The sequence below is a fragment of the Paraplanobispora takensis genome, assembly GCF_016863195.1.
GTDB classification, from domain to species: Bacteria; Actinomycetota; Actinomycetes; order Streptosporangiales; family Streptosporangiaceae; genus Planobispora; species Planobispora takensis.
This window is the reverse complement of sequence record NZ_BOOK01000013.1, coordinates 1-113200: the sequence shown is the minus strand read 5'-3', so window position 1 is coordinate 113200 and position 113200 is coordinate 1. Positions and strand designations below refer to the sequence as shown.

General features: G+C 72.2%; 102 protein-coding genes (1 of these 102 cut by a window edge). 41 read left to right on the top strand and 61 right to left on the bottom strand.

Annotated features, from left to right (window positions below; all coding sequences use genetic code 11):
* From Pta02_RS10035 to metH, 6 genes are all read right to left on the bottom strand, one after another.
* A protein-coding gene (locus tag Pta02_RS10035; RefSeq protein WP_203874451.1) for an ABC transporter permease crosses the window boundary here: on the bottom strand, window positions 1-237 show its 5' end (the start). 777 nt of this gene lie to the left of the window's left edge; the window shows 237 of its 1014 coding nt (coding positions 1-237); it begins with the start codon at window positions 235-237; its stop codon lies beyond the left edge, outside the window.
* A gap of 80 nt (window positions 238-317) precedes the next feature.
* Entirely contained in the window at window positions 318-2093 is a 1776-nt protein-coding gene (locus Pta02_RS10030) for an ABC transporter substrate-binding protein (protein ID WP_203874450.1), read from the bottom strand.
* A 59-nt stretch (window positions 2094-2152) separates the two neighbouring features.
* Window positions 2153-3163: an ABC transporter permease gene (locus tag Pta02_RS10025; RefSeq protein WP_203874449.1), complete on the bottom strand. Its 1011-nt coding sequence runs from the start codon at window positions 3161-3163 to the stop codon at window positions 2153-2155.
* A gap of 263 nt (window positions 3164-3426) precedes the next feature.
* A complete protein-coding gene (locus Pta02_RS10020) occupies window positions 3427-3966 on the bottom strand; it encodes a cellulose synthase (protein ID WP_203874448.1) in 540 nt (179 codons plus the stop codon).
* Between the two features lie 198 nt (window positions 3967-4164).
* Window positions 4165-4815 (bottom strand): HAD family hydrolase, encoded by a 651-nt coding sequence (locus Pta02_RS10015; protein WP_203874447.1) that lies wholly within the window; start codon window positions 4813-4815, stop codon window positions 4165-4167.
* A gap of 21 nt (window positions 4816-4836) precedes the next feature.
* Window positions 4837-8301, bottom strand: coding sequence for a methionine synthase (metH, locus tag Pta02_RS10010; protein WP_203874446.1), 3465 nt, complete (start codon window positions 8299-8301; stop codon window positions 4837-4839).
* Window positions 8302-8439: 138 nt separating this feature from the next.
* Between metH and Pta02_RS10005 the strand changes: the two genes are divergently transcribed.
* The 3 genes from Pta02_RS10005 (at window position 8440) to Pta02_RS09995 (ending at window position 10776) form a co-directional block, all read left to right on the top strand.
* Window positions 8440-8898, top strand: a complete 459-nt coding sequence (locus Pta02_RS10005) for a universal stress protein (RefSeq protein ID WP_203874445.1) — start codon at window positions 8440-8442, stop codon at window positions 8896-8898.
* 80 nt (window positions 8899-8978) lie between these two features.
* Window positions 8979-9833, top strand: a complete 855-nt coding sequence (locus Pta02_RS10000) for a PAC2 family protein (protein WP_203874444.1) — start codon at window positions 8979-8981, stop codon at window positions 9831-9833.
* Between the two features lie 340 nt (window positions 9834-10173).
* Entirely contained in the window at window positions 10174-10776 is a 603-nt protein-coding gene (locus Pta02_RS09995) for a hypothetical protein (RefSeq protein WP_203874443.1), read from the top strand.
* Here Pta02_RS09995 and Pta02_RS09990 read toward each other — a convergent pair.
* From Pta02_RS09990 to Pta02_RS09965, 6 genes are all read right to left on the bottom strand, one after another.
* Window positions 10721-11899, bottom strand: a complete 1179-nt coding sequence (locus tag Pta02_RS09990) for a uroporphyrinogen-III synthase (protein WP_203874442.1) — start codon at window positions 11897-11899, stop codon at window positions 10721-10723. The genes Pta02_RS09995 and Pta02_RS09990 overlap by 56 nt on opposite strands.
* Window positions 11896-12261, bottom strand: a complete 366-nt coding sequence (gene nirD, locus Pta02_RS09985; RefSeq protein WP_203874441.1) for a nitrite reductase small subunit NirD — start codon at window positions 12259-12261, stop codon at window positions 11896-11898. Before nirD ends, Pta02_RS09990 begins: the two co-directional genes overlap by 4 nt.
* Window positions 12262-12325: 64 nt before the next feature.
* Window positions 12326-14788 carry a nitrite reductase large subunit NirB gene (nirB, locus tag Pta02_RS09980; protein WP_203874440.1) on the bottom strand — a complete coding sequence of 821 codons (2463 nt, stop codon included), beginning with the start codon at window positions 14786-14788 and terminating at the stop codon, window positions 12326-12328.
* Window positions 14789-15024: 236 nt separating this feature from the next.
* Window positions 15025-16437, bottom strand: a complete 1413-nt coding sequence (locus Pta02_RS09975) for an FAD-dependent oxidoreductase (RefSeq protein ID WP_203874439.1) — start codon at window positions 16435-16437, stop codon at window positions 15025-15027.
* On the bottom strand, window positions 16434-18569 hold the full coding sequence (locus Pta02_RS09970) for a molybdopterin oxidoreductase family protein (RefSeq protein ID WP_203874438.1): 2136 nt from the start codon (window positions 18567-18569) through the stop codon (window positions 16434-16436). Before Pta02_RS09970 ends, Pta02_RS09975 begins: the two co-directional genes overlap by 4 nt.
* Before the next feature lie 119 nt (window positions 18570-18688).
* Entirely contained in the window at window positions 18689-20011 is a 1323-nt protein-coding gene (locus Pta02_RS09965) for an MFS transporter (RefSeq protein ID WP_203874437.1), read from the bottom strand.
* 183 nt (window positions 20012-20194) lie between these two features.
* On the opposite strand from Pta02_RS09965, the gene Pta02_RS09960 reads away from it, so the two are divergent.
* Window positions 20195-20728, top strand: coding sequence for a peptide deformylase (locus tag Pta02_RS09960; protein ID WP_307837455.1), 534 nt, complete (start codon window positions 20195-20197; stop codon window positions 20726-20728).
* 34 nt (window positions 20729-20762) lie between these two features.
* Here the strand turns inward: Pta02_RS09960 and Pta02_RS09955 are convergent, their stop codons facing one another.
* From Pta02_RS09955 to Pta02_RS09930, 6 genes are all read right to left on the bottom strand, one after another.
* The gene (locus tag Pta02_RS09955) at window positions 20763-21308 is read right to left on the bottom strand and encodes an HIT family protein (protein ID WP_203874435.1); all 546 of its coding nucleotides are present in this window, start codon (window positions 21306-21308) and stop codon (window positions 20763-20765) included.
* Window positions 21309-21435: 127 nt separating this feature from the next.
* On the bottom strand, window positions 21436-22659 hold the full coding sequence (mshC, locus tag Pta02_RS09950) for a cysteine--1-D-myo-inosityl 2-amino-2-deoxy-alpha-D-glucopyranoside ligase (RefSeq protein WP_203874434.1): 1224 nt from the start codon (window positions 22657-22659) through the stop codon (window positions 21436-21438).
* 88 nt (window positions 22660-22747) lie between these two features.
* Entirely contained in the window at window positions 22748-23488 is a 741-nt protein-coding gene (locus tag Pta02_RS09945) for an NRDE family protein (RefSeq protein ID WP_203874433.1), read from the bottom strand.
* Window positions 23489-23656: 168 nt separating this feature from the next.
* On the bottom strand, window positions 23657-24418 hold the full coding sequence (locus tag Pta02_RS09940) for an SCO1664 family protein (protein ID WP_203874432.1): 762 nt from the start codon (window positions 24416-24418) through the stop codon (window positions 23657-23659).
* A complete protein-coding gene (locus Pta02_RS09935; RefSeq protein WP_203874431.1) occupies window positions 24415-24981 on the bottom strand; it encodes a DUF3090 family protein in 567 nt (188 codons plus the stop codon). Before Pta02_RS09935 ends, Pta02_RS09940 begins: the two co-directional genes overlap by 4 nt.
* A gap of 10 nt (window positions 24982-24991) precedes the next feature.
* Window positions 24992-25690, bottom strand: a complete 699-nt coding sequence (locus Pta02_RS09930) for a histidine phosphatase family protein (protein ID WP_203874430.1) — start codon at window positions 25688-25690, stop codon at window positions 24992-24994.
* Between the two features lie 65 nt (window positions 25691-25755).
* Between Pta02_RS09930 and Pta02_RS09925 the strand changes: the two genes are divergently transcribed.
* Window positions 25756-26700, top strand: coding sequence for an aldo/keto reductase (locus tag Pta02_RS09925; RefSeq protein WP_203874429.1), 945 nt, complete (start codon window positions 25756-25758; stop codon window positions 26698-26700).
* A gap of 203 nt (window positions 26701-26903) precedes the next feature.
* Window positions 26904-27830: a hypothetical protein gene (locus Pta02_RS09920; RefSeq protein ID WP_203874428.1), complete on the top strand. Its 927-nt coding sequence runs from the start codon at window positions 26904-26906 to the stop codon at window positions 27828-27830.
* A gap of 105 nt (window positions 27831-27935) precedes the next feature.
* Here the strand turns inward: Pta02_RS09920 and fabI are convergent, their stop codons facing one another.
* Window positions 27936-28700: an enoyl-ACP reductase FabI gene (gene fabI / locus Pta02_RS09915; RefSeq protein ID WP_203874427.1), complete on the bottom strand. Its 765-nt coding sequence runs from the start codon at window positions 28698-28700 to the stop codon at window positions 27936-27938.
* Between the two features lie 114 nt (window positions 28701-28814).
* Window positions 28815-29519, bottom strand: a complete 705-nt coding sequence (locus Pta02_RS09910) for a beta-ketoacyl-ACP reductase (protein ID WP_203874426.1) — start codon at window positions 29517-29519, stop codon at window positions 28815-28817.
* Window positions 29520-29596: 77 nt separating this feature from the next.
* On the opposite strand from Pta02_RS09910, the gene Pta02_RS09905 reads away from it, so the two are divergent.
* A complete protein-coding gene (locus tag Pta02_RS09905; protein ID WP_203874425.1) occupies window positions 29597-31096 on the top strand; it encodes a TldD/PmbA family protein in 1500 nt (499 codons plus the stop codon).
* On the top strand, window positions 31096-32463 hold the full coding sequence (locus tag Pta02_RS09900) for a metallopeptidase TldD-related protein (protein WP_203874424.1): 1368 nt from the start codon (window positions 31096-31098) through the stop codon (window positions 32461-32463). Before Pta02_RS09905 ends, Pta02_RS09900 begins: the two co-directional genes overlap by 1 nt.
* 89 nt (window positions 32464-32552) lie before the next feature.
* On the opposite strand, the gene Pta02_RS09895 is transcribed toward Pta02_RS09900, so the two are convergent.
* Complete coding sequence (locus Pta02_RS09895; RefSeq protein ID WP_203874423.1) at window positions 32553-33617, bottom strand: linear amide C-N hydrolase; 1065 nt, start codon at window positions 33615-33617, stop codon at window positions 32553-32555.
* Between the two features lie 91 nt (window positions 33618-33708).
* Entirely contained in the window at window positions 33709-33921 is a 213-nt protein-coding gene (locus tag Pta02_RS09890; RefSeq protein WP_203874422.1) for a dodecin, read from the bottom strand.
* Window positions 33922-33986: 65 nt separating this feature from the next.
* On the opposite strand from Pta02_RS09890, the gene Pta02_RS09885 reads away from it, so the two are divergent.
* Window positions 33987-34307, top strand: coding sequence for a DUF3099 domain-containing protein (locus tag Pta02_RS09885; RefSeq protein WP_239130054.1), 321 nt, complete (start codon window positions 33987-33989; stop codon window positions 34305-34307).
* A gap of 236 nt (window positions 34308-34543) precedes the next feature.
* Here the strand turns inward: Pta02_RS09885 and Pta02_RS09880 are convergent, their stop codons facing one another.
* The 5 genes from Pta02_RS09880 to Pta02_RS09860 all read right to left on the bottom strand — a co-directional run bounded on the left by Pta02_RS09880 (window position 34544) and on the right by Pta02_RS09860 (window position 39108).
* Entirely contained in the window at window positions 34544-34801 is a 258-nt protein-coding gene (locus Pta02_RS09880) for a DUF6457 domain-containing protein (RefSeq protein WP_203874421.1), read from the bottom strand.
* The gene (gene mobA / locus Pta02_RS09875) at window positions 34798-35409 is read right to left on the bottom strand and encodes a molybdenum cofactor guanylyltransferase (protein ID WP_203874420.1); all 612 of its coding nucleotides are present in this window, start codon (window positions 35407-35409) and stop codon (window positions 34798-34800) included. Before mobA ends, Pta02_RS09880 begins: the two co-directional genes overlap by 4 nt.
* Before the next feature lie 413 nt (window positions 35410-35822).
* The gene (locus tag Pta02_RS09870; protein WP_203874419.1) at window positions 35823-37538 is read right to left on the bottom strand and encodes an alpha/beta fold hydrolase; all 1716 of its coding nucleotides are present in this window, start codon (window positions 37536-37538) and stop codon (window positions 35823-35825) included.
* Between the two features lie 72 nt (window positions 37539-37610).
* Entirely contained in the window at window positions 37611-38168 is a 558-nt protein-coding gene (locus Pta02_RS09865) for a TetR/AcrR family transcriptional regulator (protein ID WP_203874418.1), read from the bottom strand.
* Window positions 38169-38223: 55 nt separating this feature from the next.
* Window positions 38224-39108 carry a sigma-70 family RNA polymerase sigma factor gene (locus tag Pta02_RS09860; protein ID WP_203874417.1) on the bottom strand — a complete coding sequence of 295 codons (885 nt, stop codon included), beginning with the start codon at window positions 39106-39108 and terminating at the stop codon, window positions 38224-38226.
* 83 nt (window positions 39109-39191) lie between these two features.
* Here Pta02_RS09860 and Pta02_RS09855 point away from each other — a divergent pair, with 83 nt between their 5' ends.
* On the top strand, window positions 39192-39641 hold the full coding sequence (locus Pta02_RS09855; RefSeq protein ID WP_203874416.1) for a carboxymuconolactone decarboxylase family protein: 450 nt from the start codon (window positions 39192-39194) through the stop codon (window positions 39639-39641).
* Window positions 39642-39668: 27 nt separating this feature from the next.
* On the opposite strand, the gene Pta02_RS09850 is transcribed toward Pta02_RS09855, so the two are convergent.
* On the bottom strand, window positions 39669-40001 hold the full coding sequence (locus Pta02_RS09850) for a putative quinol monooxygenase (RefSeq protein WP_203874415.1): 333 nt from the start codon (window positions 39999-40001) through the stop codon (window positions 39669-39671).
* Between Pta02_RS09850 and Pta02_RS09845 the strand changes: the two genes are divergently transcribed.
* From Pta02_RS09845 to Pta02_RS09835, 3 genes are all read left to right on the top strand, one after another.
* The gene (locus tag Pta02_RS09845; protein WP_203874414.1) at window positions 39991-40152 is read left to right on the top strand and encodes a hypothetical protein; all 162 of its coding nucleotides are present in this window, start codon (window positions 39991-39993) and stop codon (window positions 40150-40152) included. The two genes, Pta02_RS09850 and Pta02_RS09845, sit on opposite strands and share 11 nt — an antisense overlap.
* Window positions 40149-40403 (top strand): hypothetical protein, encoded by a 255-nt coding sequence (locus Pta02_RS09840; protein ID WP_203874413.1) that lies wholly within the window; start codon window positions 40149-40151, stop codon window positions 40401-40403. Before Pta02_RS09845 ends, Pta02_RS09840 begins: the two co-directional genes overlap by 4 nt.
* Before the next feature lie 80 nt (window positions 40404-40483).
* Complete coding sequence (locus Pta02_RS09835; RefSeq protein WP_203874412.1) at window positions 40484-41194, top strand: VOC family protein; 711 nt, start codon at window positions 40484-40486, stop codon at window positions 41192-41194.
* Between the two features lie 25 nt (window positions 41195-41219).
* Here Pta02_RS09835 and Pta02_RS09830 read toward each other — a convergent pair whose 3' ends face one another.
* The 3 genes from Pta02_RS09830 to Pta02_RS09820 form a co-directional block, all read right to left on the bottom strand.
* Window positions 41220-42509 (bottom strand): GH1 family beta-glucosidase, encoded by a 1290-nt coding sequence (locus Pta02_RS09830; RefSeq protein WP_203874411.1) that lies wholly within the window; start codon window positions 42507-42509, stop codon window positions 41220-41222.
* Window positions 42510-42544: 35 nt separating this feature from the next.
* The gene (locus tag Pta02_RS09825; RefSeq protein WP_203874410.1) at window positions 42545-43978 is read right to left on the bottom strand and encodes a glycosyl hydrolase; all 1434 of its coding nucleotides are present in this window, start codon (window positions 43976-43978) and stop codon (window positions 42545-42547) included.
* Between the two features lie 64 nt (window positions 43979-44042).
* Entirely contained in the window at window positions 44043-46553 is a 2511-nt protein-coding gene (locus Pta02_RS09820) for a cellulase family glycosylhydrolase (RefSeq protein WP_203874409.1), read from the bottom strand.
* A gap of 370 nt (window positions 46554-46923) precedes the next feature.
* Here Pta02_RS09820 and Pta02_RS09815 point away from each other — a divergent pair, with 370 nt between their 5' ends.
* From Pta02_RS09815 to Pta02_RS09790, 6 genes are all read left to right on the top strand, one after another.
* The gene (locus Pta02_RS09815) at window positions 46924-49410 is read left to right on the top strand and encodes a glycoside hydrolase family 2 protein (protein ID WP_239130053.1); all 2487 of its coding nucleotides are present in this window, start codon (window positions 46924-46926) and stop codon (window positions 49408-49410) included.
* Window positions 49407-50450, top strand: coding sequence for a LacI family DNA-binding transcriptional regulator (locus tag Pta02_RS09810; protein ID WP_203874408.1), 1044 nt, complete (start codon window positions 49407-49409; stop codon window positions 50448-50450). Before Pta02_RS09815 ends, Pta02_RS09810 begins: the two co-directional genes overlap by 4 nt.
* A 375-nt stretch (window positions 50451-50825) precedes the next feature.
* Window positions 50826-52133, top strand: coding sequence for an ABC transporter substrate-binding protein (locus Pta02_RS09805; RefSeq protein WP_203874407.1), 1308 nt, complete (start codon window positions 50826-50828; stop codon window positions 52131-52133).
* A gap of 129 nt (window positions 52134-52262) precedes the next feature.
* Entirely contained in the window at window positions 52263-53222 is a 960-nt protein-coding gene (locus tag Pta02_RS09800) for a carbohydrate ABC transporter permease (RefSeq protein ID WP_203874406.1), read from the top strand.
* A gap of 38 nt (window positions 53223-53260) precedes the next feature.
* Window positions 53261-54163, top strand: a complete 903-nt coding sequence (locus Pta02_RS09795) for a carbohydrate ABC transporter permease (RefSeq protein WP_203874405.1) — start codon at window positions 53261-53263, stop codon at window positions 54161-54163.
* 46 nt (window positions 54164-54209) lie between these two features.
* Complete coding sequence (locus Pta02_RS09790; protein WP_203874404.1) at window positions 54210-55199, top strand: ROK family protein; 990 nt, start codon at window positions 54210-54212, stop codon at window positions 55197-55199.
* 272 nt (window positions 55200-55471) lie between these two features.
* Here Pta02_RS09790 and moaA read toward each other — a convergent pair whose 3' ends face one another.
* Window positions 55472-56461 carry a GTP 3',8-cyclase MoaA gene (gene moaA, locus Pta02_RS09785; RefSeq protein WP_203874403.1) on the bottom strand — a complete coding sequence of 330 codons (990 nt, stop codon included), beginning with the start codon at window positions 56459-56461 and terminating at the stop codon, window positions 55472-55474.
* 158 nt (window positions 56462-56619) lie between these two features.
* Window positions 56620-57411: an alpha/beta fold hydrolase gene (locus tag Pta02_RS09780; RefSeq protein WP_203874402.1), complete on the bottom strand. Its 792-nt coding sequence runs from the start codon at window positions 57409-57411 to the stop codon at window positions 56620-56622.
* Window positions 57412-57468: 57 nt separating this feature from the next.
* Between Pta02_RS09780 and Pta02_RS09775 the strand changes: the two genes are divergently transcribed.
* From Pta02_RS09775 to Pta02_RS09760, 4 genes are all read left to right on the top strand, one after another.
* A complete protein-coding gene (locus tag Pta02_RS09775; protein WP_203874401.1) occupies window positions 57469-57819 on the top strand; it encodes a MerR family transcriptional regulator in 351 nt (116 codons plus the stop codon).
* 109 nt (window positions 57820-57928) lie between these two features.
* Complete coding sequence (locus tag Pta02_RS09770) at window positions 57929-58900, top strand: NAD(P)-dependent alcohol dehydrogenase (RefSeq protein WP_203874400.1); 972 nt, start codon at window positions 57929-57931, stop codon at window positions 58898-58900.
* A gap of 123 nt (window positions 58901-59023) precedes the next feature.
* Complete coding sequence (locus tag Pta02_RS09765; protein WP_203874399.1) at window positions 59024-59296, top strand: hypothetical protein; 273 nt, start codon at window positions 59024-59026, stop codon at window positions 59294-59296.
* A gap of 124 nt (window positions 59297-59420) precedes the next feature.
* The gene (locus Pta02_RS09760) at window positions 59421-59738 is read left to right on the top strand and encodes a hypothetical protein (RefSeq protein WP_203874398.1); all 318 of its coding nucleotides are present in this window, start codon (window positions 59421-59423) and stop codon (window positions 59736-59738) included.
* Window positions 59739-59826: 88 nt separating this feature from the next.
* Here Pta02_RS09760 and Pta02_RS09755 read toward each other — a convergent pair whose 3' ends face one another.
* From Pta02_RS09755 to Pta02_RS09745, 3 genes are read right to left on the bottom strand one after another with little or no spacing between them, the layout of a single operon-like run.
* Window positions 59827-60753 (bottom strand): Imm10 family immunity protein, encoded by a 927-nt coding sequence (locus tag Pta02_RS09755; protein WP_203874397.1) that lies wholly within the window; start codon window positions 60751-60753, stop codon window positions 59827-59829.
* A gap of 2 nt (window positions 60754-60755) precedes the next feature.
* Entirely contained in the window at window positions 60756-63449 is a 2694-nt protein-coding gene (locus Pta02_RS09750) for a DUF7824 domain-containing protein (RefSeq protein WP_203874396.1), read from the bottom strand.
* Between the two features lie 49 nt (window positions 63450-63498).
* Window positions 63499-63996: a hypothetical protein gene (locus Pta02_RS09745; protein ID WP_203874395.1), complete on the bottom strand. Its 498-nt coding sequence runs from the start codon at window positions 63994-63996 to the stop codon at window positions 63499-63501.
* Between the two features lie 143 nt (window positions 63997-64139).
* Between Pta02_RS09745 and Pta02_RS09740 the strand changes: the two genes are divergently transcribed.
* Window positions 64140-64958: a hypothetical protein gene (locus Pta02_RS09740; RefSeq protein WP_203874394.1), complete on the top strand. Its 819-nt coding sequence runs from the start codon at window positions 64140-64142 to the stop codon at window positions 64956-64958.
* Window positions 64959-65046: 88 nt separating this feature from the next.
* Here Pta02_RS09740 and Pta02_RS09735 read toward each other — a convergent pair whose 3' ends face one another.
* Together Pta02_RS09735 and Pta02_RS09730 are read right to left on the bottom strand one after the other, a co-directional pair.
* The gene (locus Pta02_RS09735; RefSeq protein WP_203874393.1) at window positions 65047-65433 is read right to left on the bottom strand and encodes a hypothetical protein; all 387 of its coding nucleotides are present in this window, start codon (window positions 65431-65433) and stop codon (window positions 65047-65049) included.
* A 98-nt stretch (window positions 65434-65531) separates the two neighbouring features.
* Complete coding sequence (locus tag Pta02_RS09730) at window positions 65532-65927, bottom strand: winged helix-turn-helix transcriptional regulator (protein ID WP_203874392.1); 396 nt, start codon at window positions 65925-65927, stop codon at window positions 65532-65534.
* Window positions 65928-65989: 62 nt separating this feature from the next.
* On the opposite strand from Pta02_RS09730, the gene Pta02_RS09725 reads away from it, so the two are divergent.
* Entirely contained in the window at window positions 65990-66385 is a 396-nt protein-coding gene (locus Pta02_RS09725) for a YybH family protein (RefSeq protein WP_203874391.1), read from the top strand.
* Window positions 66386-66603: 218 nt separating this feature from the next.
* Here the strand turns inward: Pta02_RS09725 and Pta02_RS09720 are convergent, their stop codons facing one another.
* The gene (locus Pta02_RS09720; RefSeq protein WP_203874390.1) at window positions 66604-68133 is read right to left on the bottom strand and encodes a carboxylesterase/lipase family protein; all 1530 of its coding nucleotides are present in this window, start codon (window positions 68131-68133) and stop codon (window positions 66604-66606) included.
* Between the two features lie 524 nt (window positions 68134-68657).
* Here Pta02_RS09720 and Pta02_RS09715 point away from each other — a divergent pair.
* Window positions 68658-69116: a hypothetical protein gene (locus tag Pta02_RS09715; RefSeq protein WP_203874389.1), complete on the top strand. Its 459-nt coding sequence runs from the start codon at window positions 68658-68660 to the stop codon at window positions 69114-69116.
* A 72-nt stretch (window positions 69117-69188) separates the two neighbouring features.
* Here Pta02_RS09715 and Pta02_RS09710 read toward each other — a convergent pair whose 3' ends face one another.
* Both Pta02_RS09710 and Pta02_RS09705 read right to left on the bottom strand, forming a co-directional pair.
* Complete coding sequence (locus Pta02_RS09710; protein ID WP_203874388.1) at window positions 69189-70376, bottom strand: RtcB family protein; 1188 nt, start codon at window positions 70374-70376, stop codon at window positions 69189-69191.
* 151 nt (window positions 70377-70527) lie between these two features.
* Window positions 70528-71397 (bottom strand): UbiA family prenyltransferase, encoded by an 870-nt coding sequence (locus tag Pta02_RS09705; protein WP_239130052.1) that lies wholly within the window; start codon window positions 71395-71397, stop codon window positions 70528-70530.
* Between the two features lie 219 nt (window positions 71398-71616).
* On the opposite strand from Pta02_RS09705, the gene Pta02_RS09700 reads away from it, so the two are divergent.
* From Pta02_RS09700 to Pta02_RS09690, 3 genes are read left to right on the top strand one after another with little or no spacing between them, the layout of a single operon-like run.
* A complete protein-coding gene (locus tag Pta02_RS09700) occupies window positions 71617-72711 on the top strand; it encodes a type III polyketide synthase (RefSeq protein ID WP_203874387.1) in 1095 nt (364 codons plus the stop codon).
* A gap of 7 nt (window positions 72712-72718) precedes the next feature.
* Complete coding sequence (locus tag Pta02_RS09695) at window positions 72719-73267, top strand: isoprenylcysteine carboxyl methyltransferase family protein (protein WP_203874386.1); 549 nt, start codon at window positions 72719-72721, stop codon at window positions 73265-73267.
* Window positions 73264-74277 (top strand): NAD(P)/FAD-dependent oxidoreductase, encoded by a 1014-nt coding sequence (locus Pta02_RS09690; RefSeq protein ID WP_203874385.1) that lies wholly within the window; start codon window positions 73264-73266, stop codon window positions 74275-74277. The genes Pta02_RS09695 and Pta02_RS09690 overlap by 4 nt, the downstream gene beginning before the upstream one ends.
* Window positions 74278-74407: 130 nt before the next feature.
* On the opposite strand, the gene Pta02_RS09685 is transcribed toward Pta02_RS09690, so the two are convergent.
* The 3 genes from Pta02_RS09685 to Pta02_RS09675 form a co-directional block, all read right to left on the bottom strand.
* A complete protein-coding gene (locus Pta02_RS09685; RefSeq protein ID WP_203874384.1) occupies window positions 74408-74917 on the bottom strand; it encodes a hypothetical protein in 510 nt (169 codons plus the stop codon).
* Between the two features lie 151 nt (window positions 74918-75068).
* On the bottom strand, window positions 75069-76037 hold the full coding sequence (locus Pta02_RS09680; RefSeq protein ID WP_203874383.1) for a hypothetical protein: 969 nt from the start codon (window positions 76035-76037) through the stop codon (window positions 75069-75071).
* Between the two features lie 141 nt (window positions 76038-76178).
* Complete coding sequence (locus Pta02_RS09675; protein ID WP_203874382.1) at window positions 76179-78014, bottom strand: AMP-dependent synthetase/ligase; 1836 nt, start codon at window positions 78012-78014, stop codon at window positions 76179-76181.
* Window positions 78015-78248: 234 nt separating this feature from the next.
* Between Pta02_RS09675 and Pta02_RS09670 the strand changes: the two genes are divergently transcribed.
* Window positions 78249-78863, top strand: a complete 615-nt coding sequence (locus tag Pta02_RS09670) for a trimeric intracellular cation channel family protein (protein WP_203874381.1) — start codon at window positions 78249-78251, stop codon at window positions 78861-78863.
* Between the two features lie 49 nt (window positions 78864-78912).
* On the opposite strand, the gene yczR is transcribed toward Pta02_RS09670, so the two are convergent.
* The gene (gene yczR, locus Pta02_RS09665) at window positions 78913-80346 is read right to left on the bottom strand and encodes a MocR-like transcription factor YczR (protein ID WP_239130050.1); all 1434 of its coding nucleotides are present in this window, start codon (window positions 80344-80346) and stop codon (window positions 78913-78915) included.
* Window positions 80347-80421: 75 nt separating this feature from the next.
* On the opposite strand from yczR, the gene yczE reads away from it, so the two are divergent.
* The 4 genes from yczE to grpE all read left to right on the top strand — a co-directional run bounded on the left by yczE (window position 80422) and on the right by grpE (window position 84526).
* Window positions 80422-81042 (top strand): membrane protein YczE, encoded by a 621-nt coding sequence (yczE, locus tag Pta02_RS09660; protein ID WP_203874379.1) that lies wholly within the window; start codon window positions 80422-80424, stop codon window positions 81040-81042.
* A gap of 71 nt (window positions 81043-81113) precedes the next feature.
* Window positions 81114-82874, top strand: a complete 1761-nt coding sequence (locus Pta02_RS09655; RefSeq protein ID WP_203874378.1) for a glycoside hydrolase family 15 protein — start codon at window positions 81114-81116, stop codon at window positions 82872-82874.
* A 181-nt stretch (window positions 82875-83055) separates the two neighbouring features.
* Entirely contained in the window at window positions 83056-83310 is a 255-nt protein-coding gene (locus Pta02_RS09650; RefSeq protein ID WP_203874377.1) for a hypothetical protein, read from the top strand.
* Window positions 83311-83398: 88 nt separating this feature from the next.
* Entirely contained in the window at window positions 83399-84526 is a 1128-nt protein-coding gene (grpE, locus tag Pta02_RS09645; RefSeq protein ID WP_203874376.1) for a nucleotide exchange factor GrpE, read from the top strand.
* A 59-nt stretch (window positions 84527-84585) separates the two neighbouring features.
* Here grpE and Pta02_RS09640 read toward each other — a convergent pair whose 3' ends face one another.
* Window positions 84586-85131 carry an RNA polymerase sigma factor gene (locus Pta02_RS09640; RefSeq protein ID WP_203874375.1) on the bottom strand — a complete coding sequence of 182 codons (546 nt, stop codon included), beginning with the start codon at window positions 85129-85131 and terminating at the stop codon, window positions 84586-84588.
* Window positions 85132-85332: 201 nt separating this feature from the next.
* On the opposite strand from Pta02_RS09640, the gene Pta02_RS09635 reads away from it, so the two are divergent.
* Genes Pta02_RS09635 through Pta02_RS09625 form a run of 3 tightly spaced genes read left to right on the top strand, consistent with a single transcriptional unit; the run spans window position 85333 to window position 89526 of the window.
* Window positions 85333-85743 carry a hypothetical protein gene (locus Pta02_RS09635; RefSeq protein ID WP_203874374.1) on the top strand — a complete coding sequence of 137 codons (411 nt, stop codon included), beginning with the start codon at window positions 85333-85335 and terminating at the stop codon, window positions 85741-85743.
* Window positions 85740-87578: a dynamin family protein gene (locus Pta02_RS09630; protein WP_203874373.1), complete on the top strand. Its 1839-nt coding sequence runs from the start codon at window positions 85740-85742 to the stop codon at window positions 87576-87578. The genes Pta02_RS09635 and Pta02_RS09630 overlap by 4 nt, the downstream gene beginning before the upstream one ends.
* 46 nt (window positions 87579-87624) lie before the next feature.
* Window positions 87625-89526, top strand: a complete 1902-nt coding sequence (locus Pta02_RS09625; RefSeq protein WP_203874372.1) for a dynamin family protein — start codon at window positions 87625-87627, stop codon at window positions 89524-89526.
* Between the two features lie 114 nt (window positions 89527-89640).
* Here the strand turns inward: Pta02_RS09625 and Pta02_RS09620 are convergent, their stop codons facing one another.
* The 3 genes from Pta02_RS09620 to Pta02_RS09610 form a co-directional block, all read right to left on the bottom strand.
* Window positions 89641-92256, bottom strand: coding sequence for an Hsp70 family protein (locus Pta02_RS09620; protein ID WP_203874371.1), 2616 nt, complete (start codon window positions 92254-92256; stop codon window positions 89641-89643).
* Window positions 92257-92459: 203 nt separating this feature from the next.
* Window positions 92460-93392, bottom strand: coding sequence for a hypothetical protein (locus Pta02_RS09615; protein WP_203874370.1), 933 nt, complete (start codon window positions 93390-93392; stop codon window positions 92460-92462).
* Between the two features lie 35 nt (window positions 93393-93427).
* On the bottom strand, window positions 93428-94291 hold the full coding sequence (locus Pta02_RS09610) for a S66 peptidase family protein (protein ID WP_239130048.1): 864 nt from the start codon (window positions 94289-94291) through the stop codon (window positions 93428-93430).
* Window positions 94292-94550: 259 nt separating this feature from the next.
* Between Pta02_RS09610 and Pta02_RS09605 the strand changes: the two genes are divergently transcribed.
* A complete protein-coding gene (locus Pta02_RS09605; protein WP_203874369.1) occupies window positions 94551-95432 on the top strand; it encodes a sulfotransferase in 882 nt (293 codons plus the stop codon).
* Between the two features lie 163 nt (window positions 95433-95595).
* Here the strand turns inward: Pta02_RS09605 and Pta02_RS09600 are convergent, their stop codons facing one another.
* From Pta02_RS09600 to Pta02_RS09580, 5 genes are all read right to left on the bottom strand, one after another.
* Window positions 95596-97470, bottom strand: coding sequence for an ABC transporter ATP-binding protein (locus Pta02_RS09600; RefSeq protein WP_203874368.1), 1875 nt, complete (start codon window positions 97468-97470; stop codon window positions 95596-95598).
* Window positions 97471-97579: 109 nt separating this feature from the next.
* Window positions 97580-98383, bottom strand: a complete 804-nt coding sequence (locus Pta02_RS09595) for an enoyl-CoA hydratase/isomerase family protein (RefSeq protein WP_203874367.1) — start codon at window positions 98381-98383, stop codon at window positions 97580-97582.
* A gap of 129 nt (window positions 98384-98512) precedes the next feature.
* Window positions 98513-98728: a helix-turn-helix domain-containing protein gene (locus tag Pta02_RS09590; RefSeq protein WP_068924102.1), complete on the bottom strand. Its 216-nt coding sequence runs from the start codon at window positions 98726-98728 to the stop codon at window positions 98513-98515.
* Between the two features lie 113 nt (window positions 98729-98841).
* Window positions 98842-100440, bottom strand: coding sequence for an ABC-F family ATP-binding cassette domain-containing protein (locus tag Pta02_RS09585; RefSeq protein ID WP_203874366.1), 1599 nt, complete (start codon window positions 100438-100440; stop codon window positions 98842-98844).
* Window positions 100441-100619: 179 nt separating this feature from the next.
* Entirely contained in the window at window positions 100620-101276 is a 657-nt protein-coding gene (locus Pta02_RS09580; protein ID WP_203874365.1) for an acVLRF1 family peptidyl-tRNA hydrolase, read from the bottom strand.
* A 153-nt stretch (window positions 101277-101429) separates the two neighbouring features.
* On the opposite strand from Pta02_RS09580, the gene Pta02_RS09575 reads away from it, so the two are divergent.
* The 3 genes from Pta02_RS09575 (at window position 101430) to Pta02_RS09565 (ending at window position 104958) form a co-directional block, all read left to right on the top strand.
* Window positions 101430-102575 carry an EAL domain-containing protein gene (locus tag Pta02_RS09575; RefSeq protein ID WP_239130047.1) on the top strand — a complete coding sequence of 382 codons (1146 nt, stop codon included), beginning with the start codon at window positions 101430-101432 and terminating at the stop codon, window positions 102573-102575.
* Window positions 102576-102712: 137 nt separating this feature from the next.
* Window positions 102713-104062 (top strand): aminotransferase class V-fold PLP-dependent enzyme, encoded by a 1350-nt coding sequence (locus Pta02_RS09570; protein ID WP_203874364.1) that lies wholly within the window; start codon window positions 102713-102715, stop codon window positions 104060-104062.
* A gap of 53 nt (window positions 104063-104115) precedes the next feature.
* A complete protein-coding gene (locus Pta02_RS09565) occupies window positions 104116-104958 on the top strand; it encodes a siderophore-interacting protein (RefSeq protein ID WP_203874363.1) in 843 nt (280 codons plus the stop codon).
* Window positions 104959-104962: 4 nt separating this feature from the next.
* On the opposite strand, the gene Pta02_RS09560 is transcribed toward Pta02_RS09565, so the two are convergent.
* The 7 genes from Pta02_RS09560 to Pta02_RS09530 all read right to left on the bottom strand — a co-directional run bounded on the left by Pta02_RS09560 (window position 104963) and on the right by Pta02_RS09530 (window position 112853).
* A complete protein-coding gene (locus Pta02_RS09560) occupies window positions 104963-105568 on the bottom strand; it encodes a response regulator transcription factor (protein WP_203874362.1) in 606 nt (201 codons plus the stop codon).
* The gene (locus Pta02_RS09555) at window positions 105565-106716 is read right to left on the bottom strand and encodes a sensor histidine kinase (RefSeq protein ID WP_203874361.1); all 1152 of its coding nucleotides are present in this window, start codon (window positions 106714-106716) and stop codon (window positions 105565-105567) included. The genes Pta02_RS09560 and Pta02_RS09555 overlap by 4 nt, the downstream gene beginning before the upstream one ends.
* 19 nt (window positions 106717-106735) lie before the next feature.
* A complete protein-coding gene (locus Pta02_RS09550) occupies window positions 106736-107476 on the bottom strand; it encodes an ABC transporter permease (RefSeq protein WP_203874360.1) in 741 nt (246 codons plus the stop codon).
* Window positions 107473-108357: an ABC transporter ATP-binding protein gene (locus Pta02_RS09545; RefSeq protein ID WP_203874359.1), complete on the bottom strand. Its 885-nt coding sequence runs from the start codon at window positions 108355-108357 to the stop codon at window positions 107473-107475. The genes Pta02_RS09550 and Pta02_RS09545 overlap by 4 nt, the downstream gene beginning before the upstream one ends.
* A 197-nt stretch (window positions 108358-108554) precedes the next feature.
* Window positions 108555-111581, bottom strand: a complete 3027-nt coding sequence (locus Pta02_RS09540) for a DUF7824 domain-containing protein (RefSeq protein ID WP_203874358.1) — start codon at window positions 111579-111581, stop codon at window positions 108555-108557.
* 100 nt (window positions 111582-111681) lie between these two features.
* Window positions 111682-112527, bottom strand: coding sequence for an ATP phosphoribosyltransferase (gene hisG, locus Pta02_RS09535; protein ID WP_203874357.1), 846 nt, complete (start codon window positions 112525-112527; stop codon window positions 111682-111684).
* Between the two features lie 62 nt (window positions 112528-112589).
* Window positions 112590-112853, bottom strand: a complete 264-nt coding sequence (locus Pta02_RS09530) for a phosphoribosyl-ATP diphosphatase (protein WP_068924109.1) — start codon at window positions 112851-112853, stop codon at window positions 112590-112592.
* Window positions 112854-113200: the final 347 nt, after the last annotated feature.

Here is a 113200-nt window from a genome sequence, read left to right as displayed (position 1 = left end):
GATGCCCTTGGCGAACCGTCCGTACTGCACGACGAGCGGCTCGTCCAGGTGAAGCCTCTTGACAGCACCCTGGATCGCCTCGGGTGTGGCGTCCCGCCCGACGTAACGCGAGGCCATGCCCTCGGGGGTCTGTCCCAGGGCACGCGGGATGAGGAAGAAGATCGCGAACGTCGCCACACTGACGATGACGAGCATCAGCACGGCGGCGATCACGCGGCGGACGATGAAAGCGACCACGATCGTTCGGCCGGGGCGCCCGGGAGGATCTCTCCCGGGCGCCCTAGGCCTTCACCTGCCTTTGGCTTGCTAGAGAAGGACTACTGCTGGACGCCGAGCCACGTGTAGTCGTACATGCCGTAGGCCGGGTGCACGTACACGTTGGTCAGGCTGGACGGACGGAAGAGCAGGGTCTTCTCGTAGACGAACGGCAGGAACGCCGCCGACTCCATGACCTTCTTGTCGACCTCGCCCCAGATCTTGTTGCGCTCGGCGGCGTCGGTGGTCTGGATGCCCTTGTCCAGCAGGTCGTTAACGGCCTGGTCGTTGAGCTCCATCATGTTGTAGTTGCCGGAGTCCTTGATGAAGCGACCGTCGACGATCTGCGACAGGAAGCCGAAGCCCGAGGGCCAGTCGGCGCCCCAACCGGCGATCATGATGCCCAGCTTGTTCTTGTGCACGAAGTCCGGCCTGCCGGCGTACTGCGCGCTCCAGTCACCCGAGGGGTACTTCTTGATCGTGGCCTTGATGCCGACCTTGTCCAGCGAGGCCTGCAGGGCCTCGGCGACCTGGACCTCCTTGGGACGGTCACCGCGGACCGCGATGTTGGTCTCGAAGCCGTTCGGCTGGCCGCAGGCCGACAGGGACTCCTTGGCCTTGGCCGCGTCGCCCTTGTTGTCGGCGCCGTTCGGGAACAGGTCGAACTGCTGGTAGCCGACGGTGGTCGGGGTCATCAGCGTGCTGCCGATGTCACCGCCGAGCGGGCCGCCCCACGGCGCCTGGGTGGCGACCTGGTCGGTGGCGTACTGCACGGCCTTGCGGCAGTCGATGTTGTCGAACGGGGCGACCTTGGTCGACATCATCGCGTAGCGGTTGAAGGGCGTGTACGGGTTGTCCGTCGAGTCCTTCAGCTTGGGGTCGGCGACGATCTTCGCGCGGGCGGCCGGCTGCACACCGGTGCCGCCGAGGTCGGCGTGGACCTGACCGGCCAGCAGGCGCTGGTCGATGTCCTCGGCGTTCTGCTTGAACTGCACCTCGATGCGGTCCGGCAGCTGCTTGCGCGTGGTGTCGGTGGCCGGGTCCCAGTTCTCGTTCTTGACGAGGTTGAGCTGCTTGCCGACCTCGTAGCTCTCCATCTTGTAGGGACCGGTGGAGGCGACGGCCTTCTCGTACTCCAGGCCGGTGTCCTTGGCCTGCGGCACGGGCGCCGACTGCGGGTTGGCGACCAGGAAGTCGAACTCCGAGAACGGGGCCTTGAGCTTGAAGACGATGGTGTAGTCGTCGGGGGTCTCGATGCCCTTGAAGTTCGCGAGGTCCTTGTCCTTGTAGGGACCCTCGTAGCCCTCGGCGTCGAGGTACTCGGCGAAGTACTTCGGACCGTCGGTCAGCTCGGCGCTGAAGTTGCTGCGGGCGATGGCGTACTTGACGTCCGCGGCCTTGACCTCCGTGCCGTCGTCGTACTTGATGCCCTTCTTGAGCTTGTAGGTCCAGGTCTTGCCGTCCTCGCTGGCCTCACCCAGACCCTCGGCCAGGTCCGGGACCAGCTTCAGACCCTCCTCGCCGGGGGCGGCGGTGTAGGTCAGCAGCGGACGGGCGTACAGACGCGAGAAGTTCCAGTTCCACGCGTAGTAGGTGTTGCCCGGGTCCATCGAGTCGGGCTCGTCGGAGTAGGCGAACTTGAGGGTGCCGCCCTTGGCGTCGGAAGGGTTGACGACCTTGGTGTAGCCGTCGTTGTGCTTGGCGGTGGAGGCCGCCCCGGTGTTGCCGGTCCCGGTGTTGTTGTTGCCGCCGCCACCGGCGGACCCGCCACAGGCGGCCAGGCCCATGGTCAACGCGGTGCCCAGCGCGGCGAGCGCCAGAGCCTTGGTCTTCCTCATCGTGGTTGTACACCCCTTGTCATGAGTGACGGTGATATCGAAGAACGGAAGCGTTGCCGCTACCGGGCACGCGGGTCGAGGGCGTCTCTGAGCCCGTCTCCCAGCAGGTTGAAGGCCATCACGGTGATGAAGATCGCGAGGCCGGGAACGATCATGAAGTGCGGCGCCGTCTGGTAGTAGTCGACCGCGCGGGTGAGCATGCCGCCCCAGGAGGCCTGAGGCTCGGCCACACCGACGCCGAGGAACGACAGCGCCGCCTCGAACAGGATGTTCGTGGGGATGAGCAGCGTGGAGTACACCAGGATCGGAGCCACCAGGTTCGGGAAGACTTCCTTGAAGATGATGTAGCTGTTGCCCGCGCCCAGCGAACGCGCCGCGTCGACGAACTCGCGCTCGCGCAGCGAAAGTGTCTGGCCGCGCACGATGCGTGCGATGTAGGGCCAGTTGAAGAAGCCGATGATGAACACGATCACCGCGATGCGCAGCGCGTTGCCCTTGAGGCCGAGCGCCTCGTCCGGGACGGCGCCGACGATGGCGATCGCGAACAGCAGCAGCGGGAAGGCCAGGAAGATGTCCATCAGGCGGCTGATGAAGGTGTCGGCCCAGCCGCCGAAGAAACCGGCCAGCATGCCCAGCAGGGAGCCCAGCACCACCGAGACCATTGTGGCCAGGAAGGCGACCAGCAGCGAGATCTGCGCACCCGACAGGATGCGGGCGAAGATGTCGCGGCCGTTGACCGGCTCCAGGCCGAAGGGGTGCTCCCAGCTGATGCCGCCCCAGGCCCCGATCGGGGCGCTGGTCAGCGGGTCGATGAGGTCATTGTTGGGCAGGTTCGGCGGGTCGCCGAACAACGCGATCAGCCCGCCGAACGGGCGTTCGGCGAAAATGGCGATCAGCGTCAGGAAGACCACGACGAAGGCGCCGGCGATGGCGGCCTTGTCGCGCTTCAGCCGCATCCATGCGATCTGCCCGAGCGAACGGCCTTCGATGGCCTTTCCGCCCGCTCCCTCTAGCACGGCCTCAGGCTGGGCCTCCAAGGCCTGCCCTGAGACATCGAGCGGTGCGGTCATACAGTGGCCCCCTGGATCCCAGACGACGTTGTCCGATGAACGCGCCCCCGGGTTGGGGTCTCGCGCCCTGAGTCTACGGGTCTGTTTTCTCAGTCCCGTTCCGGAGAATCTATGGGCTGATCTGCACTGACCAGTACTTTAGGGCACTATGTGGCTTAACTGTGATTCACGTGAAATTCATTCGTTTTGATCTTGAAGAGAATGTCCAGGAGTCGTTCCGCTTCTGTCTTGATTTTGTGACAGTCCACGAACGGGATCCAGCATCACCCGATCCCGCGTCGCTTCAGGATGGCCTCGATGTCCGAGAAATCATCGTCGTCACTCTTCTTGGCACCGGGCCGGGGAGCCGCGCCGGGCGTGCGCTGCGGCAGGGGCTGGGTGACGGCGGTGCCCTGCCCGGAGGGTCCCGCGGCGCCCTGCCCGGACGGCACGGCGGGCCTGGCCGGCTTCGCGGTGGCGGCGGGCGCGGCGGCGGGCGCGGTGGCCCGGGCCGACGCCAGGCGGCGTCCCCTCAGCACGCCCGAGACCAGGAACAGCACCAGTGACAGGCCGGCCACCGCCACACCCGCCCAGACCATCGGGTTCAGCACCAGCCCGGTGACGAAACCGGTGACCGCGGTGCCGATCTGCCACAGAGTCGGCAGCGCGCCCGTCAGATAGGCCGCCACCGGCAGCAGTGACCACGCCGCCATCCGCAGTCCCGCGGCCGCCCCCCGGCGGCGCAGCAGCATGACGCTCATGACCAGTCCCACCCCGGTGAGCCCGGCGCACAACGCCAGCCACGGAATCTGCTCAAAGGTCATCGGAGACCACCCCTCGTATCGGCGTACCGGATTCCATCCTGGCACGCGGATCCGAGGTTGCCTCTCCTCCTTGGGGAGGGATCATCCCCTAGGGGTATCCCTGACCCCCGGCGAGGGCCTCGTACGGGCAGGCCGGGCGGGTCACGCCTCACGGGCGCACGGCTCCCGCGGGTCAGGCGTACGGCTCCTGCGGGGAGGTCACGCCTCGCGGGCCGCCAGCTCCCGCAGCACCTCGACGCCGACCTCGTGCAGGGAGGTGACGACGAGGCGGCCGGGGGCGTGCGGGATCGGCAGCACGCTCGGCACCGCCACCACCCGGCACCCGGCGGCGGTGGCCGCCGCCACCCCGTTCGGGGAGTCCTCCAGCGCGACGCAGCGGGCCGGGTCCACACCGAGCAGCCGGGCGGCCGTCAGGTAGGGCTCCGGGTCGGGCTTGGGCCGCCTCACATCGTCACCGGTCACCAGCCGGTCGAAGTTGTGCCTGCCGATGCTCTCCAGGCAGGCGTCGGCGATCTCCCGCGAGGAGGAGGTGACCAGGGCGGTGGGCAGGCCCGCCCGCCGTACGGCGGCCAGCAGCTCGGCAGCGCCCGGCATCAGCGCCACGCCCTCGGCGAGCCTGCGGATCATGCCCTCCAGCATCCAGGCCGCCACGTCGCCGGGGTCGGCCGGCGACCCGGAGACCCGCAGCATGTAGGCCACCGTGGCGGGCATGGAGCCGCCCACCAGCTGCTCCTGGTCGAGCGGGGTCCACTCGCCGCCCAGCCGTCCCATCACCTCGGTCTCGACCTGGAACCAGATCTTCTCGCTGTCCACGAGCAGCCCGTCCATGTCGAAGAGGACCGCGTCCATCCCCCGTGCGTCCTTTCCTGGTCAGACGTTGAAGTAGCCGGCCTCGGGGTGGTGGACGATCAGTGCGGAGGTCGACTGCTCGGGGTGGAGCTGGAACTCCTCCGACAGCTTGACCCCGATCCGCTCGGGATCCAGCAGCCCCATCAGCTGGACCTGGTCCTCGAGGTTGGGACAGGCCGGGTAGCCGAAGGAGTAGCGGCAGCCGTTGACGTTGACCTTGAGCATGTCCTCCAGCGACTCGTCGCCGCCGATGCCCAGCTCCGAGCGGACCCGGGCGTGCCAGTACTCGGCCAGCGCCTCGGTGAGCTGCACCGACAGGCCGTGCAGCTCCAGATAGTCGCGGTAGGCGTCCTTGGCGAACAGCTCGGCGGCGGCCTCGGAGACCTTGTTGCCCATCGTGACGACCTGGAAGGCGACCACGTCGACCTCGCCGGAGTCCTTCGGGCGGAAGAAGTCGGACAGGCACAGGTGCCGGTCGCGGCGCTGGCGCGGGAAGGTGAAGCGGGTGCGCTCGCCGCCCGCCTCGTCGAGGATGATCAGCGAGTCGCCGTCGCTGACGCACGGGAAGTAGCCGTAGACCACGGCCGCCTCCAGCAGGCCCTCGGTCTGCATGCGCTCCAGCCACATCCGCAGGCGCGGCCGTCCCTCGGTCTCGACCAGCTCCTCGTAGGAGGGCCCGTCGCCGCCGCGGGCGGCCTTCAGGCCCCACTGGCCCATGAAGGTGGCGCGCTCGTCCAGGAAGGCGGCGTAGTCGGCCAGCGGGACGCCCTTGACGATCCGGTCGCCGTGGAACGGCGCGGCCGGGACCGGGTTGTCGGCGGCCACGTCGGAGCGGGCGGGCAGGTCCTCCACCGCGGTGCGCTGCAGGACCGCGCCGGTCTTGACGCGGCGCTGGCGCAGCGGCGGCAGCGAGGCGCCCTCCTCTCCCCGCTTGACCGCCATGAAGGAGTCCATCAGGCGCAGGCCCTCGAAGGCGTCGCGGGCGTAGCGGACCTCGCCCCGGAACAGCTCGGCGAGGTCCTGCTCGACGTAGGCGCGGGTCAGCGCCGCCCCGCCCAGCAGCACGGGGAACCGGTCGGCGATGCCCCGGGCGTTCATCTCCTCCAGGTTCTCCTTCATGATCACCGTGGACTTGACCAGCAGCCCGGACATGCCGATGACGTCGGCCCGGTGCTCCTCGGCGGCCTCCAGGATCGCCGAGACCGGCTGCTTGATGCCGAGGTTGACGACCTCGTAGCCGTTGTTGGACAGGATGATGTCGACCAGGTTCTTGCCGATGTCGTGCACGTCGCCCTTGACGGTCGCCAGCACGATGCGGCCCTTGGTCTCGCCCTCGACCCGCTCCATGTGCGGCTCCAGGTAGGCCACGGCGGTCTTCATCACCTCGGCCGACTGCAGCACGAACGGCAGCTGCATCTCGCCGGAGCCGAACAGGACGCCGACGGTCTTCATGCCGTCCAGCAGCACGTCGTTGACGATCTCCAGGGCGGGCCGCTGGGCCAGCGCCTCGTCCAGGTCGGCCTCCAGGCCCTTGCGCTCGCCGTCGATGATGCGGCGCTTGAGCCGCTCCCACAGCGGCAGCGCGGCCAGTTCCTCGGCCCTGCCCGCCTTCACCGCGGCGGCGTCGACGCCCTCGAACAGCTCCATGAACCGCTGCAGCGGGTCGTAGCCCTCACGGCGCCGGTCGTAGACCATGTCCAGGGCGACCTGGCGCTGCTCGTCGGGGATGCGCGCCATCGGCAGGATCTTGGAGGCGTGCGCGATCGCCGAGTCCAGCCCCGCGTTGACGCACTCGTTGAGGAAGACGCTGTTGAGCACCATGCGGGCGGCCGGGTTGAGGCCGAAGGAGATGTTGGACAGCCCCAGGGTGGTCTGCACCGTCGGGTAGCGCCGCTTGATCTCGGCGATGGCCTCGATGGTCTCCAGGCCGTCGCGCCGGGTCTCCTCCTGGCCGGTGGCGATCGGGAAGGTCAGGCAGTCGACGACGATGTCCTCCACCCGCACCCCCCAGTTGCCGGTCAGGTCCTCGATGAGGCGGGTGGCGATGCGGACCTTGTGCTCGGCGGTACGGGCCTGGCCCTCCTCGTCGATGGTCAGCGCGACCACGGCGGCGCCGTGCTCCCGGACCAGCTTCATGATCTTGGTGAAGCGGGAGTCGGGGCCGTCGCCGTCCTCGTAGTTGACCGAGTTGACGATCGCGCGGCCGCCGAGCATCTCAAGGCCGGCCTCCAGCACGGCGGGCTCGGTGGAGTCGAGCATGATCGGCAGCGTGGAGGCGGTGGCGAAGCGGAAGGCCAGCTCGCGCATGTCGTCCGCGCCGTCGCGGCCGACGTAGTCGACGCACAGGTCGAGCATGTGGGCGCCGTCGCGGGCCTGGGCCCGGGCGATCTCGACGCACTCCTCCCAGTTCCCGGCGAGCATGGCCTCGCGGAAGGCCTTGGAGCCGTTGGCGTTGGTCCGCTCGCCGACGGCCAGGTAGGAGGTGTCCTGGCGGAAGGGCACGTGCTGGTAGAGCGAGGCGGCCCCGGCCTCCGGGCGCGGGCGGCGGGCGGCCACCTCGCGGCCCCGGACCCGCTCGACCACCTTGCGCAGGTGCTCGGGGGTGGTGCCGCAGCAGCCGCCGACGATCGACAGGCCGAAGGAGCCGGCGAAGGTCTCGTGCGCGTCGGCCAGCTCGTCCGGGCTGAGCGGGTAGTAGGCGCCGTCGGAGGTCAGCACCGGCAGGCCGGCGTTGGGCATGCACGACAGGCGCACCCGCGCGTGCCGCGACAGATAGCGCAGGTGCTCGCTCATCTCGGCCGGGCCGGTGGCGCAGTTGAGGCCGATGACGTCGACGCCGAGCGGCTCGATCGCGGTGAGCGCCGCGCCGATCTCCGAGCCGAGCAGCATCGCGCCGTTGGTCTCGATGGTGACCTGGGCGATGATCGGCACGTCGCGGCCCGCGTCGGCGATGGCCCGGCGCGCGCCGACGACCGCGGCCTTGACCTGGAGCAGGTCCTGGCAGGTCTCGATGATCAGCGCGTCGGCGCCGCCGGAGATCAGGCCGGCGGCGTTGTCGTAGTAGGCGTCGCGCAGCTCGGCGTACGGCTTGTGCCCCAGGGTGGGCAGCTTGGTGCCCGGCCCCATGGAGCCGAGCACGAAGCGCGGGCGGTCCGGGGTGGACCAGTGGTCGGCGGCCTGGCGGGCCACGCGCGCCCCGGCCTCCGAGTAGGCGAAGACGCGCTCGGCGATGTCGTACTCGCCCAGGGCGGCGAGGTTGGCACCGAAGGTGTTGGTCTCCACGCAGTCGACGCCGACCTCGAAGTAGGCGTCGTGCACGGCCCGGACGATGTCGGGGCGGGTGACGTTGAGCACCTCGTTGCAGCCCTCGTGGCCCTCGAAGTCGTCGAGCGTGACCTCGTGGGCCTGCAACATCGTCCCCATCGCTCCGTCGGCGACCATAACGCGCTCGGCCAGGACTTCACGGAAGGACGGTGCAGTTGTCATAGGGGAAGCTTACTGGGATCCGGCCGGACGCTATCGTTCTCGAAGGCAATTGAACTCGGCGTCCAATTGCCTTCCGTGCCCGCGATCCCGGCCGCCCGCGCGGCGCGCCCCGGATCCGACCCCTCTGCGAGGCATCCGATGGCGACCTACCAGAACATCCTCGTCGGCACCGACGGCTCCCCCTCCTCCTTCCGCGCGGTCACCGCGGCCGCCTCCCTGGCGTCCGCGACCGACGCCACCCTCCTGCTGGCCTGCGCCTACCTGCCGATGCGCGAGCGCGAGCGCGCCGCGGCGGCCGACGCCCTGGGCGAGCTGTCCTACAAGGTGAGCGGCTCCACCCCGGCCGACGACGCGCTGCGCGCCGCCCGCGAGCACGCCGTCGCCGCCGGAGCCCGGAAGATCGAACTGCTGGCCGAGGAGGGCGACCCGGTCGACGCGCTGGTGTCCCTGGCCGGCAGGCACGGAGCCGACCTGCTGGTCGTCGGCAACCGGGGGCTCAACAGCCTGGCGGGTCGGCTGCTGGGCTCGGTTCCGTCGGCCGTCTCGCACCGCGCGGGCTGTGACGTGCTGATCGTCCACACCACTTCGGGGAGGTGACACGGAAGCCCTCTCAGCGCATAGGCTTAGCCGAGGGCACGGTGGGAAGCGAAGACGAGATGTGAAAGAGGAGGCGGCGCGTGATCGAACTCGAAGGTCTGCCCGAGCTCGTCGACCCCGTGCTGATCGCCGCGTTCGAGGGGTGGAACGACGCGGGCGAGGCCTCGAGCGGCGTGATCGCCCACCTGGAGACCGAGTGGAAGGCCACCGAGCTCGCCTCCTTCGACCCCGAGGACTACTACGACTTCCAGGTCACCCGCCCGATCGTCGAGATGGGCGACGGGCTGACCCGGTCGATCACCTGGCCCACCACCAGGCTCTCGGTGGCCAGGCCGCCGGGCAGCAACCGTGACGTCGTCCTGCTGCGCGGCATCGAGCCCAACATGCGCTGGCGCTCGTTCTGCGAGGAGATCATCCTGGTCTGCCGCGAGCTGGGCGTGGAGCTGGCGGTGCTGCTCGGCGCGCTGCTCAACGACTCCCCGCACACCCGCCCCGTCCCGATCGTCGGCGCGGCGACCGACGAGGGACTGGCCCGGGCGATCAACCTGGAGCTGACCCGCTACGAGGGGCCCACCGGCATCGTCGGCGTCCTGCAGCAGGCCTTCGGCACCGCGGGCCTGCCCGCGGTCTCGCTGTGGGCCTCGGTCCCGCACTACGTGGCCCAGCCGCCCAACCCCAAGGCGACCCTGGCGCTGCTGAGCCGGATGGAGGACCTGCTCGACATCCCGATGCCGCTGGGCGACCTGGCCGAGGAGGCCAGGGCCTGGGAGCACGGCGTGGACGAGCTGGCCGCCCAGGACACCGAGGTCGCCGACTACGTCAGGGAGCTGGAGGAGCGCAAGGACGCCACCCAGCTGCCCGAGGCGAGCGGCGACGCCATCGCCGCGGAGTTCGAGCGCTATCTGCGCCGCCGCGACCGCGGCTCCGACAGCTAGGACCACCCGCCGCCGCCGCGACCACGGCAACCGGAAACCGTCCACCGCCGTCGCAGCTCCGACAGCTAGGACCACCCGCCGCCTGGACTTCTACGGCCGGTCGGCCGCCCCTCGCGGCCGGCCGGAAAACACACAGCACATAGTTACCGGCATTTACACCATTTCGCACCGGTTCCGGGTAATAATCAGTCTCCAGCTGTTCCGGCCGGGTCGTGTCCGGCCGGGGACGGCCCGCGACAACGGTTACCCCACCAGGAGAAACACCGCTCGATAAACATCGATGAATGGCGCCATCACCACGCCGAATCTTGTCCATGTGACTGCGCACGTTAGGGCAACCATGGCGACTCCCCAGCTCGACCCGCACCAGAAAGCACAGGAGACGCGACGCCGCGTTCTCGAGATGGCCGTATTCATGAAACGCGAGGACGACCAGGGCCTGCGCGGCTCGGGCACACCCGGCCAGGCGGTCGACATGTTCCTCGCCCTGCTCCAGGACAGACTCCCGCTCTGGCTGAAGATCCTCGACGACCTCATGCATCTGGTCGGCAAGGGCCGGGTGAACGACAATCTGCTGCCCATCGCGCGCGCGGGCATCGACTATTACGCCGAGGTGCAGTCGGCGGCGCTGCCGGCCTTCACCTCCCCCTCGGTCACCGTCCGCTTCCGCCAGGCCATGCGGCACAACGAGCTCGGCCCGCTGTCGGAGGTCATCCCGCTGACCGAGTATCTGGCGGCCGAACAGCGCGAGGGGCGGGTCTCCCCGGAGGTGGACCCGCTGGCCAGCGCCCGGCTGCTGCTCGCGGGGTGCTTCAGGCACGCCTACTACGAGCTGTTCGTGGGCACCGACTTCGTCCCCTCACGCGACGACAGCGCCGAGGAGATCATCAGGGAGCTGCGGCTGGAACCTCCCGGTCGCAGGCCAGGCGATAGCCCCTCTTGACGACCGTCTCGACGATCCCCGCGGGCCCCAGGGCGCGGCGGAGCCGGGTGATGGCCATCTCGACGGCGTGCTCGGCCGAGTCACGCGACGGCCCGCCCGGCAGCACGGTCCGCAGCTCGGAGCGGGCCACCACGTGGCCGGGCTTTTCGGCCAGGCGCTTGAGCACGGCCATCGGGGCCGGCGGCAGCGGCTTGAGCTCGCCGTCCACCGCGACGGCGTGGCCGCGGATCTCCAGCGCGTGGCCGCCGGCGACCAGGCGGGTGACGCTGTGCTCGGGCAGATGCCGGGCCAGCGTGCGGGCCAGCCCGCCCAGGCGGGCGCGCTCCGGCTGGACGGTCCGCACCCCGCGCGCCTCCAGCGGCCCGGCGGTGACCGGGCCCACGCAGGCCGCCACGACCGAGCCGGCGAAGGCCGCCAGCAGCGCGTCCTCCAGCCCGTCGGCGCGGGCCGCGTTCAGCATGGCCAGCACCGCCGGGGCGCTGGTGAAGGCCACCGCGTCCACCCCGCCGGAGATCGCCTGGCTGATCAGGCGCCGCAGCGGCGAGGGGTCGCGGTAGGGCAGCCACCGGTAGACCGGCACCTCGATGACCTCGGCCCCGGCCTCGCGCAGCGCCGTGACGAAGCCGGTCAGCGGCTCCCCGTGCAGCTGCACGGCGATCCGCCGGCCGCGCAGGTCCTGGGCCAGCAGGTACTGCTTGACCTCCTCGCACGACTCGGTCGCCGGGGTCCAGTGGTCGTTCATCCCGGCGGCCCTGACCGCGCCGCGCGCCTTGGGCCCCCGGGTCAGCAGCCGGGCGGAGGTCAGGTGCGCCGCCAGGTCCGCCGACAGGCCCCAGCCCTCGGCCGCGGCCATCCAGCCGCGGAATCCGACTCCGGTGGTGACCACCACGTCGTCGATCGGCCCGGCCAGGCTCTCCCTGGTCGCGGCCAGCAGGTCGGCGTCCTCGGCCAGCGGCACCAGCCGGATCGCCGGCGCCTGCACCACCCGGGCGCCCCGCCGTTCCAGCAGCGCGCAGAACTCCTCGCGCCGCCGGGTGGCGGTGACTCCGATCGTGAAGCCCGCCAGCGCGTCCGGCGCCGTCTCGGGCGAGGCTTCGGCCCCCTCCAAAGCGGAGACGCTCACAGCACGTTCACCTCCACCGCGTCGTCGGCGACGCGGATCCCATAGGTCGGCACGGCCACCGCCGGATCGTCCAGGCACTCCCCGCTGACCAGTGAGAACACCTGCTTGTGCATGGGCGAGGAGACGGTGGGCTCATCGCCGCGGCTGCCCACGATCCCCCGCGACAGGACGAAAGCCCCGCTGAAGGGGTCGCGGTTGCCGACCGCGTACAACGAGCCGTCGAAGGTGCGGAAGACCGCGATCTGGCGGCCGTCCACCAGCGCGCAGACCCCGCGCTCGGGCAGCAGGTCAGTGTAGGCGCAGATCCTGGTCCAGCCGGCTCCCTCCCGGCTCACGCGCAGGTCTTCACTCAGGACGGTCATCGGGCAATCCTTCCTTCCGCTGTGGCTGCTGTTGTGGCTGTCGTTGTCGTGGACGTCGCCGGGGTCAGGAGCGCGCCGGCTCCAGGCGGAGCGTCTCCAGCGGGATCAGGACCGGCTTGACCTGGTCGCGCTCGGGTTCGAAGGAGATCGACGGGTCCGGGGTGCCGGGCGCGTTGACGAAGGAGACGAAGCGCCGCAGCCGCTCCGAATCGTCCAGGACGGCGCGCCACTCGTCGGCGTAGCCGGCCACGTGCCGCTCCATCTGCGCTTCCAGTTCGGCGCAGATGCCCAGGGAGTCCTCCAGGATGACTTCCTTGACGTAGTCCAGGCCCTGGTTCTCCAGCCACACCGAGGTGCGCTGGAGCCGGTCGGCGGTGCGGATGTAGAACATCAGGAACCGGTCGATGATCCGGATCAGCTCGTCGGTGGGCAGGTCGGAGGCGAACAGGTCGGCGTGCCGGGGGGTGAAGCCGCCGTTGCCGCCGACGTAGAGGTTCCAGCCCTGCTCGGTGGCGATGATCCCGAAGTCCTTGCCCCGGGCCTCGGCGCACTCCCGGGCGCAGCCGGAGACGGCCGACTTGAGCTTGTGCGGCGAGCGCAGCCCCCGATAGCGCAGCTCCAGGGCGATGGCCAGGCCCACCGAGTCCTGCACGCCGTACCGGCACCAGGTCGAGCCGACGCAGGACTTCACCGTGCGCAGCGCCTTGCCGTAGGCGTGCCCGGACTCGAAGCCGGCGTCCACCAGGCGCTTCCAGATCAGCGGGAGCTGCTCCACCCGCGCCCCGAACAGGTCGATCCGCTGCCCGCCGGTGATCTTCGTGTAGAGCCCGAAGTCGCGGGCGACCTCGCCGATCACGATGAGCTTGTCGGGGGTGATCTCCCCGCCGGGGATGCGCGGGACCACCGAGTAGGTGCCGTTGCGCTGGATGTTGGCCAGGAAGTGGTCGTTGGTGTCCTGCAGCGCGGCCTGCTCGCCGTCGAGGATGTGGCCGTTGCCGAGCGAGGCCAGGATCGAGGCCACGGTGGGCTTGCACACGTCGCAGCCGCGGCCGGTGCCGTGCTCGGCGATGAGCTGCGAGAAGGTCGTGATGCCGCGCACCCGGACGATGTCGAACAGCTCGGCCCGGCTGTAGGCGAAGTGCTCGCACAATGCCTTGGAGACCTCGACGCCGGACTTGATCAGGATCTGCTTGAGCATCGGCACGCAGCTGCCGCAGGCGGTGCCCGCGCGGGTGCACGACTTGATCCCCGCGACGTCGGTGAGGCCCTTGTCCGCGATGGCGGAGCAGATCTGGCCCTTGGTCACGTTGTTGCACGAGCAGACCTGCGCGTCGTCGGGCAGGTCCATGTTCGACGGGCCGCCGGTGAACAGCAGCTCGCCGGGCGAGCCCGGCAGCTCGCGGCCGACGAAGGGCTTGAGCGTGTTGTACGGCGCGGCGTCGCCGACGCAGATCCCGCCGAGCAGGGTGCGGGCGTCGTCGCTGACGAACAGCTTCTGGTAGACGCCGGTGACCGGGTCCATGAACGTCACGTCCAGCGCGCCGTCCATGGCGCCGAACTGGGCCACCTCCACGCCCAGCAACTTGAGCTTGGTCGACATGTCGGCGCGGGCGAAGGCCGCCCCGCCGCCGAGGATGCGGTCGGCGGCGACCTCGGCCATGGTGAAGCACGGCCCGACGAGCCCGTAGACCATGCCCTCGTGCAGGGCGCACTCCCCCACCGCGTAGATCGCCGGGTCGCTGGTGCGCATCCCGTCGTCCACGACGATGCCGCCGCGCTCGCCGACGTCCAGGCCGCTCGACCTGGCCAGCTCGTCGCGCGGGCGCACGCCGGCGGAGAAGACCACCACCTGCGTCTCGATCGTCTCCCCGTCCGGCTTGACCAGTCCGTTCACCCGGCCGTCCGGCCCGGCGACGATCTCCCTGACCCCGGCCCCGGTGTGCACGTTCAGCCCGAGGCTCTCGACGTGGCCGCGCAGCACCGCGCCGCCGCCCTCGTCCACCTGGCGGGGCATGAGCCAGCCGCCCATCTCCACCACGTGCGTGGCCAGGCCCAGGCCGCGCAGCGCGTCGGCCGCCTCCAGGCCGAGCAGCCCGCCGCCGATGACCACCCCGGACACGGCGTCCTGCGAGGCCTCCCGGATCGCGTCCAGGTCGTCGATGGTCCGGTAGACGAAGCAGCCCTCGAGTTCGCGCCCCGGCACCGGCGGCACGAACGCGCTCGACCCGGTGGCCAGCACGAGGACGTCGTACGGCTCGGCGTGCCCGTCGGCGGTCGTGACGACCCTGGCCTCCCGGTCGATCCCGGTGACCCGGGCCCCCAGCCGCAGCGTGACGCCCTCGGGCACCGGGTAGGTCAGGTCCTCGGCGCTCTTGCCCGCCAGATAGGAGGTCAGCGCCACCCGGTCGTACGCGGGCCGGGGCTCCTCCCCCAGCACCGTGATCGTCCCTGCGAACCCCCGCCCGGTCAGCGTCTCCACCAACCGCGACGCCGTCGGCCCATGCCCCACCACGACCAGCCGTGTCACGGTCGCACTCGCCTCCTCATTCACACGGAACACTCCGCTCACTGCGTCGGCTCGCCGCTCCGGCGTCACGGTCGCACTCCCCTCCTCATTGACTCCGCGTACCGCTCGCCCGGTCTCCGGGGTCGTCGCGCTCCGCGTTTCCGCTGTCTCGTTGCCTGTCGTCTTCTCCTCCGGCGCCGGTACGGCGGGCACCCCGGCGTCGGTCTCCGGCGCCGCCGTACGGCGCGCCTCCGGGTTCACGCGGAGACCCCTTCCTGCTCGCACAGCCAGCCGACGATGCCCTCGACCGCGTCGCGGCAGCTGCCGCAGCCGGTCGTGGCGCGGGTGGCGGCGGCCACGGCCGCCACGTCGCGGGCGCCGGACTCCCAGCAGGCGCGGATCTGGCCCTTGGTCACGTTGTTGCACTGGCAGACCTTGGCGGCGTCCGGCATGCGGACCGGGCTGTCGGCGACCGGCGCCCCGGCCAGGCCGGGGAACAGCAGCCCCGCCCGGTCGCCGGGCAGCGGCCCGCCCCGGTCGAACAGCTGGGTGAGCGTGCCCACCGCAGCCGTCTCGCCGAGCAGGATGGCCCCCACCAGGCGGCCGTCGCGGATGACGAGCTTGCGGTAGGTGCCGCGGGCCCGGTGGCTGAAGCGCACGACCTCGGTCGAGGTGTCGGCGGACTCGTCCACGTGCGTCTCGCCCATCGCCGCCAGCTCGACGCTCTTGGCCTTCAGCCGGGTCACCAGCCGCGACCCGCGGTAGCGGGCGCCCTTGTCGGCGCCGGTGACCAGGTCGGCGACCACGGAGGCCTGCTCCCACGCCGGGGCGACCAGGCCGTAGACGGTGCCCGAGTGCTCGGCGCACTCGCCGATCGCGTGGATCGCCGGGTCGCTCGTGCGCATCTCGTCGTCGACGACGATCCCGCGCGCCACCTCCAGCCCCGCCTCCACGGCCAGGCCGGTCACCGGCCGGACCCCGCAGGAGAGCACCACCAGGTCGGCCTCGATGGTCTCGCCGCCGGCCAGCCGTACTCCCCCGTCGAGGATCTCCTCGACCACGACGCCGGTCCGGGTCTCCACGCCCAGTCCCGCCAGGGTCTCCCCCAGCACCACTCCCGCCTCGGGGTCGAGCTGGCGCTCCATGAGGTGACCGGCCAGGTGCAGCAGGGTCACCGGGAGCCCGCGCCCGGCCAGCCCGCGCGCCGCCTCGATGCCGAGCAGTCCGCCGCCGACCACCACCGCGCGCCGGGCCGTGCCGGCCGCGGCGAGGATCGCCTGGCAGTCGTCCAGCGTCCGGAACGCGATGGCGCGCTCCGCGCCGGGCACCGGCGGCACGATCGCCTCGCTCCCGGTCGCCAGCACGAGGACGTCGTACGGCTCCCGCTCACCGTCGGCGGTGACCACGACCTGCGCCTCACGGTCGAGCGCCGTCACCTCGACGCCCGGCCGGGCCGTCACGTCGTGGTCGGCGTACCAGGCGGGGTCCAGCAGCCGCACCTGGTCGGCGACCATGGTCCCGGCCACCACGTTCGACAGCAGCACGCGGTTGTAGGGCTGCCACGTCTCGGCGCCGAACACCGTCACCCGGACGTCCTTGTCCCGGGCGCGGACCTCGCTCACCAGACGGGCTCCCGCCATCCCGTTGCCCACCACCACCAGCCGGGTCATCCGACACGCTCCAGTCTCACGGCGCACACTTTGAACTCCGGCATCCGCGACACCGGATCGAGCTCGGGATTGGTCAGCAGGTTGGCCCCGGCCCAGTGGAAGGGCATGAAGACGGTGTCGGCCCGGATCGCCGGGTTGACCCGGGCCACGCCCTCGGCCACGCCCCTGCGGCTGACCACCCGCAGGCGCTGGCCCGCCGACACCTCCAGGCGCTCGGCCAGGTCCGGGTGGACCTCGACGAACGTCTCGGCGACCACCGCGTTGAGCGCGGCGATCCTGCGGGTCTGGGCGCCGCTCTGATAGTGGGCCAGCACCCGGCCGGTCGTCAGATACAGCGGATACTCCTCATCGACGTCCTCTCCCGGGGGCCGGTGCTCGACGGGCACGAACCTGGCGCGGCCGTCGGGCGTGGGGAAGGCGTCCAGGAAGGGGCGGGGCGTGCCGGGGTGGTCCTCGGCCGGGCACGGCCAGAAGACCCCGGTCTCGGCGGCGATCCGCTCGTAGGTGATGCCCGCGTAGTCGGCGACGCCTCCGGCGCTGGCCCGGCGCAGCTCGTCGAAGACCTCGCGCGGCTCGGTGGGGAAGGCCCGGACGGGGTCCGTTCCCCCGGACCCGTGCCCGCCGGAGAACAGGCCGCGCAGCCGTACGGCCAGGCCCTGGAGGATCTCCAGGTCGCTGCGCACCCCGGGCGGCGGGGACACCGCCCGGCGCCGGAGCAGGACCCGGCCCTCCAGGTTGGTCATCGTGCCGCCCTCCTCGGCCCACTGGGCGGTGGGGAAGACGACGTCGGCCATGGCCGCGGTCTCGGACATCACCAGGTCGGAGACCACGAGCAGGTCCAGGGAGTCCAGCCGGCCGGTCACGTGCCCGGCGCGGGGCGCCGAGATCACCGGGTTGGAGCCGAACAGCAGCAGCGCCCGCGGGCCGCCGGCGGTGCCGAGCGCGTCGAGCAGCTCGTAGGCCGAGCGCCCGGGGCCGGGCAGGTCCCGCGGGTCGACGCCCCAGACCCGCGCGACGTGCTCGCGGGCGGCGGGATCGTCGATCTTCCGGTATCCGGGGAGCTGGTCGGCCTTCTGGCCGTGCTCACGGCCGCCCTGCCCGTTGCCCTGACCGGTCACGCACCCGTAGCCGGAGCCGGGGCGGCCCGGCAGCCCGAGGGCGAGCGCCAGGTTGATGAAGGCGCTCACCGTGTCGGTGCCCTTGGCGTGCTGCTCGGCGCCGCGCCCGGTGAGGATCGCCGCCCGGCCCGCGCCGCCGAGGATCGCCACCGCCTGGCGCATGTGCGCGACCGGGACCCCGGTGATCCGCTCCACCCGCTCGGGCCACCAGGAGGCCACCGAGGTGCGCACGGCGTCGAAGCCCGTGGTGCGCCCGGCCACGTACGACTCGTCGACGTGCCCCTCGGTGATCGCCAGGTGGAGCAGGCCGAGTGCCAGCGCCAGGTCCGTGCCGGGCGTGGGCTGCAGGTGCAGGTCGGCCTGGCGGGCGGTCGCGGTCAGGCGGGGGTCGACGACGATGAGACTGCCGCCCCGCTCGCGCATCGCGGTCAGGTGGCGCAGGAACGGCGGCATGGTCTCGGCCACGTTGCCGCCGGCCAGCAGCACCGCGTCCGCCTCGGCGAGATCGGTGATCGGGAAGGGCAGGCCGCGGTCCATGCCGAAGGCCCGGTTGCTCGCGGCGGCGGCCGAGGACATGCAGAACCGGCCGTTGTAGTCGATCTGGCTGGTGCGCAGTACGGTCCTGGCGAACTTGCCGAGCTGGTAGGCCTTCTCGTTGGTGAGACCGCCCCCGCCGAACACGGCCACGCCGTTGGGGCCGTGTTCTGCCTGCACCTGACGGATCCGGTCGGCCACGTAGTCCAGTGCCTCGTCCCAGCCGACCGGCTCGCCGTGCAGAAGCGGGGTGGTGAGCCGTTGCCCGCCGGTGAGCAGCTCACCGGCGGTCCATCCCTTCTGGCACAGGCCCCCGGCGTTGGCCGGGATGTCCTGCCTCGGAGTGATCGTCACCGTCTCGCCCGCACCGCCCTCCCCGCTGCCCGCCGCGACGTTCATGCCGCACTGCAGCGCGCAGTACGGACAGTGCGTCGCCGTCGGCGCCTTCACAGGCGTCAGGACGGGAAGTGAGGTCGGCATGCGTCCGATAGTGCTTTCGAGCGGTTTCACCGCTGGGTCCCTTCTGTTACCGCTGTGCTACAAGCCGCTAACCGGGTTCACGTTCGCCGCCCACCGGCTGTGAGCCGGAGACGGGCGGCTCAGACGCGGGCGGCGGCCAGGCTCGGCACCGGGCCGAAGGTACGCAGGTAGCAGGCCCAGGTCACCACCGCGCACAGGGCGTAGAAGGCGGCGAAGGCGGCCAGCGCCGCGCCCGCTCCCCCGGTCGCGGCGATGGAGCTGCCGAACCCGCGGTTGATGAAGAAACCGCCGAAGGCGCCGATGGCGGAGATGATCCCGACGGCGGCCGAGGCGTCGCGCTTGCCGACGGCCAGGGCGGCCTCGTAGGCCGGGGTGCCCGGGGCCAGGCCGGCGGTGGCCTTGGCCCGGAAGATCGCCGGGACCATCCGGTAGGTCGAGCCGTTGCCGACGCCGGTCGTGGCGATCAGCAGCATGTAGGCGCAGAAGAACAGGACGAAGGAGTGCTGGGCCAGGCCCTGCCAGACCAGCGCCGCCGCCCCCGCCATCGCGCCGAAGTTGACGAGCGTCACCCTCGCCCCGCCGATCCGGTCGGCGAGCCAGCCGCCGATCGGGCGGATCAGCGAGCCGACGAGCGGGCCGAGGAAGGCGAGGGCGACCAGCGACGCCTGCTCGGGGAACTGGCTCTTGATCAGCAGCGGGAAGGCGGTGGAGTAGCCGATGAAGGAGCCGAAGGTGCCGATGTACAGCACCGCCATGATCCAGGTCTGGGCCCGCCCGGCGATCTTCAGCTGTTCCCGGGGGTTGGCCCTGGCCACGGTCAGGTTGTCCATGAAGAAGTAGGCGCCGAGGGCGGCGGCCAGGATGAACGGGATCCAGAACAGGCCCGCGGCGGCCAGTCCGAAGGCGCCGATGACCAGCGGCATGACCAGCTGGACGGAGCTGACCCCGATGTTGCCGCCCGCGGCGTTGAGGCCGAGCGCGGAGCCCTGCCTGGACTGGGGGTAGAAGTAGGTGATGTTGGCCATGCTGGAGGCGAAGTTCCCCCCGCCCAGGCCCGCGGTGGCCGCGATCACCAGGAACATCCAGTACGGCGTCGCCGGATCGTTCACCGCCACGGCCAGCAGCACGGCCGGGACGAGCAGCATCAGGGCGCTGAACACCGTGAAGTTCCGGCCGCCGAACTTCGCCGGCCCGAAGGTGTAGGGGATGCGCAGGGCCGAGCCGATCAGGTTGGGCAGGGACACGATCCAGAAGAGCTGGTCGGTGGAGAACCTGTAGTCGCCCATCTTGACGGTCACGATGCTCCAGACCGTCCAGAGCGTGAACCCCAGGTGCTCCGCGAAGATCGAGAAGATCAGGTTCCGGCGGGCGACCTTCTTGCCGCCCTCCTCCCAGAAGGCCGCGTCGTCCGGCCTCCACTCGCTGATCCAGCGCTTCGCCATCGTTCCTCCTGCTGCGGTTTTCCGGGAGCTTCGGTCCCGAAATGTAGGAGGACGGCGTTACGCACATTCACACACGGTGATGGTGCGCGGGTTACGTGTGCCTAACCGCTGTAATGTGCAATGCACACGTCGCACGGCTGCAACATGCCGGAAACATGGCCGGATCCCCAGGCAGGGTTGAATGTGATCGGCCCGGGGAATCATCCGGGCGCCGGTTCGTCACTTCGGGGAGTGCGCGTGACTGTCCAGCCGATCCGTCTGTTCGACGATCCATCGCTACGGACCGTAGCCGATTCCGTGACCGTTTTCGACCGCGAACTGCGCCGGCTGGTCAAGTCGCTCCAGGCCACCGTGCGCGCGGGCACCGGCAGGGCGGGCCTGGCGGCCCCGCAGATCGGCGTCCCGCTCCGGGTCTTCGTCTACGACGTCGAGGGCAGGTCGGGTCACCTGGTCAACCCGCGCCTGGAGCTGTCCGAGCGCAGGGTCGTGGCCGACGAGGCGTGCCTGTCGGCCCCCGGCCGGTGGTGGCCTCTGGAGCGGTCCTACATGGTGACCGCCCGCGGTCGCGACATGTTCGGCAAGCCGGTCGTCGTACGCGCGCTGGGAACGCTCGCCCGGGTCCTGCAGCACGAGAGCGACCATCTGGACGGCGTGCTGTTCACCGACCACCTCCCGCAGGAGGAGCGCGAGCGGTTCCTGGAGACCGTCGTCCCCTAGCCGGGCCGTCCCGGCGGGAGGGCGGGGCGGGGGGTCACCCGTTCCCGCCGCCCTCGGCCAAGGCGGCGCGCAGCCGGCCGGCGAGGCCGAGGGCCTGCTGCGCCGACCAGGGGATCACCCCGTTCTCCGTCATCGGGGCGTGGTACCGCTGCCGCTCGTAAGGGACGCCGGGCGGCAGCGGCGCGATGTGCCAGTGCAGGTGGGCGTTGCCCTGCCGGCTGCCCAGCGAGAGCAGGTAGGTGCGCTCGGAGGGGACGACCGCCTCGACCGCCAGGGCGACGCGACGGACCGTGCGCATCAGCCGCAGGTAGGCGTCCTCGTCGAGATCCCGCACCACATGCTCGACGTGGGCTCTGGGGGCGACCAGGACCTTGCCGGGCATCGTGGGATGGCGGTCCAGGAAGGCGACGTGGTGCTCATCCTCGAAGACGACCTGCTCGAAGTCGTAACCGGGAGCACCCGCCAGGAGAGCGCAGATGAAGCAGGGGCCGCCTCTGGTGCGCCGGACGTAACCGGCGACGTCGGATGCCTCCTTCCGTCCCGGGTCCGGCTCATCCGGTTGCGGGGCTCGCGTGCTCATCACCACCGATCGAGGAAGGCCGATCGCGCCCGTGCCGCTCCAGCTGCGGTCCACGGCTTCGGAGAGCGTTCCCAGCGCTTCCGGTCCCGCCGCGGCGGGACCGGAAGCGGACCCGAGGGGCCGGGGCTCAGAGCCGGATGCCCAGCAGGGCGTCGGCGATGTCGCCGATCAGGGCGGGCGCCTGCGGGTCGGTGCCGCCCTCCGACAGCGCCCGCTCGGCCCAGGCGTCGACGACGGCCAGGATCCCGGGGGTGTCCAGGTCGGCGCAGAGCCGGGCGCGGACCTCGGTGAGCACGGCCCGGGCGTCCGGGCCGGTCTCCAGACCCGCCGCCGAGCGCCAGCGCGCCAGCCGTACCTCGGCGGAGGCCAGCTGGTCGGCGGTCCACTCCCAGTCGGAGCGGTAGTGGTGGGCGAGCAGGGCCAGCCGGATGGCCATCGGGTCGGCCTGCTGCCGCAGCTTGGAGACGAAGACCAGGTTGCCCTTGGACTTGGACATCTTCTCGCCGTCGAGGGCGACCATGCCCGCGTGGGCGTAGGACCTGGCGAACGGCCACTCGCCGGTGACGATGTGCCCCTCGTGGGCGCCGCACTCGTGGTGCGGGAAGATCAGGTCGGACCCGCCGCCCGAGACGTCGAACCCGCTGCCGAGGTTGGCCAGCGCGATCGTGGTGCACTCGACGTGCCAGCCGGGCCTGCCCGGCCCCAGCGGCGAGGGCCACGACGGCTCGCCCGGGCGCTCGGCGCGCCACAGCAGCCAGTCCAGCGGGTGCTTCTTGCCCGGCCGGTCGGGGTCGCCGCCGCGCTCGCCGAACAGGGCGAGCATGCGCTCCTCGGAGTATCCGGAGACGGCGCCGAACTTGGGCGCCGCGGCGACGTCGAAGTAGACGTCGCCGTCGATGTCGTAGGCGGCGCCCTTGTCGCGCAGGCGCACGATCAGCTCGGCGACCTGGTCGACGACCTCGGTGACGCCGACGTACTCGCGCGGCGGGAGGATGCGCAGCGCCTCCATGTCGGTCCGGAACAGCTCGATCTCGCGCTCGGCGAGCTCCCGCCAGTCCTGCCCCGTCTGCTCGGCCCGCTCCAGCAGCGGGTCGTCGACGTCGGTGGCGTTCTGCGTGTAGTGGACCTCGTGCCCGGCGTCCCGCCAGGCCCGGTTGACCAGGTCGAAGGCGAGATAGGTGTTGGCGTGGCCCAGGTGGGTGGCGTCGTAGGGCGTGATGCCGCAGACGTACATCCGCGCCACCGGACCGGGCCGGGTGGGCAGGACCTCCCGCGCGGCGGTGTCGAACAGCCGCAGCGGATCACCGACACCAGGAAGCCGAGGGACCTTCGGCGCAGACCACGATCTCATGTAGTGAGCCTATCCAGCAGACAGACCGCCCGAATCGCCCCGGGCGGTGAATACAGGGCATACACCACAACTTCCGGGGCGGGGCAGATCATTCCGGCAGGACGCGCCGGAACGAGGCCGGGTCCCGGGGCTCGGCGGTGAAGTCGTAGCGCACCTCGCCGGGGGCCAGGGCGACCAGCGTGACCGACAGGGAGGCGAAGACCCGGCCGTCGGGAAGCGCGTGGCGGACGATCATCGCCCGCGGGTCCCCGGTCGCCAGCCCCGCCCCCGTGGCCAGGAACGCCCACTCCCCCCACTCCCCCCACCCGCCCCCGGCCGCGCTCCCCCCGGCGGACCGGGGCCGGGCGGCCTTGGCGAACAGGGGGCGGAAGAACGCCACGCGCTCGTTCTCCTCGCCCTGCTCCCAGCCGCTGTTGACGATCATGTGGGTCCCCGGCGGGAGCTCCTCCCGCCCCAGCTCGACGCCGTCCCAGTGCCACAGGCGCGCCCCGGCCGGGTCTGCCACCACGAGGTGGAAGGGGTCGTAGCGGCGGGGGTCCAGATCGGGCAGGCGTCCCTGGGCCGCCGCCAGCAGCGGCAGCTCGCCACGGGAACGACGGGCGTCGGCGGGGGCCAGCACGCCGTGGCCGTTGAGCAGCGCGGCGGCCCGCCCGGCGGCGGGGTCGACCGCCAGCCAGGTCCCGCCCGCCTGCAGGTCGCGTCCGCCGAGCAGCCCGGGCCAGTGCTCGGCCGGGGGAAGCCACGGACGGTCGACGAACTCGTCACGGACTCCGGCCAGGATCAGGGGGAAATCCGCATCGGGATCGATGCTGACGGCAACCGTGCACATGCCCGGCAGGCTACCTTCCGGCCCGGAGCCGCCCCCGGCCGGGCCGGGCGCGGGGCGGAGGTGCCGGTGGACGGATCGGGGGCGGGGGTCGACCAGGGCCGGGGTCGGAGATCGATCAGGGGCGGGGTCAGCTCGGGGACAGGGGCGGGGGTCGATCAGGGGCGGGGGTCAGATCGGCGGCCAGGGGATGGCGGGCCAGTCCTGGGAGGGCAGGGGATGCAGGCCGGTGTCGAGCAGCCTGCGGACCCGTGCCCAGGTGGCCTCGACCTCGGCGAGACTGATCAGCTCCCGCAGGCGGCGGCCGAGCCGGCCGTCCTCCAGCTCGCGTTCGAGGCGGGCCAGGACGTTCATGGCCTCGCGCGGCAGGGGCTTGCCGCGCCACTGCCACAGCACGGTGCGGAGCTTGTCGTCGGCGGAGAAGCACACGCCGTGGTCCACGCCGTAGATGTGGCCGTCGGCCAGCGGCAGCAGGTGCCCGCCCTTGCGGTCGGCGTTGTTGACGATGGCGTCGAAGACGGCCATCCGCCGCAGCGCCGGCTGCCGGCTGCGGATCAGGGCCATCAGGTCCGCCTCGGGGTCGGTGTCGACCCACAGCTGGCACATCCCCGGCCCGAAGGGGCCGTCGCGGTAGACCGTCGGCGGGACGATCCGCCAGCCGGTCGCGGCCGAGACCTCGAAGGCCGCGACCTCGCGGTAGGCGAGGGTGCCGTCGGGGAAGTCCCAGAGCGGCCGCTCGCCCCGCACCGGCTTGTAGACGCACGCCGCCGCGAGCGAGCCCAGCCGGATCGAACAGTAGAGCGTCATGTTGGTCGCCTCGACCAACCGGCCGGCGACCTCGATGTGGCCCTCCCGCAGCAGCCGCAGCGCCGTCTGGTCGTCCAGCCCGGCCGCGGGCGCCGCACTCAGCGTGGGTTCGCTTTCCGCGCTCATCCGCCTCCTCCACCCGATGAAGCGCTTGTACCCCGGTAACCGTTCAGCCGCACACAGATATGACCTTCGGCATCGAGCGGCTGCCCGCACAGCGGGCAGGGCGGGCGCCCGGCGGCGACCAGGGCCAGGGCGCGGCGGCTGAAGGCCCTGGCGGCGGCGGGGCTGATGCGCACCCGCAGCAGGGCCGGCTCGTCCAGGGGCGAGGGCTCGAACTCCTCCTCCTCCGGCACGATCTCCTGGGCCTCGATCACCACCTGGGAGGCGTCGGGGTCCCAGGCCAGCGTCATCGTGCCGACCCGGAAGTCCTCGGTGATCGGAACGTCGAGCGGGGCGTTGTCGGTCAGGCCCGGCGGGGCCGAGGCGGGGACCTCGCCGCCGCGCCGCACCACTTCGTCGAGCAGGTCGTCGAGGCGGTCCGCCAACGCGGCCACCTGGAATTTCTCCAGTCCGACCGTGGTCAGGCGGCCCTCCGCGCGCGCCTGCAGGAAGAAAGCCCGCGAACCGGGCTGGCCCACCGCACCGGCGACGAACCTCTCGGGTGGGTCGTAGTCGAACACCGGCATAGCCCTGACCTTACGTGGTCCCGGATCCACCGCCGACTGCGGCATCGCTCCCGGTGATGTTTTCTCCCCCGTCTCCGTCCTCCGAACCCTCCGGAGGCCGAAGCCCGGAGACTTCTCCGCCCACGTCGTTGAGCCTGAGGACGAAGGGACGCAAGGGGGTGTAGCGAATCACCGTGAGAGAGGCCGGATCAGCGGTTATCCTCTGAAACTGATCCAGATGAAGCCCCATGGCGTCGGCCACGATGGCCTTGATCACGTCTCCGTGACTGCACGCGAGATAGACGCCCCGGGGCCCCAGGCGCTCGTTCCACTCCCTGACGGCGTTCACCGCGCGGTGCTGCACCGAGGATAGGGATTCTCCCCCGGGGAACGTCACCGCGCTCGGATGGGCCTGCACGACCGGCCAGAGCGGGTCCTTGGCCAGCTCGGCCAGCGGGCGGCCGGTCCAGTCGCCGTAGCGGCACTCGCCGAACCGGTCGTCGCCGACCACCTCCAGCGGGCGGCCCTCGGCGACCGCCTGCGCCGTCTGCATGCAACGCTCCAGCGGGCTGGAGACGATCGCGTCCAGCTCCAGGGACGCCAGCCGTACGGCCAGCGCCCCGGCCTGGGCGCGGCCCGCCTCGCTGAGGTGGACTCCCGGCGTCCAGCCGGCGAGCACCGGGCCGGTGAGAGGGGTCAGACCATGTCGTGCCAGCAGCAGCGTCGTCACGGCACCAAGTCTTGCAGCAGTGGCTCCCTCATTTTTAACCACCCTGGCGGTAATCTGGCCGGATCATGGAGCATCGCTATGTCGGCCGGAGCGGCCTGTCGGTGTCCCGGCTCGGGCTCGGGACGATGACGTGGGGGCGTGACACCGGTGCCGAGGAGGCCGCGGCGCAGCTCCGCACCTTCGCCGAGGCCGGCGGCACCCTCATCGACACCGCCGACGTCTACACCGCCGGCGAGGCCGAACGGCTGCTCGGCCGCCTGATCCGCGACACGGTCCCGCGCTCGGAGCTGGTGCTGTCCACCAAGGCCGTGCTCACCCCCGCCGGGCGGCGGCCCCGCGACGCCTCCAGGAAGCACCTGGTCGCCGCCGTGGACGCCTCCCTGAACCGGTTGGGGGTCAACGAGGTGGACCTGTGGCAGCTCCACTCGTTCGACCCCGAGGTCCCGCTGGAGGAGACCCTCGCCGCGCTGGACGCGATCGTGTCGTCGGGGCGGGCGGCCTACGCCGGGGTGTGCGACTACACCGGCTGGCAGCTGGCCGCGGCCGCGGTCGGCCAGCGCGCGGTCCCCGGCCGGGCGCCGATCGTGGCCGCCCAGGTCGAGTACTCCCTGCTGGCCAGGGACCCCGAGCGCGATCTCCTGCCCGCGGCCGAGCACGTCGGCGCCGGCGTGCTCGCCTGGTCGCCGCTGGGCCGCGGCGTCCTGACCGGCAAGTACCGCACCGGCATCCCCGCCGACTCCCGGGCCGCCACCCCGCACTTCGCCGACTTCGTCACGCCGTACCTCGACGAGCGGTGCCGCCGGGTCGTGGAGTCGGTGACCACCGCGGCCGAGGGACTCGGCGTCTCGCCGCTGTCGGTGGCCCTGTCGTGGGTACGCGACCAGCCGGGCGTGTCCGCGGCGATCGTGGGCGCGCGCACCCACGCCCAGCTCTCCGGGATCCTGGAGACCGAGGGCCTGACGCTGCCGGTGGCGATCAGGGAGGCGCTGGACGACGTGTCGGCGGAATAGGCGGGCGGCACGCGGGAACGCGGGGGAAGAAACGCCGGAACCGAACGAGAGACTTTCTCGCGTGTCACTAGTCGATACCGAATCGCAACTTTCCGTGGAAAAATCCGGCCTTCGCACAAAACTGTCATTCAGGTGACAGGAGGGACCGGCCGGGTGACGGCGAGGCCCGCCATTGACGTGTTTGATGTGGTGTAGGGGGAAAGGTGCGATCTGCGATCTCAGCCGGTGCGCTGGCGCTGGCCCTCGGCGGCGGGGTTCCCCTGGCCGTGGCCACACCCGCGGGCATCGCCGCCCAGCCACCCGGCTGCCAGGACGGCGGCGGGCTGCTCGGCGGGGTCACCGGCGGGCTGTGCAAGGTCGTGGACGGCACCACCGACGTCGTGGACGGGCTGACCGGCTCGACGCTGAGCCCCGTCACCGAGACCGTCGACGACACGGCGGAATCGGTGCTGAAGGCCCCGTCGGAGGCGCTGCCGGCCAAGCCGACGAAGAAGCCGCAGCCCGGGTCCACCTCCCCGGCCTCCACCCCGCGTGAGGAGTCCTCCGGGTCCTCCGGGTCCGGCGACTCGGGCGGTTCGAGCGGCTCCACGCAGAAGAAGGGCCTGCTGCCCGAGGTCCTGGGCACCTGCCTGCCACTGGTGTCGTCGCCGAACTGCGGGCGCTCCACCGCGGACGCCCCGTCGGCGCAGGCTCCGGCGGCGACCTCGGACAGACCCCGCTCCGGCACGGAGGGGACCGGCGGGACCCGGCAGGAGAAGACCGCCAAGCCGAAGCGGACGGAGAAGCCGGCACCGGTTTCGCCGGCCTCCGGGCCCGTGCACCGGCCCGAGACCCGGACCTACACCACCCGGGTCGGCGACCCCGTGCCCCCGGAGCCTCCGGTGATCGACATCGAGGCCCCCCGGCTGGACCCGCTGTGGCCGGGTCCGCTCATGCAGGAGTTCCAGAGGCGGATGCCGGGCCGGCAGTCCCTGACGCCCACCCGGCAGAGCGACCCGCTGGGCACCGCGCTGACCACGGGCCTGCTGATCGGGGCGATCCTCGCCGTCCGGGTGCTGTACGCCAGGCGCTCCAACGAGGAGTCGATCCCGTTCGAGCCCCTGCGGGCGGGACGGCACCGTACGGCGTGACACGACTGCCGCGCCCGCGCCGCGTGGCGCGGGCGCGCAGTGGTGTGGCAGCGGTGTGACGGCGGAGTCGTGTGACGGCGGGCCCCCGGGACGGCGTGCCGGGGATCAGGCCCCGATCGCGTGCACGCCGCCGTCGACGTGCACGATCTCCCCGGTCGTGGCCGGGAACCAGTCGGACATCAGCGCCAGGCAGGCCTTGGCGGCCGGCACGGTGTCGGACAGGTCCCAGCCGAGCGGCGCCTTCTCCGGCCAGCTGTCCTCGAACTCCTTGAAGCCCGGGATGCTCTTGGCCGCCATGGTGCGCAGCGGCCCGGCGGCGACCAGGTTCACGCGGACGCCGTGCCCGCCCAGGTCGCGGGCGAGATAGCGGGCGCAGGACTCCAGGCCGGCCTTGGCCACGCCCATCCAGTCGTAGACCGGCCAGGCCTTGGTGGCGTCGAAGTCCAGGCCGACGATCGCGCCGCCCTCCTTCATCAGGGGCAGGCAGGCCACCGCCAGCGACTTGAACGAGTAGGTCGACACGTGCAGCGCGGTCGCCACGTCCTCCCACGGGGTGTTCAGGAAGTTGCCGCCCAGGCAGCTCTGCGGGGCGAAGCCGATGGAGTGCACCACGCCGTCGAGACCGTCCAGGTGCTCGCCGACCCGCTCGGCCAGGGAGTCCAGGTGCTCGGTGTTCTGCACGTCCAGCTCGATCACCGGGGGCGGCTCGGGGAGCCGCTTGGCGATGCGCTCGACGAGGCTGAGCCGGCCGAAGCCGGTCAGCACGATGGTGGCGCCTTCCTCCTGGGCCAGCTTGGCCACCGAGAAGGCGATCGAGGCGTCCGTCAGCACGCCGGTGACCAGGAGTCGCTTGCCTTCGAGGATTCCCATGGATGCCGTCCCTCGTGAGATGCGGTTGGTGTGTTCCGACGGGCAGCGCCTGCCCGTCACCCGTCCCCCGCGCCGGAGGACGGCAGGCCGCTCCCCGCGGGGAGCGGCGGGACGTCAGTGCCCCATGCCCAGGCCGCCGTCGACGGGGATCACGGCGCCGGTGATGTAGGCGGCGTCCGGGCCCGCCACGAAGGCGACCACCTTCGCGATCTCCTCGGGGGTGGCCTGCCGCCCCAGCGGGATGTTCTTGCGGATCTGCTCCTGGTAGGCCTCCTCCAGCGCGGCCGTCATGTCGGTCTCCACGAAACCGGGGGCCACGACGTTCACGGTGATGCCGCGCGAGCCCAGCTCGCGGGCGGCGGAGCGGGCGAAGCCGATCATGCCCGCCTTGGAGGCGGCGTAGTTGGTCTGGCCGGCCGAGCCCAGCATCGCCACCACCGAGGAGATGAGCACGATCCTGCCGCGCTTGAGCCGCAGCATGCCCCGGGTCGCCCGCTTGGCCACCCGGTAGGCGCCGGTCAGGTTGGCGTCGATGACGTCGGTGAAGGTCTCCTCCTTCATCATCGGCAGCAGCGTGTCCTTGGTGATGCCGGCGTTGGCCACGAGCACCTCCACCGGCCCCTGCTCGGCTTCGACCTTCCCGAACGCCGCCTCGACGTCGTCGGTGCTGGTCACGTCGCAGCGCACGCCGAACAGCCCCTCCGGGGGCTCCCCGGAACGGTAGGTCACGGCGACGGCGTCACCGGCCTGGGCGAGTTCGCGGGCGATGGCGAGGCCGATGCCGCGGTTTCCTCCGGTTACGAGAACAGAGCGAGCCATGGGGCCGACGCTATCGGCTACCCGGGGGTAGTCCTCTTGTCCGTAGGAAACAAGATCACAGGGTTAGGATCGTTGACATGCGCCAGATCGATTCCGACTTCCTCGCCCTGCCCATGAGGCGGCTGGCGGACGCGGCACTGCAGCGCGCCCGTGACCTCGGGGCCGAGCACGCCGACTTCCGGTTCGAGCGTGTCCGAGCCGAGACCCTCCGCCTGTCGGACGCCCGGCTCGAGGGTTCCATCGACGCCGACGACCTCGGCTACGCCGTACGGGTCGTCAAGAACGGCACCTGGGGGTTCGCCGCGGGCATCGAGCTCACGCCCGAGGCCGCCGTCAAGGTGGCCGAACAGGCGGTGGAGGTGGCCGTCATCTCCGCGGCCGTCAACCGCGAACCCATCGAGCTGGCCCCCGAGCCGGTCCACTCCGACGTCGTCTGGGTCTCGGCCTACGAGGTCGACCCGTTCGACGTGCCGCTGTCCGACAAGGTCGGGCTGCTCGCCGGCTGGTCGGAGGACCTGCTGAAGGACCCGCGGGTGGACCACGTCCAGGCCTCCCTGATGCAGGTCAAGGAGCAGAAGTTCTACGCCGACACCGCCGGCACCGTCACCACCCAGCAGCGGGTGCGCCTGCACCCGGAGCTGGAGGTGATGAAGGTCGAGGACGGCCGCTACGACTCGATGCGCACGCTCGCCCCGCCGGTCGGGCGCGGATACGAATACCTCACCGGGACCGGCTGGGACTTCCCCGGCGAGCTGGCCCGCCTGCCCGAGCTGCTGGCCGAGAAGCTCAGGGCCCCGTCCGTGCAGGCGGGGACCTACGATCTGGTCATCGACCCGTCCAACCTCTGGCTGACGATCCACGAGTCGATCGGGCACGCCACCGAGCTGGACCGGGCCCTGGGCTACGAGGCCGCCTACGCCGGCACCAGCTTCGCCACCTTCGACCAGCTCGGCACCCTGGTGTACGGCTCGCCGGTGATGAACGTGACCGGCGACCGCACGGTCGAGCACGGCCTGTCCACCGTCGGATACGACGACGAGGGCGTGGCGACCAAGCAGTTCGACATCGTCAAGGACGGGCTGCTGGTCGGCTACCAGCTCGACCGGCGGATGGCGCTGATGAAGGACCTGGGCGGCTCCAACGGCTGCGCCTTCGCCGACTCCCCCGGCCACATGCCGATCCAGCGCATGGCCAACGTCTCGCTCCGGCCGGCGCCGGACGGCCCCTCCACCGACGAGCTCATCGGCAGGGTCGAGCGCGGCATCTACATCATGGGCGACAAGAGCTGGTCCATCGACATGCAGCGCTACAACTTCCAGTTCACCGGCCAGCGGTTCTACCTCATCGAGAACGGCCGCCTGGCCGGGCAGCTGCGCGATGTGGCCTACCAGGCCACCACGACCGACTTCTGGCGCTCGATGGAGGCCGTCGGCGGTCCCCAGACCTACGTGCTGGGCGGCGCGTTCAACTGCGGCAAGGGACAGCCCGGCCAGGTCGCCCCGGTCAGCCACGGCTGCCCGTCGGCGCTCTTCCGCGGCGTCCGCGTCCTCAACACCGTGCAGGAGGGTGGAAAGTGATGAGCCCCCAGGAGATGGTCGACAAGGCCCTGCAGTTGTCGACGGCCGACGAGACCGTCGTCATCGTGGACGAGGGCTCCAGCGCCAACCTGCGCTTCGCGGGCAACACCCTCACCACCAACGGCGTGTCCCGGTCCTCGCAGCTGACCGTGATCTCGATCGTCGGCCGGGGCGTGGGCGTGGTGTCGCGGGCGGCGGTCCGCCCCGAGCAGCTGGCCGAGGTGGTGGCCGCGGCCGACCGCGCCGCCGCGGAGGCCCCGCCGGCCGAGGACGCACGGCCGCTGGTCAAGGGCACCGTCTCCGACGACTGGGACGCCCCCGCCGAACCCACCACCATCGGGGTCTTCGGCTCCTTCGCCCCCGCGCTGGGCGAGGCCTTCGCCGCGGCCGAGGCGGGCGGGCGCAGGCTGTACGGCTTCGCCGAGCACCTGCTCACCACGACCTTCGTGGGCACCTCCACCGGGACCCGCGTGCGGCACACCCAGCCCACCGGACGCCTGGAGCTCAACGCCAAGTCGCCCGACATGAAGCGCTCGGCGTGGACGGGCGTGGCCACCCGGGACTTCTCCGACGTGGACGTCAAGGCGCTGGACGCCACCTTGGCCCAGCGGCTGGAGTGGGCCAGGAACCGCGTCGACCTGCCGGCGGGCCGCTACGAGGCGCTGCTGCCGCCCTCCGCCGTGGCCGACCTGATGATCTACATGTACTGGACGTCCGGCGCCCGCGACGCGCTGGAGGGCCGCACCGTCTTCTCCAAGCCCGGCGGCGGCACCCGCGTCGGGGAGACGCTCGCCCGCATCCCGGTCCGGCTGCACAGCGATCCCGCCGCGGCGGGCATCGAGTCGACGCCGTTCGTGATCGCGCACGCCTCCAGCCGGCAGAGTTCGGTGTTCGACAACGGCATGGCGCTCAAGCCGACCGACTGGATTGCCGACGGGACGCTGGCCCGCCTGATCCAGACCCGTCACTCGGCCGACCTGACGCACCTGCCGGTGACCCCCGCGATCGACAACCTGATCATGGAGGGCCCGTCCGAGGGCAGGTCTCTGGAGGAGATGATCTCCTCCACCGAGCGGGGCCTGCTGCTGACCTGCCTGTGGTACATCCGCGAGGTCGACCCGCAGACCCTGCTGCTCACCGGCCTGACCCGCGACGGCGTCTACCTGGTGGAGAACGGCGAGGTCGTGGGAGAGGTGAACAACTTCCGCTTCAACGAGAGCCCGGTGGACCTGCTCGGCCGGATCACCGAGGTCGGGGCGAGCGAGCGCACCCTGCCGCGTGAGTGGAACGACTACTTCACCCGTACGGTCATGCCCGCGCTGCGGGTGCCGGACTTCAACATGTCGACGGTCAGTCAGGCCAACTGACCCGGGGCCGGGCAGCCGTGGGATCCGGTCACCGGGTCCCACGGCGCCCTCCCCGCCCATGAGGCCGGGCCGCCGGGCGTGCCCCGGCTCTATCGCTGGGTGAGCGGGATGGTGTGCACCCGGTCCCAGCGCTTGGCCGTCACCACCCGGGCGGTGCCGTCGCTCTGGTCGTAGACGACCGACCAGCGGGTGTGCTCCTGGGCCACCCGGCGCAGCAGGTCCATGCCGTCCCGCCAGTCGCGCGCCGTGGGCAGGCCCGTGTCGAGCGTGTTGTAGCGGTGGTCGGCGGCGCGCTCCCGTTCGCCGGTTCCGGTCATGGTGAAGTTGGTCAGCACCCGGTCCTCGATGACGTTGACCCTGCCCCGGGCGTGCTCGACCACGACCGCCCCGCCCCGGGCGTCGGCGATCAGATAGTGGATCTGCGGGCCGACGGTGAAGTCGACGTCGTAACGGCGCATGATCGCCACGGCCTCCTCCACGGTGGCGGCCTTGTCGAGCATCGTCCGCATGATGCGCCCGCTGCCGAGGTCCGGCTTCTCGGCCGTCGCCGCCGGGAGCCCGCCTTCGGGCATGGCGGCCATGCCCACGGCCAGTCCCTTCTCGTTCACCCCGTCGAAGGGGGCGAGCACCGCGTGGGCCATCCGGCGGCGGTCCTGCGGGTCGGCCAGGTCGGGCGGTGTGGAGCCGCCGAGGAAGTAGGCCAGGTCCACCGTGGAGACCGAGGCGTAGCCGTCGGGCGGGTCGGCGTGCACGATCACCGCCGGGTTGGAGTACCAGTCGAAGTTGCGGCCGAACAGCGGCCGGCCTCCCCCCGCGGAGGGGGGGACGGCGAACACCGAGCACGCCCAGTCGTCGGAGTCCGCTGCGAGGTGCTCCTCCCCGAGCAGCCCCTCCCGCTCGTAGGTCCCGTAGTAGGTCATCTCGTACAGCGGCAGGTCGTCCACCCGGCGCATGCTGTCGATCGTCCGCCGGACCTCCTCGGCGCTCTGCCGCAGGAGTTCCGGCGCCCGCGGGGTGGCGCCGGCGGAGGCGGGGCCGGACGGCGTCGCGGCCGGGGGTGCGGCCTGCCGGGTCTCGGGCACGGAGCATCCGCCGGCCGACAGTACGGCCAGCGCGGTGAGTACGGCGCATGCTCTCCGGGGTGAGGTCCGCATGCCGATCAGTCTGCTTTCCGTACGGCCGCCCGTCCAGGGACGGGCAGGACCGGGCGGAGCAGGAGGGGCGGGCGCGGGAGGGGCGGAGGGCTCAGTCGTCCTCGAGGCGGAAGCCGACCTTCAGGCCGACCTGGAAGTGGCCGATCTCGCCGTCGACGATGTGACCGCGGACCTCGGTCACCTCGAACCAGTCGAGGTGACGCAGGGTCTGGGAGGCACGGCGGATGCCGTTGCGGATGGCGGCCTCCAGGCTCTCCCCCGATGTGCCGACTATCTCGGTCACCCGATACGTTCGATCTGTCATGTTCTCTCCTTACCCGGAAGCCAGGACCACATGACCGTTCGCACCCGATCAATCGGAGGTCTACGGTGGAAAACGTGAAGGGATGGCGCAGACGTCCGGAAGTCCACCAGGTGACCGATGCCCGGCCCTCACTGAGTGAGGACATCGGCCGACGCGAGCGGAACTATCTGATCAAGATGGGGATCCGGCTGATATGCCTGGTCCTCGCCTTCACCGTGCCCGCTCCGCTGCCGGTGAAGATCCTGCTTTTCGCCGGCGCCATCTTTTTGCCGTACGTCGCCGTGATCGGTGCCAACGCCCCGCAGAAGCAACCTCCGGCCGACCCGGGCATGACCGGGACCGGCCAGAACGAGATTCCACGGCACCGACGCGAGATCGGGTCGTGACTAAGTCTTGACGCATCTCAGGGGTTGTAGGTGTACGCTTTAACCAAGTGCCCTGGTCCCCCGTCGGGGCACTGGTGCCGGCGTTCCGGGCCCCCGTCGGAACGCCGATGAAGCGGCGCCGGGTGGTTTGCCCCCGTAACCACCCGGCGTCGCCCTTTTTCATGCCCAGGTTCATACTCCGGACCTTTTCCCGCCTCTCCGGCCGTGCGCCCTCGCGCGTCCTGCGGCCGTGCGCCTCACTCGCCGCCCGGTGTCTCCCTGCTCGCGCGCTCCCAGTCGCCCGCCATCCTGACCAGGCGCTCCACCGCGTCAGGCGGCGCCGTACCCGCCCCCTGGGCCAGGCCCAGCAGATAGGCCGTCAGCGGCGCGGCCGGCCGGGCCACCCCGTGGGCGACCTCCTTGGTCAGGTCGAGCAGCACGTCCCGGTCCACCTTCTCCGGGTCGACGCCGAGTTCCCTGCAGACCAGGGCGGTCCACTCCGCCAGCACGTTCACTTCCCGCTCCTCGCGCGCTCCAGATCGTCCATCGTGTCGCAATCGAACCACGGTTTCCCGTCCAGGCGGAGCGGAACCGGGTCCAGGGGCGCGAGCAGGCCGTGCAGCGAGCGCCCGTCGTAGGCGGCCAGAGCCCCGGTGAGCGCCGCCGTACGCCACACTCCGGCCAGCCACTGCATGCGCCCGTCGTCGTCGACGAGCACCGCTCCCGCGGCCTCCGGAACATCGCCGCCCGCCGCGACCCCGGAAGGGCCCGCGGTCTCCGGATCCGTCACGGCGCCCGCGGCGCCGAACAGGGCCGAGAGGTGATCGGCGGACAGGTACGGCAGGTCCGTGGCCAGCAGCGCGACCCACGGGGCCCTCACCCGCTCCAGCCCGGCCCGCAGCGCCGGAACCGGCCCGCCGCCCGGTGGATCCTCCTGCAGGAAGAGCGCCCGGTCCAGCCCGGGCCGCCCGGGACCCACCACGATGAGGCGACCGGCGTCGGGCACGGCCGCCGCCACCCGCTCGATCAGCGGCACGCCCCCCACCGTCAGGACGGCCTTGTCCCGGCCGCCGAGCCGGGAGGCCCGCCCGCCGGCGAGGATCAACGCGTCGTACCCGTCCATGAATCCGAGGCTAGCTCACATCAGATCATCCGCCGCATCCGAGGGCCGCGCGCGAGTCCCCTGGGAGGTCACAGAGCGGCGGCGACGAGGGCGATCAGGGCGGGCACGCCGGCGGCGATCGTCCCGGGCACGCTGTCACCGCGCTCGGGGTAGCGGGCCCGTGGAGCACGTAGTAGGCCTCGACCCAGGCGTGCCGTGCGGGGGTACGGCATGGCCGCGCGGGACGTCGATCTCGAACATCTCGTAGAGCCCGCCGGTCTCGCCCGGCCCGATCTTGACCGTGTGGACCGCGTCCAGGGCGTTGAGCTCCGTCCCCTCGCCCGGGCCGCTGTGGTGTTCGACAAGGTCGGCGTGCGCAGCCGCGGCGAGCTCGTCGCCAGGCTCCTCCCCTGACCGGACCGGCGCCGGGCGCGTCACGCGGGTCCGGCCGGGCCGGGGAACGCGCCGAGACGGCGGGCGACCTCGGCCGGATGGGTGAGCTGCGGATAGTGCCCGGCCCCGGCGATCTCGGTCACCGGGTGGCCGGGGTCCGCGGTCAGGGGGTCGGCCGAGCCGATGATGATCTCGACCGGGACGTCCACCCGCGACAGCAGCGACCGCGTGGCCTCGCGTTCGGCGAGGGCCTCGCGCATCGCCGCGATCACCCGGCGCGCCACGCCCGGGCGGCGCAGGTCGGCCGCGGCACTGGCCACCTCCGGCCCCTCGGGGAGCCCGAGCACGGCGGCCAGGCGCGCGGCGGACATGCGCCGCAGCAGGGGTGCGGCCAGGGCCGAACGGGTGTGCCGCGGGCCGGGGGCCTGCAGGAACGCCGGGGCGATGAGCACGAGCCGCTCGACGCGGCCGGGGTGCGCGAGGGCGAAGCGGAGCGCGGGCCCGCAGGCCAGCGAGTGCGCGACCAGCACCGGGCGGGTCCGGACCGGCTCCATCAGGTCGGCGAGCCAGGCGTCCAGGGACCCGGCGGCGGAGGCCGGGCCGCTCAAGCCCGGGGCCGGGAGGGGCTGGGCGGCGGGGGCCGAGCGGCCCAGGCCGGGCAGGTCGGGGGCCAGGATCGGGCCGGGCAGGCGGGCGGCCAGCGGCGCCCACAGGTCGGCGTTCATCGGCAGCCCGTGCAGCAGGACGTGGGCGGGCCGGCCGGTCTCGCCCATCACCCAGGTGCGGTCGCGGAAGCCGTACGGGCGCAGCCACGGTGAGGCGGCGCCGAAGCGGGTGGCCACCAGGTCGTCGGCCCACGCGCGCAGGGCGCCGGCGACCGGGGGCATCGTCAGGCCGGCCGTCTCGGCGAAGGCGCGGGCGGAGGCCGTCGGATAGCGGTCCGCCGACAGGAACGACAGCGTCTCGGGGTCGGCCCCGGTGATCCTGCGCGGCAGGCGGCGCACGAGACTCGCGGGAACGGTACGGCCCGGCGCCCGCACGCCCATGTGAGCGGCGAGCACGGCGACCAGCTCGGGCAGGAGCGGCGTGCCCTCGTCGAGCACCCAGTAGTCCTCCCCCTCGGGCGAGGCGGGGATCTCCGCCAGGAACCGCGCGAGATAGCCGACCGTGACGATCGGCAGGAAGACGTCGGGACCGCCGGGGAGCACGGGCAGCCGCCCGTTCCACAGGTCCTCGGCGAGCGAGGCCAGGCCGATGTACTGGCCGGGGCCGATCACCGTGCTGGGGTTGGCGACGGTCAGCGGGACCCCCAGTTCGCGGGCCCCGGCCCGCACGGCGAGATCGGCCTCGGCCTTGGACGCCTCGTACGCGCCCAGCCCGGCGTAGTCGGGGCGGGCGCCGCTCACCCGGTACCCGCTGAGGTGCACCAGCCGTCGCAGCCCGGGCAGCGTGGCGGCCCATCGGAGCACGTTGAGCGCCCCGGTCACGTTGACCGCCCGCGCCTCGTCCACGCCGAGGCCGAAGGCGAAGCGCGCGGCGGTGTTGTAGACGTCGCGCGCCGGGGGCAGTCCCGTGAGCGGCCGGGTGATGTCGGCGGTGACGACGGTCAGCCCGCCGGTGCCGACACCCTGCCCGGTCAGCCAGGGGGTGAGGGTGTCCCGGCGTACGGCCGCCGCCACCCGCTGCCCCCGGCCGAGCAGTTCGGCGACGAGGGAGCGGCCGATGAAGCCGGTCGCGCCGAAGACCATCGCGTCCATGGGACTCCTTAATAGATCGGTCTACATATTTTCAGGCCGGAAAAAGGGCCCGCCGCGTGCGGCGGGCCCGTCTCAGCGCAGCAGGGCGGCCAGCTGCGCGGCGACGCGCTCGATCGGCCGCCTGCTGCGGTGCGCCTTGGCCAGCAGGAGCGCCCCCTCGATCAGCGCCAGGATCGTGACGGCGAGGTCGTCGGCGTCCGGGCGCCCGGCGAGACGCGCCCGCAGAGCGTCCTCCCACGAGGCGTAGACCTCCGAGCAGGCCTGCTGCAGCGGGTCGCTGGCGGCGGCCATCTCGAGCGCCACCGTGGCCACCGGGCAACCCTTGCTCCAGCCCGACTCCTCCAGCCGGTCGCCCAGGTGCCGCAGCACCCCTTCGACGAACTCCGCCGCAGACGCGCCGGAGGCGGCCGGCTCCTCGAAGGCGGCGCCGATCGCCTGGCCGGCCCGCCGTATCGACTCGCCGACGAGCTGGTCCTTGCCCTCGGGGAAGTGGAAATAGAGCGAGCCGCGGGGCGCGCCGCTGACCGCGACCACCTGGTTGAGGCCGGCGCCGAAGTATCCCCCGGTCTCGACCAGTTCCTGCGTCGCGTCCAGGATCCGGGCCCGCGTCTGACTCCCCTTCTGTCCCATGGGCAGAAAAATAGACCGATCTATATATTTTTTCAACCCCCCGTACGGCGGCGGTTCACTCCGGATCCGGCAGGTCCATCGACGCGAGCCTGGCCGGGTCGATCACCGTCGCGATGGCGACGATCCGGTCCTCCACGACGGTGAACGCCATGACCGAGAGCGGAGTTCCGTCCTCGCGCCAGGAGACGAACCCGGGAAGGCCGTCGACGAGCACCCCCCGCCCTCGCGCGGCCGCACCGGCGCCGACTCGCCCGATCGCGCCGGCGGCGACCTTGGTGGCGCCCAGGACGACGACCACACCGCCGGGGGTGTCGACGCTCAGCCTCACCTCCGGGTCGAGCACGCGCAGCAACCCCTCGAAGTCGCCGTGGCGAGCCGCCGCCAGGAAAGCCTGGACCACCTCGCGCCGCCCCCGCCCGGCGGCCGCCGGCCGCCCGGTCGCCCGCACCTTCCTGCGGGCGCGGCTGGCGAGCATCTTGGCTGCATCGGCGGACCTGCCGAGGATCTGGCCGATCTCCTCGAACGGCACCGCGAACAGGTCGTGGAGCACGAACGCCAGCCGCTCGCTCGGCCGCAGCGACTCCAGGACGACCAGCAGCGCCAGTCCGACCGAGTCGGCGAGCGCCACGTCGTCCTCCGGCGCGGGGCCGTCGTCGGCCGTCACGACGAGTTCGGTCATCCGGTCGTCGTAGGACGCCTCGGGGCGGGTCTGGCGCGACCGCAGGACGTCGAGGCTGATCCGGCCGACCACCGTGGTCAGCCAGCCTGCGAGGTTGTGGATGGTCGCCGCGTCGTGCCGGGAGAGCCGCAGCCAGGCCTCCTGGACCACGTCCTCGGCGTCGGCGTGCGATCCGAGCATTCGGTGGGCGACCGCGCGCAGCCGGTCGCGCTGGGCCTCGAACGCCTCACCCACCGGGTCCGCCGGGCTGATGTCGGACATGTTGTTACCTTCCTCGGATCCGCTCCGTCATGGGTGATGACGGGCCCGGAGGGGCCCGGGTAACCGATGAAGGAGCAAGACCGATGGAAGCACGCGTGAAGAGCTCGGCGAACGCCGACGTGACGACGGCGATCCAGCGCCTCTACAAGGCGATCCACGCCGGTGGCGTCGACCCCCGGCTGCTCGGGCTGGTCCACCTGCGGGCCAGCCAGATCAACGGCTGCAGCCCGTGCGTCTTCGCCGGGGTCGCCTCGGCAAGGAGGCACGGGGAGACCGACGAGCGGCTGCACAACGTGGTCGCCTGGCGCGAGACGCCGTTCTTCACCGAGGCGGAGCGGGCCGCGCTCGCGCTGACCGAGGCCGCCACCCGTATCCAGGACGGCGCGCCGGGCGTGACCGACGAGATCTGGGAGGCCGCCGCCGCCCACTTCGACGAGAAGCAGTTGTCCGCGATCAACCTGGAGATCGCGCTGACCAACTTCTTCAACCGGATCAACCGTACGATCCGGGAGCAGGCCGGCAAGGCCTGGTGAGCCGGGCGGGGCGGGACCCCTCGGGGCTCAGCCGCGCTCGGGAACGGCCATCTCCCCGAGGAGGGACCAGTCCTCCTGCGGGATCGTCGCGTTGACGATCCGGGGCGTCGCGGCGAGGTGCGGCGGGAGCGTCTCCTGGGCCTTCTTGAAGTGCTCTGACTGCACGTGCGCCGCTCCCGCTTCCCCGTCGCGGAACGCCTCCACCAGGACGTACTCCGTCGGGTCCTCGATGCTGCGCGACCAGTCGAACCACAGGCAGCCCGGCTCCGCGCGGGTGGCCCGGGTGAACTCACCGGTGATCTCGGGCCACCTGTCGGCGGAGTCGGGCAGCACGCGGAACCTCGCGGTGATGAAGATCATCGTTCCTCCTTCGGTGGGCGGCCCCGGAGTGGACCGCCGGTCTCGTCCGGCCCTTCTGGAAGGTTCCAGAAAAATCTTGGAGTTCGCCGTAACAAATCCCCAGGATCGCCACTCTTATCTGATGAACCACCCGAAAGGAACGGAAAAATGAGCGAGTTCGAGGTCACCACCACCGACTACGTCGACTACGACGGCGACGGCGGCACCGACGCCCAGCTGATCGACACCGACGGCGACCACGTGGCCGACGAGGAGCGCTACGACACCGACGGCGACGGTGTGACCGACGTGGTCTACCTCGACCACAACGGCGACGGCTACGCCGACGAGGTCCGCGTCGACCTCAACGGCGACGGCGTCTCCGACTACACCGAGTACGCCGGCCCCTTCCCCACCGCCTGACCCCGCCTCGGGTGCCGCCCGGCGGCGGGGAGGCCGCCGGGCCGGGAGCCGTGTGACCGCAGTCATGCGATCATGACGGCATGGCAGAGGACACGCCGGGGACGGCGAGCACACCGAGCAAGCAGGAGATCTCCGACGCCGTCGGCGACATGGGCTGGCGCTACGTCCTGGGCGCGTTGCGGACGTCCGTGCCGGTGACCTCGCTGCGGCAGGCGGCCGAGGTCGCCGCCCGCGCGGCGCAGGCGGCCGGTGACGACGCCGACGGCAGCCTCTGGCTGGACGTGCGCGCGGACCGGCTGGTGCTCACCCTGCAGTCCCTGGCCGCGGCGACGGTGACGCGGCGGGAGGTGGAGCTCGCCGGTCGCCTCCACGCGGCCGTGCGGGAGCTCGGCCTGCGGACCGACCCGGGGGTCGCGGCCCCGGAGCCGGGCTCGGTCCAGCTTCTCGAGATCGCGATCGACGCGCTCGACATCCCCCGGATCCGCCCTTTCTGGAAGGCGGTCATGGGATACGCCGACGAGGCGGGCGCCGACGGGCCGCAGGACGCGCTCGTCGATCCCGCCCGTCAGGGCCCGGCGATCTGGTTCCAGCAGATGGACGCGCCGCGCCCGCAGCGCAACCGCATCCACCTGGACGTCTCCGTCCCGCACGACGAGGCGCCGCACCGGATCGAGGCCGCGCTGAAGGCCGGCGGCGTGCTGCTCTCCGACACCGCCGCCCCCTCCTTCTGGGTGCTGGCCGACGCCGAGGGCAACGAGGCCTGCGTGACGACCTGGCAGGGCAGGGACTGACCCGGCCGGCACCGGCGCGGGCCGCTCACCGGCTGCCTGCGATCCTGTCCCGGTACCACAGGGCGCTTTGCTTGGGGATGCGGCGCTGGGTGGCGTAGTCGACCCGGACCAGGCCGAACCTGGGGCCGTAGCCGTGGCCCCATTCGAAGTTGTCCATGAACGACCAGGCGAAGTAGCCGCGCACGTCGGCGCCCAGGTCCCGGGCCCGCTCGACCGCGCGGATGTGGGCCGCCAGGAACGCGGTGCGCTCCTCGTCGAGGACGAACCCGTCGTCGCCGGGATCGTCGTCGAAGGCGGCGCCGTTCTCGGTGACCACCATGGGCAGGCCGGGATAGTCGCGCCCGATCCGCAGCAGCAGCTCGGTGCAGCCGTCGGGGGTGATCGGCCAGCCCATGCCGGTGAGCGGCCCGGTGCGCACTTCGCCGGTCGCGGCGAGCGTGGCGTCGAAGTAGTAGTTGACGCCCAGGACGTCGATCGGGGCGGAGACGACGGCCAGGTCGCCGTCGCGGATCGGCAGGACGGCGCCGCGCGCGGCCAGGTCGGCCACGACGTCTTCGGGGTAGCGGCCGTGCACGAGCGGGTCGAGGTACATGCGCACCCCGAGCCCGTCGGCCCGGCGCGCGGCCTCGTGGTCGGCGGGGTCGTCGCCGGCGGGCCTGGCCTGGCCCAGGTTGAGCGTGATGCCGAGGTCGGCGCTCACGCCCGAGGCCCGCATGCCCTGTACGGCCAGCCCGTGGCCGAGCAGGAGATGGTGCACCGCGCGCACGGCCGCGGGGAAGTCCGTGCGGCCGGGCGCGTGGATGCCGTCGGCGTAGCCGTACATGGCCACGCACCAGGGCTCGTTGAGCGTGGTCCAGGTGGGGACGCGGTCGGCGAGCCGGTCGGAGACCAGCACGGCGTACTCGGCGAAGCGGTGGGCGGTGTCCCGGTGCGGCCAGCCGCCCGCGTCCTCCAGCTCCTGCGGCAGGTCCCAGTGGTAGAGCGTCACCCAGGGGTCGATGCCCCGGGCCAGCAGCTCGTCCACCAGCCGGTCGTAGAAGGCGAGACCGCGCGCGTTGACCGGCCCGCGGCCGCGGGGCTGGACCCGCGGCCACGAGATCGAGAAACGGTAGGTGTCGACTCCGAGCTCCGCGAGGAGGGCGACGTCCTCGGGCATGCGACGGTAGTGGTCGCAGGCCGCCTCACCGGTGTCGCCGCCGGCCACGTTCCCGGGCACCCGGCAGAAGGTGTCCCAGATGGACGGGGTGCGGCCGTCGGCGTCGGTGGCGCCCTCGATCTGGTAGGCGGAGGTCGCCACCCCCCAGCGGAAACTCATGCGATGCCTCTCGGGATTCTTGCCGGGACCTCCCGCTAGGGCAGGGTCCACTTCTGGTTGTTCTGGCCGGTGCAGGTCCAGATCTGCAGCGGGGTGCCGTCGGCCGAGCTCTGCCCGGTGGCGTCCAGGCACTTGCCGGTCCGGGGGTTCACCAGATGCCGGGTGGCGGCGTCGTAGCTCCACTGCTGGTTGGCGTTGCCGCTGACGCAGTCCCAGATCTGGACCTTGGTGCCGTCGGCGCTCGCGCCGCCCACGACGTCCATGCACTTGCCGAGCGCCCGGAGGGTGCCGTCGGTGCCGACCGTCCAGGACTGCGCCGTGCCGTTGGCGTCGCAGGTGTAGAGCTGCACCTTCGTGCCGTTGGCGCTGGCGGCCGCGGCGACGTCGACGCACTTTCCGCCCAGCCCCCTGATCTTCCCGGTACGGGTTCCCCCGCCTCCGCCGCCACCGCCGGAGGTGATGGTGAACTCGCCGCGGTTGAGCACGCGCGGGCCGAAGTAGCTGGCCTGCACGCTCGCGTTGGTGTTGTAGGCGGGGTCGGTCAGCCATTCCGCCCAGACCATGAACCAGGTCCAGCGCGGCTGGGCGTCGAGCAGCGCCGGGCTGGGCGCCCGGCCGACCTCGGCCAGCGAGATGGGCTTGCCGCCCGCCACGTTGAGCATCGCCTGGTAGTCGGAGGCGGAGGGCTCCAGTTTGACCCACACGTCGAGCGAGGCCACGTCGACGTAGCCGCTGCCCGGCCAGTAGTCGCCGAGCGCGCCCATGTTCAGGTCCTTGACGTTCCAGACCCAGACCAGGTTGGTCAGGCCCTGGGCGATGAAGTAGTCACGGGTGATCTGGTAGAGCCTGCGGCTGCCGTTCGCGCCGGGCCGGCCGCCCCACCACGACCAGCCGTCGTTCATCTCGTGGACGGGCCGCCACAGCACCGGCACCCCGGCGTTCTGCAGCCGGCGCAGGTACGGCACCGCCTCGGCGAGCCGGTTCTTGAACGCGTTGTTGAGAGCGGTGCCGTTGGTGACGAGCTGGCTCCACTGGGAGTCCGACAGGTGGCTGAGGACGCCGCCGGTGTCCCAGCCGCAGGTGGAGCCGACGGTGGGCGGGCACATGTGCCAGGTCAGGGCGACGACCGAGCCGCCCTGCCACTGCCGGATCGCCTCGTTGACCATCGTCTGCCGGTTGGCGACGTCGGAGGGGGCGAACAGGAAGTCGCCGCCCCACAGGCCGGGCGTCTGGCCGGTGATCTGCTGGGCGACCCGGGTGTACTTCGTCGGGTCGCTGTTGGGTTCGCGGTTGTGCTGGCCCGAGAGGGTGTACCGGCCGGAGATGCCGGTCAGATAGTTGATCAGGTCGGTCCGGGAGGCGGCCGGGAAGGCCTGGGCGGGCGAGGCGAGGCCGGTTACGGAGGCCAGCGCCAGGACCACGGTCAGGGCGAGGCTGCGCCATCTGCGGCGGGATCGGGGGGTGCGCATCGTGATGCTCCTTCGGGGGATTCGCCGGATGCGGGTCGTGCGTCCGAGGGGTGGAGCCCTCCTTTCAGGAGGCGGGGTAGGCGACGATCTGGTCGACGGTGAGCCGGCCGCTGCCGGGCCCGCCGCCGACGTAGATCGACAGCTGTTCGAACCGGGTGAGGTCGAGGGGGCCGCTACCGGCCCAGCTCGGGTGGCGGAACTCGCTGAAGGGGATGCGGACGGTGCCCTCCGGCGCGCTCAGCGTGTGCTCGAAGTAGATCCCGCCGGTGACGAACTGGATCGTGACGTTCGCCGCCGTACCGGTCCGGCTCAGGTCCAGTTCGAGCCCCGCCTGCCCCCACAGGTCCGGCGCCGGCGCGAAGGTGCGGGTGACGCCCGCGTACCCGGCCGATCCGAGGGTGTAGTCGAGCCGCATGGCCTTGCCCGGCACCAGCTCCGGGGTGATCGGGTCTCCGCCGGTGTTGCGGACGTAGGCCCGCGCGAGCTGCGCCGAGTCCTCGAACGCCTCGAAGTCGTCGACGACGGCCGGCTCGTCGGGCAGCGGGCGGGTGCCGAAGGACGCCGTGTCGCCGCCGGTCTCGCCGATCGCGTTCACCGCGGTGACCCGCCAGTGGTAGGTGAGGCCCGGCTCCAGCACGTCCGGGGCGGGGTACTCGGTCCCGGTGATCCCGGTGGCCGAGAGCACGGGGTCGCGCAGGTCGGCGTGCTCGGAGACGACGAGGCGGTAGTAGCCCGCGCCGGCGGCCGGGCTCCAGGAGAACCTCGGCGAGCCCAGCACGTCCTGCGCCCCGGGTGCCGGGGTCAGCGGGCCGAAGGCGCCCGGCGCGGAGGTGACCGGCGCGGGATCGGCCGACCACAGGGTGGCGCGGGTCAGCCCCGTCTCGCCTCTCCACAGGATCCGGACGTGGTCGGCGCCGCCCGCCTCGGCGGTGATCCGGTCGCGGTGGACCTCGTGCCGTACGGTCCGCCAGTCCCGGCCGTTCTCCGAGACCTGCACCCGCGCGTCCGGCCGCCGGCCCTTCCCGCTCACCGTGTCGAACTCCACCCGCCGGATGTCCGGGCGGCTCCAGGAGATCCACGCCTGCGACGGGCCGCTCGGCCGGGCGATCGCCACGCCCTCGCCCGGGGTGATCGTGACGCCGTCGTGGCCGCCGGCCAGGCCGGTCGTCTCCAGCGGGTCGGCCAGGACGGTCTGCGAGGCGGTGACCCGCACCGGGTCGGAGGCCGTGCCCCGGCGCCCGTTCCGGTCGATCGGGACGACCCGGTAGGAGAGGTCGCGGCCGGCCTCGGGGTCGATCCACGGCGTCCGGTTGTCGGTCAGGACGCCGGGATGCGCCGGGCTCCAGCGGCCCCGTACCGAGCGCTCCACCACGTAGCCGCTCGCGCCCGCCGCACCGCGCCAGCGCAGCTCGTTGAGACCGGCGCGCTTGTCCACCTGGGTGATCAGGGGCGGCCCGGGCCGCGACGGGCGGCGCCCGGCCGGGGAGACCTGCTCGGCGAAGGCGATCTGCGCCCGGACCGAGGCGGCCATGCGCGGGTCGTCGCCGGGATAGTGCATGGTGAAGCCGTCGTCGTGCTGGACGAACCCGTTGCGGTCGTGATGGCCGAACAGCGACCACGACAGCATGCCCGCCACGTTCGGGTCGGCGGCCGGCGGGGCGAGGAGGTCGTCGGTCGCCGAGGTCGAGGCGTACTCTCCGGCGACGTAGACCTTGCCCGCGCCCGTCACGGTGGCGGCGTCGGCCTTCACCCGCCCGGCCGTCGGCGGGTAGTAGTGCACGTCCACGATGTCGACGCCGGGGGCGGCGAGCGTGTCGGGGTCGATGTCGAAGCGGCGCCCGGCCGCGATGAGCTGGCGCGGCGCCCACTGCCGGAACCTCTCCGCGTTGGCGTTGATCCATTCGAGCGTCATGCCTTCGAGTTCGTTGCCGAACTCCCAGGCCATGATGGTCGGGTCGGCGTTGTAGGCGCGGCCGGTCAGCGGGTTGATGCGGTGCATGACGTGCCGCACGTACGCCTGGTAGTCGGCGATCACGCGTTCGTCGGTGTAGAAGGCCGCCGACGGCAGGCCGTACGGGTCGGTGAAGTCGCGGTGGCCGCCGTGGTAGTACGACCACTCGTCGGTGAGGGGCAGGATCAGCCGGATGCCGATCGATCCGGCGTAGGCGATCGCGTAGTCGACGGTGGCGAACGCCTTCTCGTTGAAGCCCTCCTCCTTGGAGGGCAGGATCGACAGCTCGTTCCCGGTGGAGGCCAGCATGTGCGAGCGCACTACCGTCATGCCCATGGCCTTGGCGGTGTCGAGCGCGTCGCGGATGCGGAAGAAGGTCGGGTAGCCCACGCCGCCGACGTTCTCGTCCAGGCCGAGCCAGTAGATGTTGGTGCCGGCGAAGCGGAACGGCGTGCCGCCGAGGCTGAGCCGGGTGTCGGAGCGGGTCACGAACTGCGTGTTCTGTGAGCGCGGGCCCGCCTCCGAAGGGGCTTGCGGAGGGCCGGTGGAGGCCGCGTGCGCCGGTGGCGTCAGGGAGACGGCCAGGATCATCGCGACGAGACTCGCCCATTTGGCGGACGGCATGTCGACACCTTCCTTCGGTGGTGCCTCTGGCAGAACCGCTGCGCGCGTGCTGGAGCGCCGAGAAGGCTGAAACGGGGGGTGGAGATCCGACGACAAGGGGACCCCGGGACGGAACGCGGGGTGAACAACCGCTTTACCGGATAAGCAAGCATGAACATAAGACCGGTCTGACAACGATGTCAACGGGAGGGGACGACTCTGTTTTCAAGATCAGTTTAGTTAACCGCTGCGAACTTCGCAAAAATCGACTGAACCGCTATAGACACGTTCAGGGCGAGTCGCTACCTTGAGCGGGCATCTCGGGGGGATTCATCTGATTGCTGCCCTCGACGTGTTCGATCTGTCGGCGCCGTGGACCAAGGAGCAGCGGTTGACGAAGCAAAGTGTGTGGCTGGAGGCGGGATGGACGCTCCGGCAGACGGGCGGCCCCGCCCCCGCCGATCTCCCCGGGCTGCGTGAGCGGGCCGTGCCCGCCCGGGTGCCCGGATGCGTCCACGTGGATCTGCTGGCGGCCGGGCTGATCCCCGATCCGTACCGGGGGCTCAACGAGATCGACGTGGCCTGGGTCGGCCGGGCCGACTGGCGCTACGACACCGTCGTGCGGTCCGTCCCCTCCGGATTCGAGCGCACCGACCTGGTGTTCGACGGCCTCGACACCGTCGCGCGCGTCCGCCTCGACGGGGTGGAGCTGGGCACGACCCGCAACATGCACCGGTCCTACCGGTTCGACGTGACGGAGACCGTGCGCGAGGGGGCGCCGCTGTCGGTCGCCTTCACCTCCGCCTACACCGAGGCCGAGGGGCTGCGCGAGGTGCTGGGGGCGCGGCCGAACTCCTATCCGGAACCGTTCAACTACATCAGGAAGATGGCCTCCAGCTTCGGATGGGACTGGGGCCCCACCCTCGTGACCGCGGGCATCTGGCGGCCGGTCCGGCTGGAGAGCTGGAGCACCGCCCGGCTGGCCGCGGTCCGGCCGCTGGTCACCGTCGCCGGCGGCGACGGCAGGATCGAGGCGCACGCCGAGATCGAGCGCACGCGGACCGGCGCGGACCGCGAGCTGCTCCTGACGGTCGAGGCGGCCGGGCGGACGGTACGCCAGGCCGTCCCCGCGGGGGCGGCCTCGGCCGTGGCCGTCCTGGAGGTCCCGCGGCCGGACCTGTGGTGGCCGCGCGGCTACGGCGACCAGGCGCTGTACGGCTGCCGCGTCGTCCTGTCCGACGCCGGGACCGGTGACGTCCTGGACCGGTGGGAGCGCCGGATCGGGTTCAGGAGCGTGGAGCTGGACCAGTCGGGTGACGAGCACGGCACCGCGTTCACTCTGCGCATCAACGGTCGGCCGGTCTTCGCGCGCGGCGTCAACTGGATCCCCGACGACGCCCTGCCCGTCCGGGTGACCCCCGAGCGCTACCGGCACCGGCTGCGGCAGGCCGCCGAGGCGGGTGTCAACCTGGTCCGCGTGTGGGGCGGCGGCATCTACGAGGACCACGCCTTCTACGACGTGTGCGACGAGCTGGGCCTGCTGGTCTGGCAGGACTTCCTGTTCGCCTGCGCGGCCTACCCCGAGGAGCAGCCGCTGCGCGGCGAGGTGGAGGCCGAGGCCCGGGAGAACGTCACGCGGCTCAGCCCGCACGCCAGCCTGGTGCTGTGGAACGGCAACAACGAGAACCTGTGGGGCTTTCGCGACTGGGGCTGGGAGAGCTCGCTCGCCGGAGACAGCTGGGGCGAGGGGTACTATCTCGGGCTGCTGCCCAGGATCGTCGCCGAGCTGGACCCCACCCGCCCCTACAGCGCGGGCAGCCCCTGGTCGGGCTCCTGGGAGCACCACCCCAACGATCCCGCGCACGGACCCTCGCACTTCTGGGAGGTGTGGAACCGGCGTGACTACACCGACTATCTGAACGACGTGCCGCGCTTCGCCGCCGAGTTCGGCTGGCAGGCCCCGCCCGCCCACGCCACCCTGCGCGAGTCGCTCGGGGAGGAGCAGCTCGACGCCGCCTCACCGGGCATGCTGCACCACCAGAAGGCCCAGGACGGCAACGGCAAGCTCGACCGCGGCCTGGCCCGCCACTTCGCCGCCCCCGCCGCCTTCGACGACTGGCACTTCCTCACCCAGGTCAACCAGGCCCGCGCGGTCGCGACCGGGATCGCCCACTGGCGCTCCCACTGGCCGGTGTGCGCGGGAACGGTCGTGTGGCAGCTCAACGACTGCTGGCCGGTCACCTCCTGGGCGGCGATCGACGGCGCGGCCCGGCCCAAACCGCTCTATCACGAGCTGCGCCGGCTGTACGCCGACCGGCTGCTCACCTTCCAGAGCAGGGACGGCGCCCGCGTGCTCGCCGTCGACAACCAGTCCCCCGACCCCTGGGAGGGGACCGCGGTGGTGCGCAGGATGCTCGCGGACGGGACGTGCCTGGCGCAGGAGCGGCTGCCGTACTCCGTGCCGCCGCGTTCGGTCGCGGTGCTGCCCCTGCCCGCCGGGGTCGCCGGGATCGGGGACGCGCCGGGCGAGCTGCTGGTCGCCGACGCCGACGGCCTGCGCGACCTGGTCCTCGGCTGCGAGGACCGGGACTTCGCCTACCCGCGCGCCGAGCTGGAGGTCCGCGTGGACCCGGCCGAGGGCGGCGTCGGCGTGACGGTCACCGCGCACTCCTTCGTCCGCGACCTGCTGCTGCAGGCCGACCGGCTCGACCCCGGGGCGGTCGCCGACCGCGGGCTGGTCACCCTGCTGCCCGGGGAGACGGTTACGATCATGGTGAAGGGTCTCGACCCCTCGGCGGCCGGCGCCGGTTCGGTACAGTCGGCGTTGTTCAGCGTCAACACGGCGCAGGCCGTGGCGGAAGGGGTCCCACGACCATGAGTTCTCGCGCCCACCCCGGCGGCAAGGTGACCATCGCCGAGGTGGCGCAGCGCGCCGGTGTGTCCAAGGGCTCGGTCTCCCTGGCGATGAACGACAAGCCGGGCGTGTCGGCCGCCACGCGCGAGAAGATCCTCAGGGTCGCCAAGGAGCTCGGCTGGCTGCCCAACCAGGCCGCCCGGTCCCTGTCGTCGGCCTCGACCCAGGTGAACAACATCGGGCTGGTCATCGCGCGACCGGCCCGCATGCTCGGGCTCGAACCGTTCTACATGGAGTTCATCTCCGGGATCGAGAGCGTGCTGGCCGAGCGGTCGCACTCGCTGCTGCTGCGGCTGGTGCGGGACGTGGAGGAGGAGATCGAGGTCCACGACGGCTGGGGCCGCAGCAAGCAGATCAGCGGCTCCATCGTGGTGGACTTCACCGTCGACGACCCCCGGGTCCCGGCGCTGCGCGCCTCCCGGCTGCCGGTGGTCGCCGTCGGCCACCCCGATCTCACCGGCGGCCTGCCGTCGGTGTGGACCGACGACGGCGCCGCGATCACCGAGGCGGTGCACTATCTGGCCGCGCTCGGGCACCGGCGGCTGGCGCGCGTGGGCGGTCCGCCCTCCCTCGGGCACAGCGCGATCAGGACCGAGGCCTTCGTCAAGGCGGTCGCCGGCCTGAACCTGGAGCCGGCCAGGATCGTGCCCACCGACTTCTCCGGGGAGCAGGGGGCCCGCGCCACCCGGGCCCTGCTCGCCTCCGCCCAGCGGCCCACGGCGATCCTGTACGACAACGACATCATGGCCGTCGCGGGCCTTTCGGTGGCCACCGAGATGGGCGTGGCGGTCCCCACCGAGCTGTCCCTCCTGGCCTGGGACGACTCCCAGCTGTGCCGGCTCACGCATCCGCCGCTGTCGGCGATGAGCCATGACGTCTTCGTCTTCGGGGCGGAGGTCGCGCGGCTGCTCATGGGCATCATCGACCACGGCGAGGCGGAGGCCGGTCACGCGGCCCCGACGCCGGTGCTCGTCCCGCGCGGGACCACCGCCCGGCTGCGCTGAGCCGTACCGCCACCCGGCTCCGCCGAGCCGTACCGTCACCCGTCGCGCCGTACCGCCGCCCGCCGGGCCGTATCGCCTGACTGCGCCGGGTCTCCGAGCTCCCATGCCGGAGACCCGGCTCCGGCATGCCCGGACCCGCTCATGACACTCACGTCTCAGTTTCTCTAAACCGTTCTAGTTCAAGTTTCCGCAGGTAGAAGCAGATATGATCTACCGAAAGAGCTGAACTCCTTGTAACGGTTACGTATCGCCAGCACTTCGTCCCTTTTTCCACTAAAAAACCCATGCCACTGTTCACCGCAACTGAAGCACCGGAGCAGTCGGCTCCGGTGGGCGACGGCCCCGTCCGGGGCCGTGCTCGGATGGGAGAATGAGATGCGCAGAGGTGTGCTGACCGGTCTGGCGCTCGCTACGGCCGCGGTCCTGGCCTCCGCCTGTGGCGGCAGCGGGGGGAACGCGGCGCCGGCGACCGCGTCCGGAGACCCCGCGAAGGTCTCCGGGAACATCACCGTGCTGACCAACCGCACCGACCTGGTCAACGACGGCACGATGAAGAAGTACGCCGACGACTTCACCAAGGTCTACCCGAACGTGCGCGTCACCTTCGAGGCGATCACCGACTACGAGGGCGAAGTCAAGATCCGGATGAACAGCGAGAACTACGGTGACGTGCTGCTCATCCCCAACGCGATCCCCAAGGGCGACTACCCCAAGTTCTTCGCCCCCCTCGGTTCCTCGGCCGAGCTGTCGAAGAAGTACAAGTTCACCCAGGCCGGCACGGTCAACGACCAGGTCTACGGGATCGTCTCCTTCACCCCCGCCCAGGGATTCGTCTACAACAAGGAGCTGTGGGAGGGCGCCGGTGTGACGGAGTGGCCCAAGACGCCCGAGGAGTTCCTGACCGCGCTGAAGAGCGTCAAGGACAAGACCGGCGCGACGCCCCTGTACACCAACTACAAGGACGGCTGGCCGCTGAGCACCTGGACCAACGCCCTGGGGTCGGTCACCTGTGACGTGAAGGCCGAGAAGGCGATGATCACCGAGGACCCGTGGGCTCCGGGCAAGGACCTCAACGTCATCGACTCGCTGCTGTTCAACGCCGTGCACGACAAGCTCACCGAGAAGGACCCGACCACCACCAACTGGGAGGAGTCCAAGAACGCCATCGCCACCGGCAAGATCGGCGCGATGTGGCTGGGGTCCTGGGCGGTCCCGCAGATGCAGGCGGCCGCCACCAAGGCCGGCAAGAGCCCCGAGACGATCGGGTTCATGCCCTTCCCCGCCCAGGCGAACGGCAAGTTCTGCACGGTGCTGGCCCCCGACTACCAGTACGCCGTCAACACCCACTCGCAGAACAAGGCCGCCGCGCGGGCCTGGGTCGACTGGTTCGTCGACAAGTCCGGTTTCTCCGCCCTCAACCAGGGCGTCTCCAGCCTCAAGACCGACCCGCTGCCCTCGGCGATCAAGCCGCTCGGCGACGCGGGCGTCGAGCTCATCGAGATGGAGACCGACCAGCGGGTCCAGGTCGACGCCATCGACAAGGAGTCGGAGGTCGGGATCAAGGCGCCCGAGTACCGCCAGCGCCTCATCGACGTCGCCCGCGGCGCCGCCAAGGGTGATCTGAACAGCGTGCTCGCCGAGCTGTCCGGCAAGTGGAAGGCCGGCCAGGAGTCCGCCGGCTGACGGCCGCACGGCGTGGTGCCGGGCGGCGGAGACCGCTGCCCGGCACCACGCTCCGGCGAGCCGAGCACCGCGCTCCGGCCGACAGAGCCGATCACCCCGGCCGATCACCCCGACAGAAGAAAGGCAGAGATGACACCGACCTCGTCATCCCTGAGGCGCGTCCCCGCGGGCGCGGCGACGCCGCAGGACACGCCGCAGGCGCGGCGTTCCAGGAGGAAGGGGTCCTCCCGCGGCCGGCAGGCCCTCACCCCCTGGCTGTTCCTCCTGGTGCCGCTGGCCTTCCTCGTGACGTTCTCCTACGTCCCGATCATCAACATGATCGTCTACAGCTTCACCGACTGGGACGGCGTCAGCCCCGACTACGCCTTCACCGGCGTCGAGAACTACGTCGAGATCTTCACCCGGCCGGAGCTGTTCAAGGTCTTCGTCGCCAGCCTGTACTACCTCGCCGCGGCGGGCCTGCAGATCGCGCTGGCGCTGTACTTCGCCACGGTGCTGAGCTTCAACACCCGCTTCCGCAACCTGTTCAAGGGCATCCTGTTCTTCCCCTACCTGATCAACGGGGTGGCCATCGGGTTCGTCTTCCTCTACTTCTTCCAGGAGGGCGGGACGTTCGACACGGTGCTCGGCCTGCTGGGCGTCGGCGGCGAGCACCTGTGGCTCGGTGACCCCGACCTGGTCAACTTCTCCCTCGCCGGGGTCTCGGTGTGGCGCTTCCTCGGTCTCAACTTCGTGCTGTTCCTCGGCGGGATCCAGTCGATCGCGCCGGAGCTGTACGAGGCCGCGGAGCTCGACGGGGCCGGCCGGTGGCAGCAGTTCCGCTTCATCATCGTGCCCAGCCTGCGGCCGCTGATCGGCCTGACCGCGATCCTGGCGATCTCCGGCTGCCTGTCGGTCTTCGAGATCCCCTACATCATGACCGGCGGCGCCGGGGCCAGCGAGACGTTCGTGATCCAGACCGTCAAGCTCGCCTTCCGGTTCAACAAGACCGGGCTCGCCTCGGCCGCCGCGGTGGTGCTTCTGATCATCATCCTGCTGGTGACCTGGCTGCAGCGCCGGCTCGTCCCGGAAGAGAGGGCTGTCGCGTGACGAGTCTTCCCGCAAGTCCCGCAAGAGGGGGCGGCCCGATGCCGGCCGGTCCCGGAGGAGTCCGGGGGGCCGGCGGAAAGGGCCGGCGGGCCAGGCCCGTCGCCCGCGCCGGGTGGCCGGCCCGCCTGGCGACCGTCCTGAAGTATCTGTCCCTGGTCGCGGCGAGCGTGGTCGTCCTGCTGCCGCTCGGCGTGGTGCTGCTCACCTCGCTGAAGACCTCCGACGAGCTGGCGCGCGGCGGCGGCCCGCTGTCCATGCCCGACGACTGGCTGAACTTCGCCAACTACGTCACCGCCTTCGAGAAGGGGCAGATGGCCGAGGCGGCGTTCAACACCTTCGTCATCCTGATCGTGTCGATCACCGGGACCGTGTTCATCGGATCGGCGGCCGCCTACGCCATCGACCGCTTCTCCTTCCGGTTCAAGAAGCTCGTCGTGGCCATGTTCCTGTTCGCCACGCTCGTGCCGAGCATCACCACCCAGGTGACGACCTTCCAGGTGGTCAACCAGCTGGGGCTGTTCAACACGCGCCTGGCGCCGATCATGTTGTATCTCGGCACCGACATCGTGGCGATCTACATCTTCCTGCAGTTCATCAGGAGCATCCCGGTCTCCGTCGACGAGGCGGCCCGGATGGACGGCGCCTCCGCCCTCACCGTCTACTGGAAGATCATCCTGCCGCTGCTCAAGCCGGCGATCGCCACGGTCGTCATCGTCAAGGGCATCGCGGTGTACAACGACTTCTACATCCCCTTCCTCTACATGCCCGACCAGAACCTCGGCACCGTCTCGACCTCGCTGTTCCGCTTCAAGGGACCCTTCGGCGCCCACTGGGAGAACATCTCCGCGGGCACCATCCTGGTGATCGTCCCGACGCTGGCGATCTTCCTTATGCTGCAGCGCTTCATCTACAACGGCCTGACCCAGGGCGCCGCCAAATGAGGCGCCGCGCACCGCGACCGGCGCGAGCCGTACGGACGGAGGGGTCATGACGCTTCTGGCCCTCGACATCGGCGGCACCAAGTTCGCGGCCGCCCACCTCGACGCCGACGGCACGCTGCTGAGACGCGCCGAGCGTCCCATCGGGCCGTCGCCGTCCGGCACGCTGGCCGCGCTCGTCGCGGACTTCCACGACCCCGGGCTGACCGCGATCGGGATCGGGACCGCGGGCCCCGTCGACGTCCGCGCGGAGACGGTCTCTCCGGTCAACATCCCGCAGTGGCGGGACTTCCCGCTGGCCGGCGCCGTCCGGCGGCTCGTCCCCGGCGTCGAGGTGGTCCTCGCCGGGGACGGGCAGTGCATGGCGCTGGGCGAATGGTGGCGCGGCGGCCACGGCGTGGACTCCCTGCTGGGAATCGTGGTCTCCACCGGCGTGGGCGGCGGCCTGATCCTCGGCGGACGTCCGGTCCTGGGCGGTACGGGCAACGCCGGGCACATCGGTCACGTGATCGTCGACCGCGACGGCGAGCCGTGCCCGTGCGGCGCGCGGGGCTGCCTGGAGACCCTCGCCAGCGGCCCCGCCATGGTGCGATGGGCGCTGGCCAATGGCTGGACCCCCGCCGGGGACCTCGCCGTCACCGCCGACAACGCGGCCGTCCAGGGACCGGTCACCGCCCGGGGCCCGGTCACCGCCAAGGACCTGGCCGACGCCGCGCGGGCCGGGGACGCGATCCCCCTGGCCGCGTTCGAGCGGGCGGCCGACGCCCTGGCCGTCGCCGTCCTCAACACCGCCGCCGTCGTCGACCTGCACGACGTCGTCATCGGCGGAGGCGTCGCGGCGGCCGGCGGGCTCCTCATCGATCCCCTGCGGGAGCACCTGGCCAAGCACGCCGGCATGGATTTCCTGCGTCACATCACCGTCTCGCCGACCGCCCTGAGCCGGGACGCGGGCCTGTACGGCGCCGCCGCGCTGGCCCTGCTCGCCACCGGTGTCACACCGCGTCCCACCGCCCGGGGCCCTGCGCCGGACCCGTCCTGATCACGCGGGCGCCTGCCGTGCGCCGGAAGTCAGGCGTTGACGGCGCCGATGCGCTCCAGCCAGTGCCGGCAGTAGACGCAGGCGCCGCGGCCCTTCCAGCCCTGGCTGCCCTCCTTTTCTCCGACACGGTGATTCCCCGGACCCGCTCGGCCGCGTCCTTCGCGGTCTGGTCGCCGACGTAGGCGTCCCAGGCGCCGCTGTCACCGCCGCGCTGTCCGCAGAGCCGAGTGTCCGCAGAGCCGAGTGTCCGCAGAACTGAGCCGTCGCGGGCGTCAGCCACCGATGGCGGACATCGGGCGGGACGGCTGCAGGAAGGTGGGGTCGTCGATGCCGTGACCGGCCTTCTTCACGCGTACCGCCGCCAGCCAGCGCTCGGCGAGCTCGTCGTCGGAGGCGCCGGAGCGCATCGCCGCCCGCAGGTCGGACTCGTCGGTGGCGAACAGGCAGTTGCGGATCTGACCGTCGGCGGTGAGCCGTACCCGGTCGCAGGCGCCGCAGAACGGCCGGGTGACCGAGCCGATCACCCCGACCCGGGCCGGGCCGCCGTCGACGAGGAAGAGCTCCGCGGGGGCGCTGCCGCGCTCCTGCGGGTCGGCGTCGGTCAGGTCGAAGGACTCCTTCAGCATCACGAGGATCTCGTCGGCCGTGATCATGTTCTCCCGGCGCCAGCCGTGCTGGGCGTCCAGCGGCATCTGCTCGATGAAGCGCAGCTCGTATCCCCGGTCCAGGCAGTAGCGCAGCAGCGGGACGGCCTCGTGGTCGTTGATCCCCCGCATGAGCACCGCGTTGACCTTGACCGGGCGCAGGCCGGCGGCCTCGGCGGCGGCCAGGCCCTCCAGGACGTCGGCCAGGCGGTCGCGGTGGGCGAGCTTCTTGAAGGTCTCGCGGTCGAGGGTGTCGAGGGAGACGTTGACGCGGTGCAGGCCCGCCTCGGCCAGCGGGACGGCCAGGCGCGACAGGCCGATGCCGTTGGTGGTCAGGGAGACCTGGGGGGTGGGCGTGAGCGCGACCGTGCGGGCCACGATGTCGACCAGTTCCCGGCGGAGCAGCGGCTCTCCGCCGGTGTAGCGGACCTCGGTGATGCCCAGGCGCTCGACGCCGATGGTCACGAGCCTGACGATCTCCTCGGCCGTCAGCAGCTCGGGCTTGGGCAGCCAGTCGAGGCCTTCGGGAGGCATGCAGTACGAGCAGCGCAGATTGCACCGATCGGTGAGGGAGACCCGAAGATCGGTCGCCACCCGCCCGAAGGAGTCCTGCAACACGGGCGTCCCCTCCATCCATCCTGACCCGAACAGGGGGCCAGCCTAAGGCCCGCCCCCATCCGGCCCCAAGACCACCCAGCCCCTGTGGCTGACAACACCGGTGCCGGGCGGATGATTCCTCCGGGAAGGGAGATCCCCGGCGGGATCTCCCCCACCGCTCAGAGCCCGTGCTCGGACAGGAACTTCTCGATCAGTTCCTGCCACTCGGCGGGCCGCTCGGCCATCACCACGTGCCCCGAGTCCAGCTCGGCGTAGCGCGCCCCCGGGATGTGCTCCGCCAGGTAGCGGGAGTTGACCGGGTCGACCAGGATGTCACGGGTCGGCGCGACGACCAGCGTCGGCACCGTGATCCCGGCCAGGTCCTCCCGGGTGTCGGCGGCCCGGCCCAGGGCCGCCTGCTCGATCACCCCGAGCGGCAGCCCGGCCGGTCCCAGGTCCAGCAGCTGGGCGAGCAGCTCGGCGGGCAGCCCGTTGAGGAACTCGACGCTGAAGCCGTTCACCGCGCGGATCCTGGCGAAGCCCTCGGCGTCGCCGCTCCTCAGCAGGTGCTCCCAGAGCCCCAGCGACAGCTCGATCTGGTTGTCGGCCTTGGCGAAGCCCGCCGCCAGCACGAGCCCCCGCACCCGTTCCGGGTGGCGGGCGGCGGCCCGCACGGCGACGGTGGTCCCCAGGGAGAACCCGATCACGGTGAAGGTCTCCACCCCGGCGCCGACCGCGGAGGCCACCAGCGCGTCGGCCAGCTCGTCCAGGGTGAGGCCCCCGGCCGCCCGGGGGGTGGCGCCCGACCCCGGGTAGTCGGGGCCGACGACGGTGTGGCCCTCGGCCAGAACCGGCACCAGCGTGCCGTAGTTGTCGGCGATGCTGCCGCTCGCCCCGTGCGCGAGCAGGATGCCGGGGCCGGATCCGACGACGGTCGTGGAAAGTTCGGGAAATCCAGGAATCTGTGTCATGCCGAAGAGGTTGGGGTCTCACATCGGTGTGAAGGTCAAGTCCTTTGGGGGAAAGCGATGTGGATCGGTGAGCTGTCCCGGCGGACCGGTGTGAGCACCCGCCTGCTCAGGTACTACGAGGAGCAGGGTCTGCTCCATGCGGAACGGGACGGCAACGGTTACCGCCGCTATCGCCCCGAAGCCGTCGAGCGGGTCGGGCGCATCCGCGAGCTGCTGGCCGCGGGCCTGCCCACGGAGACGATCCGCGGCTTCCTGCCGTGCGCCGAGAACGGACCCGGGCCGTCCGGCTGCGCCGGCTATATCGACATGCTGGACTCCCACCGCTCGCGCCTCGCCCGGGACATCGCCGAACTGCAGCGCCGTCACGAGGCTCTGAGCGCCTACACTTCCGCCCTGCGGCCGGAGTGAACGGGGCTCGCCTGCGGATATCCCATGCCGATTTCCGGCCGTATCCGAATGCGGATCGGCGGAAAAGGAAAATCGAAGCGGGCCACCGTACGGTGGCTACAATCCAATCATGAAGGCCGCAGTCCGCAGCAGATATGGCCCGCCGGAAGTGGTCGGCGTCTCGGAGGCGGAGAAACCGGCGATCAAGGATGACGAACTGCTCGTCAAGGTCTACGCGACGACGGTCAATCGCACGGACTGCGCGCTGCGGGCGGCCAAGCCCTTCTTCTGGAGGCTTTCCACCGGGCTCGTCCGGCCGAAGGCGAGGATCATCGGAACCGAGTTCGCCGGAGAGATCGAGGCGGTGGGCTCCGGAGTCACGTCCTTCGGGGTCGGCGACAGGGTGTTCGGATACAACGACCGCGGGTTCGGGGCCCACGCCCAGTACATGGCGATCCACCGGGACGGCATGCTCGCGGCCATGCCGGCGGGCCTGACCTACGAGGAGGCCGCCCCCGCCACCGAGGGCGCGCAGTACGCCCTCGCGATGATCAGGACGGCGAAGGTCCGCAGCGGGCAGGACGTCCTCGTCTACGGCGCGACCGGGGCCATCGGCTCAGCGGCGGTCCAGCTCCTGAAGAGCCTGGGTGCCGTGGTGACCGCGGTCTGCGGCGCCAAGGACGTCGAACTGGTCGCGGGCCTGGGCGCCGACCGGGTCGTCGACTACACGGCCCGGGACTTCACGAAGGACGAGCAGGAGTACGACGTCGTCATCGACGCGGTCGGCAAGAGCACCTTCGGCCGGTGCAGACGGCTGCTGAGACCGCGTGGGATCTATGTCTCGTCCGAACTGGGCCCCCTGGCACAGAATCTTTTCCTGGTTCTCCTCACCCCGGTTCTCCGCGGCAGGAGGGTCGTCTTCCCGTTTCCGCGGAACGGCCCGGCGATGGCGCGACACTTCAAGGAGCTGATCGAGTCCGGCCGGTTCACGCCGGTCATCGACCGGCGTTATCCGCTGGAGGAGATAGTCGAGGCTCACCGGTATGTCGAGACCGGGCAGAAGACGGGAAACGTCGTGATCGTCGTCGACCACTCGGAATAGCCGCTCGGGATAGGCCGCCAGGAAAGGACCGCCCGGGACAGGCCGCTCGGAATGGCCTCGATGAGGACCCGGGGCGGGGCCGCGAATGGCATCCTGTGCGGACGACGACCAGAGGAGATCATCATGACCGTCCACCCTCCCGCGCCCCGGCGCACCCCGCTCAGCGCGGACGAGAAGGCCCGGGGCGAGGCGAACTTCTCCCCGCTCGTCGCCGAGACGCTGGTCGCCAAGGGGCGCTTCAGGGTCACCGCCGAGACCCCGGAGATGGTGGAGCTGTTCCAGGCGGTCGCCCGCCGGGTGGGTGACATGCTCCAGCGGCCCGTGGTCAGCTACGCCAACGGCAGGGACATCGTGATCACCTTCGGCCACGAGGGGAGCCCCGGTCTCACCCACTGAAATCCTCTGAAATCGGGCCTTATGGGGTCATGGTGGCTGACATACTGACCCCGCCCGAAACAGTGATCAAGGGACCGATTCAATGCGCACACCCATGAAGTCAGCCCTCGCCGCACTCTGCCTCTTGGCCGCATCGACCGTGTTCGCGCCCTCCGCCTCCGCCGAGACCCGTCACACGTGCCGGCCGGACTACTGGACCGGCAAGTGCGCCAGCGGCTACACCCCGGCCAGGACCGACCTGCACCGGGTCTGGATCGGCCTCGACACCACCTCCATCGCCACCTGGGAGGTCTGGGACCGCGAGACCGGAGTGCGGGTCGGCCGCGGCGAGGTGGGCCCCGACAAGAGCTTCCGCACCGGGATCTACGGCCTCTACGGCAAGAAGTACCAGCTGACCATCAAGGCGGACTGGGGAACGTACGGGTTCATCTGCGACTGCTGAGCGGGCCTTCACCGGTGCGGCGGGGCCCGTCCGGCGGCCGGATCCTCATGCGGGTCGGAGACCCCGTGATCGGGCCGCCGGACGGGCGCTAGAAGCCGATCAGCTCCGGTGGCCCGGTGACGGAACGCAGAATGCCGGGCACTGCGGTGCGCAGTCCGGCGATCGTCTCAGGCGGCAGGTCGAGGTGGATCTCGAAGACGGTCTCGGTCTCCAGCAGGTCGGCCGCCTCGCGGGTCAGCCCCAGTCTGAGCACGGCACCGTCCAGCGTGACCGAGCGCACGCCCCCGCCGGTGCCGAGGATGCCGTGGCGGGCCACCCAGTAGGCTTCCCCGTAGCCGCCCATCGCGAAGTGCTCGTCTCCGGCCTCACCGGCCTGTTCCGTCAGATAGAGCGTGTGCCGCCCGCGCCTCCCGTCCTGGTCGAACCCGCGGGCGGTCATGGCCGTGGCCGGGACGTAGGCCAGTTCCCCTGTGATCGGCAGCGGGTGCCGCAGCAGATGGTCACCCAGGCGCTCGGTGAGGTGGCTGCCCCACCGGTCATAGCGCTCGCCGTACGCGACGGGCAGCTCGATGGGGACGGCGGTCGGCAGGGCGGCCAGCAGCCAGCCGGGCGGCTCCCGGCGGGGGAAGGCGGTCAGCTCCGCCAGCGCCGCCGCCGGCGGCACGTCCTCGAACGGCGGCGCGGACGAGTCGACCCGGCCGGTGTAGCCTCTGCCGCCGGGCGCGAACTCCAGCTCGCAGGTGAACCAGGTGCCGGCGCCCGCCTGGTAGGACAGCTCGCGCAGGCGCCGGAACGGCTCGTCCATGCCCGCCACATCCGCTGCGGCGATCTCGTGGCCGTCACGGATGACGGTGGTCCGCGCGTACGCCCCGATCCGGTCATGGCGTACGGCCAGCCGCGACCAGCCCGGCGCGGCGGCGGCACGGGCGAGGTCGCCGACCTCCATCCGCCTGCCGTGGCCCTCGTCGTTGCGGGAGTGCCAGTTCCTGTTCCGCCTGTTCCGCTTGGACTTCATGATCATCCCTCCCGGACGGCGCCGACGGTGCCGGCCATGTCGGCCATGTCGCCCGTTCCGTCTGTGCCGTCAGTTCCAGGCGTGCCGTCAGCTCCGCCTGCGCCGCCCGTCCCGCCGCCGCCGGTGAGCAGGTCGTGCAGGCGGCGGACCTCGCGGAGCAGCCCGCTGCTCCCCCTGCGGGCGGCCATGTCACGCACCACGGGGATCTCACCGCGCGCACCGCACCACTCGGCGGTCACGGCGGCGAGCGCGACGAACCCGGCCAGGCCGTTGCGCGGGCGCTCACCCGGCGCGGGCAACAGCACGGGCAGCGCCGCGGCGGCGATCCGCCACAAGTGCGCGTGCGCTCCCCGCCTGGCCGCGGCGTCGAGCGCGGCGATCATGTCGATCATCCTGACCTCGCCGCCGGCCACCAGGAGCCCGCTCTGGCGGCCGATCTCGTCGGCGGGCAGTTCGTCCCGCGCGGCGACCTCCAGCAGCACGTCCACCGACTCCGGCATGTTCGGATCGCCCAGGACACGGGCGAGCACCACCGCGAACGCCGCGCCGGCCGGCCCTTCGGCCCTGGCCAGCTCCCGGGCCTGTCCCGGCCCTACAAGGGTTTCGTCCCAGAAGCGCCTGAGCACGTGAGGCATGAGGTAGGCGGCGGTGACCTCGCGATGCGAGGGCAGCATCGAGGACCACCAGTCGCGGTGGTGGACCTCGCCCCAGTGCCGGGGAACGCCGAGCAGCAGGTCGACCAGCGGCAGGCCGGTGGGCGCGACGGTGACCGCCGGCACCAGGCTCACGCTGTGGTGGTGATCCCGGCTGTGCCAGTCGTGATCACCGCCCTTGTCACCGCCCTGGTCCCCGCACCTCCACTCCAGCTCGATCGCGGCCTCCGGGCAGGTCCACGCGGCGAGCATCCGGCCCGCCGGGGACGTCAGCCGGGCCGCCCGCTCGGCCGCCTCGGGATCCGGGGTGCGCGGCAGGCGCAGCAGCGCCTGCTGGAGGTCGGCGGCCAGCGGTTTCGCCCCGGCCGCCTCGATGACCTCCAGCCGCCGGACCAGCTCGGCCGCCGCCACGTGCCCCGTGTCGTGCGTGGGCGTGGCCAGCAGCAGCGGCGGCAGGGTGTCCTCCTCGACGGCCCGCAGGATCTCGGCCGCGCGGTGCAGGAGGAAGAGATGCGGGGCGGTCCGGGTCGTCGTCGGCATGAAGCGCCGCCAGGCCTCCTCGGCGGGCGCGGTCGTGGTCAGGGCGTGCACGGCGCCCCAGAACCACTCGGCGATCCTCTCCCATGCCTCCTGGCGGTATCGTCCGTCGGTCCACGGATGCTTCAGCATCTCCGACAGCCGGGGACGCAGCACCGCCGCCACACCCGCCCGGTCACGGCCGGCGAGCGTGACGAACCCGGCCAGCAACCGCTCCCACGACTGCCAGGAGCGCGCGCCCTCCACCGTCGACCGGCTGAGCTCCTCGACGGACTCGATGGGGGGCTCGACGCGGCGGGCGCGTTCGGGCGCGGCGGGCAGCGGCGGCGGGACGAACGCGGGCTCGGCCTCGGCCACCGTGCCGCCCGCGAACGCCGCGGCGGCCCGGTGGCCCAGCCGGGACGGGAGCAGCTCGATCGCCTCCCGTACGGCGGCGCGCCCCTCCTCGCCCATGCCGGACGCATGGGCGACGGCCAGTTCGACGGCCTTCTCCTGCAGCTCGAAGGAGTCGGCGGTGAACGCGCGGGCCAGCGGTACGGCGGCCGCGTCGGCGAGCGCGGGCGCACGCCGTACGGAACGGTCGAGCCACGACAGGCCGGCACGCACCAGTTTGCGCTCGGAACGGAACAGCAGCGCCTCCCATGCCTCGGCGAGCTCGTCGGCGCTGAGCCCCTCGCAGGCACGCAGGCACCTCGCGGCCGGCTCGGCCACCGGGCCGGGAGAGGCGGCCAGCAGGCTCAGATAGTCGCGGGCCCGGGGGGCCGTCTCCGCGGGCGAGGGGTCCAGCTCCTCGTGCAGCCGGACGAAGAACCGCAGGTCGAGGGCCGTACCGCCGAGCAGGAAGCGGCGCACGCAGCCGTCGATCAGTGCCTCGCGCCTCACCCGGCCCTCGTCGGCCAGATCCAGCAGCGCGCCCAGCCAGCCCCCGTCCGGATCCCTCTCCCACTGGAGCACCCGCCCCACGCCCTCGGCCTCGAACAGGCGGGGCAGCAGGTGGTCGAGGAGCGGGTCGGAGCCGAGACGCGACGGGTCCCGGCCCGCCCAGCCGGCCACCAGGGGGTCGTGCGGCGGCGGCTCGACGCCGGTCTCGCGCAGCAGGGCCAGGGCGAGCGCCATGCCGCGATCGTCGAAGGCGCGCATCCGCAGCACCAGACGCTCGGCGAGGTCGGCGCGCCAGCCGGCGGGCCGGTCGGCGAGCACGGCCAGGACGAGGTCCACGTCGTTGTCCGGGCCGGCCCACTGCGGCGCGAACTCACGCCGGTACAGCCAGGACGCCACGGCCGCCGCGCCGCCGAAGACCGCGGCACCCGCCACCCGCAGCACGGCCGCGTAGCCGACCAGGCCGTCGTCCCACCGTTCGAACCGGCCTCGCAGCTCCTTCAACAGCTCCGGCAGCCGGGCCGCGGCCTCCCTGCGGGCCTCGTCGTCCAGACCCTTGACCTGCTCGGCGAGCCGGTCGGCGTGCCGTTTCTCGATGAGATTCCTGATCTCGTCCCAGTGATCCACAGCGGGGACGTTAACCACCCGTGCCGACATTTCCGCCCGGGGCGGACGCTCAGACGCCGAGTTCGTCGCACAGGTCGCCGTAGCGGTCCAGGTGATCAGGATTGCTCCGGAACGTACCGAGACCGATCACGTCGAACTCGTCCGCCGCGCCGGACGCCCGCACACCGAGCGCGGCGAGCGCCTCGTTGATCGACGCCTCATCGGTCGTCAGCCGTCTCTCCCCGGCGAACGCCGCGGCCCACTGGTCTCCGACGCCGCCGAAGTACTCCGTCTGGATGATCGCGAACAGCGGCTCGTCCGTACCGGTCACCTCGCGGACGAGGTCGTACAGCACCGCCTCCGCCGGGAAGACGCCGGTGCGGCAGCGAGCGGGCAGGTCGAGCGACGCCTCGTTGCCGCGCGTCGCGGCCCAGTAGGCCGAGAAGTAGTGATCGACGGGGAACACGCCGATGCCCTCGTGGAGGAGCACGGCGTGCAGGCCCACCGCGCGGGCCCGCTCGGCGTCCACCTCTCCGGCGATGACGAGGGCGCAGATCCGGTGGGGCATGCCCGCACCCTACCGGCGGACGCAGGGGGGCCGGATCGGGTTCCCCTCCCTTGTGCGTCTTTTGGCGGGTAGCGGAATGGTGCGTTCCGCTGGAGCGTCCTGGTCCCTGAACGCAGACCGAACACCAACCCGAGGAAAGAACGATGTCTATCCGTAAGAACCTGGCCCGCCTGGCGCTGCTGGCCGCCGCCTCCACCGCGGGCGCGGGCCTGCTGGCCACCCCGAGCCAGGCCGCCGTCAACTCCGCCGTCGAGATCAGGGTGGAGAGCGGCAGGACCGTGCTCGTCTACACCGGCTCCGACAACGCCAACCAGCTGCGGCTGAGCAAGGAGGCCGGTGGTGTGGTGGTGGTCGACGACTCGGTGACCCTGACCCCCGGCGCCGGCTGTACCACGTTCGTCGACTCGACCCAGGCGCGCTGCAGCGCGGTCACCGAGATCCGCTTCAACCTGGGGGGCGGCAACGACCGCGCCACCGTCCAGCGCACCTTCAACGGCGAGATCCGCGGCGGCTCCGGCGACGACACCTTCGCGCTCAGTTACGCCGACTCCGGCCTCAGCACGCTCCGGGTGATCGGCGACGCCGGTGCCCGGGACCACGCGGACTACCGGGGCATGAGCGAGGCGGTCGACGTGACCCTGGGCCTCGGCGCCGACGACGGACGTCCCGCCAAGAACGACGCGGACTTCGTACAGGTGGAGGACGTGACCGGCACCAGCTTCAGCGACACGCTGATCGGCGACCTCGCGGCGAACCAGATCAAGGGGCTCGGCGCCCGCGACACCATGCGGGGCGGCGCCGCCAACGACAAGATCTTCGCCAACGACGGGAACACCGAGACCCAGATCGACTGCGACGGCGGGCTCGGCGCTCCCGGCACCGCCGACACCATCGTCGTCGACGACCGCGCGCTGGACAGCAGGATCAACTGCGAGCTGACCGAACGCGCCGGTGTCGAGTGACTCTTGGCTGAGGGATTCTGACAGAACCGCACACGTACCACGCCTGCGCCGCAGCGACGGAACCTCCGCCGCTGCGGCGCAGGCGTCTTCAGCCGGGGTCTCGCCGCAGGAGACGGAGGTCCTCGCCCCAGGCGTCCAGGACGGGGCCGTGACCGGCGGCGCGGGCGAGCGGTTCCACATCCAGGAAGAGCCGGCGGGCGGCCTGCGGATCGGCGTGCGACAGGACGCCCTCCAGGAGCGGCAGCAGCCGTTCGTGGTGCCAGGCGGGCGGTCCGAGAGGATGGTTCCGCAGTTCCCAGGCGAGATGTCTGTTGTACGGGCGGACCCGGCCGCAGAGGGCGAAGACGCAGGTCAGCAGTGGAGGGATGCTCTCGGCCGCATCCAGGCGGGCCTCGGTGGCGCGCCCGTCGCGGTGGTTCTTCAGCCAGCGGTAGACGGCGTGGGCGGTGTCGACGGTGTCGGCGGTGTCGGCCACCGGGGCACTCCACCATGCCCCGGCCCATGCGTCAACGACGGGCCCCGCCCTCAGTTCACCACCTGCCTCACGATCTCGGCGATGGCGCGGAGTCGCCGTTATCGGATGTCGCTCGGAGAGGGCGGCCGGTGCTGTACGCCCCAGTCCCACAGGGCTTGCAGGACGGGACCGAGGCGGCGTCCGTGCGGGGTGAGCGTGTAGTGGACCCGGGGCGGCCAGCCGGGCTGACGGCGGCGCTCGAGCACGCCGATCTCCGTCAGGTGCGCCAGCCGATCGGACAGGACCTTGTCCGACAGGGCGGGCAGGGCCTGGCGGAGTTCGGTGAAAGTACGGTCGCCCCGCAGGAATTCGCGGATCACCAGGGTCGTCCAGCGGCCGTGCAGGGCGGCGAGGGCGATCTCCACCGGGCAGGACGGAGTCGGTTCGGCGACGTTCGCCCGAGGGTCGTCGGGCAGGCCCGGCCGGGCCGGGTAACCAACCGTTTGGTGAGTCACGAGAGCGCCTCCTAGCGTTGCCGCGTCTGACTGATTTCTACCTTCCGGAAGGACGTGCATCGATGATGCGGCAGCTTGCCGAACGCCCCGAGGACGTGCCCGCCGTGTTCGCCGAACGGTTCAACACCGGTGACGCGCAGGCGGTGGCGGAGGTCTACGAGAACGGGGCGGTGTTCGTCCCGGAACCGGGCTCGCCGCTGACCGGCCGGGAGGCCCATGCCGCCAACGAACGGTTCCTGAGTCTCGGACTGCCGATCACCGTCCGGCCTCGGCACGTCTACACCACCGGCGACATCGCCCTGCTGATCGTCGACTGGGCCATCGACGGCGCGGATCCCGACGGCCTCCCCGTGCACATCGAGGGCACCGCCACCGACGTCGCCCGGCGCGGGCACGATGGACGCTGGCGATATGTCATCGACAACCCTTTCGGCGTGAAACCGAGGTCGGTGCAGTGAGGACGAGGCTGCGGAAGCTGTGCGTCAGCGGGCACGAGTTCGTGTGGAAGGCCGAAATCCGGTGCGCGCCCGGCTCGGGCGGCTGCCGCAGGCGCATCCGGGTGCGAGTGTGGGGCGCGGGCAGAACAGCCGCCCTCTCCCTGCCGGAGCAGGCATAAGTGGTCAGGCGTCAGGCAGCCCGGTTCCCGGATCGGCGTTCGTGGTTCGCACGGGACTGATCACCGCGCGAGCAGCGGGAGCGCCGGGAAGGTGTGGTCCCGCCACAGCAGCCGTGAGGTCTCTTCCGGGTAGGCGGTGACCGTCGGCGGCGTGTCGAAGAGCTGTGCGAGACGGCGGTCGGCGTCGTACGGAGGCCAGCCCGGGTCGCCGTGAGCGGCGAACGCCGTCCACGCCCCGCGCATCCGCGCGGACAGCTCCTCAGCCGCCGGGGAGGGCGGGTCACCGATCAGCATGGCGGGCCGTCCGCTGCCGAGGTTGCCGAAGACGAGCGGCACGTCCAGGCCGTGACAGGCGCCGAGGCCGCCGCCCGCTCCCGGGGCGGACCAGGTCAGTTCGTAGAGATGGGCCCGGCCGCCGCCGGTGACCTGCGCCTCGGCGAGGTGGAGGCTCGGCATGCGGAACAACCAGTCCGCGTTGACCAGTTCGTACAGCTCCTCGTCGGTCGCGTCCGGGAATGCCTCCCGGTACCGGCGTGCGCCGTCAGGGCCGGGGGCGAGCAGGTGCAGAGCGGTCTCGCTCTGCTCGTGCGTGACCTGGCCGAGCACGCCGTCGATCAGGCTGAACAACCGGTGCTCGTCGCGAGTGTGCCCGACGAGAAGCCCGACGTCCCGGGCGGCGCCGTCAGCCAGTGCCCGCCAAGGGGTCGCCGGCAGGACGTCACCGTCGACGACCGGTGCGAACGGGATCGGCCGGTGTGCGATCTGTCCCCAGCGTTCCCGCCACTGGAGCGTCTTGGCGAAGATCGCGTCACCGGCGGCGGGCAGCCGGGCCGGGGCCACCGCCGACAGGCCCGACACCGTGGGCCGTACTCCCAGCTCGGCGGCGCAGGCCGCAGCGATGTCGGCGGCCAGCTCCGGTGAGAAGAACGTCCCCGGCACGCTCTGCGCGATCGCCCGGCGGAAGAGCCCGGCTGCGCGCGGCATGGCCAGCAGCGCGGCGACCGATCCGCCGCCCGCCGACTGCCCGAAGACCGTGACCCGGTCCGGGTCGCCGCCGAACATCCGGATGTTGTCCCGTACCCACTGCAGGGCCGCGACCTGGTCGAGCAGTCCCCGGTTGGCCGGGGCTCCGTCGATCTGCGCGAAGCCCTCGACGCCGAGACGGTAGTTGAGGGTCGCGACCACGGTCCCGCTCCCGGCCAGGCGCCCGCCGTCGTACTCCGGGAGGCTGGAGTCGCCCAGGGCGTAAGCGCCGCCGGGGATCCACACCATCACCGGGAGCCCTGCCGCCGGATCCGGGTCCGGTGTCCAGACGTTGATCGTCAACCAGTCGTCGCCCGCGGTGTCCCCGGACATCCCGAGCACACCGGACTGCGGGGGCGGCGGGCCGTACGCGACCGCCGGGCGCACACCGTCCCAGCCGCGCACCGGCTGCGGCGCGGCGAAACGGAGGGCGCCGACCGGCGGCTCGGCGAACGGGATGCCGCGGAAGACCGCCAGGCCGGCCTCCCTGCCCCCGCGAAGGACGCCGGCCGTCGTACGGACCTCCGGCTCGGAATCGGACGGCTTGCCGAATGCGGTGACGGCCATTTCGCGGCCTCCTCCCCGTTCCTGCTGGGCCGAGCATCCCAGCGCGCGCTATCCGCGGGCAAACCATTTAGAAGCAGTCCGAATGATCCCGAAACTTACCTTGAGCTGGCCTTCAACACCTTCCGGAAACGATCCACTCTCCCTCAGAGCATTAATCGATATAACGGCACATGGAGTAATGAACCGGCGCCGGCATCCACCTCCAAGCCGACCACAAGCGTGATCTTCTATATCTGGCGGGGTGACTGAGACTCATCCGCGGCGACGCCGATCCGTGTCCCCTCGTCCGCTGCTTCCGATCGGGCTCGGATGATCCGCCGAAGCGAGGGGGTTGAGATGGATCACATCGAGGGTGAGGCCGGCGGTGAGGCGGAAGACCGGCGCCCGTTGTGCCCCCGCTGCGACGTGGGCAGGCTGGCTCCGTTGTTGTACGGCTACCTGCTCTACGACGAAGAGGTGGAACGGGATCGGCGGGCCGGGCTGTTGGTTTACGGCGGTTGCATGCCCGAACCGGAGAGACTGGCATGTCCGGCGTGCGACACCAGGTACCGCGAAGTACCGGGGCCGGACCAGCGGTGGGGGAACATCCTCCACGGGATGCCATGGAGATCGGCATCCTGCGCGACGGCGAACCGGCACACGCGCGGGTGACTATCCGCAAGAGTGAGCTGTGGATGCCGACCTTCCAGGTCGACGCGTACAGCGATGCGGAGCCGAAGATCATAACCCAGGGGGACGACCTGTTCGAGGCGGTCCAGGCGCTGTGCCGGGTGACGGACCGGATGAAGATCCGCCTGCTGGTGAACGGAGCCCGCCGGGGCGCCTGCCGCCATCGGCCCGCCGGCCGGGGCACCGAACACCTCGTGTCCTTCCCCGGGCCGGGCGGGCTCACCTCGCTCACCGACGTCGGAGCGATCTTCGACCCAGCCGATGCCTCGCTCATCGGCACCCCGGACGAACGGAATCCCGTCCAGACCGGCTGATCGCGAAACGACGAGACCTGCGCCGCAGGTCAGCGGAGGTTCCGCTGGTACGGCGCAGGCTCTCGGCTCAGGTCAGCCCTTGATGCAGATGAGCTGGCGCAGGTGGGCGACGACCTGAACCAGGTCGGTCTGGGCGGCCATGACCGACTCGATGTCCTTGTAGGCGGCGGGGATCTCGTCGATCACCCCGGTGTCCTTGCGGCACTCGACGCCCTCGGTCTGGGCCTTGAAGTCCGCCAGGCTGAAGGTCTTCTTGGCCTTGTTCCTGCTCATCCGGCGACCGGCACCGTGCGAGGCCGAGTTGAACGCTGCGGCGTTGCCCAGGCCCTTCACAATGTAGGTGCCGGTCGCCATCGAGCCGGGGATGATGCCGAACTCGCCGGATCCCGCGCGGATCGCGCCCTTGCGGGTGACGAGCACATCCACGTCGTCGTACCGCTCCTCGGCCACGTAGTTGTGGTGGCAGGAGATCGGCTGCTCGAAGGTGATGCCGGGCAGGTGGCGCCGGAGCACGTCGCAGACCAGGGCCATCATGACCGCCCGGTTACGGCGTGCGTAGTCCTGCGCCCAGAACAGGTCCCTGCGGTAGGCGTCCATCTGCGGCGTGCCCCCGACGAACACCGCGAGGTCGCGGTCCGGCAGGTCCTGGTTGTGCGGCAGGCGCCGTGCCTGCTCGATGTGGTGCTCGGCGAGTTCCTTGCCGATGTTGCGCGACCCGGAGTGGAGCACCACCCAGACCACGCCCTCGTCGTCGGCGCAGACCTCGAGGAAGTGGTTGCCGCCCCCGAGCGTGCCCATCTGCACCTCGGCGCGCTCCCGCTTCGGGTGCACGGAGGAGGCCAGCCCGTCGAAGCTCTTCCAGAACTCCGTCCAGTCGGCGGTCTTGAAGCCGTGCAGCCTGGTCGGGTCGACCGGCCGCTTGTGGTGACCGAACCCGACCGGAACGGCCTGCTCCAGCTTCGAGCGCAGGTACGCCAGGTTGTCGGGCAGGCTGTCGACCCTGTAGGAGGTCTTCACCGCGGTCATCCCGCAACCGATGTCCACTCCCACCGCCGCCGGCGAGACCGCGTCCCGCATGGCGATGACCGAACCGACCGTGGCGCCCTTGCCGTGATGCACGTCCGGCATCACCGCGACCCCGTGCACCCACGGCAGGTTGGAGACGTTGCGCAGCTGCTGCATGACGTTCGGCTCGACCTGCGCGGGGTCGGCCCACATGCGGATCGGCGCCCGGCCACCCATCACCTCGTTGTACGTCATCTCCGCGTCGCCTCCCTCCGGTAGATCAAGCTGTGAACGGGACCAATAACGCCAGAAGCGTGGTGTTCACGCAACCGAATTAATCAGCCCCGAAGGTTCTGAACAGCTGAAATACCCTGAATCTTCCCGTACGGCACCGCGACGCGCCGGGTCAGGGAGCGGTGATGCCGATGCCTTGGACGAGCAGGAGAACGACGTCGACCGCCGCCACGGCGATGGCCGCCGCGAAGGGGACGCGCGGTGAGCGGGCTCCCAGGACGAGACCGGCGCCCGCGAACGCGCAGGCCGCGGCGAGGGCGGCCCAGGCGCCGGCGGCGGGCGGGCCGGGCGGGGCGAGGACGAGCAGGCCGGTCGCCAGGAGCAGCGGGAGCGGGATGAGCGCGCGGACGCGGGCGGGCCCCAGCCGCTGCGGCCATCCGCGTACGCCGGTGGCCAGGTCGTCGGAGATGTCGGGAAGGACGTTGGCCAGGTGGGCGCCGCAGCCGAGCAGCGCCCCGGCCAGGACGGCCCACCAGGCGGGCTGCGGATGACCGGGCAGACCGAGCGCGACGAACGCGGGCAGCGACCCGAACCCCACGGCGTACGGGGCCCAGGACAGCGCCGTGGCCTTCATCCCGAGGTCGTAGGCCCAGGCGGCGGCGACGCCGACGAGGTGGGCGGTCCCGGCGGGCACCCCGGAGGCCAGGGAGAGCGGTACGCACAGCACGAGGGCGACGACCGCGGCGACCCGCACGGCCCGGACGCCCACCTCACCGCTGACGATCGGCTTGTCCCGCCGCCCCGCCGCGGCGTCCCTCCCGGCGTCCACGGCGTCGTTGCACCAGCCGATGGAGAGCTGACCGGCGAGCACGGCCGCGGCCACCAGCGCGCATCCGGCGACGTCACGGCCGCTCGCCACGGCGAGCGCCGTCGTCAGCAGCGTGACCGCGGCGGTCGGCCCGGGATGGCAGGCCCGCGCCAGCCCCCGCAGCGCCGCCGGGCCGGAGCGGTGGACACTCCGGGACTGTCCGCTCGTCGTCACGGGACCGATCCTAGGGCTCCCGCGGGAACCGGTCCCCCGCCGTACGGCGGCGCCGCGGAGGCCGGAGGGGGTGGACCTGGGTGAACCCCGGGTGTGGGATGGAACAAGTATGACGGCGGGGTGGGTGGGCAGGGAGCGGGGTGTTCGGGTGGCTGTGGGCCGGGGAGGTCCGGGTGACCGGAACTCGTGGGCGTTCAGATCGAGCCAGGAGTGTTCAGATTGAGCCGTATCGCCGCGGTCCGGGGTGCGCTTCCGCCGTACCGTTACTCCCAGGGTGAGATCGCGGACGCGTTCGCCCGGATGTGCCTGCCGGAGGGTGCGAGCCGGGCGCTGCTCGACCGGCTGTACGCGGGCGCGAAGGTAGGGCACCGTCATCTGAGCCTGCCGCTCGACCGGTACGACAAGCTCGACGGTCTCGGCGCGGCCAACGACGTGTTCATCGACACCGCCGTCGAGCTGGGGGCGGAGGCGGTCTGCGGCGCGCTGGAGGAGGCCGGGCTCACGCCGCGGGACGTGGACATGATCATGTTCACGTCGGTGACCGGGATCGCGGCGCCCTCGATCGAGGCGCGGGTGGCCGGCCGGATCGGGCTGCGCCCCGACGTCAAGCGCGTGCCGGTGTTCGGCCTCGGATGCGTGGCGGGAGCGGCCGGGATCGCGCGGGTCCACGACTATCTCCGCGGCTGGCCGGAGCAGGTGGCCGTGCTGCTCTCGGTCGAGCTGTGCTCGCTGACGCTGCAGCGCGAGGACTCCTCCGTCGCCAACATGGTGGCCGGCGCGCTGTTCGGCGACGGCGCGGCCGCGGTGGTCATGTGCGGCGACGGGATCCCGCCCGGCGACGGCGACAGCGACGGCGGTGACGGGCGCCGCCCGGACGGGCCGGGGCCGGCCGTGCTGGCCACCCGCAGTCACCTGTACCCCGGCTCGGAGGGCGTGATGGGCTGGGACGTCGGCGACACCGGCTTCCGGGTGGTGCTCGACGCGAGCGTCCCCGACGTCGTGCGCACCTACCTCGCCGAGGACGTGCACGGCTTCCTGACCGACCACGGGCTGACCGCCGGGGACGTCACCGCCTGGGTGTGCCACCCCGGCGGGCCGAAGGTGCTGGAGGCCGTCTCCGAGACCCTGCGGCTGCCGCCCGGCGCGCTGGACGTCACCTGGCGCTCGCTGGCCGAGGTCGGCAACCTGTCCTCCTCCTCGGTGCTGCACGTCCTGCGGGACACCCTCGCCCTGCGGCCACCGCCGGGCACACCGGGCCTGCTCATCGCGATGGGCCCGGGATTCTGCTCCGAACTCGTCCTGCTGCGCTGGTAGGGGTCCGATGTCCTCGACGTCCTGGTACCTGGTCCTCGTCCTCCTGGTCGCCGTGGAACGCCTGGCCGAACTGGTCCTCGCGCGCCGCAACATGAGCTGGAGCCTGGCCCACGGCGGCGTGGTCTCCGGCCGCGGCCACTATCCGTGGATGGTCCTGCTGCACACGGGCCTGCTGGCGGGCTGCCTGGCGGAGGTGTACCTGGCCGATCGGCCCTTCCTGCCGGCCCTGGGCTGGCCGATGCTCGCCCTGGTGGTCGCCGCCCAGGGGCTGCGCTGGTGGTGCATCACCACGCTGGGGCGGCAGTGGAACACCCAGGTGGTCGTGGTGCCCGGCCTTCCGCGGGTGACCGGCGGCCCCTACCGGCTGTCCTGGCTGCCCCACCCGAACTACGTCGCCGTGGCCGCGGAGGGCTTCGCACTGCCCCTGGTCCACAGCGCGTGGATCACCGCCGTGATCTTCACCGTCTGCAACGCCGCCCTGATGGTGGTCAGGATCCGATGCGAGGACGCGGCGCTGGCCTCGCTCGCCCCGGTGCCGGGACGGTCCCCGGCGTGATCGACGTCCTGGTCGCCGGCGGCGGACCGGCGGGCCTGGCCACGGCCATCCACGCGGCGGCGGCCGGGATGGAGGCGGTCGTGGTCGAGCCCCGTCCCGGACCGGTGGACAAGGCCTGCGGGGAGGGCCTGATGCCCACCGGGACCGCCGCGCTGCGGGAGCTGGGCGTCGAGCCCGAGGGCCGGCCGCTGCGCGGGATCCGCTATCTGGACGGGCGCCGTCAGGCGCAGGCCGACTTCCGCGGCGGCCACGGGCTGGGCGTGCGCCGTACCGTGCTGCACGCCGCGCTGTCACGGCGCGCGGCGGAGCTGGGCGTGCGCATCGTGCCCGGCAGGGTGTCGGAGGTACGGCAGAGCGCCGACGGCGTCGAGGCGGCCGGGTTCGCCGCCCGCTGGCTGGTGGCCGCCGACGGGCTGCACTCGCCGGTGCGGGCCCTGCTCGGGCTGGAGCTGCCCGATCGCGGGCCGCGCCGGTACGGCCTGCGGCAGCACTATCCGATCGCCCCCTGGACCGACTTCGTGGAGGTCCACTGGGCGGCGGACGGCGAGGCGTACGTGACGCCGGTGGGCGAGGACCTGGTGGGGGTGGCGGTGCTGACCTCGCGGCGCGGCGCCTTCCCCGAACGGCTGGCGGCCTTCCCCTCGCTCGTGGAGCGGCTCGGCGGATCCGCCGCGACCCGGGTGCGCGGCGCCGGTCCGCTGCGCCAGCGGGTCCGTTCCCGGGTCGCCGGGCGGGTGCTGCTGGTCGGCGACGCGGCCGGGTACGTCGACGCGCTCACCGGCGAGGGGATCTCGCTGGCGCTGCAGTCGGCGCGGATCCTGGTCGGCTGCCTGCGGGCGGGCACCCCGCAGGCCTACGAGCCGGCCTGGACGCGGCTGTCGCGGCGGCACCGGCTGCTCACCGGCGCTCTCCTGTCGGCCCGGCGTCATCCCGTGACGGCCCGGCTGATCGTCCCGGCCGCGTACCGCGTGCCCGCGCTGTTCGGCGCGGCGGTGCGGGCCCTGCAGTGACCCCCGCGGCGGTAGGGCGGGCCGGACGACGGAGGGCGCAGGCCGTACGGCGGGCGGGGAAAAGGGAACCGCCCGGCGTCCCCGAGGGGACACCGGGCGGTCACAGGTGCCGGATCACCGGCCCGTCGCCTCAGCGGCGGCCGTAGACCTTCACCCAGTCCCTGGCCTCCGCGGGAGCCAGGCCCCTGGCGCCCTCGAAGATGACGCGGAAGGTACCGGTGGTGTAGGCCGGGACCTCGGTGTAGAAGCGCCCGTCGCGACCGGTGCCGATCGTGTCGACGTAGTGCCACTTGTGCCGGCCCGCGGCGCGGAACAGCACGACGATCTTCTGTCCCGCGGCCTCGCCGGTCCAGTCGCGCCGCGTGCGCTCGTCACACGGAACGTGGGAGGTGGCGTAGTCCTCTGCCTTTCCGCGCTCGGAGGGGCTGCACTCCTGCTCGACCTGGAGCTGACCCTTCAGCGAGATGCGGTGGTGCTTGCGGACCGGGTTGGGGTCGGCGTGGAAGCCGGCGATCCGGGTGGTCTCGTCGTGGCGCGGCTCGGCCACGGCGGCGGACGCGGCCTGCGCCGGAACGACGACCGCGAGCGCGGAGGCGCTCAGGGTCGCCGCCGCCAGAGCGGTGGCAAGGCGTCGCATCATGTGGAAACTTCCTCTCCCCGTGAAGAAGCGCACCCCGGGACAGGATGCGCCTACCGTCAAAGACGCTCCAAGGTAGAGAAAAGTTGCTCTTGGGAAAAGGCGAATCTATTGCAGTTCGGAAACAATCATGGGCATTTGTTCCCGTTAAGCGCTATCTGTCGCTTTTACCGATTTGGATGATCCGGCTCAGGCCCGGAGCGAATCGCGGCGTCCCGGGGAAGCGGACCCGCCAGTCTCCACGGCGGTGGTCTCGCACTTTCCTAGTGAAATATCCCATGCTGTCCGTTTTTGTCGAGGAGACCCTCTGCCAGGGATCCGTCTCCTCCCTGCGGTGGAGGATGTCCACCGGCTGGCCGGCGAACGGGGCGTAGTCCAGATAGCCCTGCGGGTCCACCCGGTTCAGTACCCCCCTGACCACCACGGCCCCCTCCTCCTTGACCGCTTCGACCCCCCTGAGCACGGTCTCCCGCTTCAGCCAGAACTCGAGGTGCTCGACGGCCACCGTGCCGTCCGCGCTCCTGGCGATGGCCGTGATCGTCCACCGGCCGGCCGGATACCACCGGTTCAGCCGCTTCTCCGGCAGGAACCGCCAGGTCTCCCAGTCCTGCCCGACGCGCGCGGGAGGGCTCCCCGGCCGCCCGGCCACGGGCGTCGGGGATCCGGACGTCTCCTGTTCGGCCACGGGCGTCGGTGACGCGGACGTCTCCTGACCGGGTACCGGCGTCGTCCCGGCGGACGGCCGGGCTCCCCCGGATGGCGTCCCCGCGGACGGGACGGGCACCTCGGGTACGGGCGGCGCAGCGCCGGGAGACCAGAGCGAGGGGTCGGTCCCCGGGGGCTGGGCCGGTGACGGCTCCGTACCGGGTTCGGGGAAGGCCGAGGGCCGGGGGGCCGCGCCGGGCTCGACCCGGACCGTCACCCCCTCGGGGCCGGACACTCCCCGGGCGACCACGTCGATCACCAGGCGTACGGCGTTGTCGGGACGGACCACCGGCTCGGCCGGGCGCAGGTTGATCGAGCGGATCACCGGATCGCCCGCGACGGCCGGCTGGGCCACGACCAGTACCGGCAGGGCACAGGTCCCGGCGGCCAAGGACGTGAGAACACCTCTAACGGTCATGATCAGGACGTTATGAACCGTCCGGTAATGCCCGAGGGCCCGACACACGCCCGGTTGGCAAAACACCGGAAAACCACCGCTCTCCCCCGTCCCCGCTCTCGTGGGAGAGGAGGGCCGGGGGAAGCGGGATCTCCGCGAGGGTCAGCTCTCGTACATCTCGGCGATGACCTCGGCGTACTTGGCGTGGATGACGCGGCGCTTGAGCTTCAGGCTCGGGGTGAGCTCCTCGGTCTCGGCCGTCCACTCCACCGGCAGCAGGCGCCAGCGCTTGACCTGCTGGACCCGGGCGAGCTTGTCGTTGGCCGTCTCGACCGCCGCCTCCACGGCCTTGAGGACGTCGGGGTGCGCGGCCAGCTCGGCCAGACCGGTGAAGGCGATGCCGTTGGCCTGCGCCCAGCCGGGGGCGACCTCGCCGTCGAGGGTGAGGACGGCCACCGGGTACGGCCTGCCGTCGCCGAAGGCCAGGGCCTGGCCGATGAGCGGGTGCTCCTTGAGGTAGTTCTCGATGTTGGCCGGGGAGATGTTCTCGCCGCCGGCGGTGATGATGAGCTCCTTCTTCCGGTCGAGGATCTTGACGAAGCCGTCCTCGTCGATGGAGCCCACGTCGCCGGTGTGCAGCCAGCCCTCGGCGTCCAGGAGCTCCTGGGTGGCCTCCGGCCGGTTCAGGTAGCCCTTGGTGTTGAGCGGGCTGCGGGTGAGGATCTCGCCGTCCTCGGCGATGCGGACCTCGACGCCGGGCTCGGCGCGGCCGACGGTGCCGAGCTTGTAGTGCTCGGGGCTGTTGGCGGTGAAGGCGCCCGTCGTCTCGGTCATGCCGTACACGTCCAGGAGCTTCATGCCCAGGCCCGCGAAGAAGCGCTGCACCTCCAGCGGCATGGGGGCCGCGGCGGTGGCCAGCCAGCGGGCGTTGTCGAAGCCGATCATGGACCGGATGATCGACAGGAGCGCGGCGTCGGCCTGGTCGTAGGCCTGCTGGATCTCCGCCGTCACGGTCCGGCCGGACTGGCCGGCCTCGACGTAGGCGAGCCCGGCGGCCATGGCCTTGCGGACGTTCTCCTGCTGCTCCTCCGGCTGGGTCGCCAGCAGGGCCTGCAGGCGGGCCATCATCTTCTCCCACACGCGCGGGACGCCGAAGAACAGGACCGGCTTGACCTTGCCGAGCGTCGCGCCCAGGTTCGCCAGGTCGGTGCAGAAGTGCACGTGGGAGACCTTGAACAGCGGCAGGTACAGGCTGAGCACCCGCTCGGCGATGTGCGCGTAGGTGAGGTAGGAGATCTGGGTGCCGAGGGTGGGCAGCGAGGTCATCCGGTCGGTGGCGCCCACCTCGAAGAACACGTTCGCGTGGGTGAGCGGCACGCCCTTGGGGTTGCCGGTGGTGCCCGAGGTGTACAGGACCGTCAGCACGTCGTCGGCCTCGACCGCCTGCCAGCGGGCGTCGACGGCGGCCGGGTCCGCGGCCAGGCTCTCCCGGCCCAGCGCCAGGAAGTCCTCCCAGCCGATGAACCGGTCGCCCTCCGGGGTGCCGTCGAGCATCACGACCTTGGTGAGGCCGGGCAGCTCGTCCAGGATCGGCTCCCAGCGGGCCAGCTCGGCCGGGCCGCCCAGGACGGCGACCTTGGCGCCGACGTCCCCGGCCACGAAGGCGACCTGGTCGGGGGCGAAAGTGGCGTAGACCGAGCACGGCACGGCCCCGGCGTGCACGGCGCCGAGGTCGGCCAGCACGTGCTCGCTGCGGTTGACCATCATGAGGGCGACGGCGTCACCGCGCCCGACGCCGAGGGCGGCGAACGCGGCGGCGATCTCCAGGACCCGCTGCCGTGCCTCGGCGTAGGTCAGGGTCCTCCAGCCGTCCCCGTCCGGATCGGAGTAGGCCGGCGCGTCCGGATTGCTCTCTGCCGCCTGCTTGAGCTGTTCGCACACGGTACGGCCCGCGATCGTCTCCTGGATAGACATGCGTTCCGCAAGGACATCGGCCATGACGCGCCTCCAGAAAGTGCTTACTTGCACGATTGGGATGCATCGCACCACACGAGGTCAGCCCACACAAGACCCCTGCGGCAACACCTCGGCGACAACGTCCCGGCCGGGGACGGCGGCGCGCCCGTCCGCGGAGCCGTACGGCGGTCACCCGGAGTGCCGCCCCGGCGACGTTCCGAGGCTCGGGGGTGCCGTGCCGTCACGACATAAAGCCGGTCATGGGATGATTTTCCGGTGACTCAGGTGCTCGATCTCGTCGGAATCTTCGTCTTCGCCCTCTCCGGCGCCCTCGTCGGCGTGCGCAGGCGGCTGGACGTGGTCGGCATGGCCGTGCTGGCCTCGACGACCGCGCTGGGCGGCGGGATCCTGCGCGACCTGTTCCTCAATATCACGCCCGCCGCCTTCTACAGCGTCGGCTACGTCGTGACCCCCCTGGCCGCCACGGCGATCGTGTTCTTCTGGCATCCGCACGTGGAGCGGGTGATGCCGGTGGTGAACGTCTTCGACGCGGCGGGCCTGGGCCTGTTCTGCGCGGTCGGCACGGCCAAGGCGATGAGCCACGGTCTCAGCCCGCTGCACGCGACCCTGCTCGGGGTGATCACCGCGGTCGGCGGCGGCGTGCTGCGCGACGTGCTGGCCGGCCAGATCCCCACGCTGCTGTACGACCGCCAGTTCTACGCGGTGCCGGCCATGCTCGGCTCGGCGGTGATGGCCGTGCTGTCCGTCATGGACCTGCACGGCTGGCCCGCGACCCTCGCGGCGGCGGTTCTGGCCTTCGGCCTGCGGATCGCGGCCATGTGGTTCCGCTTCCAGGCTCCTCTCGCCCGGGGCGTCAGCCCGCAGGAGTGAGCCGCCCGGCCCGCTCACAGCGCCCGGCCCGCTCGCAACGGCCGGCCCGCTACAGGGCGGGGGTGAGCGGCTCGGCCGGGCGGGCGCCGTAGGACCCCCTGAGCCGGGCCTCGGCGATGCGCTCCACCGCCTCCACCACGACCCGGGGCGGCTGGGTGAACGGCAGGCGCAGCCACCGCTCCAGGGCGCCGTCCACGCCGAACCACGTGCCGGGCGCGAGCCGTACTCCGTGGCAGGCCGCGGCGTCGGCCAGCGTGCCCGCCGAGGGGCCGTCCAGCCCGATCCAGAGCGACCCCCCGCCCCGGGGGGCGGTGAAGGACCACTCGGGGACGCGCTCACGCAGCGCGGAGGCCAGCGCGTCCCTGGAGGCGCCGAGGGTGCGGCGGCGCTCGGCCCTGGTCTCCTCGATGTCCTCGAACAACCGGGTCACGACGAGTTGCTCGAACAGGGGGCTGGCGATGTCCACCGCCGCGCGCAGCACGGCCAGGCGGCGGACCGTGGCCGCGGTGGCGCGGATCCAGCCGATGCGCAGCCCGCCCCACCACAGCTTGGAGGCCGAGCCGACGCTGATCACCCGGTTGTCGACGTCGAAGGCGGCCAGCGGCGCGGTCCTGGGCACCTCGTCGATCGCCAGCTCGACCCAGGTCTCGTCCACCACCAGCGTGGTGCCGTGCCTCCTGGCCGCGCCGACCAGCCCGGCCCGCGCGGCGTCGTCCATCAGGTGCCCGGTCGGGTTCTGGAAGTCGGGGATCACGTAGGCCAGCCGGGCGCCCGACTGCCCCATCGCGGAGTTGAGCAGGTCGAGGTCCCAGCCGCCCTCGGGGACGCCGACCGGGACGATCCTGGCCCCGCGGATCCTGGCCAGGTCGATCACGTGCGGATAGGTCGGCGACTCGATCACCATCGGGTCGCCCGCCGACAGCAACATCGTGATCAGCAGGTGGATCGCCTGCTGGGCGCCGGTGGTGACGAGGATCTGCTCGGGCCGGGTGGCGAGCCCGCGCGCGGTGTAGCGCCCGGCGATCGCCTCGCGCAGCGGCGCGATCCCGACCGGGTCGTAGCCCATGCCGAGCGCGTAGCGGGGATAGTGCTCGCTCGCGTGGGCGATCGCCGCCGGAAGCGCCGAGGTCGCGTGCGGCGCGGCGCAGTGCATCGGCAGCAGGCCGTCGTCGCCGGCGGCGATCCACGGGTTCTCGGTGCCCAGCGCGCCGGGGTCGGGCAGCGCCGTCCAGCTCCCGGCACCCTGCCTGCTCTCCAGGTATCCCTGCTCGCGCAGGCGGTCGTAGGCGGCGGTCACCGTGGTGCGGCTGACGCCCAGGGCATCGGCGAGGTGGCGCTCGGCCGGCACGCGCACGCGCACGGGCAGGCGCCCGTCGAGGATCAGGGAGCGCACGCCCTCCGCCAGGACCCGGTAGTACGGCCGGGCGCCGGGTTCGATGGCCACGAGGCGGGCGAGCTGGGGGCCGCTCAGATACCGATCCATACCGACCAGCATAAGACCATTTTCCCCGATTGGACCTTTTGCCGGTGAGCGGCGGCCGGGACGATTGATGCCATTATGAGCGAACTCTCCCTGCCCGTCGTCACCTCTCTCCCCAACCGCCTCCTGCGCCTGTACGCGGGGCTGGCACTGTACGGCGCCGGCATCGGGCTGCAGATCGAGTCCCGGCTCGGCAACGATCCGTGGGATGTGTTCCACCAGGGATTGTCGGTCCGCTTCGGGCTGTCGATCGGAATGTGGATCATCATCGTGGGCGCCGCGGCGATGCTGCTGTGGATCCCCCTCAGGCAGAAGCCCGGCATCGGCACCGTCAGCAACGTCGTCTTCCTCGGCCTGTTCGCCGACGCCGCCATCTGGCTGGCCCCCACCCCCGACGCGCTCGCCGTACGGTGGACCTATCTGCTGTTCGCCATCGTCGCCATCGCCGCGGCCACGGCCCTGTACATCGGCGCCGGCCTGGGGCCCGGCCCCCGCGACGGCATCATGACCGGCCTGGTCCGCCTGGGCCTGTCGATCCGCGTGGCCCGCACACTCATCGAGGTGACCGTGCTGGCGATCGGCTTCCTGCTCGGCGGCACCGTGGGCCTGGGCACCGTGGTCTTCGCCCTCGCCATCGGGCCCCTGACCCAGTTCTTCATGCCCCGCCTGAGCCTGCCCCGGGCGGCCGAGCGGGAGTGACCCGACGCGCCCCGGGACATCTGCCACCGATCTGGGTGTGATCCTGCCATCCTGGGTATTAGCGTCAGATCATGCGGATCGAGGACTACGCCCTCATTGGCGACATGCAGTCAGCGGCCCTCGTCGGCCGGAACGGGTCCATCGACTGGCTCTGCCTGCCCCGCTTCGACTCTCCGTCGTGTTTCGGAGCGCTGCTCGGCGACGAGGACAACGGGCAGTGGTGGCTCGGTCCGGCGGGCGGTGAACGCCCGCCCGCCACCCGCCGGCGCTATCGCGGCGACACCCTGGTGCTGGAGAGCGAGTGGGACACCGGCACCGGCACCGTCCGGGTGATCGACTTCATGCCGCCCCGGCAGGCCAACCCCGACCTGGTCAGGATCGTGGAGGGCGTCTCGGGCACGGTGGAGATGGCCACCGAGATCCACATCCGCTTCGACTACGGCCGGATCGTGCCCTGGGTGCGCCGCGACGACGGGGTGCTGCACGCCGTCGGCGGCCCCGACTCCGTCTGGCTCCACTCGCCCGTTCCGCTGCGTCATCACGGTTACGCGCACGAGGCCTCCTTCCGGATCTCCGAAGGGGAACGGATGGCGTTCGTCTTCACCTGGCACCCCTCCCACGAGCCCGCGCCCGTCGACATCGACCCGTTCGAGGAACTGACCGGGACCGAGACGCTGTGGTCGGAGTGGGTGTCGCAGTGCACCTACAAGGGCCCCTGGCGTGACGCCGTGGTCCGCTCCCTGATCACCCTGAAGGCGCTGACCTACGCCCCCACCGGCGGGATCGTCGCGGCCCCCACCACCTCCCTGCCCGAGGACCTGGGCGGGGTGCGCAACTGGGACTACCGCTACTGCTGGCTGCGCGACGCGACCATGACCCTGGACGCCCTGATCGACTCCGGCTACCTGCAGGAGGCCCGCGACTGGCGCGCGTGGCTGCTGCGCGCCATCGCCGGCCGGGCCGAGGACCTGCAGATCATGTACGGCGTCGCCGGGGAACGCCGCCTGCCGGAGACGGAGCTGCCCTGGCTGGCCGGCTACGAGGGCTCCCGGCCGGTCAGGATCGGCAACGGCGCGGTCAACCAGCTCCAGCTCGACGTCTACGGCGAGGTCATGAACTCCATGTACATGTCGCGGACCTCGGGCCTGGAGGCCGACAAGCGCGCATGGAGCATCCAGCGCCAGCTCCTGGCCTACGTCGAGGCCCACTGGGACGAGCCCGACGAGGGCCTGTGGGAGGTGCGCGGCCCCCGCCGCCACTTCACCCACTCCAAGGTGATGTGCTGGGTCGCCCTGGACCGCGCGGTCAAGTACGTGGAGGTCCTGGGTCACGAGGGCCCGGTGGACCGCTGGCGGGAGCTGCGCGACCGGATCCACGCCGAGATCTGCGACAAGGCCTACGACCCCGACCGCAACACCTTCACCCAGTCGTACGGTTCGCAGGAGCTGGACGCCTCCCTGCTGCTCATCCCGATCGTCGGCTTCCTGCCGCCGGAGGACCCCCGGGTGGTCGGGACCATCGAGGCGGTCGAGCGCGAGCTGATGGTCGACGGGTTCGTGCTGCGCTATCCGATGGCCAGGGACAACGACGTGGACGGCCTGCCAGGCGGCGAGGGCGCCTTCCTGGCGTGCAGCTTCTGGCTCGCCGAGGCCCTGGTGATGATCGGGCGCCGGGAGGAGGCGGTGGAGCTGTTCGAGCGCCTGCTGGCGCTGCGCAACGACGTCGGCCTGCTCGCGGAGGAGTACGACCCCCGCTATGACCGCCAGGTCGGCAACTTCCCGCAGGCCTTCAGCCACGTCCCGCTGGTCCACGCGGCCAGGGCGCTGGGCTGACCGCCGCGCCGACTCCGCCTCACCCGTTCCGACCTGCGATTGCGTGAGTCCGCCGCGCTCCGGGGCGGCCCCGTGCCCCGGAGCCGGAAGAGGCCGGGAAAAATCTTGGAACCCGCTGTAACAATCCTCGCGGGCGGCCACTCTTATCTGACGAACGCACCCGAAAGGAACGGAACGACAAATGAGCGAGTTCGAGGTCACCACCACCGACTACGTCGACTACGACGGCGACGGCGGCACCGACGCCCAGCTGATCGACACCGACGGCGACCACGTGGCCGACGAGGAGCGCTACGACACCGACGGCGACGGTGTGACCGACGTGGTCTACCTCGACCACAACGGCGACGGCTACGCCGACGAGGTCCGCGTCGACCTCAACGGCGACGGCGTCTCCGACTACACCGAGTACCAGGGTCCGTTCCCGACGGCCTGACCAGACCACCCGGCATGAGCCCGTGCGACCTCCCGCGGGGGGACGTCAGACCTGGGTCGTGCGGGCCCGCCGACGAGGAAGGCCACCGATGAGAGACCGACGCGTACTCCCTGCCCTGCTGCTCCTGGGCGGCCTGGCGCTGACCGGGTGCGGTTCGGTGGAGTCCGGCGGAGGCGCGGCGGGGCCCGGCGGAGGGGCGGCCGCCACCGCCACGCTGTCGTCGCCCCCCGAGCCGGAGAGCAGGGACAAGGGCGCCGTGCGGCCCCTGCAGCCCAAGGACGGCCCCGAGGAGAAGTCCGGCGGGTCCGGTGGTTCCGGCGCCGCGCAGGATCCCGGCGGGTCCGGTGCCGCGGAGACCGCGGAGGAGCCCGTCGCCGGGCAGTCGCCGGGCCCCTTCGGCCTGCCGCCGCTGCTGCTGGCGCTCGTGCTGGCGGCGCTGGGCATCGTCGTGGTGGTGATAGGCGTGCTGCTGTGGCGGCGCGACCGCACCGCCGCACCGGCGGCCCCGGCCGCCTGGCAGGGCGGGCCGGCAGGCCCGGTATCCTCCGGACCCGGCACGCCGGCCGCTGGACCCGGCACGCCGGCCGGACGGCCCGCGCCGGCCGGATCCGGTGCGTCACCCGCGCAGTCCGCGGCGGCCCCGCCGCCCGCACCGCCGGGATCCGCTCCGGTCGCACCGTCCGGATCGGGCGCGCCGCCCGCACCCCCGGGGCCGGCGCCCTCCGCCCCACCGTCCGAGTCCGCCACGCCCCCCGGAGCATCCATGTCGCCCCAGCCGCCCGCCGCACCGCACCCGGGGCCCGATCCGCTGCAGGACGTTCTGCGGCAGGTCGCCGGGAGCGGCATCAGCCAGGCGCTCACCCAGCAGGTGGAGCGCCTGTTCGCCGATGGCACCCCCAGGCGGGAGACCCTGGTGGAGACCTGCATCGACTACTGGGACCAGATCGCCGAACGGCACCCCCAGCTGGCCGGCACGCTGCTGGACGGGCTCAACCGGGCCGGCGTCCGGCAGATCGTCGCCGACGGGCAGCGCTTCGACCCGCGCCTGCACGAGGCGTTCGGCACCGAGCCGACCGACCGGCCGGAGCTGCACGACGTCGTCGCCGAGACCGTCAAGCAGGGATACGCCGACGGCGACCGGGTGCTGCGTGTGCCCCAGGTCGCCGTCTACCGCTATGAGCCGCCCGCGGCCCCGCAGCCGGAGGCGGCGCCGTGAGGCCGGCCCTCGCGCCCGGCGCCGCGGGACCGGCCGCCGGGGACGGCGCCGGGCGCCGCTCAGCCGCCGAGCTCGGCCTGAAGTCTGCGCCGGGCGCGGTGGATCCAGACCTTCACGTTGTTGATCGACACCCCCAGGGTGCCGGCGACCTGCTCGTAGGTCAGTCCGCCCGCCCACAGCAGCAGCGCCTCCCGGTGGGAGGACGGCAGGGCGGACATGGCCCGGCGCAGGTCGGTCAGCTCCGCCACGGTGTCCTCGAAGGGATCGGTGACCACCGAGTCCTCGACCACCTCGGAGAAGACGGCTCCCCCGGGAGCGCGACGCCGGACGACCGCCAGGGCGGCGTTGCGCGCGATGGCCAGGACCCAGGCCCGGAAGGGCGCCTTGCCCTCGAAGGTGGACAGGCCCTTCCAGGCGGCGAGCTGCGTCTCCTGCAGTGCGTCGAGCGCGTCGGCCCGGTTCTCGGTCAGGTGGTAGCAGACGCCGAAGGCCTGACGCTGCGCCGTGGACCACAGCGCGGCGAAGGCGGTCTCATCGCCCGCCCGCGCCGCCACGACGAGAAGGCTCTCGTCCTCGACGGCGCTGCTCAGGGACCCACTCGTCATCGGTCGCCCATCCTCCCGAGGTGGAAAATCAGCCAATGACATCACGCCGCACGTACGCCCGGTATGAGGTAGTCCGCCATGATATTGGACCGTAACAATACAGAATTCGGAGCACTGGAGGGAGAGTCAGACGACCTGACTGAGCTGCGTCGACTCCTCTTCGACGCGGTCCCCGGACCGACCGAGGAGGAGAGCGGGGACATGTTCGCCCAGACGTTCTCCTCGGACGAGGCCGACCTGTCCCTGCTCCCCGACCAGGACGCCCTGTCCGGCGAGCACGCGCAGGACTCCTCCGACGCCTCCCCCGACGACGGGACCGGCCCGTTCGACGTGGACGGCCCCTCCGGGCAGGACGACGCCGGCGCCTCCGGGCGGGAGGACGCGGGCGGGCCCTTCGGGAGGCAGGAGGCCTCCGGCGGGCAGGACGCCCCGGGCGCGGAGGACCCCTCCGGGACGGACGGCCCGTTCGGCACGGAGGACGCCTGGCAGGCCCCGGATCCCGGCGACCCCGGCGACCCCGGCGACCCCGGCGACTATGCCGATCACGGGGAGGACCCGCACGCCCACGACGACGTCCACGGCGGCTGGGACCTGTTCGGCGGTGACGCATGACGGCGAACCCGGCCGATCTGCTGCGCAGCCTGTGCGACGGCACCTCCGCCAGGCTCGCCGGGGCGGACCTGCGCGAGCGGGTGGCCCGGGTGCGCGCCGACCTCGACGCGCCGCTGCGCGTCGCGGTGGCCGGCGCGGTCAGCAGCGGCAAGTCCACCCTGGTCAACGCCCTGCTCGGACTGCCCGTCGCCCCGGTGGACGCCGGTGAGTGCACCTTCGTGGTCACGCAGTACGAGTACGGCGAGGACGACGGCCGCATCACGATCGAGCTCACCGACGGGACCGCGGCCTACTCGCGGCTGCTGCCCGGTCACCGGCTCCCGTCCGAGCTCGGCGTGCCGGTGGCCCGGATCCGGCGCCTGCGCGTGGCGCTGAACCTGCCCTCGCTGCGCACGGTGACCATCATCGACACCCCCGGCATGAACACCGTCACCGCCGTCAACGAGCAGGCGGCCAGGAGCATGCTGTTCGGCTCCGGCGACGAGGACGACCGGGCGCAGGCGATGATCTACGTGCTGCGGTACGTACAGAAGTTCGACGACACCGCCCTGGCGGAGTTCCGCGGCCTGACCGGCGCGTGCGGCATGAGCTGCGTCAACACCCTGGCCGTCCTCGGCCAGATCGACCGGCGCGGCGACGAGGACGACCCGTGGCCCACCGCCCGGCGCCTGGCCTCCGGCGGCTACCGGGACCTGCGCACCTCGGTCTTCGACGTGGTCCCGGTGATCGGCCTGCTGGCCGAGACCGCGCGCGCCCACCCGCTGGACGGCGAGGAGTTCGAGGCCCTGCGCCGCCTGGCCGAGCTCGACGAGGACGACCTCGAGGACTACCTGCTCGACATGGAGGACTTCCGTACCGCCTCCGACCTGCCCGTCCCGGCCGAGGTACGGCACCGCCTGGTGGCGCGGCTGCACCGCTACGGCATCCGCGTCGCGGTCGACGCGATCCGCCGCGGTGAGGCCGCCGACCCCGCCGCGCTGACGGCCTGCCTGCTCCACCTCTCGGGCTACGCCTCGGCCGGACGCGCGGCGACCGGCTCCGTGGCGGCGGGCCTGGCCCACTTCGCGCGCCGCGCCGACCAGCTCAAGGCGCTCGACGCCCTGACCCGGCTGCGCAAGCTCGCCCGCACGCCCGCGCTGGGCTCGGACCGCGCCACCCTGGACGCGCTGGCGGCCCAGCTCGACGAGAACCGGCCGATCGCGACCGCCCTGGGCGGCCTGCGGATCTTCACCGCGGCCGAGGCGCTCGGCCGGGGCACGCTGGTCCTCAACGAGGAGATGACCGCCGAGCTGCTGAGCCTGGCCCGCCACGACGCCCCCGCCGAGCAGCTCGGGCTGCCCGCGGGCGCCTCCCGGCAGGAGGTCGCCGCCGCGGCCACCGCGGCCACGACGCGCTGGCGCAGGCTCGCCATGATGAACGAGGGCCGCAGCGCCGGGCACCGCGCCAGGGACGTGCTGACGGTCCTGGAGGATCTCGTCATCTCCGCCCTGGAGGAGGGCGAAGGCGCGGCCGAGACCCGCGGCGAGGCGCTGCCGCCCGTGCCCGTGGACCCCTCCGCGGTCGAGGTCCTGCGCTCCAGCCCCATGGTGCCCGCCGCCGACAAGCGGGCCCTGGAGATGCTGCTGGCCGGGACCGAGCTGGCCACCCAGCTCGGCGCCCCGCCCGGCGCCCCGCGCGCCGAGATCGCCGGCTACGCCGCCGCCCTGAGCGCCCGATTCCGGGTCCTCACCCACCGGCCGATCTCGCTGCGGCAGCGGCGGGCGGTCGAGGCCCTCTGCGACGCCTACGAGGCCATCTGGTCGCAGCACCACCAGGACGGCGCGTCGCGCCGCTGACCCCGGCCCCCTACGGCACCCCATCCCCGACAGGAGAGACACGAAGATGACCACCCCCGACCCCAACGGCCCGGTGGCCCGGCTGCTGCGCTACGCCAACGAGGTGCACTCGCTGGCCGGCCGGTGCGGCAGGGCGGACCTGGCGGAGGTGCTCGCCGGCTCCGCGGCCCGTTGGAAGGACGAATGCACCGACATCGTGGTCGCCGGGGCGCAGAAGCGGGGCAAGAGCCGCCTGATCAACACGCTGGTCGGCCACCCCGACCTCGTCCCGGTCGACGCCGACGTCGCCACCAACTGTTTCCTGTCCCTGCGGCGCGGCCCCAAGCTGGCCGCCGTCGTGCACCGCAGCACCGACGCCGGGCCGGTCCAGACCCCCGTCGCCGTCGAGTCGATCCCCGAGTACGCCTCGATGCGCGGCGACGCCGGCAAGCGCCGCGACGTCGTCAGCGTGGACATCACGCTCGACAACCCCCTGCTCGACGGCCTGCGCCTGCTCGACACCCCGGGCGTGGACAGTCTCACCGTGGGGCACCGGCAGGTGACCGTCGCCATGCTCCAGCGGGCCGACGCCCTGCTGTTCACGCTCAGCGCGCAGGACCAGCCGGTGCTCCGGCACGAGCTGGAGTTCCTGGCCGAGGCGGCCGAGCGGGTCCAGGCGATCGTGTTCGTGCTGACCAAGGTGGAGGACTCGGCCAACTGGCGGAGCCTGATGGAGGAGAACCAGGCCCGGCTGAGGACCTTCGTCACCCAGGCGGTCGCGGAGAACCCCGACAGGGCCGCGACGCTCAACCCGCTGCTGGAGGCCCCCTGGATCCCGGTGAGCTCCAAGCTCGCCGAGGCCGCCGAGGCCAAGCGGCGGGAGGGCCGCCAGGAGCGCGCCGACGCGCTGCGGGCGCGCAGCGGCATGGACGTGCTGGAGCGGCACCTGCGGGGCTTCGCCGACGGCCGCGACTTCGCCCGCGGCGCCACCGTGGTCAACGCCGCGCTGTCGGTCCTGGGCTCGCTGGGCACCGGGGCCAAGGACGACGTGGCCGCCGGCTCCGACGACGAGAACGACGTGGCCGCCCGGCTGGCCCAGGTCGAGACCGGGCTGGAGGAGCTCACCGAGCTGGCCGCCCGGCGCCGGGCGGGCGCGGTGGCCAACACCTTCCTCGGGCGGGAGGTCGCCGGCATCGTGGCGGCGCGCACCGCCGAGATCCGCCAGCCGTACGAGAACGCGATCGCCACGCTGAAGAAGCAGGATCAGATCGACCGCTACATGGCCGAGCTGCCGATGAGCGTGCAGCGCTCGCTGGAGGCCGCCTGGTCGCAGATCGTCTACGACGTGGAGAGGCTGTCCAGGAACACCCTGGACGCCTTCGCCCGCGACCTCGGCCTCGACCCGGTGGACCTGGCCGTCGACCGGCGCGCCCTGCCCAACCTGTCGCAGATCCAGGTCAGGGGCGACATGGCCGCCGACGCCCCGGAGAACGTGGACATGGTCCGCGACGTACTGCCCTCGGCCTCGATCGGCCTGTCCCTGGGCGGCTTCGCCGCGACGCTGCTCGGCCCGGTGGGCTTCATCCTGGTGGCCCCGGCTATCGGGGCGGCCATCTTCATGGGGCGGCGCTCGATGGAGAAGGTGCAGCGCAACCAGGCCGCGCTCAGAAGCGCCCTGCGCGACCAGTTCTCCCTGGTCTCCCGGGAGATGACGCTGGACCTGGAGCGGATGGTCGCCACCTGGCGGGTGAACGTGGAGCAGATCGCCGACGAGAGCCTGATGCGGCGGCGCAAGGAGCTGGAGACCCGGCGCGCCGAGCTCAAGGCCGCCTCCGCCCGGTCGGCCGAGGAGCGCAAGAAGGCCCGCCAGTCCGGCCAGGACCGGATGACCGCGATCGACACCCTCACCGCCCGCGGCATGGAGCTGCGCAAGGAACTCGCCGCCGCGGTGGCCGCCCTCGGCCGCTGAGGTACGGCCCGCGGAACCGCGCGGGGCCGGGACACCGATCGGTGTCCCGGCCCCGCGCGGGGCCGGGCACGGCGCTCCGAACCCGTCCGGCCCCGGCCCCCGCAGGGGCGGGGCTCACAGGGGCAGGTGCACCAGCGTCGAGGGGTGGTCCCTGGCGGTCCCGGTGACGTCGTCGGGGCGGTGCAGGCACAGCAGGCCCGTGGGGATCCTGGCGACGGGCTCGAAGGTGCCCGGGGTGCGGTGCACCTCGCGGGCGCCGCCCGGGGTGACGTGCAGGAGCCTGCTGCGCCCGGCGTCCAGCATGGTCATCCACATGGAGTCGCCGTCGGCGACCATGCGCGGGCGCTCCCAGCGGTGGCGGGAGGTCAGGTGGCCCGACAGCGTCGCCGACTGCTTGCCCATCAGGAAGTCCACCTTGTGGCCGCGCTCGTCGAAGACCCCGACCGACCAGCCCCGGGCGGGGCTGACCTGGTCGGTGCCGACGGCGTAGATGTGGTTGCCCGCCGGGAACCAGCGCAGCGCGCCGGCCCGCGGGCGCGGCATGACCAGCGTGGTACGGCCGTCGGCGGTGTCGGCCTCCAGCCCGGCCGAGCCGGCGGTGAACCACCTGCCCTTGTGCAGGACGACCTGGTGGAGCCAGCTGCGCCCGGCCTCGCGGACCGTGGGGCGCACGACGCCGCCGGGATCGATCAGGCACAGCACCTGCCAGGGCCGGAAGTCCTGGTGCCGGTTGGCGAACAGCGGCTTGTTGCTGCTGAACTGCCCCAGCACCACCGTGCAGCCCGGTGCGCCCACCGAGGGCGCCGGCTCGGTGCCGCTGGGCGCGTCCTGGTCGAGCAGCCGCCGCTGCCGGTTGTCCTCGTTGACGAACCACTGGGCGTAGGCGCCGAGGTCGCGGGGCAGGGGCTCGTGGAAGAAGCCCCCGCCGAGGCTGAGCTCGAGCAGCGACAGGTGACCGGTCTCCCCCCAGGGCAGGCCGACGCCGGGGTCGACCGCGATGATCTGGCGGGGCTGGTAGAAGATCCACGCGACGGGGCCGTGGGCCAGCACGGTCGGGTTGCCCCACATCTGCAGGGGGTGGGTGGAGCGCACGACCAGGTCGGGGGTGAGCGTGCGGGCCAGCACCTGCGCCGGTCCGACCTGCTCCACCGTGACGACGCCCTCGCCGGAGGCGGCCCACTCCACCAGGCGGCCGAAGCCGAACTCGCGGTCGTGCCGGCCGCCGAGCCCGTCGAGCCTGCGCAGGAAGTGGCCGGCCTCGAAGGCCTGGTGGACGAAGACCCTGCCGGCCTCGAAGCGCGCCTCCAGCACCCCGTCCATCACTCTGTCGATCCCCTGGACCTGGGGACCGGCGGAGGACCGGCCGGGGACGACGGGGTGCCCCCCGGTCGAACCGCCCAAGGGGCCCGCCGGGCCCTGAGGGCCGCCCTGGACGCCTGCGGGGACGACCGGGTGTCCTCCGGTGGGACCGCCTCCCGGGAAGGCCTGATGGCCTCCTGAGGGGCCGGCCGGGGCGGGGCCGACGAACGCCTGGTGTCCCCCGGTCGGGCCGCCGGAGGGGCCCACGAGGGCCTGATGCGCGCCGGTCGGGCCCGGCCGCCGGTCGGAGCCGGTCCGCGAGGACACGTTGTGGCTGCCGGTGTCCCGGGGCTCGACCTTGAGCTTCCAGGCGAGCTGCGCGGCGCCGTACGCGACCACGATCTTCGGGTCGTCGTAGGTCTTGACCATCTCGCCGTGGCGCTCGCGCACGACCTGCTGGACCAGCGGCATCCGGCTGGCGCCGCCGGTCATGAACACCGCGCCCAGTTCCTCGCGCGTCACCCCGGCGCGGCGGATGGTCTCGTCGAGGATGTCGACCGTCTTGACGATCTCCTCGCCGATCAGGCCCTCCAGGTCGGACCTGGTGATGTGCACGTCCTCGTTGATGCCCACCACGTAGTGCGAGGAGGTGTCGAACTTCGACAGGGCCTCCTTGGCCTCCCTGGCCATCTTGAACAGGTCGGCGGCGTAGCTCAGGTAACGGCGCTCGGAGCTGGTGGTGACCTGCTCCCACCACTCGGGGTCGTGGGTCTCGATCTGCGTGCCGAGGAAGGCGAACACCTGCTCGTCGAAGCTCTCGCCGCCGATCTCGTCGTGGCCCCCCGGCTCGCCGACGACCTTGAAGTCGCTGCCGTCCACGGTCAGCACGGCCGCGTCGAACGTGCCGCCGCCCAGGTCGTAGACCGCCAGGTGCGAGCCCGCGGCCACCCTCCCGGCGGAGGCGAAGTAGCGGGCCGAGGCCACCGGCTCGTCGATGAGCACGATGCGCACGCCGCGCACGACCTTCTTGGCCGCCGCCACCAGCACCGCCTTGCGCTCCTCGCTCCAGGCGACCGGGTGGGTCAGCGCGATGCAGTCGGGCGCCGCCCCGTCGAAGCGCCGCCGGCCCTCGCTCACGAACAGCTCCAGCAGCGCCGCCATGGCGTCGGTGACGTCCACGGGGACCCCGCCGAGCAGCATCCTGCCGCGGCCGACGTAGCGCTTGGGGTTGCGCTCGACCCGCTCGGGGCTGATGCCGATCCCCCGCTGGGCGACCCGGCCGGCCACCAGGGTGCCGCGCTCGTCGAGCATCACGGCGGAGGGGATGCGCCTCTCCCCCTCCACCTCAAGGATGTCGAAGCGTCCCTCGGCCGCTATCACCCCGGCGGAGAAACTCGTGCCGAGATCCACGCCGAGGCACCACTGCGCCATTTCTCACTCCTCATCGATGCGAACCCGCCCGTCGATGCGAACCCGCATCATCTCGCATCCACCGCCCGCGTCCCATCCGGGGCAGGCACTCTGGGAACGATCCAGAATGTACGAAAGGAACGACAGCGTGGATCCGGAGCGGAAGACCATCTTCCTACGATTCGCGGATACCTCGTGATTTTTCCGCGTTCCGGCGACGTCCGTCAGCTTTCCGGCGTCCCCCCGGAGCGCCCGGCCAGGGCCGCCAGCACCCGGGCGAACTCCGGAGGCGGGACCACCACCAGCCGCAGCTGACCGTCCTGGTCGACCAGGTCGGCCTTGATCAGGGCCAGACGCCCGCCGTGCCACCAGTAGACCTGCGGGCTGAGCGGGTCGGAGCCTCGCTCGAACTCCCGCTGGCCGAAAAGCCGCAGCCGCTCGATCGCCCGCACGACGCCGATGCCCTCGACCGGATGGACGATCATCGTCGCCGGGTCGGGCAGCACCACGAGCACGCCGTCGCCGGGAACGGGCAGGTAGTCGCCCAGGCGGCGCAGGTGGGCGGCGGCGCAGGCGGTGGGGCCGGTCAGCCGCAGGATCCCCACCCCGCCGAGGTCGTCCTCGGTCACGGAGAGCCGCTCGTCCTGGTGGGCGTTGTGCAGGGCCAGCTCCAGCGCCTGGGCGGCGGTGATCGGCCAGCAGCCGACCTCCTCGGGACGGACCGGGCGCACGCCCGCGCCGTAGCCGACGGTGAGCACCTCGACCAGATCGGCCGTCAGGTGGCGGCCCACCACGCGCTCCGACAGCAGGTCGTCGTCGAGCTGGACGCGGGTCCGCAGCATCGGGCGGACCTGGGCGAGGTCGCAGGCGTCCAGCGGCTCGTCCACCGTGGCGAGGACGTGCGAGAGGTGCTCGGAGACCAGCACGGGCCAGTCCTCGCGGGAGCGGCGGGCGGCCTCGGCGCGCAGCCCCGTCAGCCGTACCGTGACCTCGCGCGGCCCGGAGAGGGTCAGCGTGCCGCCGTCGGGGGCGAAGGAGCAGGCGTAACCGAGGGAGTCGGCGACCAGGCCGAGCAGCGAATCGAGATCGACGTCCTCGATCCGCCGCGGCGGCGGTGTCTCGGCCCGCCGGTCGCGATGCCGCCGGAACAGCCTCACGCGCGCATCCCCTCTGCCGGTTTCCTCTCCCCTCCCTAGGGTGCCCTCTCCCGATTGTGGATGGACCAGGCCAGAGAGCACGATTCAGCATCAATAGCACCAAGTGCCCCCATTGGCACACTGAGCTGGGGCGATCCATGCCCAACGGGTAACCCCGCGACTACAGGAACGCCGAGCGGGGCCAGATGTTCCTCCAGCACCGGATAGGGGTCGCCGCAGTCCACCCACGAGCCGAGCGCGAACCCCGCCGCCCCCTCCAGCGCGCCCGCCTGTGCGAGCTGGGTGAGCATCCGGTCGATCCGGTAGGGCGCCTCGCAGACGTCCTCCAGCAGCACGATCCGGCCCCGGGCGTCCATCTGGTACGGCGTGCCGCACAGCGCGGCCAGCAGAGACAGGTTGCCGCCGGTGACGGGGCCCGTCGCGGTGCCCGGGGACAGGACCCGGTCGCCGGTGACCGGCGGGGCCTGCGCGAACAGGGCCGCGGTGAAGTGCTCGAAGGTACGGGGCTCCGGCCCGTCGTCGTCGCTGATGGTGGAGCAGGCCGGCATCGGGCCGAACCAGGACATGACGCCGAGCTCGACGGCGAAGGCCCGGTGCAGGGCGGTGACGTCGCTGGAGCCGGCCAGGGTCTTCGGTCCGGCCGCCCGCATCGCCTCCCAGTCGAGCAGGCCCAGGATCCGGGTCGCGCCGTACCCGCCCCTGGCGCACAGCACGGCCGAGACCGCCGGGTCGCACCAGGCCTCCTGCAGATCGGCCGCCCGGTGGGCGTCGGACCCGGCCAGGTAGCGGTCGCGCTCCAGCGTGTGCGCCCCGACGACGACCTTCAGCCCGAGGTCCCGCAGCACCCGGACGCCGCGCGCCAGCCGTACCGGATCGGGAGGACCGCAGGGGGCGACCACCGCGACCGTGTCACCGGGGCTCAGGACGGGCGGGACGATCGCGGCCTGCGCACCCGATCGGACGGACGGAACGGACGTAGCCCGCGCGCCCGGCCGAGTGGATGGAACGGACGCGACCTCTGCGCCGAGCTGGGCGGGCGCGACTTCCGCGGCCACTGTCACGGGGCGGGCGGGCGGTGCCGATGTGCCCGCTGTCCCGGGCCTGACGGGCGTGGCCGGTTCGTTCATCCGGCAAACGGTGCCACACTTGGGGTCAGATATGCGACCTCCGACCCACATCCTCGTGGTCAACGGCATCAAGGTCCGCAGGCCGGTCTTCGTGCTCGCCGCCCCGCACTCCGGCGCGGACCTGCTCGCCCGCGCCCTCAAACGCTCCCCCGGCTTCCACGTCACGATGGGCCGTTCCTCGGTGACCCACGTCGTGCACGCCTTCGCGCGCCGCCCCTCCATCACCCGCCGCGGCCTGGGGGCCACCCGCGTGCTGCGCGACGCCATGGCCGAGGCGTGGCAGATCCTGCCCGGCGCCTGCGGCGAGTGCCCGGCCCCGTGCCGCGAGGCGGGGAACGTGACCGGGGCGGGCCCGTGCGTCGTCTCGGGCACCGTGGCCCGCTTCGGCGACGCCAGCCCCGACCTGATCTACAGCGCGCAGGTGCTGCTGCAGGCCTTCCCCGACGCCCGGTTCGTCCAGCTCATCCGCGACGGCCGCGACGTGGCCGCCGACATGATGGCCGATCCGGCGGCGCTGTCGTGGTTCAGGCCGGCCATGCTGAGCGAGGAGACCGAGTTCCCCAACGCCTTCCTCGGCGTCAGGTCCGCCGAGCACGTCGAGCGGTGGAAGGCCATGTCCACGGCCGGCAAGTGCGCGCTGCGCTGGCGCGGGTCCGTGCGCCTGTCGGCCGAGCTCCACCGGGAACTGCCCCGCGAGCAGCTGCTGACCCTGCGCTATGAGGACATCGCCTCCTCCCCCGCCGAGGCGGTGGAGGCCCTGTCCCGCTTCCTGGAGACACCGGTGTCCCGGATCTCCCCGTACGGCCGCGGCGCCCCGAAGACGGGCACCTGGCGCACCCGGCTGCGCGCGCAGGACGCGGCGCTGGTGGAGAAGGTCGCCCGCGAGGAGCTCACCCGCCTGGGCTACCGCTAGACGGGCGGGGCGGCCCGGAAGGGAGAGGGTACGGCGGTGTGCGGCGCTCAGCCCGCCACGGCCCCCGCCTCCCGCGAACAGGCGGCACCCGGCCCGACGGGCGCCGCCGTACCCGCTTCCGGCCCGCGGCCCGTGCGGACCGGGTGAGCCGGAGGGGACGGCGTCAGCGGTCGTGGGCGAACTGGGTGCGGTAGAGCTCGGCGTAGACGGCGTCCTTGGCCAGCAGTTCCTCGTGGCGGCCGCTCTCCACGATCCGCCCGTCCTGGACCACCAGGATCTGGTCGGCCTCGCGGATGGTGGACAGGCGGTGGGCGATGACCAGCGAGGTCCGGCCGGCCAGGGCGGTCTTGAGCGCCCGCTGCACGGCGGCCTCCGACTCGGAGTCCAGGTGCGCGGTGGCCTCGTCGAGCACGACCACCCGGGGCGCCTTGAGCAGCAGCCTGGCCAGCGCCAGGCGCTGCTTCTCGCCGCCGGACAGCCGGTAGCCGCGGTCGCCCACCACGGTCTCCAGCTCCTCGGGCAGGGACTCGACCAGGTCGGCGATCTGCGCGGCGCGCAGCGCCTCCCAGATCTCCTCGTCGGTCGCGCCGGGCCGGGCGTAGCGCAGGTTGGCGCCGATGGTGTCGTGGAACAGGTGGGCGTCCTGCATCACGACGCCCACGGTGTCGCGCAGGGACTCCAGGGTGGCCTCGCGCACGTCCATGCCGTTGATCCGGACCGCGCCCTCGTTGACGTCGTAGAGCCGCGAGACCAGGGAGGTGATGGTCGTCTTGCCCGCGCCCGAGGGGCCGACCAGCGCGACCAGCTCGCCGGGGCGGGCGGTGAAGCCGATGCCCCGCAGCACCTCGTGGCTCTGCCCGGTGTCGGGCCTGGCCACCGACTCCAGCGAGGCCAGCGACACCTCCGAGGCCGCCGGATAGCGGAAGACGACCTCGTCGAACTCCACCGTGGCGGGGCCCGCCGGGACGGGCACGGCCCCGGGCTTCTCGGCGACCATCGGCTTCAGGTCGAGGACCTCGAAGACCCGGTCGAAGCTGACCAGCGCGGTCATCACGTCCACGTGCACGTTGGACAGGCTCGTCAGCGGGCCGTACAGGCGCATCAGGAGCGCGGCGAGCGCGACCAGGGTGCCGACCTCGAAGACGCCGTTCACGGCCAGCACGCCGCCGGCGCCGTACACCAGCGCGGTGGCCAGAGCGGCCACCAGGCCCAGGGCGACCCGGAAGACCGTCCCGTACATGGCGACGGTGACGCCGACGTCGCGGACCCGCCCGGCCCGGCCGCCGAAGACCTCCGCCTCCTCGCCGGGCCGGCCGTACAGCTTGGCGACCATGGCGCCGGCGACGTTGAAGCGCTCGGTCATCATGGAGCTCATCTCGGCGTCGAGCTCCATCTGCTCGCGGGTGAGCCCGGACATCTTCCGCCCGACCCACTTGGCCGGGAAGATGAAGATCGGCAGCAGCACCAGGGCGACCGCCGTGATCTGCCAGGACAGGGCGATCATGGCGCCGAGCACCAGCACCAGCATGACCACGTTGGACACCACCGACGACAGCGTGCTGGTCAGCGCCCGCTGGGCGCCGATCACGTCGGTGTTGAGCCGGGAGACCAGGGCCCCGGTCTGGGTGCGCATGAAGAACGCCACCGGCATGCGCTGCACGTGATCGAAGACCTCGGTGCGCAGGTTGTAGATCAGTCCCTCGCCGACGCGGGCGGAGAACCAGCGCTGGGCCAGGCCGAGCGCGGCGTCCACGACCGCGAGCGCGGCGATGGCCAGCGCGAGCCGGAGCACGAGGGCGGTGTCCTTGTTCGCGATGCCGTCGTCGATGATCGCCTTCATCAGCAGCGGGTTGACGATCACGATGACCGAGCCGAGCACCACCAGCGCGAGGAAGGCGGCGATGTGCCGGGAGAACGGCCGCGCATAACGCGCGATCCGCCTGACCGTCCCCGGGGTGAGCCGCTCCTTCGTCACGGAGCTGTCGCGCCGGAGCGAGCGCATCGCCTGGGGACCGAACCCCCCGCCCATCATCGTCATGTGACCTCCTCTCCCGATGCGAGCACCGGGAGAGGCTACGCGATTCCCGGATCAGCCGGAGGCGAACACGGCCGCCCGGCGTGACCCGCGGAGCCCGCGAAGGGCGGGGTCAGCCGAACAGCGACCTGATCCGCTGCGCCTGCTCCAGGCGCTCGGCCGCGCACTGCTCCTCCAGCGTGCGCACCGAGGCGCCCTGCAGCAGCCTCTTGGTCGCCGCGGCGGCGTCCCGGTTGGTCGCCAGCAGCGCGGCCGACAGGTCCGCCACGGCCCGCGTCAGCTCTCCCGGCGCGACGACCAGTTCGGCCAGGCCGATCCTGGCGGCCTCCTCGGCCCCCACGACCCGCGCCGTGAGACAGATCTCGACGGCGCGGGACAGGCCGACCAGATCGACCAGCGGCTTGGTCCCGGTCAGGTCGGGCACCAGCCCCAGCGCGGGCTCCTTCATGCACAGCTTGGCGTCGTCGGCCAGGATGCGCAGGTCACAGGCCAGCGCGAGCTGGAACCCGGCCCCGACGGCGTGTCCCTGGACGGCCGCGATCGAGACGATGTCCGGACGCCTCAGCCACAGAAACCCCTCCTGAGCCTTGGCGATCCGCTCCTCGAAGGCCTTGCCCTCGAGAGTCGCGGCGCTGGCGAACGAACCCTGTCCGGGAACCCCCTCCGGGGTGAACATCCGCAGGTCGATCCCTGCCGAGAAGGACGGCCCCTCACCTCGGACCACGACGATTCTCACCTGCTGCGGCAGGTGCTCACCGATCTGAGCCAACGCCGACCAGGTAGCGAACGTCTGTGCGTTCCGCTTTTCCGGCCGGGCCAGCGTGACCGTCGCGATCTCGCCGTCCACCTCGAAGCGCAGACCGGCCTCCTCCGGGGAGACCTTTTCCGCACTCCCCCCAGGCGCCACTTCCGTCATCGCTCGCCCTCCCATTGACGTGCCGTCCATCTCGCCCGAGCCTATCGACTCTCCAGAATGAGGTTCTATAGGCCCGGGCGGACGGTTGACGGCGGACGAGCGGCTGCGGTCGCGCGTTCCGAGGCGGGGTCAGCGCTTGGACTTGCCTCGGGTGGCGCCGCCGCGTCCTCGCAGAGTCACGCCGGACTCGCTCAGGATGCGGTGGATGAACCCGTACGAGCGGCCGGTCGAAGCGGCCAGGGCGCGGATGCTCTCGCCCGAGCTGTAGCGCTTCTTGAGATCGGCGGCCAGTTTTTCACGGTCGGCCCCGGTCACCCGGGTGCCCTTCTTCAGAGTCTCGGCCACGAGTACCTCCTGTAGTGCCAGACTTCCGCAGCGTTACTCCGCCATGATCAGTCATTTCTGCGGGATCGGCTACCTACTCCTAGGGAAAAGATCCGTACCCGCTCAAATTAAGATCAGGCAAGTGCCACAAGATCGGAAAATTCGTCGCTCCACGCGTCTTCGACTCCGTCAGGCAGCAAGATCACCCTATCCGGCTGCAGAGCGTCGACAGCACCCTCATCATGTGTAACTAGGACAATCGCCCCAGAATAGGACCTCAGCGCCGAGAGAACCTGCTCGCGGCTGGCCGGATCGAGGTTGTTGGTGGGCTCGTCGAGCAGCAGGACGTTGGCCGCCGAGAGCACCAGCGTGGCCAGGGCCAGACGCGTCTTCTCCCCGCCGGACAGCACGCCCGCGGGCTTGTCCACGTCGTCGCCGGTGAACAGGAACGAGCCCAGGACCTTGCGCAGCTCGACGTCGGGGAGCTCTCCCCCGGCCGAGCGCATGTTCTCCAGCACGGTGCGCCCGGGATCGATCGTCTCGTGCTCCTGGGCGTAGTAGCCCAGCTTGAGGCCGTGCCCCGGCTTCACCTCGCCGGTGTCGGGCTCCTCGATGCCGGCCAGGATGCGCAGCAACGTGGTCTTGCCCGCGCCGTTCAGGCCCAGGATGACGACTCGCGTACCCCGGTCCACGGCGGCGTTGACGTCGGTGAAGACCTCCAGCGAGCCGTAGGACTTCGACAGCTCCGTCGCCGTGATCGGGGTGCGCCCGCACGGCGCGGGCTGGGGGAAGCGGAGCTTGGCGACCTTGTCGCTGCGCCGCTCCACCTCCAGGCCGGCCAGCAGCCGCTCGGCACGGCGCTGCATGTCCTGGGCCGCCTTGGCCTTGGTGGCCTTGGCCCGCATCTTGTCGGCCTGCGCCATCAGCGCCGAGGCCTGCTTCTCGGCGTTGGCCCGCTCGCGCCTGCGGCGCTTCTCGTCGGTCTCCCGCTGGGCGAGATAGGCCTTCCAGCCGACGTTGTAGGTGTCGATCACCGCGCGGTTGGCGTCCAGGTGCAGAACCCGGTTTACCGTCGCTTCAAGGAGACCGACGTCGTGGCTGATGATGATCAAGCCACCTTGATGTGATCGCAAAAAGTCACGAAGCCAGCTGATCGAGTCCGCGTCGAGGTGGTTTGTGGGCTCGTCGAGCAGGAGAGTCTCCGCCCCGCTGAACAGGATCCGGGCCAGTTCCACCCGCCTGCGCTGGCCTCCGGAGAGGGTCTCCAGCGGCTGCGTCAGCACCCGGTCGGGCAGCCCGAGGCTGGAGGCGATCGAGGCGGCCTCCGACTCGGCGGCGTATCCGCCCAGGACGTGCAGCCGGTCCTCCAGCCGCCCGTAGGCGCGCACCGCGCGGTCCCTGGTGCGCTGGTCGGCAGAGGACATGCCCTGCTCGGCCTCGCGCAGCTCGCGCAGCACCTCGTCCAGCCCGCGCGCCGACAGGATGCGGTCGCGGGCGATCACCTGGAGGTCGCCCGTGCGCGGGTCCTGCGGCAGATAGCCCACCGAACCGGTGATGGTGACCGTGCCCGAGGCGGGGATCCCCTCACCGGCCAGCACCCGGGTCAACGTGGTCTTGCCGGCGCCGTTGCGCCCGACGAGCCCGATCTTGTCCCCGGCGTTGACCCGGAACGACGCGCCCTCGATGAGCAGGCGGGCCCCGGCGCGCAGTTCGATGTCAGAAGCTATGATCATGGTTGGAGAACACTCCCAGGCTGGAGATACACAGGCTCACTACGTCGCTGCCACCGAGCCCGCCGCGCCCTGTGTCTCCCGGCTCTCGGCTCGGCCGTCCCGCCCCGTCGCGGCCGGCGTCAATCGGGAGTGCGCATACCGATCAGTGTACGGCTCGCGCGCGCCCCTCCCTTCCATGATCAGCCGGGATCGACGACCTTGATCCTGACCGCGCGGAACTGCGCGGGGGCGGCGGTCAGCACCGCCAGGCGGGGATCGGGGACCGTCAGGAAGGGCTCGGCCTCCAGCGCGAAGACCGGGGCGAGGCGGCGGTCGGCCCGCAGCGCGTCCACCGCGCGCCGGTCGCCGCCCAGGATCACCGCCTCCAGCTCGGCCACGTGCGGGCCCAGGATCCGCAGCGCCACCTCGGCCGCCGCCTCGTGCGCCTGGCCGACCTGTTTCTCCCTGCGCCGGGCGAAGCGCTGCTGCGACCACCCGCCCGCCGCGCTGCGGCCGTGGACCTGCCGCGAGCCGACCTTGGAGGAGACCAGCGCCTCCCCCTGGAAGATCCCGGCGGCGTGACCGCCGAGCCGGACCAGCAGCACGCCGATCCGGCGCTCCCTGCGCGCGTGGGTGGTCAGCCGGGCCAGCGGGCCGCCGCCCTCGGGGGTCAGCGGCGGAAAGGGCACCAGCATCTCGGCCACCGCCCCGTCGCCGCCCTCGATCCGCACCACCTCCTCGGCGGCGGTCACCTCGATCGGGCCGTGCCGCTGCGCGAAGCCGTCGATCCAGCGGCCGAGCCGCTCCGGCCCCACCGAGACCCAGCGCCCTCCCCCCGCTGCCGGTCGTGACGTCATGTCCGCGACCCTACTGGCCGGGCGCACTGCGATCCGCCCCGCGGGCGGACAGGAGACGACGAGGTGAAAAAGGCACAACAGGCGGAGAAATATCGGTGAACATCACCGCACGCGTCTTACATCCGCCCCAGGTGTGACTCATTGTCTCTGTACGTGCCGACCAATACGCAGTTCGCCCCCTCGGAGAGCTCCGGCGCCACCGCAGCGGCGCCACCGATCACCATGGCGGGCATAGCGCCGATCGTCGACCTCGACACCGGGGGCGTCATCGCGTTTCAGGCGGTCGGCGGCGATCTGGGAGAGGGCGGTTCCGGCCACGGAGACGTCGTCGCCCTCGCCGCGACCGTCACGGACATATCCAGGAGTGAGTCCCCGCTCCCCCTGGTCCTCCCCCTGCCCACGGCCGCGGTGATCAGCGGCTCGGGCGCGATGGCGCCGCTCCACGAGGCGCTGCGCGTGTCGGGGCGGCGGCCCCGCGAGATCATCCTGATGATCAGGGGCGGGTTCGCCGAGGCCGACCGCCGGGCCCTGCTCATCGGCCTGGACGGGCTGCGCGCCATCGGCTATCTCATCGCGGTGGGCGACCTGGGCACCGCCCACGTCCCGCTGGACCTGCTCACCGACGCCTCGCCGTACCTGGCGGTGATCTCCCCCCGCCTCGTGGCGCGGATCCCGCGCGACGCGCGCCGCGCGGCGCTGGCCGAGGCGATGGTGTCCCTCGCCGTGAGCGTGGGCGCCCACGTGCTCGTCCCCGGCGTCTCCCAGGAGGCCCAGCTCGCCGCCGCCCGCTCCTGGGGGGTACGGCTGGCGCAGGGGCCGCTGCTGGTCCCCGGCCCCTCCGGCCGGATCCACGTCCCGCTGCCGGTCGCCGAGCCCGAGCCGGTCCAGCTCCTGCTCGGCCCTCGCGTCCAGGAGTTCCTGCTGCCCGCGGTGACGCTCCCCGAGGAGGCCACCGCCGAGGACGCCGTCGAGGTCTTCAGCAGCGAGCCCTCCATCTCCAGCGTGGTCCTGGTCGACGAGTACCAGCGGCCGAAGGGCAGCCTGGACCGCAGCCGCTTCCTGCTGTCCATCGCCAGCCGCTTCGGCCACGCCCTGCACGGCAAGAAACCGGCCGTGCGCCTGGCCGACAGCGTCCGCGCGGTCCCCAGGACGACGCCGGCCATCGCCGCCATGCAGGTCGCCGGGCGCGACGACGAGCGGGTCTACGACGACCTGGTGGTCACCGACGAGGTCGGCCGCTGCATGGGCATCGTCCGCGTCTCCGACCTGATCCGGCAGGTGGCGGGGATACGGCGCTGACGATCTGATCGGCATGCCCCTCGCCTTTACGCTGTAGATTCGCAAATGGGCGGCCGTTCCCTTGGCAGGCCCGCATGATCCATGTAGGAAGGGGCCACATAAGAAAGGGCCACAGGGCGACAGGGGGACATGCCACGATGCGAGAGCGCGACCTCCCGGTGGGGCGCAGGGCCCTGCTCGGCGCGGGCCTGCTCGCCGGCGCCGGAGCGGCGCTGGCCGGATGCACCGCCGAGGGCTCCGGTGATCGCCCCGCGGCCGGCGACGCCGGCCGGGCCGGCGGATCCGCGCCGCCGTTCGACCCGGCGAGCTGGGAGTCGGTGCGCGCCCAGTTCGCCCTGGACCCGGGGCACGCCCAGTTCGCCGCCTACGTGCTGGCCGCCCATCCCGCCCCGGTGCGACGGGCCGTCGAGGAGCACCGGCGCGCCCTGGACACCGACACCGAGGCCTACCTGATCAACGGCCCCGACCGCGAGGAGCCCGTGCGCGAGGCCGCCGCGGGCTATCTCGGCGGCCGGGCGGACGACGTGGCGCTCACCGACAGCACCACCATGGGCCTGGGCCTGCTGTACGGCGGGCTGCGGCTGCTGCCGGGCCAGGACGTGCTGACCACCGAGCACGACTTCTACGCCACGCACGAGAGCCTGCGGCTGCTGGCCGAGCGCACCGGGGCGAAGGTCCGCCGGGCGCGCCTGTACGACGAGCCGTCCACCGCCTCGGCCGACGCGATCGTCTCCCGGCTGAAGGAGGCGCTCGGTCCCAGGACCCGGGTGGTCGCCGTCACCTGGGTGCACTCCGGCACCGGGGTGCGGCTGCCCGTGCGCGAGATCGCCCGCATGCTCGCCGAGGCCAACGCCTCCAGGGACGAACAGGACCGGGCGCTGTTGTGCGTGGACGGGGTGCACGGGTTCGGGGCGCTGGCCGACGACGTCGGCGACCTCGACTGCGACTTCCTGGTCAGCGGGACCCACAAGTGGCTGTACGGCCCGCGCGGCACCGGCATCGTCTGGGGTCGCGCCTGGGACGCCCTGCGCCCCGTCATCCCCAGCTTCTCCGGGCCCGCCTTCAGCGGGTGGATCGACGGGTACGCCCCGTCCGGGCCCGGCGGCGTCCTCGGCACGCCCGGCGGCTATCACAGCTTCGAGCACCGCTGGGCGCTCAGCGAGGCCTTCGCCTTCCACCGGGCGATCGGCAAGGACCGCGTCGCCGCCCGGATCGCCGAACAGGCCACCCGGCTCAAGGAGGGGCTGTCCGCGCTGCGGAACGTGCGGCTGATCACCCCCGTGGACGCCGGACTCTCGGCCGGGATCGTCTGCTGCGCGATCACCGGCGTGGACGCCGGCCTGGCCACCCTGCGCCTGCGGGAACGCCACCGGATCGTCGCCAGCGTCACGCCCTACCGTGAACGGTATCTGCGCCTGGGCCCCGGGATCGTCACCACGCCCGAGGAGGTCGACCGGGTCGTCAAGGCCGTCGCGACCCTCGAATGACCGTATGCTACAACTTAGGCATACCTAAGTTGAGATGATGCGGGGAGTGGCATATGGCAGAGGGCAGGCCCGTGCGGAAGGCGACCCGCGGTGAGGTGCTCCGCACCGAACGGCTCACTCCTCACATGATCCGGGTGGTGCTCGGCGGCGAGGACCTCCGCGGCCTGCGCGCCGGGGAGTTCACCGACCACTACGTCAAGCTCCTGTTCCCGCCCACGGGGGTGAGCTATCCGGCGCCGTTCGACCTGGAGGCGATCCAGCGCGACCTGCCCCGCGAGCAGTGGCCCACCACCCGGACCTACACGGTGCGCGCCTGGGACCCGGAGGCGGCCGAGCTGACCCTCGACTTCGTCCATCACGGCGACAGCGGCCTGGCCGGCCCGTGGGCCGCGAGCGTCCGGCCCGGTGAGGAGATCTGGTTCTTCGGCCCCGGCGGCGCCTACGCGCCCTCCCCCGAGGCCGACTGGCACCTGCTGGTGGGCGACGAGAGCGCCCTGCCCGCCATCGCCGCGTCCCTGGAGCGCCTGCCCTCCGGGGCACCGGCCTTCGTGTTCGTCGAGGTGGCCGGCCCCGAGGAGGAGCAGCGGCTCGACACCCCCGGCGACGCCAAGATCACCTGGCTGCACCGCGGCGACGCGCAGGTCGGCGAGGCCCTGGTCACCGCCGTCCGCGAGCTCGACTTCCCGCCGGGGACCCTGCACGCCTTCGTCCACGGCGAGGCCAACTTCGTCAAGGCGCTCCGCCGTCACCTGCGCACCGAGCGCGGCGTCCCGCTCTCCCAGCTGTCCATCTCGGGCTACTGGCGGCTCGGCCGCGACGAGGACGGCTGGCAGTCCTCCAAGCGCGAGTGGAACCAGAAGATCGAAGAGGAGGAGGCCGCCGCCCTCACCTCGTGATCCCTCAGAGCCAGCCCTGGGTCCGGGCCCGCTGGACGGCCTCGACGCGGTTGCGGGAGTGGGTCTTCTGGATGGCCGAGGACAGATAGTTGCGGACCGTGCCCTCCGACAGGTGCAGGCGCCGGGCGACGTCGCCGATCGTGGAGCCGTCGGCGGCGGCGGCGAGGATGTCCCGCTCGCGGGGGGACAGCGGGTTGGGGCCCGCGCTGAGGGCCGCGGCGGCCAGCCCCGGGTCGATCACCCGCTCGCCCGCGTGGACGCGGCGGATGGCGGCGGCCAGCTCGCGCGCCGGGCTGTCCTTGACCAGGAAGGCCGCCGCGCCCGCCTCCATCGCCCGGCGCAGATAGCCGGGGCGGCCGAAGGTCGTCAGGATCACGACCCGGCACCCGGGCAGCTCCCGCAGGATCCGCTCGCCTGCCTCGATGCCGTCGCCGCCGGGCATCTCGATGTCCAGCAGGGCCACGTCCGGCCGGACCCGCAGCGCCACCTCCAGCGCCTGCGGCCCGGAGGCGGCCTCCCCCGCCACCTCGATGTCGGGCTCCAGGCTGATCAGCGACGCCAGCGCGCCGCGGACCATCGCCTGGTCCTCGGCCAGAATGACCCGGATCACACCCTCGCCTCCGCCTCCGCCGGCACGCGGACCCGCAACCGGAAACCGCCGTGGAGCGCCGGACCGCTCTCCACCACGCCGCCGGCCGCCTCCACCCGCTCCGCCAGGCCGCTCAGCCCGTTGCCGGGTTCGTACGGCTCCCGCACGCGGCCGTCGTCCACCATCTCCAGGACACCGGCCGTCCCGTCGAAGCCTATGGTGATCTCGCAGCGGGTCGCGCGGGCGTGCCGGATGACGTTGGTGGTCCCCTCCCGCAGCGCCCAGCCGAGCAGCCCGTCCACCTGCGGCGGCAGCGGCGTCCCCGACAGCCGGATCGGCACCTCCAGCCCGGCCGCCTCCAGCGCGGCGCGGGCGCCGTCCAGTTCCTGCGCCAGCTCCCGCTGCCGGTAGCCGGTGACCGCCTCGCGCACCTCCGTCAGCGCCTTGCGGGCGACGGACTCGATGTCCCGGATCTCCGCCACGGCCCGGTCGGAACCGGCCTCCGCCAGCCGCCCGGCCAGCTCGCTCTTGAGGACGATCAGCGAGAGGCTGTGGCCCAGCAGGTCGTGCAGGTCCCGGGCGATGCGCAGCCGCTCGTCGCCGGCCGCCAGCCGGGCCACCTCGCTCTGCGCCTGGCGGAGCTTGACCACCAGCAGCCTGATGTTGCGCACGCCCATGAACAGGGCGCCGAGGGTGAAGACCTGGATGACGAAGACCACGGTGGTGACCGGATCATGGTCCTTCAGCACCCCGATGAGCGCGACGGCCGAGCCCATCGCCACCACGCCCGTCACGGCCGCCCGCGGGCGCAGGGCCATGCTGTAGACGACGACGGTGTAGACGGGCAGGGCCAGCCAGCCGCCGCCGAAGGCCAGGGCCAGGCCGACGGCCAGGACGGTGAGGGGGGTCAGCAGCAGGTAGGTCGCCGGGGAGGGCTCCCCGAACTCGTGCTGGCTCAGCACCACGCTCACGTAGGAGGCGATGAACGCGGCCAGCCCCAGCGCGCCCCACACCGCACGGGCGCCGGTCATGCCCCCGGTGACGATCTCCAGTGCGGGGAAGCAGAGATAGATCAGGCCCGTGGACATCCAGAACAGCCGCCTTCCGCGGGACGGGCTGTCCTCCGTCCCGCGGAAGGCGGCGAATCCGGTGAGTCCGGCGCCTCTCATCGAGCTCCTCACCGGCCCGTCACGCCCGGGTCACCGCCCGCCGGTAGCCGAACACCGCCAGCGCCCCCAGCACCACGGCCCAGATCACGACCTTCACGGCGTCCGACGGGGGCACGGCCTCGCCGGAGACGAGGTGCCAGCCGATGTCGGCGTAGGAGAACGAGGGCAGGACGTCGGCGATTTCCTTCATGGTCGCCGGCATCACCTCGGGGGGGAACCAGAGCCCGCCCAGCAGGGCGAGGGCGAACATGCTGAGCATGGCGACCGGCTGGGCGGTGTCGACGGGCAGCAGCGAGCCGATGACCAGCCCGAGGGCGGCGAAGGGGATCGTGCCCAGCCACATCGCCGGGATCAGCGCGGCCCACTGGCCCGCCGTCAGCGACACCCCCTGGGTGAGCACCGCGGCCAGGATGACCAGCAGCAGGGCCGGCAGCACCAGCATGAGCGCGGAGACCAGTTTGGTGAGGATGATCGTCGCGTTCGGCAGCGGGGTGACCTGCAGCTGGCGCAGCCAGCCGGACTGTCGTTCCTGCGCCCAGGGTACGGCGGTGCTCATCATGGAGGCGGCCAGCGCGCCGTACGCTCCCATCGAGACCATCAGGAAGACGTCGGCCTTCACTCCGCCCTCGATCGTCTGGGTGCCCCACAGATTCGCGTTGATCATATAGAAGATCACCGGGAAGGCGCCCACGAAGATGATGTAGCGCTTGTTGCGCAGCATCCGCAGCAGCTCGATCCTGAGATAGCCGAACGGCATCATGACTCCCTGGTCAGTGTGAGGAAGGCCTCTTCGAGGTCGGCGCCGGCGATCCGCAGGTCGCGGACCTCCAGCGAGGTGCCGCGGTAGAGCGCGGCGACGGTGGCGTCCGCGTCGGTGGTCTGCAGCGTGGCGGCGCCCGCCTGGATCCCGACGGCCGTGACACCGGGCAGGGCGTCCAGCCCGGCCGCGGGCTGCCGGCCCAGGGTGAAGTGCACGGCCTGCCCGCCGACCCCCGCCTTGATCTCCGCCGCGGTGCCGTCGGCCACGACTCCGCCCCGGGCGATCACGACGACCCTGTCGGAGTTCTCGTCGGCCTCCTGCAGATAGTGGGTGGCGAACAGCACCGTACGCCCACGCGCGGCGTAGTCGCGCATGCCCGCCCAGAAGCGCAGCCGCGACTCCACGTCCATCGCCGCGGTGGGCTCGTCGAGCAGCAGCAGCTCGGGCGCGCCCGCGACGGCCATGGCGAACCTGACCCGCTGGGCCTGCCCCTCGGAGAGCTTCCCGGCCCGCCGCTTCGCCAGGCCGGCGAGGTCGGCCATCGCCAGGATCTCGTCCAGGTCCAGCGGGTCGGGGTAGAGCCGCCGGACGAAGTCCACCGTCTCCCGGACGGTGAGCTCGGGGATGAGCTCGCCGCTCTGCAGCATGGCGCCGACCTCGCCCCGGGCCACGGCCTCGTCCGGCGAGCGTCCCAGGACCTCCACCCGGCCCCGGGTCGGCCGCAGCAGGCCCAGCAGCATGTTGACGGAGGTGGACTTGCCCGCCCCGTTGGGACCGAGCAGGGCGACGGTCGTACCGGCCCGGACGCTCAGGTCCAGGCCGTCGACGGCGAGGACGTCGCCGTAGCTCTTGCTCACGTCGGTGAAGGCGATTGCTTCCATGGCTCCCACGCTAGGAGCGCCCGGACCGGATTCTCAGTGTCGAGCATCCCGCCTTCGGCATGACATTTGTCAGAAAGCGGGCACCGTACGGCACCGCCCACCCGGAGCACGGGCCGCCGCGGCCGCCGCCGGCCGGACTGCCCACGCGGGCCGCCGTGATGGGCGCCGCCAGTCCGGGAGGCGGGCCGCCGCGGTCGTCACCGGTCGAGCCGCTCGTGCAGAGCGCGGGCCGCGCGGACGAAACCGCTCGTCGCCTTGCGCGCGGCGATCTGCGCGATCTCCGGGATCGGGCCGCACGCGTCCGCCCGGCGGGCGGCCTCGGCGGCGAAGACCAGCGCCCGGGTGTGGGCGGAGTGCGTCCGCTCCCCCGGTCCCGGCAGATAGACGGGGAGCAGCCCGGCCATGATCTCCCAGACCTCCTTGTGCGCCCCCTGCCTCGCGCACTCCTCCAGCGATGACAGCGCGTCGTTCAGCTTGACCGCCGTCCTGCGCAGAGCCAGGCCGAGCTGGCGGCCGCACTCCGCGGCGGGCAGGCACCCGGCGGCGACCGCCCGCAGCAGCAGCTCCCGCCCGCGCTCGGCCGACTGGTACCAGCCACGATCGGCCAGCAGGTAGGCGACCAGCAGCGCCACCCCCTCGCCGACCGGTCCGTCCTGGTGGAACAGTTCGGCGACGTATCGATGGAAGTGACCGGGCCGGTCCCAGCCGTTGAGCAGGTGCGGCAGCAGGTGCACGGCCACCGCCTCCCGGTCGGAGGGCAGCAGCAGCCGCCAGGAGTCCATGTGGGCGCCGTGCTCCTCCCAGCGATGGGGGGACGGGTCGGCCAGGAGCACGTCGAGCAAGGGCGGCCCGGCCGGTTCCAGCCGGATACGGGGATGCAGCCTCGGGTGGGGCTCTCCCGGCTGCCGGTCATGGGTGTACTGAGTGTCGCCGTGGGACCAGTCCACGCGCGTCACCGGCTCCGGCCGGTCCTTCAGCCAGTGCGCCAGCGCGACGCCCGGCTCGGAGGTCAGCCTGCCCCCGCGCGCCACGACGTCCGGATCGACCTCCCGGGGCAGGCGCAGCAGCGCCTGCTGCAGGTCGGCGGGGAGCGCCCGCGCGCCCGCCCGCTCGTAGCCCTCCAGACGGGCGACCAGCTCGGCGGGGTCGATGTGGCCGGAGGTCAGGGTCGGCGTGGCCAGCAGGTACGGCGGGAGCGTCCCGGCCTTCAGCGCGGCGTGGACCTCGGCGCATCGCAGCAGCATGGCCCGGTGCGGCGGCGAGACGGAGCCGGGGTCGGGCAGCCGGTCACGGGGCTCCTCCTTCGGGCGCCTCCGGAGCCCCGGCGACACCGTGGAGATGCCGGGCATCCCTCCTCCGGCCGAGGGCGTCTCTCGGACGTGCCCTCGGCCGCTCCGGGGGATGCCCAGTTCGGCGAGGGATCCGGCGATGCCCCCGCCCGTCACGGGGATCGGACGGCCGGCGTCGATCTCGACGCCGGCCTCGGCGGTGTGCACCCTGATGATGCGACGGACACGGACACGGACACGGACGGGGACGGGGGCACGCTCGGGCTCGGGAACGGGCGGCTCCGCATCGGGACCGGCGGCCTCCCGCAGCAGCGCCTCGGCCCACTGATCGGGCCGGGTCCAGTGGCGGTGGCCGTAGAGCCTGGTCCCGTCAGGCAGCGGCTTCCCGGCCGTCCTGGCCGCCGGATCGCGCACGAAGCCGTCGAGCCAGCGCTCGAACTCGATGCCGTCGCGCAACCGGGTGTAGGTGCCGGTCAGATCGCCGAACGCCGGGGGGAACGGCTCGCGGGCGGGCGCCTCGAACGACGGGAGCGGGACCGGCCGGAAGTCGTCGGCCTCCTCCACCGGCGAGGAGTCCACCTCGCCGTACGCCGCGGACAACCGCGCCGCCGGCTCCGGGGGCAGGCCGGTGGCCGCCTCCCGCACGGCCTCGGCGCCGACCGGGGAGAATCGCCCGGCGTGCCGTACGGCCAGCCGTACCGCGCGCTCCTGCACCTCGTACGACTCGCTCAGGAACGCCGAGGCCAGCGCGGGAGCCAGGTGGTCGAGGCCGCCTTCGGCGTCCCGGGCCGCCCGGTCGAGCAGGGTCAGCCCGGCGCGGACCAGCTTGCCCTCGGCGCGGAACAGCAGCGCCTCCACCGCCTCGCCGGCCTCCTCGCCGCTCAGGCCACCGGCGCGGCGCAGCTCCCGCAGCGCCAGCTCGGCCACCGGTCCCGGCGCGGCGGGCAGCAGCCGCAGATAGTCGCGGGCGCGCTCCCGGCTCGGGGCGGGGCTGAGCAGGTCGTGCAGGCGGACGAAGAACCGCAGGTCGGCGGCGTCACCGCCGAGCAGGAAGCGCCGGACGCAACCGTCGACCAGCAGGTCGCGGTCCAGGCGCCCGGCGTCGGCCAGGTCACGCAGCGAGCGCAGCCAGGAGTGCCGCTCCCGGTCCCACTCGGGCGGCTCGACCCGGTCCTCGCGCAGCGCCCGGCCCACGCCCTCGGCCTCGAAGATCCGCGGGACCAGGTGCCCGGCCAGCGGATCGTGCTCCAGGCCGGACGGTGCGGACACCCAGGCGACCACGAGCGGGTCGTGGGCGGGAGGGACGGCTCCGGTGCGGCGCAGCATCTCCAGCGCCAGCTCGGCGCTGTCGTCCCTGGTCTGCGCCCGGGTGGCGCGCAGGCGCAGGGCCAGCCGGACGGCCAGGTCGGCCTGCCACTGCGGGGAACGGGCGGTGATCACCCGAAGCAGCGGATCGAGGTCGCGGGTCCGCCGCCAGCGGGTGAAGTCACGCCGGTAGAGCCAGGTCGCGACGGCGGCCGCCGTGCTGAGCGTGCCCGCGCCGGCGACCCGCATGGGCTCGATCCAGGCGTCCCGCTCGGCCCAGTCGGCCCGGTGCCCGTGTTCGTAGTAGGCGCCGCCCCACCAGATCTCGTGGGCCTCGTCACTGGAGAGGCCCCGGGCCGTCCTGTCCCGGACGAACTTCTCCCGGGCCCGCTCGGCGGCCTGCTCTGCCTCGGCCTCACGGCGGTGATAGCGCTCGTGGGCGGCGTCCCTGGCGGCGGCGATGTGGCCGGGCAGCTCGCGGGCCACCTCCTTGCGCCCCGCCTCGTCGAGCCGGAGCACCTCCTCCGCCACCCGGGAGGCGTCACCCGCGCCGATGGCCTGTCGCAGGCTCTCCCAGGCACCCACGCGGCCGCCTCGGCCGGTCGGGTGTCCATGCACCGCAGTCGTCATGCGGCACACGTTAGGGATCACCCCCGACAGAACCGCGTGCCTCCCGTGCGCCTGGGCGGCGGGCCCTCCGGGACGGCCCGGCGGGCCGCCCGGAACCGCGTCAGAGGCGGCAGGCGAAGATGGCCGTGACCAGGATGGCCTTGGCGCCGATCTCCCAGAGCTGGTCCATCACCTGCTGGTGTCCCTTGCGCGGCACCATGGCCCGTACGGCCACCCAGCCCTCGCGGTGCAGCGGGGAGACCGTGGGGCCCTCCATGCCCGGGGTGAGCGCGATGGCCTCCTCGATCCGCTCGGCGCGGATGTCGTAGTCCATCATCACGTAGTCGCGGGCCACCAGGACGCCCTGCAGACGGCGCAGGAGCTGCCTGACCCCCAGATCCTCATCGGTGTCCACCCGCTTGATCAGCACGGCCTCGGAGTGCGCGATCGGCTCGCCGAACACCTCCAGGCCCATGTTGCGCAGGGTGGTCCCGGTCTCCACGACGTCGGCGACCGCGTCGGCCACGCCCAGCCGGACCGCGGTCTCGACCGCGCCGTCCAGCTTGATCACCCGGGCCTCGACACCCCGCTCGGCGAGATAGTCCTCCAGCAGCCCGGCGTAGGCGGTGGCGATCCGCTTGCCCTTCAGGTCGGCGACGGTGGTGAAGCCGCCGGGAGGGGCGGCGAAGCGGAAGGTGGAGCGGCCGAAGCCGAGCGGCAGGACCTCCTCGACCCGGGCGCCGGAGTCGCGGAGCATGTCGCGGCCGGTGATCCCGGCGTCCAGGGTGCCCTCGCCGACGTAGACGGCGATGTCCTTGGGCCGCAGGAAGAACAGCTCGCAGGAGTTGTCGGGGTCGACGACCACGAGCTCCTTGCTGTCCCTGCGCGGGCGGTATCCGGCTTCCTTGAGGATCGTCTGGGCGCCCTCGGACAGGGCCCCCTTGTTGGGGACGGCGATACGCAGCATGGCGGGAAGGTTCCTTAGGTGGACGGTCGAATCTGCGGCGGGGGGCGGCCGGGCTCACCGGCTCACAGATGCTTGTAGACCTCGTCCAGCCCGATGCCCTTGGCGATCATGAGAACCTGCACGTGGTAGAGGAGCTGGGAGATCTCCTCGGCGGCCCGCTCGTTCGACTCGTGCTCGGCCGCCATCCAGCTCTCGGCGGCCTCCTCCACGACCTTCTTGCCGATGGCATGGACCCCGGCGTCCAGCGCGGCCACGGTGCCCGAGCCCGCGGGCCGGGTGCGCGCCTTGTCGGACAGCTCGGCGAACAGCTCTTCGAAGGTCTTCATGATCTCTCTCGGCGTCGTCGGATGTGCCAGCCAAGCCTAACCGTCCCCGGACACGCGCGTGCGCGCGCGTCCGCCGGTCGAGATCGGCCAGATCCCGGAAACGGCCGAGGGGCCGGTACGGCGGACGCCGTACCGGCCCCTGCGGGCTCGTCGGGATGGCGGCGATCAGAGATCGCCGCCGGAACGGTCAGCGGCCGTAGCGGGCGCCGCCGGAACGGCCGCCGCGGAAGCCGCGGTTGTCGCCGCGGTCCTCGAAGCGGCGCTCGCCGCCCCGGAAGTCGCCGCGGGCCTCGGAACCGCCCTCGGCGCGGTAACCGCCACGGCGGTCGTCGCCGAAGGAGCGCTCA

Coding starts and splice junctions, on each gene's coding strand:
- Pta02_RS10020 (WP_203874448.1), bottom strand. CDS start 3,966: ATGACCTTTGAGCAGATTCCGTGGCTGGCGTTGTGCGCCGGGCTCACC.
- Pta02_RS09900 (WP_203874424.1), top strand. CDS start 31,096: ATGAGCCCCCAGGAGATGGTCGACAAGGCCCTGCAGTTGTCGACGGCC.
- Pta02_RS09715 (WP_203874389.1), top strand. CDS start 68,658: ATGTCCGGCGTGCGACACCAGGTACCGCGAAGTACCGGGGCCGGACCA.
- Pta02_RS09555 (WP_203874361.1), bottom strand. CDS start 106,716: ATGAGAGGCGCCGGACTCACCGGATTCGCCGCCTTCCGCGGGACGGAG.
- Pta02_RS09955 (WP_203874435.1), bottom strand. CDS start 21,308: ATGAGCACGCGAGCCCCGCAACCGGATGAGCCGGACCCGGGACGGAAG.
- Pta02_RS09565 (WP_203874363.1), top strand. CDS start 104,116: ATGGCAGAGGGCAGGCCCGTGCGGAAGGCGACCCGCGGTGAGGTGCTC.
- Pta02_RS09765 (WP_203874399.1), top strand. CDS start 59,024: ATGACCGTCCACCCTCCCGCGCCCCGGCGCACCCCGCTCAGCGCGGAC.
- Pta02_RS09585 (WP_203874366.1), bottom strand. CDS start 100,440: ATGATCATAGCTTCTGACATCGAACTGCGCGCCGGGGCCCGCCTGCTC.
- Pta02_RS09530 (WP_068924109.1), bottom strand. CDS start 112,853: ATGAAGACCTTCGAAGAGCTGTTCGCCGAGCTGTCCGACAAGGCGCGC.
- Pta02_RS09810 (WP_203874408.1), top strand. CDS start 49,407: ATGAGTTCTCGCGCCCACCCCGGCGGCAAGGTGACCATCGCCGAGGTG.
- Pta02_RS09970 (WP_203874438.1), bottom strand. CDS start 18,569: ATGCCGACCTCACTTCCCGTCCTGACGCCTGTGAAGGCGCCGACGGCG.
- Pta02_RS09910 (WP_203874426.1), bottom strand. CDS start 29,519: ATGGCTCGCTCTGTTCTCGTAACCGGAGGAAACCGCGGCATCGGCCTC.
- Pta02_RS10025 (WP_203874449.1), bottom strand. CDS start 3,163: ATGACCGCACCGCTCGATGTCTCAGGGCAGGCCTTGGAGGCCCAGCCT.
- Pta02_RS10005 (WP_203874445.1), top strand. CDS start 8,440: ATGGCGACCTACCAGAACATCCTCGTCGGCACCGACGGCTCCCCCTCC.
- Pta02_RS10030 (WP_203874450.1), bottom strand. CDS start 2,093: ATGAGGAAGACCAAGGCTCTGGCGCTCGCCGCGCTGGGCACCGCGTTG.
- nirD (WP_203874441.1), bottom strand. CDS start 12,261: ATGACCGTCCTGAGTGAAGACCTGCGCGTGAGCCGGGAGGGAGCCGGC.
- Pta02_RS09850 (WP_203874415.1), bottom strand. CDS start 40,001: ATGATCTTCATCACCGCGAGGTTCCGCGTGCTGCCCGACTCCGCCGAC.
- Pta02_RS09630 (WP_203874373.1), top strand. CDS start 85,740: ATGACGGCGAACCCGGCCGATCTGCTGCGCAGCCTGTGCGACGGCACC.
- Pta02_RS09935 (WP_203874431.1), bottom strand. CDS start 24,981: ATGCCGGTGTTCGACTACGACCCACCCGAGAGGTTCGTCGCCGGTGCG.
- fabI (WP_203874427.1), bottom strand. CDS start 28,700: ATGGGAATCCTCGAAGGCAAGCGACTCCTGGTCACCGGCGTGCTGACG.
- Pta02_RS09995 (WP_203874443.1), top strand. CDS start 10,174: ATGGCGACTCCCCAGCTCGACCCGCACCAGAAAGCACAGGAGACGCGA.
- Pta02_RS09860 (WP_203874417.1), bottom strand. CDS start 39,108: ATGTCCGACATCAGCCCGGCGGACCCGGTGGGTGAGGCGTTCGAGGCC.
- Pta02_RS09650 (WP_203874377.1), top strand. CDS start 83,056: ATGAGCGAGTTCGAGGTCACCACCACCGACTACGTCGACTACGACGGC.
- Pta02_RS09780 (WP_203874402.1), bottom strand. CDS start 57,411: ATGACACAGATTCCTGGATTTCCCGAACTTTCCACGACCGTCGTCGGA.
- Pta02_RS09710 (WP_203874388.1), bottom strand. CDS start 70,376: ATGACGTACAACGAGGTGATGGGTGGCCGGGCGCCGATCCGCATGTGG.
- Pta02_RS09805 (WP_203874407.1), top strand. CDS start 50,826: ATGCGCAGAGGTGTGCTGACCGGTCTGGCGCTCGCTACGGCCGCGGTC.
- Pta02_RS09580 (WP_203874365.1), bottom strand. CDS start 101,276: ATGACGTCACGACCGGCAGCGGGGGGAGGGCGCTGGGTCTCGGTGGGG.
- Pta02_RS09680 (WP_203874383.1), bottom strand. CDS start 76,037: ATGACCGTTAGAGGTGTTCTCACGTCCTTGGCCGCCGGGACCTGTGCC.
- Pta02_RS09890 (WP_203874422.1), bottom strand. CDS start 33,921: ATGACAGATCGAACGTATCGGGTGACCGAGATAGTCGGCACATCGGGG.
- Pta02_RS09855 (WP_203874416.1), top strand. CDS start 39,192: ATGGAAGCACGCGTGAAGAGCTCGGCGAACGCCGACGTGACGACGGCG.
- Pta02_RS09550 (WP_203874360.1), bottom strand. CDS start 107,476: ATGATGCCGTTCGGCTATCTCAGGATCGAGCTGCTGCGGATGCTGCGC.
- Pta02_RS09895 (WP_203874423.1), bottom strand. CDS start 33,617: ATGCGGACCTCACCCCGGAGAGCATGCGCCGTACTCACCGCGCTGGCC.
- yczE (WP_203874379.1), top strand. CDS start 80,422: ATGAGCGAACTCTCCCTGCCCGTCGTCACCTCTCTCCCCAACCGCCTC.
- Pta02_RS09905 (WP_203874425.1), top strand. CDS start 29,597: ATGCGCCAGATCGATTCCGACTTCCTCGCCCTGCCCATGAGGCGGCTG.
- Pta02_RS09800 (WP_203874406.1), top strand. CDS start 52,263: ATGACACCGACCTCGTCATCCCTGAGGCGCGTCCCCGCGGGCGCGGCG.
- Pta02_RS09640 (WP_203874375.1), bottom strand. CDS start 85,131: ATGACGAGTGGGTCCCTGAGCAGCGCCGTCGAGGACGAGAGCCTTCTC.
- Pta02_RS09975 (WP_203874439.1), bottom strand. CDS start 16,437: ATGACCCGGCTGGTGGTGGTGGGCAACGGGATGGCGGGAGCCCGTCTG.
- Pta02_RS09865 (WP_203874418.1), bottom strand. CDS start 38,168: ATGGGACAGAAGGGGAGTCAGACGCGGGCCCGGATCCTGGACGCGACG.
- Pta02_RS09625 (WP_203874372.1), top strand. CDS start 87,625: ATGACCACCCCCGACCCCAACGGCCCGGTGGCCCGGCTGCTGCGCTAC.
- Pta02_RS09685 (WP_203874384.1), bottom strand. CDS start 74,917: ATGATGCGACGCCTTGCCACCGCTCTGGCGGCGGCGACCCTGAGCGCC.
- Pta02_RS09835 (WP_203874412.1), top strand. CDS start 40,484: ATGGCAGAGGACACGCCGGGGACGGCGAGCACACCGAGCAAGCAGGAG.
- Pta02_RS09745 (WP_203874395.1), bottom strand. CDS start 63,996: ATGCCCCACCGGATCTGCGCCCTCGTCATCGCCGGAGAGGTGGACGCC.
- Pta02_RS09600 (WP_203874368.1), bottom strand. CDS start 97,470: ATGACGATGATGGGCGGGGGGTTCGGTCCCCAGGCGATGCGCTCGCTC.
- Pta02_RS09870 (WP_203874419.1), bottom strand. CDS start 37,538: ATGGACGCGATGGTCTTCGGCGCGACCGGCTTCATCGGCCGCTCCCTC.
- Pta02_RS09945 (WP_203874433.1), bottom strand. CDS start 23,488: ATGTGCACGGTTGCCGTCAGCATCGATCCCGATGCGGATTTCCCCCTG.
- hisG (WP_203874357.1), bottom strand. CDS start 112,527: ATGCTGCGTATCGCCGTCCCCAACAAGGGGGCCCTGTCCGAGGGCGCC.
- Pta02_RS09925 (WP_203874429.1), top strand. CDS start 25,756: ATGGAGCATCGCTATGTCGGCCGGAGCGGCCTGTCGGTGTCCCGGCTC.
- mobA (WP_203874420.1), bottom strand. CDS start 35,409: ATGGACGGGTACGACGCGTTGATCCTCGCCGGCGGGCGGGCCTCCCGG.
- Pta02_RS09770 (WP_203874400.1), top strand. CDS start 57,929: ATGAAGGCCGCAGTCCGCAGCAGATATGGCCCGCCGGAAGTGGTCGGC.
- Pta02_RS09740 (WP_203874394.1), top strand. CDS start 64,140: ATGTCTATCCGTAAGAACCTGGCCCGCCTGGCGCTGCTGGCCGCCGCC.
- Pta02_RS09755 (WP_203874397.1), bottom strand. CDS start 60,753: ATGAAGTCCAAGCGGAACAGGCGGAACAGGAACTGGCACTCCCGCAAC.
- Pta02_RS09775 (WP_203874401.1), top strand. CDS start 57,469: ATGTGGATCGGTGAGCTGTCCCGGCGGACCGGTGTGAGCACCCGCCTG.
- Pta02_RS09570 (WP_203874364.1), top strand. CDS start 102,713: ATGCGAGAGCGCGACCTCCCGGTGGGGCGCAGGGCCCTGCTCGGCGCG.
- Pta02_RS09545 (WP_203874359.1), bottom strand. CDS start 108,357: ATGGAAGCAATCGCCTTCACCGACGTGAGCAAGAGCTACGGCGACGTC.
- Pta02_RS09595 (WP_203874367.1), bottom strand. CDS start 98,383: ATGACGGAAGTGGCGCCTGGGGGGAGTGCGGAAAAGGTCTCCCCGGAG.
- Pta02_RS09830 (WP_203874411.1), bottom strand. CDS start 42,509: ATGAGTTTCCGCTGGGGGGTGGCGACCTCCGCCTACCAGATCGAGGGC.
- mshC (WP_203874434.1), bottom strand. CDS start 22,659: ATGAGATCGTGGTCTGCGCCGAAGGTCCCTCGGCTTCCTGGTGTCGGT.
- Pta02_RS09940 (WP_203874432.1), bottom strand. CDS start 24,418: ATGAGCGCGGAAAGCGAACCCACGCTGAGTGCGGCGCCCGCGGCCGGG.
- Pta02_RS09845 (WP_203874414.1), top strand. CDS start 39,991: ATGAAGATCATCGTTCCTCCTTCGGTGGGCGGCCCCGGAGTGGACCGC.
- grpE (WP_203874376.1), top strand. CDS start 83,399: ATGAGAGACCGACGCGTACTCCCTGCCCTGCTGCTCCTGGGCGGCCTG.
- Pta02_RS09620 (WP_203874371.1), bottom strand. CDS start 92,256: ATGGCGCAGTGGTGCCTCGGCGTGGATCTCGGCACGAGTTTCTCCGCC.
- Pta02_RS09675 (WP_203874382.1), bottom strand. CDS start 78,014: ATGGCCGATGTCCTTGCGGAACGCATGTCTATCCAGGAGACGATCGCG.
- yczR (WP_239130050.1), bottom strand. CDS start 80,346: ATGGATCGGTATCTGAGCGGCCCCCAGCTCGCCCGCCTCGTGGCCATC.
- Pta02_RS09965 (WP_203874437.1), bottom strand. CDS start 20,011: ATGGCGAAGCGCTGGATCAGCGAGTGGAGGCCGGACGACGCGGCCTTC.
- Pta02_RS10015 (WP_203874447.1), bottom strand. CDS start 4,815: ATGGACGCGGTCCTCTTCGACATGGACGGGCTGCTCGTGGACAGCGAG.
- Pta02_RS09790 (WP_203874404.1), top strand. CDS start 54,210: ATGACGCTTCTGGCCCTCGACATCGGCGGCACCAAGTTCGCGGCCGCC.
- Pta02_RS09605 (WP_203874369.1), top strand. CDS start 94,551: ATGCGACCTCCGACCCACATCCTCGTGGTCAACGGCATCAAGGTCCGC.
- Pta02_RS09725 (WP_203874391.1), top strand. CDS start 65,990: ATGATGCGGCAGCTTGCCGAACGCCCCGAGGACGTGCCCGCCGTGTTC.
- Pta02_RS09795 (WP_203874405.1), top strand. CDS start 53,261: ATGCCGGCCGGTCCCGGAGGAGTCCGGGGGGCCGGCGGAAAGGGCCGG.
- Pta02_RS09635 (WP_203874374.1), top strand. CDS start 85,333: ATGTTCGCCCAGACGTTCTCCTCGGACGAGGCCGACCTGTCCCTGCTC.
- Pta02_RS09695 (WP_203874386.1), top strand. CDS start 72,719: ATGTCCTCGACGTCCTGGTACCTGGTCCTCGTCCTCCTGGTCGCCGTG.
- Pta02_RS09825 (WP_203874410.1), bottom strand. CDS start 43,978: ATGCGCACCCCCCGATCCCGCCGCAGATGGCGCAGCCTCGCCCTGACC.
- Pta02_RS09655 (WP_203874378.1), top strand. CDS start 81,114: ATGCGGATCGAGGACTACGCCCTCATTGGCGACATGCAGTCAGCGGCC.
- Pta02_RS09540 (WP_203874358.1), bottom strand. CDS start 111,581: ATGACGACTGCGGTGCATGGACACCCGACCGGCCGAGGCGGCCGCGTG.
- metH (WP_203874446.1), bottom strand. CDS start 8,301: ATGACAACTGCACCGTCCTTCCGTGAAGTCCTGGCCGAGCGCGTTATG.
- Pta02_RS09820 (WP_203874409.1), bottom strand. CDS start 46,553: ATGCCGTCCGCCAAATGGGCGAGTCTCGTCGCGATGATCCTGGCCGTC.
- Pta02_RS09720 (WP_203874390.1), bottom strand. CDS start 68,133: ATGGCCGTCACCGCATTCGGCAAGCCGTCCGATTCCGAGCCGGAGGTC.
- Pta02_RS09840 (WP_203874413.1), top strand. CDS start 40,149: ATGAGCGAGTTCGAGGTCACCACCACCGACTACGTCGACTACGACGGC.